This window comes from Glycomyces halotolerans, from assembly GCF_054779575.1.
In genome coordinates, this window is sequence record NZ_BAAGXZ010000009.1 from 57,672 (window position 1) to 159,731 (window position 102,060).

Annotated in this window: 96 protein-coding genes, 1 tRNA gene and 1 pseudogene (1 of these 98 cut by a window edge); 50 read left to right on the forward strand and 48 right to left on the reverse strand. The window is 69.6% G+C overall.

The window, feature by feature from the left end; all coding sequences use genetic code 11:
• The 4 genes in view from ACYVL2_RS09900 to ACYVL2_RS09915 are tightly spaced (at most 26 nt apart) and all read right to left on the reverse strand, a layout consistent with a single transcriptional unit that may run on beyond the window.
• On the reverse strand, positions 1-402 hold the 5' portion of the coding sequence (locus ACYVL2_RS09900; protein ID WP_460542720.1) for a PH domain-containing protein. 1,062 nt of this gene lie to the left of the window's left edge; the window shows 402 of its 1,464 coding nt (coding positions 1-402); the start codon lies at positions 400-402; its stop codon lies off the left edge, out of view.
• The gene (locus ACYVL2_RS09905) at positions 399-905 is read right to left on the reverse strand and encodes a PH domain-containing protein (RefSeq protein WP_460542722.1); all 507 of its coding nucleotides are present in this window, start codon (positions 903-905) and stop codon (positions 399-401) included. The genes ACYVL2_RS09900 and ACYVL2_RS09905 overlap by 4 nt, the downstream gene beginning before the upstream one ends.
• Before the next feature lie 3 nt (positions 906-908).
• Positions 909-1,112: an acetone carboxylase gene (locus ACYVL2_RS09910; RefSeq protein WP_460542724.1), complete on the reverse strand. Its 204-nt coding sequence runs from the start codon at positions 1,110-1,112 to the stop codon at positions 909-911.
• A gap of 26 nt (positions 1,113-1,138) precedes the next feature.
• The gene (locus tag ACYVL2_RS09915; RefSeq protein WP_460542726.1) at positions 1,139-1,702 is read right to left on the reverse strand and encodes an alpha/beta hydrolase; all 564 of its coding nucleotides are present in this window, start codon (positions 1,700-1,702) and stop codon (positions 1,139-1,141) included.
• A gap of 347 nt (positions 1,703-2,049) precedes the next feature.
• Here ACYVL2_RS09915 and ACYVL2_RS09920 point away from each other — a divergent pair, with 347 nt between their 5' ends.
• The 9 genes from ACYVL2_RS09920 (at position 2,050) to ACYVL2_RS09960 (ending at position 10,197) form a co-directional block, all read left to right on the forward strand.
• Positions 2,050-3,096, forward strand: a complete 1,047-nt coding sequence (locus ACYVL2_RS09920) for an AAA family ATPase (protein WP_460542728.1) — start codon at positions 2,050-2,052, stop codon at positions 3,094-3,096.
• A gap of 20 nt (positions 3,097-3,116) precedes the next feature.
• On the forward strand, positions 3,117-3,986 hold the full coding sequence (locus ACYVL2_RS09925) for a DUF58 domain-containing protein (protein WP_460542906.1): 870 nt from the start codon (positions 3,117-3,119) through the stop codon (positions 3,984-3,986).
• A gap of 15 nt (positions 3,987-4,001) precedes the next feature.
• Positions 4,002-4,952 carry a vWA domain-containing protein gene (locus tag ACYVL2_RS09930; protein ID WP_460542730.1) on the forward strand — a complete coding sequence of 317 codons (951 nt, stop codon included), beginning with the start codon at positions 4,002-4,004 and terminating at the stop codon, positions 4,950-4,952.
• A gap of 117 nt (positions 4,953-5,069) precedes the next feature.
• Positions 5,070-5,774, forward strand: a complete 705-nt coding sequence (gene fabG / locus ACYVL2_RS09935) for a Rossmann-fold NAD(P)-binding domain-containing protein (protein WP_460542732.1) — start codon at positions 5,070-5,072, stop codon at positions 5,772-5,774.
• Between the two features lie 62 nt (positions 5,775-5,836).
• A complete protein-coding gene (gene fabI, locus ACYVL2_RS09940) occupies positions 5,837-6,619 on the forward strand; it encodes an enoyl-ACP reductase (RefSeq protein WP_460542734.1) in 783 nt (260 codons plus the stop codon).
• 12 nt (positions 6,620-6,631) lie between these two features.
• Positions 6,632-7,672: a ferrochelatase gene (locus tag ACYVL2_RS09945; RefSeq protein WP_460542736.1), complete on the forward strand. Its 1,041-nt coding sequence runs from the start codon at positions 6,632-6,634 to the stop codon at positions 7,670-7,672.
• A gap of 62 nt (positions 7,673-7,734) precedes the next feature.
• Positions 7,735-8,172, forward strand: coding sequence for an NfeD family protein (locus tag ACYVL2_RS09950; RefSeq protein ID WP_460542738.1), 438 nt, complete (start codon positions 7,735-7,737; stop codon positions 8,170-8,172).
• Positions 8,173-8,217: 45 nt separating this feature from the next.
• Entirely contained in the window at positions 8,218-9,258 is a 1,041-nt protein-coding gene (locus ACYVL2_RS09955; protein WP_460542740.1) for an SPFH domain-containing protein, read from the forward strand.
• A 78-nt stretch (positions 9,259-9,336) separates the two neighbouring features.
• Positions 9,337-10,197, forward strand: a complete 861-nt coding sequence (locus ACYVL2_RS09960; RefSeq protein WP_460542742.1) for a TrmH family RNA methyltransferase — start codon at positions 9,337-9,339, stop codon at positions 10,195-10,197.
• Here ACYVL2_RS09960 and ACYVL2_RS09965 read toward each other — a convergent pair.
• Positions 10,146-11,243 (reverse strand): C45 family peptidase, encoded by a 1,098-nt coding sequence (locus tag ACYVL2_RS09965; protein WP_460542744.1) that lies wholly within the window; start codon positions 11,241-11,243, stop codon positions 10,146-10,148. The two genes, ACYVL2_RS09960 and ACYVL2_RS09965, sit on opposite strands and share 52 nt — an antisense overlap.
• 50 nt (positions 11,244-11,293) lie before the next feature.
• Positions 11,294-12,307 carry a phosphotransferase enzyme family protein gene (locus ACYVL2_RS09970; RefSeq protein ID WP_460542746.1) on the reverse strand — a complete coding sequence of 338 codons (1,014 nt, stop codon included), beginning with the start codon at positions 12,305-12,307 and terminating at the stop codon, positions 11,294-11,296.
• A gap of 157 nt (positions 12,308-12,464) precedes the next feature.
• Here ACYVL2_RS09970 and ACYVL2_RS09975 point away from each other — a divergent pair.
• Positions 12,465-12,550, forward strand: a tRNA-Leu gene (locus ACYVL2_RS09975).
• Between the two features lie 87 nt (positions 12,551-12,637).
• Here ACYVL2_RS09975 and ACYVL2_RS09980 read toward each other — a convergent pair.
• From ACYVL2_RS09980 to ACYVL2_RS10005, 6 genes and pseudogenes are all read right to left on the reverse strand, one after another.
• Positions 12,638-13,312: pseudogene (locus ACYVL2_RS09980) on the reverse strand (site-specific integrase); the annotation flags it as partial.
• A 94-nt stretch (positions 13,313-13,406) separates the two neighbouring features.
• The gene (locus ACYVL2_RS09985; protein WP_460542748.1) at positions 13,407-13,763 is read right to left on the reverse strand and encodes a hypothetical protein; all 357 of its coding nucleotides are present in this window, start codon (positions 13,761-13,763) and stop codon (positions 13,407-13,409) included.
• A gap of 33 nt (positions 13,764-13,796) precedes the next feature.
• Positions 13,797-14,570, reverse strand: coding sequence for a transposase family protein (locus ACYVL2_RS09990; protein WP_460542750.1), 774 nt, complete (start codon positions 14,568-14,570; stop codon positions 13,797-13,799).
• 245 nt (positions 14,571-14,815) lie between these two features.
• Positions 14,816-15,670, reverse strand: coding sequence for a hypothetical protein (locus tag ACYVL2_RS09995; protein WP_460542752.1), 855 nt, complete (start codon positions 15,668-15,670; stop codon positions 14,816-14,818).
• Between the two features lie 15 nt (positions 15,671-15,685).
• Positions 15,686-16,303: a Cap15 family cyclic dinucleotide receptor domain-containing protein gene (locus ACYVL2_RS10000; protein WP_460542754.1), complete on the reverse strand. Its 618-nt coding sequence runs from the start codon at positions 16,301-16,303 to the stop codon at positions 15,686-15,688.
• The gene (locus ACYVL2_RS10005; protein ID WP_460542756.1) at positions 16,300-17,190 is read right to left on the reverse strand and encodes a nucleotidyltransferase domain-containing protein; all 891 of its coding nucleotides are present in this window, start codon (positions 17,188-17,190) and stop codon (positions 16,300-16,302) included. Before ACYVL2_RS10005 ends, ACYVL2_RS10000 begins: the two co-directional genes overlap by 4 nt.
• A 439-nt stretch (positions 17,191-17,629) precedes the next feature.
• On the opposite strand from ACYVL2_RS10005, the gene ACYVL2_RS10010 reads away from it, so the two are divergent.
• The 3 genes from ACYVL2_RS10010 to ACYVL2_RS10020 all read left to right on the forward strand — a co-directional run bounded on the left by ACYVL2_RS10010 (position 17,630) and on the right by ACYVL2_RS10020 (position 19,289).
• A complete protein-coding gene (locus ACYVL2_RS10010; RefSeq protein WP_460542758.1) occupies positions 17,630-18,331 on the forward strand; it encodes a hypothetical protein in 702 nt (233 codons plus the stop codon).
• Between the two features lie 4 nt (positions 18,332-18,335).
• The gene (locus ACYVL2_RS10015; protein ID WP_460542760.1) at positions 18,336-18,800 is read left to right on the forward strand and encodes a helix-turn-helix domain-containing protein; all 465 of its coding nucleotides are present in this window, start codon (positions 18,336-18,338) and stop codon (positions 18,798-18,800) included.
• Between the two features lie 126 nt (positions 18,801-18,926).
• A complete protein-coding gene (locus ACYVL2_RS10020) occupies positions 18,927-19,289 on the forward strand; it encodes a hypothetical protein (protein ID WP_460542762.1) in 363 nt (120 codons plus the stop codon).
• An 86-nt stretch (positions 19,290-19,375) separates the two neighbouring features.
• Here ACYVL2_RS10020 and ACYVL2_RS10025 read toward each other — a convergent pair whose 3' ends face one another.
• Positions 19,376-20,980, reverse strand: coding sequence for a hypothetical protein (locus ACYVL2_RS10025; RefSeq protein ID WP_460542764.1), 1,605 nt, complete (start codon positions 20,978-20,980; stop codon positions 19,376-19,378).
• Positions 20,981-21,444: 464 nt separating this feature from the next.
• On the opposite strand from ACYVL2_RS10025, the gene ACYVL2_RS10030 reads away from it, so the two are divergent.
• Positions 21,445-23,952, forward strand: a complete 2,508-nt coding sequence (locus ACYVL2_RS10030; RefSeq protein ID WP_460542766.1) for an ATP-dependent Clp protease ATP-binding subunit — start codon at positions 21,445-21,447, stop codon at positions 23,950-23,952.
• A 111-nt stretch (positions 23,953-24,063) separates the two neighbouring features.
• Here ACYVL2_RS10030 and ACYVL2_RS10035 read toward each other — a convergent pair whose 3' ends face one another.
• Positions 24,064-24,714 carry a DUF4360 domain-containing protein gene (locus tag ACYVL2_RS10035; protein WP_460542768.1) on the reverse strand — a complete coding sequence of 217 codons (651 nt, stop codon included), beginning with the start codon at positions 24,712-24,714 and terminating at the stop codon, positions 24,064-24,066.
• 376 nt (positions 24,715-25,090) lie between these two features.
• Here ACYVL2_RS10035 and ACYVL2_RS10040 point away from each other — a divergent pair, with 376 nt between their 5' ends.
• Positions 25,091-25,330, forward strand: a complete 240-nt coding sequence (locus ACYVL2_RS10040; RefSeq protein ID WP_460542770.1) for a hypothetical protein — start codon at positions 25,091-25,093, stop codon at positions 25,328-25,330.
• A gap of 172 nt (positions 25,331-25,502) precedes the next feature.
• On the opposite strand, the gene ACYVL2_RS10045 is transcribed toward ACYVL2_RS10040, so the two are convergent.
• Positions 25,503-25,646 (reverse strand): hypothetical protein, encoded by a 144-nt coding sequence (locus ACYVL2_RS10045; protein WP_460542772.1) that lies wholly within the window; start codon positions 25,644-25,646, stop codon positions 25,503-25,505.
• A gap of 274 nt (positions 25,647-25,920) precedes the next feature.
• Here ACYVL2_RS10045 and ACYVL2_RS10050 point away from each other — a divergent pair, with 274 nt between their 5' ends.
• Complete coding sequence (locus ACYVL2_RS10050) at positions 25,921-26,658, forward strand: Rossmann-fold NAD(P)-binding domain-containing protein (protein WP_460542774.1); 738 nt, start codon at positions 25,921-25,923, stop codon at positions 26,656-26,658.
• A 30-nt stretch (positions 26,659-26,688) separates the two neighbouring features.
• On the opposite strand, the gene ACYVL2_RS10055 is transcribed toward ACYVL2_RS10050, so the two are convergent.
• The 5 genes from ACYVL2_RS10055 to ACYVL2_RS10075 all read right to left on the reverse strand — a co-directional run bounded on the left by ACYVL2_RS10055 (position 26,689) and on the right by ACYVL2_RS10075 (position 30,574).
• Positions 26,689-27,342, reverse strand: a complete 654-nt coding sequence (locus ACYVL2_RS10055; RefSeq protein WP_460542776.1) for an excalibur calcium-binding domain-containing protein — start codon at positions 27,340-27,342, stop codon at positions 26,689-26,691.
• A gap of 234 nt (positions 27,343-27,576) precedes the next feature.
• The gene (locus ACYVL2_RS10060; RefSeq protein WP_460542778.1) at positions 27,577-28,800 is read right to left on the reverse strand and encodes an RNA polymerase sigma factor; all 1,224 of its coding nucleotides are present in this window, start codon (positions 28,798-28,800) and stop codon (positions 27,577-27,579) included.
• Positions 28,801-29,154, reverse strand: a complete 354-nt coding sequence (locus ACYVL2_RS10065) for a YciI family protein (protein WP_460542780.1) — start codon at positions 29,152-29,154, stop codon at positions 28,801-28,803.
• Positions 29,151-29,741: a dihydrofolate reductase family protein gene (locus ACYVL2_RS10070; protein WP_460542782.1), complete on the reverse strand. Its 591-nt coding sequence runs from the start codon at positions 29,739-29,741 to the stop codon at positions 29,151-29,153. Before ACYVL2_RS10070 ends, ACYVL2_RS10065 begins: the two co-directional genes overlap by 4 nt.
• An 86-nt stretch (positions 29,742-29,827) precedes the next feature.
• Positions 29,828-30,574: an SDR family oxidoreductase gene (locus ACYVL2_RS10075; RefSeq protein ID WP_460542784.1), complete on the reverse strand. Its 747-nt coding sequence runs from the start codon at positions 30,572-30,574 to the stop codon at positions 29,828-29,830.
• A 120-nt stretch (positions 30,575-30,694) separates the two neighbouring features.
• Between ACYVL2_RS10075 and ACYVL2_RS10080 the strand changes: the two genes are divergently transcribed.
• Complete coding sequence (locus tag ACYVL2_RS10080) at positions 30,695-31,390, forward strand: TetR/AcrR family transcriptional regulator (RefSeq protein WP_460542786.1); 696 nt, start codon at positions 30,695-30,697, stop codon at positions 31,388-31,390.
• Here the strand turns inward: ACYVL2_RS10080 and ACYVL2_RS10085 are convergent.
• The gene (locus ACYVL2_RS10085) at positions 31,292-32,515 is read right to left on the reverse strand and encodes an MFS transporter (protein ID WP_460542788.1); all 1,224 of its coding nucleotides are present in this window, start codon (positions 32,513-32,515) and stop codon (positions 31,292-31,294) included. The genes ACYVL2_RS10080 and ACYVL2_RS10085 overlap by 99 nt on opposite strands.
• A gap of 107 nt (positions 32,516-32,622) precedes the next feature.
• Between ACYVL2_RS10085 and ACYVL2_RS10090 the strand changes: the two genes are divergently transcribed.
• The 5 genes from ACYVL2_RS10090 (at position 32,623) to ACYVL2_RS10110 (ending at position 39,286) form a co-directional block, all read left to right on the forward strand.
• Positions 32,623-33,792, forward strand: a complete 1,170-nt coding sequence (locus tag ACYVL2_RS10090) for an ROK family transcriptional regulator (protein ID WP_460542790.1) — start codon at positions 32,623-32,625, stop codon at positions 33,790-33,792.
• A gap of 9 nt (positions 33,793-33,801) precedes the next feature.
• Entirely contained in the window at positions 33,802-34,806 is a 1,005-nt protein-coding gene (locus tag ACYVL2_RS10095) for a 2-dehydropantoate 2-reductase (RefSeq protein WP_460542792.1), read from the forward strand.
• A 205-nt stretch (positions 34,807-35,011) separates the two neighbouring features.
• The gene (locus ACYVL2_RS10100) at positions 35,012-37,081 is read left to right on the forward strand and encodes a cellulase family glycosylhydrolase (protein ID WP_460542794.1); all 2,070 of its coding nucleotides are present in this window, start codon (positions 35,012-35,014) and stop codon (positions 37,079-37,081) included.
• Between the two features lie 164 nt (positions 37,082-37,245).
• Entirely contained in the window at positions 37,246-38,214 is a 969-nt protein-coding gene (locus ACYVL2_RS10105; protein ID WP_460542796.1) for a DUF4232 domain-containing protein, read from the forward strand.
• Between the two features lie 67 nt (positions 38,215-38,281).
• Positions 38,282-39,286, forward strand: a complete 1,005-nt coding sequence (locus tag ACYVL2_RS10110) for an SDR family oxidoreductase (RefSeq protein ID WP_460542799.1) — start codon at positions 38,282-38,284, stop codon at positions 39,284-39,286.
• 20 nt (positions 39,287-39,306) lie between these two features.
• Here the strand turns inward: ACYVL2_RS10110 and ACYVL2_RS10115 are convergent, their stop codons facing one another.
• From ACYVL2_RS10115 to ACYVL2_RS10150, 8 genes are read right to left on the reverse strand one after another with little or no spacing between them, the layout of a single operon-like run.
• Complete coding sequence (locus ACYVL2_RS10115; protein WP_460542801.1) at positions 39,307-40,236, reverse strand: S66 peptidase family protein; 930 nt, start codon at positions 40,234-40,236, stop codon at positions 39,307-39,309.
• Entirely contained in the window at positions 40,233-42,215 is a 1,983-nt protein-coding gene (locus tag ACYVL2_RS10120; protein WP_460542802.1) for a dipeptidyl-peptidase 5, read from the reverse strand. The genes ACYVL2_RS10115 and ACYVL2_RS10120 overlap by 4 nt, the downstream gene beginning before the upstream one ends.
• Positions 42,212-43,567, reverse strand: coding sequence for a M20/M25/M40 family metallo-hydrolase (locus tag ACYVL2_RS10125; protein WP_460542908.1), 1,356 nt, complete (start codon positions 43,565-43,567; stop codon positions 42,212-42,214). Before ACYVL2_RS10125 ends, ACYVL2_RS10120 begins: the two co-directional genes overlap by 4 nt.
• Positions 43,568-43,612: 45 nt before the next feature.
• Complete coding sequence (locus tag ACYVL2_RS10130; protein WP_460542804.1) at positions 43,613-44,623, reverse strand: ABC transporter ATP-binding protein; 1,011 nt, start codon at positions 44,621-44,623, stop codon at positions 43,613-43,615.
• Entirely contained in the window at positions 44,607-45,599 is a 993-nt protein-coding gene (locus ACYVL2_RS10135; RefSeq protein WP_460542806.1) for an ABC transporter ATP-binding protein, read from the reverse strand. The genes ACYVL2_RS10130 and ACYVL2_RS10135 overlap by 17 nt, the downstream gene beginning before the upstream one ends.
• Complete coding sequence (locus ACYVL2_RS10140) at positions 45,596-46,522, reverse strand: ABC transporter permease (protein ID WP_460542808.1); 927 nt, start codon at positions 46,520-46,522, stop codon at positions 45,596-45,598. The genes ACYVL2_RS10135 and ACYVL2_RS10140 overlap by 4 nt, the downstream gene beginning before the upstream one ends.
• A complete protein-coding gene (locus ACYVL2_RS10145; RefSeq protein ID WP_460542810.1) occupies positions 46,519-47,586 on the reverse strand; it encodes an ABC transporter permease in 1,068 nt (355 codons plus the stop codon). The genes ACYVL2_RS10140 and ACYVL2_RS10145 overlap by 4 nt, the downstream gene beginning before the upstream one ends.
• Before the next feature lie 10 nt (positions 47,587-47,596).
• Entirely contained in the window at positions 47,597-49,417 is a 1,821-nt protein-coding gene (locus ACYVL2_RS10150; RefSeq protein ID WP_460542812.1) for an ABC transporter substrate-binding protein, read from the reverse strand.
• Between the two features lie 204 nt (positions 49,418-49,621).
• Between ACYVL2_RS10150 and ACYVL2_RS10155 the strand changes: the two genes are divergently transcribed.
• The 3 genes from ACYVL2_RS10155 (at position 49,622) to ACYVL2_RS10165 (ending at position 56,189) form a co-directional block, all read left to right on the forward strand.
• Positions 49,622-50,779 (forward strand): serine hydrolase domain-containing protein, encoded by a 1,158-nt coding sequence (locus ACYVL2_RS10155; protein WP_460542814.1) that lies wholly within the window; start codon positions 49,622-49,624, stop codon positions 50,777-50,779.
• Between the two features lie 867 nt (positions 50,780-51,646).
• A complete protein-coding gene (locus tag ACYVL2_RS10160) occupies positions 51,647-53,032 on the forward strand; it encodes a DNA polymerase Y family protein (RefSeq protein ID WP_460542816.1) in 1,386 nt (461 codons plus the stop codon).
• The gene (locus ACYVL2_RS10165; RefSeq protein ID WP_460542818.1) at positions 53,025-56,189 is read left to right on the forward strand and encodes an error-prone DNA polymerase family protein; all 3,165 of its coding nucleotides are present in this window, start codon (positions 53,025-53,027) and stop codon (positions 56,187-56,189) included. The genes ACYVL2_RS10160 and ACYVL2_RS10165 overlap by 8 nt, the downstream gene beginning before the upstream one ends.
• Before the next feature lie 136 nt (positions 56,190-56,325).
• On the opposite strand, the gene ACYVL2_RS10170 is transcribed toward ACYVL2_RS10165, so the two are convergent.
• Together ACYVL2_RS10170 and ACYVL2_RS10175 are read right to left on the reverse strand one after the other, a co-directional pair.
• Entirely contained in the window at positions 56,326-56,928 is a 603-nt protein-coding gene (locus tag ACYVL2_RS10170; RefSeq protein ID WP_460542820.1) for a hypothetical protein, read from the reverse strand.
• Between the two features lie 277 nt (positions 56,929-57,205).
• Positions 57,206-57,760 (reverse strand): excalibur calcium-binding domain-containing protein, encoded by a 555-nt coding sequence (locus ACYVL2_RS10175; protein WP_460542822.1) that lies wholly within the window; start codon positions 57,758-57,760, stop codon positions 57,206-57,208.
• A 348-nt stretch (positions 57,761-58,108) separates the two neighbouring features.
• On the opposite strand from ACYVL2_RS10175, the gene ACYVL2_RS10180 reads away from it, so the two are divergent.
• Both ACYVL2_RS10180 and glpK read left to right on the forward strand, forming a co-directional pair.
• Positions 58,109-59,341 carry a cellulose-binding domain-containing protein gene (locus ACYVL2_RS10180; RefSeq protein WP_460542824.1) on the forward strand — a complete coding sequence of 411 codons (1,233 nt, stop codon included), beginning with the start codon at positions 58,109-58,111 and terminating at the stop codon, positions 59,339-59,341.
• Between the two features lie 138 nt (positions 59,342-59,479).
• Positions 59,480-61,012 carry an FGGY family carbohydrate kinase gene (gene glpK, locus ACYVL2_RS10185; protein ID WP_460542826.1) on the forward strand — a complete coding sequence of 511 codons (1,533 nt, stop codon included), beginning with the start codon at positions 59,480-59,482 and terminating at the stop codon, positions 61,010-61,012.
• A 37-nt stretch (positions 61,013-61,049) separates the two neighbouring features.
• Here glpK and ACYVL2_RS10190 read toward each other — a convergent pair whose 3' ends face one another.
• From ACYVL2_RS10190 to ACYVL2_RS10210, 5 genes are all read right to left on the reverse strand, one after another.
• Positions 61,050-61,910 carry a Rossmann-fold NAD(P)-binding domain-containing protein gene (locus ACYVL2_RS10190; protein WP_460542828.1) on the reverse strand — a complete coding sequence of 287 codons (861 nt, stop codon included), beginning with the start codon at positions 61,908-61,910 and terminating at the stop codon, positions 61,050-61,052.
• 194 nt (positions 61,911-62,104) lie between these two features.
• Positions 62,105-63,427, reverse strand: coding sequence for an FAD-dependent oxidoreductase (locus ACYVL2_RS10195; RefSeq protein WP_460542830.1), 1,323 nt, complete (start codon positions 63,425-63,427; stop codon positions 62,105-62,107).
• Positions 63,424-63,681 carry a (2Fe-2S)-binding protein gene (locus ACYVL2_RS10200; protein ID WP_460542832.1) on the reverse strand — a complete coding sequence of 86 codons (258 nt, stop codon included), beginning with the start codon at positions 63,679-63,681 and terminating at the stop codon, positions 63,424-63,426. The genes ACYVL2_RS10195 and ACYVL2_RS10200 overlap by 4 nt, the downstream gene beginning before the upstream one ends.
• Positions 63,678-64,868 carry an NAD(P)/FAD-dependent oxidoreductase gene (locus tag ACYVL2_RS10205; protein WP_460542834.1) on the reverse strand — a complete coding sequence of 397 codons (1,191 nt, stop codon included), beginning with the start codon at positions 64,866-64,868 and terminating at the stop codon, positions 63,678-63,680. The genes ACYVL2_RS10200 and ACYVL2_RS10205 overlap by 4 nt, the downstream gene beginning before the upstream one ends.
• 88 nt (positions 64,869-64,956) lie before the next feature.
• Positions 64,957-66,888: a GTP-binding protein gene (locus ACYVL2_RS10210; protein ID WP_460542836.1), complete on the reverse strand. Its 1,932-nt coding sequence runs from the start codon at positions 66,886-66,888 to the stop codon at positions 64,957-64,959.
• A 174-nt stretch (positions 66,889-67,062) separates the two neighbouring features.
• On the opposite strand from ACYVL2_RS10210, the gene ACYVL2_RS10215 reads away from it, so the two are divergent.
• Positions 67,063-68,271, forward strand: a complete 1,209-nt coding sequence (locus tag ACYVL2_RS10215) for a serpin family protein (RefSeq protein ID WP_460542838.1) — start codon at positions 67,063-67,065, stop codon at positions 68,269-68,271.
• Here the strand turns inward: ACYVL2_RS10215 and ACYVL2_RS10220 are convergent.
• Both ACYVL2_RS10220 and ACYVL2_RS10225 read right to left on the reverse strand, forming a co-directional pair.
• Entirely contained in the window at positions 68,268-68,906 is a 639-nt protein-coding gene (locus ACYVL2_RS10220) for a DinB family protein (protein ID WP_460542840.1), read from the reverse strand. The genes ACYVL2_RS10215 and ACYVL2_RS10220 overlap by 4 nt on opposite strands.
• A gap of 40 nt (positions 68,907-68,946) precedes the next feature.
• Positions 68,947-69,585 (reverse strand): hypothetical protein, encoded by a 639-nt coding sequence (locus ACYVL2_RS10225; RefSeq protein WP_460542842.1) that lies wholly within the window; start codon positions 69,583-69,585, stop codon positions 68,947-68,949.
• A gap of 78 nt (positions 69,586-69,663) precedes the next feature.
• Between ACYVL2_RS10225 and ACYVL2_RS10230 the strand changes: the two genes are divergently transcribed.
• The gene (locus ACYVL2_RS10230; RefSeq protein ID WP_460542844.1) at positions 69,664-70,161 is read left to right on the forward strand and encodes a MarR family winged helix-turn-helix transcriptional regulator; all 498 of its coding nucleotides are present in this window, start codon (positions 69,664-69,666) and stop codon (positions 70,159-70,161) included.
• A gap of 55 nt (positions 70,162-70,216) precedes the next feature.
• Here ACYVL2_RS10230 and ACYVL2_RS10235 read toward each other — a convergent pair whose 3' ends face one another.
• Together ACYVL2_RS10235 and ACYVL2_RS10240 are read right to left on the reverse strand one after the other, a co-directional pair.
• The gene (locus ACYVL2_RS10235) at positions 70,217-71,056 is read right to left on the reverse strand and encodes a beta-keto acid cleavage family enzyme (protein WP_460542846.1); all 840 of its coding nucleotides are present in this window, start codon (positions 71,054-71,056) and stop codon (positions 70,217-70,219) included.
• Positions 71,057-71,059: 3 nt separating this feature from the next.
• Complete coding sequence (locus ACYVL2_RS10240; RefSeq protein WP_460542848.1) at positions 71,060-72,535, reverse strand: KamA family radical SAM protein; 1,476 nt, start codon at positions 72,533-72,535, stop codon at positions 71,060-71,062.
• A 152-nt stretch (positions 72,536-72,687) separates the two neighbouring features.
• Here ACYVL2_RS10240 and kdd point away from each other — a divergent pair, with 152 nt between their 5' ends.
• The 10 genes from kdd to ACYVL2_RS10290 all read left to right on the forward strand — a co-directional run bounded on the left by kdd (position 72,688) and on the right by ACYVL2_RS10290 (position 82,781).
• The gene (kdd, locus tag ACYVL2_RS10245; RefSeq protein WP_460542850.1) at positions 72,688-73,746 is read left to right on the forward strand and encodes an L-erythro-3,5-diaminohexanoate dehydrogenase; all 1,059 of its coding nucleotides are present in this window, start codon (positions 72,688-72,690) and stop codon (positions 73,744-73,746) included.
• Complete coding sequence (kamD, locus tag ACYVL2_RS10250) at positions 73,743-75,320, forward strand: lysine 5,6-aminomutase subunit alpha (protein WP_460542852.1); 1,578 nt, start codon at positions 73,743-73,745, stop codon at positions 75,318-75,320. Before kdd ends, kamD begins: the two co-directional genes overlap by 4 nt.
• Positions 75,317-76,066, forward strand: coding sequence for a lysine 5,6-aminomutase subunit beta (gene kamE, locus ACYVL2_RS10255; RefSeq protein ID WP_460542854.1), 750 nt, complete (start codon positions 75,317-75,319; stop codon positions 76,064-76,066). The genes kamD and kamE overlap by 4 nt, the downstream gene beginning before the upstream one ends.
• Positions 76,063-76,443 carry a 3-aminobutyryl-CoA ammonia lyase gene (kal, locus tag ACYVL2_RS10260; protein WP_460542856.1) on the forward strand — a complete coding sequence of 127 codons (381 nt, stop codon included), beginning with the start codon at positions 76,063-76,065 and terminating at the stop codon, positions 76,441-76,443. The genes kamE and kal overlap by 4 nt, the downstream gene beginning before the upstream one ends.
• On the forward strand, positions 76,440-77,804 hold the full coding sequence (locus tag ACYVL2_RS10265) for a glutamate mutase L (RefSeq protein ID WP_460542858.1): 1,365 nt from the start codon (positions 76,440-76,442) through the stop codon (positions 77,802-77,804). Before kal ends, ACYVL2_RS10265 begins: the two co-directional genes overlap by 4 nt.
• 381 nt (positions 77,805-78,185) lie before the next feature.
• Positions 78,186-79,076, forward strand: coding sequence for a transglutaminase-like domain-containing protein (locus tag ACYVL2_RS10270; RefSeq protein WP_460542860.1), 891 nt, complete (start codon positions 78,186-78,188; stop codon positions 79,074-79,076).
• 71 nt (positions 79,077-79,147) lie between these two features.
• Complete coding sequence (locus ACYVL2_RS10275; RefSeq protein WP_460542910.1) at positions 79,148-79,627, forward strand: cation:proton antiporter regulatory subunit; 480 nt, start codon at positions 79,148-79,150, stop codon at positions 79,625-79,627.
• Between the two features lie 3 nt (positions 79,628-79,630).
• A complete protein-coding gene (locus ACYVL2_RS10280; protein ID WP_460542862.1) occupies positions 79,631-80,836 on the forward strand; it encodes a cation:proton antiporter in 1,206 nt (401 codons plus the stop codon).
• A 32-nt stretch (positions 80,837-80,868) separates the two neighbouring features.
• The gene (locus tag ACYVL2_RS10285) at positions 80,869-82,191 is read left to right on the forward strand and encodes a M20/M25/M40 family metallo-hydrolase (protein ID WP_460542864.1); all 1,323 of its coding nucleotides are present in this window, start codon (positions 80,869-80,871) and stop codon (positions 82,189-82,191) included.
• A gap of 113 nt (positions 82,192-82,304) precedes the next feature.
• Positions 82,305-82,781 carry a VOC family protein gene (locus ACYVL2_RS10290; RefSeq protein ID WP_460542866.1) on the forward strand — a complete coding sequence of 159 codons (477 nt, stop codon included), beginning with the start codon at positions 82,305-82,307 and terminating at the stop codon, positions 82,779-82,781.
• A 4-nt stretch (positions 82,782-82,785) separates the two neighbouring features.
• Here ACYVL2_RS10290 and ACYVL2_RS10295 read toward each other — a convergent pair whose 3' ends face one another.
• On the reverse strand, positions 82,786-83,760 hold the full coding sequence (locus tag ACYVL2_RS10295; RefSeq protein ID WP_460542868.1) for an aldo/keto reductase: 975 nt from the start codon (positions 83,758-83,760) through the stop codon (positions 82,786-82,788).
• A gap of 233 nt (positions 83,761-83,993) precedes the next feature.
• Between ACYVL2_RS10295 and ACYVL2_RS10300 the strand changes: the two genes are divergently transcribed.
• From ACYVL2_RS10300 to ACYVL2_RS10315, 4 genes are all read left to right on the forward strand, one after another.
• Complete coding sequence (locus ACYVL2_RS10300) at positions 83,994-84,818, forward strand: undecaprenyl-diphosphate phosphatase (RefSeq protein ID WP_460542870.1); 825 nt, start codon at positions 83,994-83,996, stop codon at positions 84,816-84,818.
• A 41-nt stretch (positions 84,819-84,859) separates the two neighbouring features.
• Entirely contained in the window at positions 84,860-86,101 is a 1,242-nt protein-coding gene (gene mshC / locus ACYVL2_RS10305) for a cysteine--1-D-myo-inosityl 2-amino-2-deoxy-alpha-D-glucopyranoside ligase (RefSeq protein WP_460542872.1), read from the forward strand.
• Between the two features lie 76 nt (positions 86,102-86,177).
• Positions 86,178-87,833: an enoyl-CoA hydratase-related protein gene (locus ACYVL2_RS10310; protein ID WP_460542874.1), complete on the forward strand. Its 1,656-nt coding sequence runs from the start codon at positions 86,178-86,180 to the stop codon at positions 87,831-87,833.
• A gap of 116 nt (positions 87,834-87,949) precedes the next feature.
• Positions 87,950-88,840 (forward strand): phenylalanine 4-monooxygenase, encoded by an 891-nt coding sequence (locus tag ACYVL2_RS10315; protein WP_460542876.1) that lies wholly within the window; start codon positions 87,950-87,952, stop codon positions 88,838-88,840.
• On the opposite strand, the gene ACYVL2_RS10320 is transcribed toward ACYVL2_RS10315, so the two are convergent.
• From ACYVL2_RS10320 to ACYVL2_RS10330, 3 genes are all read right to left on the reverse strand, one after another.
• Positions 88,818-88,958, reverse strand: coding sequence for a hypothetical protein (locus tag ACYVL2_RS10320; RefSeq protein WP_460542878.1), 141 nt, complete (start codon positions 88,956-88,958; stop codon positions 88,818-88,820). The genes ACYVL2_RS10315 and ACYVL2_RS10320 overlap by 23 nt on opposite strands.
• A 30-nt stretch (positions 88,959-88,988) precedes the next feature.
• Positions 88,989-89,624, reverse strand: a complete 636-nt coding sequence (locus ACYVL2_RS10325; protein ID WP_460542880.1) for a pyridoxamine 5'-phosphate oxidase family protein — start codon at positions 89,622-89,624, stop codon at positions 88,989-88,991.
• A gap of 89 nt (positions 89,625-89,713) precedes the next feature.
• Positions 89,714-90,058: a hypothetical protein gene (locus ACYVL2_RS10330; protein WP_460542915.1), complete on the reverse strand. Its 345-nt coding sequence runs from the start codon at positions 90,056-90,058 to the stop codon at positions 89,714-89,716.
• Here ACYVL2_RS10330 and ACYVL2_RS10335 point away from each other — a divergent pair.
• The 4 genes from ACYVL2_RS10335 (at position 90,051) to ACYVL2_RS10350 (ending at position 95,393) form a co-directional block, all read left to right on the forward strand.
• Complete coding sequence (locus tag ACYVL2_RS10335) at positions 90,051-90,503, forward strand: TetR/AcrR family transcriptional regulator C-terminal domain-containing protein (RefSeq protein WP_460542912.1); 453 nt, start codon at positions 90,051-90,053, stop codon at positions 90,501-90,503. The genes ACYVL2_RS10330 and ACYVL2_RS10335 overlap by 8 nt on opposite strands.
• Positions 90,503-94,078: a methionine synthase gene (gene metH, locus ACYVL2_RS10340; RefSeq protein WP_460542882.1), complete on the forward strand. Its 3,576-nt coding sequence runs from the start codon at positions 90,503-90,505 to the stop codon at positions 94,076-94,078. The genes ACYVL2_RS10335 and metH overlap by 1 nt, the downstream gene beginning before the upstream one ends.
• 23 nt (positions 94,079-94,101) lie before the next feature.
• The gene (locus tag ACYVL2_RS10345) at positions 94,102-94,659 is read left to right on the forward strand and encodes a thymidine kinase (RefSeq protein ID WP_460542884.1); all 558 of its coding nucleotides are present in this window, start codon (positions 94,102-94,104) and stop codon (positions 94,657-94,659) included.
• A gap of 71 nt (positions 94,660-94,730) precedes the next feature.
• Positions 94,731-95,393: an HAD family hydrolase gene (locus ACYVL2_RS10350; protein ID WP_460542886.1), complete on the forward strand. Its 663-nt coding sequence runs from the start codon at positions 94,731-94,733 to the stop codon at positions 95,391-95,393.
• Between the two features lie 9 nt (positions 95,394-95,402).
• Here the strand turns inward: ACYVL2_RS10350 and ACYVL2_RS10355 are convergent, their stop codons facing one another.
• Positions 95,403-95,711, reverse strand: a complete 309-nt coding sequence (locus ACYVL2_RS10355) for a winged helix-turn-helix transcriptional regulator (RefSeq protein WP_460542888.1) — start codon at positions 95,709-95,711, stop codon at positions 95,403-95,405.
• 176 nt (positions 95,712-95,887) lie between these two features.
• Between ACYVL2_RS10355 and ACYVL2_RS10360 the strand changes: the two genes are divergently transcribed.
• On the forward strand, positions 95,888-96,769 hold the full coding sequence (locus ACYVL2_RS10360; RefSeq protein ID WP_460542890.1) for an NAD(P)-dependent oxidoreductase: 882 nt from the start codon (positions 95,888-95,890) through the stop codon (positions 96,767-96,769).
• Between the two features lie 14 nt (positions 96,770-96,783).
• Entirely contained in the window at positions 96,784-97,653 is an 870-nt protein-coding gene (locus tag ACYVL2_RS10365) for an NAD(P)-dependent oxidoreductase (RefSeq protein ID WP_460542892.1), read from the forward strand.
• Positions 97,654-97,668: 15 nt separating this feature from the next.
• Here the strand turns inward: ACYVL2_RS10365 and ACYVL2_RS10370 are convergent, their stop codons facing one another.
• Positions 97,669-98,523, reverse strand: coding sequence for a helix-turn-helix transcriptional regulator (locus ACYVL2_RS10370; RefSeq protein ID WP_460542894.1), 855 nt, complete (start codon positions 98,521-98,523; stop codon positions 97,669-97,671).
• A 133-nt stretch (positions 98,524-98,656) separates the two neighbouring features.
• Between ACYVL2_RS10370 and ACYVL2_RS10375 the strand changes: the two genes are divergently transcribed.
• Positions 98,657-99,409 carry an NAD(P)H-dependent oxidoreductase gene (locus tag ACYVL2_RS10375; protein ID WP_460542896.1) on the forward strand — a complete coding sequence of 251 codons (753 nt, stop codon included), beginning with the start codon at positions 98,657-98,659 and terminating at the stop codon, positions 99,407-99,409.
• Positions 99,410-99,572: 163 nt separating this feature from the next.
• On the opposite strand, the gene ACYVL2_RS10380 is transcribed toward ACYVL2_RS10375, so the two are convergent.
• Positions 99,573-100,868: a KamA family radical SAM protein gene (locus ACYVL2_RS10380; protein WP_460542898.1), complete on the reverse strand. Its 1,296-nt coding sequence runs from the start codon at positions 100,866-100,868 to the stop codon at positions 99,573-99,575.
• 213 nt (positions 100,869-101,081) lie between these two features.
• The gene (locus ACYVL2_RS10385) at positions 101,082-101,507 is read right to left on the reverse strand and encodes an OsmC family protein (protein WP_460542900.1); all 426 of its coding nucleotides are present in this window, start codon (positions 101,505-101,507) and stop codon (positions 101,082-101,084) included.
• Positions 101,508-102,060: the final 553 nt, after the last annotated feature.

Here is a 102,060-nt window from a genome sequence, read left to right on the forward strand (position 1 = left end):
CTCGATGCCCTGGAGCCGTTCGAGCGGCAGCGTGCGGCTCTTGCGGATCAGCACCCCTTCGGTGATCTGCAGTTCGCCGCCGACGACGCGGTAGCCGGTGTACAGCCACGACAGCAGGCCGCTGGCCGCGCCGACCGCGCCGGCCAGGACGGCGATGACGAGGCCGAAGAGGACGTTCTCCTGCACGTACATCTGCCATGAGGAGGCGAGGACGACGGCGACGAGCAGCCGGAAGCTCTCCAGCAGGGGAGTGAGCGGGTGCAGTCGGCGCTTGGGGATCTCGACCGGCGCGACCGAGTCCATGCCCGGTCCGAGGGAGGTCGAGGCGAGCGTCGGCGCCGGCCACTGTTCGGCGCGTTCGGCGTCCCGGTCGGGGCCGCCCGGTTCGGTCCGGTCGCTCACAGGCCCTCCCGGACCTCTGCGGCGCGGGCGGCCAGCCGGTCGCGCAGCCCTTGGGCCACGTCCGGGTGCAGGCCGGGGATCTCGGTGACCGCGCCGAGCGCGGCCGTGCGGATCTGCACGGTGGTCAGTCCGAACGCCCGCTCGATCGGTCCTGCCTTGAGGTCGACCAGCTGGATGCGACCGTAGGGGACGATGCTGAGTTCGCGGAACATCAGACCGTGCTTGACCAGGAGGTCCTTGTCGCGTTCGGCGAAGCCCCAGGCGCGTACGGCGCGCACGATGACCGCCGAGCGGATCACGGCGAGCACCGCCGCGGCGCCGAAGGCCACGGCGGCGCCGATCGGCCCGAGCCAGATCATCGTCGGGATCAGCAGCACCAGCGCCAGGACCAGCAGCCGGATGCTCATGCCCAGCAGCCGGACGGTCCGCAGCTCGGGAGCCATCGGCTGCCAGGCGAGTTCGGTGGGCCAGTGGTTCCATACCGGATGCGTGCGCGGACTCATGACTCAATCCTCCAGGGTCGCGGTCTCGCACGGGAACCCGCGGGCGGTCAGGAAGGAGCGCAGGCGCTCCACGTGGTCGTCGCAGGCGGCCCACTGCTTGACCCGCTCGGGTCCGTGCAGGCGCGGGTTGCGCCAGTTCAGCATCCAGGCGGCCTGGTTGCGGCAGCCCCGGGAGGAGCAGACGGGTTTCTCGGTTTCGGCGGTCACATGTCGATTCTGCGCCAAGTGAGGGCTCATCCGTGACGGGGCCACACCGCGGTGTCGACGAACGTCTCGACCGCCTCGACGACGTCGGCCAGGACGTGGGCGGAGTCGACCAGCGGTCGCCCGCGCAGGAACATGCCGGTGTCGGCGCCGCGGATCTCGCAGACCTCGCCGGGCAGTTCGCGGGCCAGCGCCGCGTTCCACGACGGGTCGGCGGTGCCGCCGATCATGAGGTACGGGGCGGTGGCGCGGCGCAGGGCCTGGACTATCGAGTACTCCTGGAGCAGGGGGGTGAACCAGATCGCCGGCAGTCCGTGGTGGGCGGCCAGGACCGCCGCGGCCGAGCCCATCGACTTGCCCACCAGCAGCGGCGGGTCGTCGTTGTGGACGCGGTCCAGCACGGACTCGACCTGTTCGCAGACGCCGTCGACCATGGTCGCCTCGTCGGCGGCGAGCCGGTCGGGGCGCTTCCACTCGACCGGGTAGGTGTGCGCGCCGCGTGACTGGAGGGCCACGTGCGTGAACATCAGCAGGGGCCCTTGGACTCCGTAGTTGCGGCCGGGGAGGAGGAGGGCCTGTCGGCGGCGTGGCATGAGAGTGATTCTAGAACCGCTGGGCCATTGGAGTGGATCGCGCGCACCGGTGTTCGAACGGCGCAAAGCGCGCGAAGAGACAGGGGAGCCGCGCGACCACGGGGGAAGCCGCGCGGCTTGCACAAAGCATAGCGCTCCGACATTCTGCAGCAACGGACTGAATCGGCGCGGCGTGTCACTCTTTCGGGCAAAACCATTTTCCAAGCCCGATCATGCCGCCCGAGGTGCGCCGAGACTCCGGGGCCGGACGGTGCGCACCAGGCAGTCCCACGGCAGCCTCACGCCACTCGTATGGGCGAATTACTATCGACAGCACCAGTCCGAACCACGTGGGAGCAGGAGCCGACATGGGATCACCCGAGGCCGACCGTTCGACCCCGGCGGAGAACGCCGCCTTGCTCGAGAAGGCGCTGTTCGAGATCAAGAAGGTCATCGTCGGGCAGGACGCGCTGGTCGAGCGGATGTTCGCGGCCCTCCTGGCCCGCGGCCACTGCCTCATCGAAGGCGTTCCCGGGGTGGCCAAGACCCTCGCGGTGGAGACCATGGCCAAGGTCGTCGGCGCCGAGTTCCAGCGCATCCAGTTCACCCCCGACCTGGTGCCGGCCGACATCATCGGCACCCGGATCTACCGGCAGTCCTCCGAGTCCTTCGACGTCGAACTCGGACCGGTCTACACCAACTTCGTGCTCGCCGACGAGATCAACCGCGCCCCCGCCAAAGTCCAGTCCGCGATGCTCGAGGTCATGGCCGAGCAGCACATCTCCATCGGCGGTCACACCCACCGGCTGCCCACGCCGTTCCTCGTCATGGCGACCCAGAACCCCATTGAGCAGGAGGGCGTCTACCCGCTGCCCGAGGCCCAGCGCGACCGCTTCCTGTTCAAGATCAACGTCGGCTACCCCACCGACGCCGAGGAACGCGAGATCGTCTTCCGCATGGGCGTGGACACCCCGATCCCCGAACGCGTCCTCGACGCCGACGACATCCTGCGCCTCCAAGGCGCCGCCGACGGCGTGTTCATCCACAACGCGCTGGTCGACTACGCGGTGCGCCTGGTCATGGCCACCCGCAATCCCACCGCCGCCGGACTCGGCGGCCTGGCCCAGCACATCCAGTACGGCGCCAGCCCGCGCGCCTCGCTCGGCCTCATCCGCGCCACCCGCGCGATCGCGCTGCTGCGCGGCCGCGACTACGCCCTCCCGCAGGACCTCGACGACATCGCCCCCGAGGTCCTCAGGCACCGCCTGGTGCTGTCCTACGACGCCATGGCCGACGGCATCGCCGCCGACCACATCGTCGGCCAGCTCCTGGCCGCCGTCCCCGCCCCGACGGTCACACCCCGCCAGGACGCGAGCCCGCGCAGCGCGCCGAGCCCGCAGCCCGGCCTCCGGTGACAGCGGTGAACGCCGCCGACATGCGTCCGCTCGACCGGCTGCAGCTGCACATCGCGCGCCGGCTCGACGGGCTGCTCCACGGCGACTACCTCGGCCTCCTGCCCGGGCCCGGCTCCGAACCCGGCGAGGCCCGCGAATACCGCGCCGGCGACGACGTGCGGCACATGGACTGGCCGGTCACCGCGCGCACCACCGTCCCGCACGTCCGCACCACCGTCGCCGACCGCGAACTCGAGGCCTGGCTCGCCGTCGACCTCTCCCCGAGCCTGGACTTCGGCACCGTCGGCATGCTCAAACGCGACCTGGCCGTCAACGCCGTCGCCGCCTTCTCCTACCTCGCCGGCCGCGGCGGCAACCGCGTCGGCGCCGTCGTCACCGAAGGCGGCCCGCCCAAGGCGATCCCGCCGCGCCCCGGCAGGGGAGGAGCCCGCTCCCTGCTGCGCACCGTCACCGACCTGCCCAGAGGCACCGGCCCGGGCAACCTCGCCGAACTGCTCGACCGCACCCGCCGCCACGCCCGCAGACGCGGCCTCGCCGTCGTCGTCTCCGACTTCCTGGACGACGGCGACTGGGCCCGCGAACTGCGCCGCCTGTCGGTCCGCCAGCAGGTCCTGTGCGTCGAGATCGTCGACCCGGCCGAACTCAGGCTCCCCGACGTCGGCGTCCTCGACCTCATCGACCCCGAGACCGGCGACCACGTCGAAGTCCAGACCGGCAACGCCCGCTTCCGCGCCCGCTACGAAGCCGCCGCGACCGAGCAGCGCCGACGCATCGCCGACGGCGTCCGCGCCGCCGGCGCCGCCCACCTGCGACTGTCCACCGACGCCGACTGGCTGCGCGACATCGCCGCGTTCGTCGCCGGACGACGCCACCTCGCCGCCTACCGCTAGACGAATGGAGACCCGTTGATCCGCCTGCTCGAACCGGCATGGCTCCTTGGGCTGATTCTGGTCGCCGCGCTCGCCGGCGTGTACGTCTGGGCGCAGTTCGCGCGCCGGCGGACCGCCGTCCGATTCGCCAACACCGCGCTGCTGGCCAAGCTCGTCCCGCGCCTGCCGGGGTGGCGCCGCCACGTCCCTGCCGGCGTCATGGTGATCGCGCTCGCCGTCCTCGTCGGCGGCATGGCCAGACCCGCGATCGACGTCGAGGAGCCGCAGGAGCGGGCCACGGTCATCCTCGCCATCGACGTCTCCCTGTCGATGATGGCCACCGACGTGGAACCGACCCGGATCGACGCGGCCAAGACCGCGGCGGTGGACTTCGTCGGCGAGCTGCCCGAGGAGTACAACGTCGGCCTGGTGTCCTTCGCCGGCTACGCCTCGGTGGTCGTCCCGCCCACCAAGGACCGCTCGCAGCTGACCACCGCCATCCGCGGCCTCAACCTCGCCGAGGCCACCGCCACCGGCGACGCCGTCTTCGCCTCCCTCCAGGCCGTCCAGCAGGTCCTCGCCGACGGCTCCGACGAGCTCGCCCCCGCGCGGATCCTGCTGCTGTCCGACGGCTACCGCACCGCCGGGCGCAGCGTCGGCGAGGCCGCCGAGGCCGCCGCCGCGGCCGAGGTCCCCGTCTCCACGGTCGCCTTCGGCACCGACGAAGGCGTCATCGAACTCGAAGAGCAGCTCGTCAGCGTCCCGGTCGACCGCGAGGCCCTCGCCGGGCTCGCCGAGGAGACCGGCGGCGGCTACTACGAGGCCGCCTCCGTCGAGGAACTCCGCGACGTCTACCAGGACATGGGCTCCTCGCTCGGCTACCGGACGATCGCCAGGGACATCTCCCAGTGGTTCATCGGCGTCGCGCTGGCACTGCTGTTCACCGCCGCGGGACTCAGCCTCGCCTGGTCGGCCAGGCTCCCGTGACCGAGGACATCGCCGTGCAGGTCGCCACACGGTGCGTGAAGGCCAGTGTGCCGCCCCGGCGCGCCGTCGCTACGATCGTGCGTGGCTTCATACAAAGAACGTGAGGGAGTTCGAACAATGGCGCGCACGGTTCTGGTCACCGGCGGCAACCGCGGCATCGGTCTCGCGATCGCCCAGGCCTTCGCGGAGCAGGGCGACGACGTCGCCGTCACCCATCGCGGCACCGGCGCGCCCGAAGGGCTCTTCGGCGTCCAGTGCGACATCACCGACACCGCCTCGGTCGACACCGCGTTCAAAGAGATCGAGGAGCACTTCGGCCACGTCGAGATCCTCGTCGCCAACGCCGGCATCACCGACGACACGCTCCTGCTGCGCATGAGCGACGACCAGTTCTCCCGCGTCCTCGACACCAACCTCACCGGCGCCTGGCGCGTCGCCAAGCGCGCCTCCGGCAAGATGCTGCGCGCCAAATCCGGGCGCATGATCTTCATCTCCTCGGTCACCGGCCTCTACGGCAACGCCGGCCAGACCAACTACGCCGCCTCCAAGGCCGGCCTGGTCGGCCTCGCCCGCTCGATCACCCGTGAACTCGGCAGCCGCAACATCACCGCCAACGTCGTCGCCCCCGGCTTCGTGGAGACCGACATGACCGCCGAGCTCCCAGAAGCGCAGCGCAAGGGATACCTCGACGCGATCCCCGCCCGGCGGTTCGCCACGCCCGCCGAGGTCGCCGGAGCGGTGACCTGGCTGGCCGGCGACGCCGCCGCCTACGTCAACGGCGCGGTCATCCCCGTCGACGGCGGACTCGGCATGGGCCACTAGGCCCGGGCCGGACCCTGAACCCCCGAACTCGAACAAGCACATTCATTTCTGACGGAGGATCGATGTCTGGATTCCTGGACGGCAAGCGACTGCTCATCACCGGTGTCATCACCGAGCAGTCCCTCGGCTTCGGCGTCGCCAAATACGCCCAAGAGCAGGGCGCCGAGGTCGTGCTCACCGGCTTCGGGCGCATGTCCCTGGTCGAACGCATCGCCGGCAAGCTCCCTAAGCCCGCGCCGGTCATCGAGCTCGACGTCACCGACCCCGAGCAGCTCGAATCGCTCGCCGGGAAGGTCCGCGAACACGTCGACGGCATCGACGGCGTGCTCCACGCCATCGCCTTCGCCCCGCCCGGCGCCCTCGGCGGCAACTTCCTCAACACCGCCTGGGAGGACGTCGCCAAAGCCGTCGAGGTCTCGGCGTTCTCCTACAAGTCCCTGGCCGTCGCCTGTCTGCCGCTGATGGAGAACGGAGGCTCCATCGTCGGTCTCGACTTCGACGCCCAGCAGGCCTGGCCCGTCTACGACTGGATGGGCGTGGCCAAGGCCGGACTCGAGGCGGTCAACCGCTACCTCGCCCGCGACCTCGGCCCCAAGGGCATCCGCGTCAACCTCGTCTCCGCCGGCCCCCAGCGCACCATGGCCGCCAAGTCCATCCCCGGCTTCGAGGCGTTCGAAGAGGCCTGGACCCGGCGCGCCCCCCTCGGCTGGTCCCTGACCGACTCCGAACCGGTCGCCAAGGCCTGCGCGGCCCTCATGTCCGACCTGTTCCCCGCCACCTCCGGCGAGATCGTCCACGTCGACGGCGGCTTCCACGCCGTCGGAGTCGAGCGCACCGAGAACTGATTGGCTCCAGGCATGCCTGAATACGACGCAGTCCTGCTGGTCTCCTTCGGTGGACCCGAAGGACCGGCCGACGTACTCCCATTCCTGCGCAACGTCACCCGTGGCAGAGGCATCCCCGAGGAACGCCTCGAAGAGGTCGCCGAGCACTACCACCACTTCGGCGGGATCTCGCCGATCAACCAGTGGTGCCGCGAAGTCATCGACGCCCTGCGGGCCGAATTCCGGACCGCGGGCATCGACCTGCCGATCTACTGGGGCAACCGCAACTGGCCGCCGATGCTCGTCGACGCGGTCACCCAGATGACCGCCGACGGCGTCCGCCGCGCCCTGGCGATCTGCACCAGCGCCTACGGCTCCTACTCCTCGTGCCGCCAGTACGTCGAGGACATCAACGCCGCGCGCGCCGCCGTCGGCGAGAACGCGCCGGCCATCGACAAGATCCGGCACTTCTTCGACCACCCCGGCTTCATCGGCGGTTTCGCCGCGCAACTGCGCTCCTCGCTCGACCAGATCGACGACACCGCCCGCACCCGAGTGGTCTTCACCGCCCACTCGATCCCCGAATCGATGGAGGAGTGGTCCGGCCCGGCCGGCGCCCGCTACTCCGACCAGGTGAGCGAAGCGGCCGGACTCGTCGCCGGCGCCGCCGGCTGGACCGGCCCGTACGACGTCGTCTGGCAGTCCCGCTCCGGCCCTCCCGCCATGCCCTGGCTCGAACCCGACATCAACGACCACCTCAAAGTCCTCGCCTCCGAAGGCGTCGACACCGTCGTGGTCAGCCCCGTCGGATTCCTCTCCGACCACATCGAAGTCCTCTGGGACCTCGACAACGAGGCCGCCGAGACCGCCGCCGGCCTCGGCCTGCGCTACCTGCGGGCCGGCACCCCCGAGATCGGCGCCGACCTGGTCGGCATGTTCCGCGACCTCGTCGCCGAACGCGTCGCCGGGGCCCCGGTCCGGCGCCTCGGCGAGCTGCCGCTGTGGGACCCGCTCGTCGAAGGGTGCTGCCCGGCGCGGCGCCCGCCCGCGCCCGACAAGCACCGCGGACGCTGACACAGAGGCGCCCGAGCAATACCGGCTCGGGCGCCTCTGTGATTCGTGACATCCTTGAGGATGTGGATACCTTCTTCTGGATCATCGTCGCCGTGATCCTCGGCGTGTTCGAGCTGTTCACCGGAACCCTCGTCCTCGCCATGGTCGCCGGCGGCGCCGCCCTCGCCGCCATAGCAGCCGCCCTCGGCGCCCCCTTCTGGCTCCAGGTCGTCCTCCTCGGAGCCGGCTCCGCCGCCTCCATCTGGGGCCTGCGCCCCTTCCTCAAGCAGGCCCTCAGCGACGACACCGGGCCCGGAGGCCACCTCATGGGGACCAAAGCGATCCAAGGCAAGGAGGCCCTCGTCCTCGAAAAGGTCGACTCCGACGGCGGCCTGGTCGAGATCGCCGGCGACAACTGGACCGCCTACCCCCTCGAACCCGATCAGACGCTGGAACCCGGCGACCACGTGACAGTGGTAGAAATCAAGGGAGCAACCGTCATCGTCTGGAAGCAGAGCTGAAGCCCGAGCGCTACCGCTCATCGGAAACCGTCTGGAAGCAGAGCCATGGACCCGCTAGGAATCTTCCTACTCATCATCGCCGCATTCGTGATCATCGTGCTCGCACGATCGATCCGGATCGTCCCGCAGCAGTGGAACTACATCATCGAGCGACTCGGCCGCTACCGCCGGACCCTCGAGCCCGGCCCCCGGTTGCTGGTGCCCTTCATCGACACCGTCCGCGCCAAAGTGGACCTGCGCGAGCGGGTGGTCAACTTCCCGCCGCAGCCGGTGATCACCGAGGACAACCTGATGGTGCACATCGACACCGTCCTCTACTACATCATCACCCAGCCCACCTCCGCGGTCTACAACATCGACGACTACCTCTCGGGCGTCGAGCAGCTGACCACCACCACCCTCCGCAACGTCGTCGGCGCCATGGACCTGGAGAAGACCCTCACCAGCCGCGAGGAGATCAACTCCCGTCTCGCCGCCGAACTCGACAAGGCCACCGACAAGTGGGGCCTCAAGGTCACCCGCGTCGAACTGCGCGCCATCGAACCGCCGCCGAGCATCCGCGACGCGATGGAGAAGCAGATGCGCGCCGAACGCGACCGCCGCGCGACCATCCTCACCGCCGAAGGCTTCAAGCGCTCCGAGATCCTCAAGGCCGAAGGCGAGCAGCAGTCCAAGGTCCTGCGCGCCAAAGGCGAACGCGACGCCGAGGTCCTCCGCGCCGACGGCCAGGCCAAGGCCATCCAGACCGTCTTCGCGGCCATCCACAACGCCAAGCCCACCGACCGGCTCCTGGCCTACCAGTACCTCCAGAAGCTCCCCGAGATCGCCCAGGGCGAATCCAACAAGATGTGGATCATCCCCGCCGAGCTCACCCGCGCGCTCGGGTCCCTCGGCAACGCCTTCGGCAGCGTCGACGTCCCCGACGACGAAGACGAGGACATCGAGGTCGACACCAGCGCCCTCCAACTCGACAACGAGGCCGCCAAAGCCCTCGAGGCCGCCCAGAAGGCCGCCCGGGACGTCCAGGACTTCGACGAGGCCAAGACCCGGAAGGAACTCGAGTCCCCTCCGCCCGAAGAAGCCTGAAACCGGCTGGACGACCGCCGAAGCGCCCGGGGACCGCCGCCCCGGGGCGCTTCGCCGTCGATCGGGCACAATCGAAGCGTGTCCGACCAAGCCACCGCCATCGACGACCCGGGCGACGAACGCCTCAGCGACTACCGCGCGCTGACCGACCTGGCCCTGCGCACCCGGTTCGAGCAACCGCACGGCCTGTTCATCGCCGAGGGCCGCCAGGTCATCGAGCGAGCCCTCCGCGCCGGATACCGCATGCGCTCGATGCTCATCGACGCCAAACGCACGGGACAACTCGCCCACCTCGCCGGGGACGCACCCTGCTACACCGCCGGACCCGACGTGCTCGAGGCGGTCACCGGATTCCACGTCCACCGCGGCGCACTCGCCTCGTTCCACCGCAAAGCCCTGCCCGAAGCCGCCGCAGTCCTGCGCTCCTCGCACCGAGTGGTCGTCCTCGAAGGCATCAACAACCACACCAACATCGGCGCGATCTTCCGCGTCGCCGCCGGACTCGGCTTCGACGGCGTGCTCCTGGCCCCAGACTGCGCCGACCCGCTATACCGGCGCAGCGTGCGCGTCAGCATGGGGGAGGTCTTCGCCGTCCCCTACGCCTACCTCGACCCGTGGCCCGACGCGCTCAAGCACGTCCGCGACGCCGGATACACGCTGGTCGGGCTGAGCCCCTCGGCCGGCGCGATCGCGCTCGACCGGGTCGGCGCCGAGGCGCGGCGGCGACCGGCCCTCATGTTCGGGGCCGAAGGACCGGGACTGACACCGGCCGCGCTGGCCGTCTGCGACCGCACCGTCGTCATCCCCATGCACGCCGGAGTCGACTCCCTCAACGTGGCCGCGGCGGCCTCAGTGGCCTGCTGGGAGCTCTCGCAGCCCCGGCCGCGTCACAGTGAGACCGTGACGAACTCGGACTCGCAGGGCGGGCCCCAGGTGTAGTCGAACCGCCTGGCGTCCAACTCCAGGCGCACCGCCAGCGCGGTGTGCGTGCGCAGCTCGACCGGGTCGGTCTCGACCGGGTGGCGGCAGATCGCCAGCGGCCCGCCGTCGTGGTCCCGCATGGCCGCGTGCAGCCGCTCGACCGAGACGGGCGCCTGCTTGTGCAGCAGGGCCTCCATGCGGTCGCAGCGGTGGAAGGTGGAGATCCGGCCGGACTCGAGCCAGCTCTGGTGCACTCCGAGCGCCTCGGGGTCGCGGAAGTGGTTGGCGTGGACCAGCGGCTCGTCGCCGGTCTGGTAGATCACGCGCGATCCGACCGGGGAGGTCTCGACGGTGGCGACGCCTTCGGCGGCGCTGCCGACGAAGAAGTTGGCCGAGCAGGCCGGTCGCGGCGCGACCGCGTGCCCGACGGCCTGCCGGAGGTTCGGCGACTGGAGGATGCGCCAGGTGCGCAGGTGGAACGGCACCGAGTCGAGTTTCCAGTCGTCGGCGCTGGCACCGAGGCCGTTGACGCACAGGCCGACGCCGGCGCTGTTGAGGCCGATCTTGGCGCCGGCGACGCCGGCTTCGGTGAACGCGAGGACGGTGGTGTCGCCGCTGCGCCATTGCAGGAGTGCGCCCTCGACGCCGGTGAACCAGTCCCAGTTCTGGCCGATCTGGGTGCCGCCGCCTTCGAAGACGCCGTCGGAGCCGCCGAAGGAGGTGCATTCGCCGCGGATGCTTTCGGCGGTGGGCTTGCCGAACTCGCTCCAGGCGCTGTAGAGCAGCTCGTAGCGGGCGTTGAGCATCGCGATGTCGAGGATCTGCTGCCCCGAGCCCTCGGCGATGCCGTCCATGATCGCGCGGTAGGCGGCGTCCTCCCTGGTGAACTGCCCGAGGAAGCGCTGCGAGCGCTCGACGAGGCCCTCCTCGGTGAGGCCGGAGGTGATCATGCGGGACCGGTAGACCTCGATGTTGGCGGCGATCTGGGTCTTCAGCTGCCGACCGTGTTGCACCCCTTGGCGGTGGGGACTGCCCTGGAGGTGGAGGAGGGGAAGTTCACTCATGGCAGCCATTGTGGCAGAGGTGACATCGGGATGTCACTTGCGAATCGGGCTCAGCGGCCCATGAGGGCCTGCTCGACCTGGGAGTAGTGGATGGTCCACCACTTGACCAACCCGGTCTGACCTGGCAGCAGATGGTCGCAGGCCGAGTTGTGACGAACGTAATGCCATTCGATGACCCAGTTGTCGGTCAGCCGGTCCCACCACAGCTGATGAGTCGCCAGCCCGATCTCGGGCTCGCCGACGTCGAACACGGAGCGGTAGCCGCCGGCGAAGGCCCGGATCCGATCGCAGTCGAGTCCGCGCTCGTCTCCGTAGGTGAAGTAGAACACCGCGGCCCGAGCCATCTCCCGCGCATAGGAGGCGACGGTGAGCCGGTCCCAGTCCAGGACCGCCGAGACCGCGTCGCCGGGGCCGTGCAGGACGTTGTGCGGGTGGAGGTCGCCGTGGATGTAGCCGATGTACTGCGACGCCAGGTCGGGCGGCCGCCGGTCGCCGAGCCGGACGAGCAGGCCCCGCTTCAGGCGGAGCGTCTGCTCGGCGGTGGCCTCGAACCCGGTCTTGTCGCCGCGTCCGGCCGCCACCAGGTCCAGGAGACGGTCGACCTTCTGGAGCGCGGCCTCCGTGGTGGGAGGCGTCTCGACCTTGGGAGGCCGGTCGGCCGGAATCGAGCTGTGGAGCGTCCGGTGGAGCCTGCCGATCACCGAGCCGAGCTCCCTGCAGGCATCCTTGGTCATCGACAATCCGGACCGGTGCCGGCCGCCGACCCAGGGGAAGACGCCGAACTCCTCGCCCTCCAGCAGGATGGTCGCCATGCCGGTCCGGCTGGGTGTCGGCAGGACCACCGGCACGCCGGAGGCCGCCAGCGTCTGCAGCACGTGGAACTGGAACTGCAGGTCGGATCCGGTGACGTCCCGGAACAGCTTCAACAGGTACGCCCCGGATGAGGTGTCGACGCGCCAGCTGCGGTTCATCAGACCGGTCTGGACCCGCTGCATCCGGTAGATCTGTCCCAGATCCCAATGAGCGAGTGCCGCGTCGGGGAGTCGAGGCGCGGTCACGGTCATGACACAAGACTAGCCGCCGCCCGCCCGGGAAGCCGATCGTGGAACCCCCTTGCGACCGCGCGTCGGGGGTCATGTAAAGTTTCATCTCGCGTGCCGGGGCGGTCGAAAGGCCTCACTGGCAGGCAAAACAAACTCCAGATACACTTTCTGTGTGCCCGCGCGAGTGGCGGAATGGCAGACGCGCTAGCTTGAGGTGCTAGTGTCCTATTAACGGACGTGGGGGTTCAAGTCCCCCCTCGCGCACAGATGCGAAGGTCTCGGGAAACCGGGGCCTTTCTTTTTGTGCCGGTTGGGGTCGCTTGCCTTTGTCGGGTGCTAGCGGGGAGCCATTCATGGAGCCAATTTGGCTCCATTAGGTCCTTTTAGGTCTGGGCGTTGGTTTTGGATGGCTTCGTCGAGGAGTTCGGCGCCTTGGGTGATGACGGGGCGGAGCTGGTGCCGGTAGACCTTCCAGGTGGTGGCGGTGTCCTTGTGGCCGAGGAGGTCGGCGATCAGCTCGATCGAGGCACCGGCCTCCGACATGATCGACGTGAAGGTATGGCGCAGTTCCCTCGGAGTCCAGGAACCGGGCAGGCCGGCGTTGGCGGCGATCGCCTGGACCTTGTCGTGAACCGACTCGGAGACCTGGACCGTGTCGTTGCGGGTGCCGAACACGTAGACGATCCCCTCGGACTTCCAGCCGTGTTCGGCGCGCCATTTCTGCTGCTGTTCCTGGTGTTCGGTCAGGATGTCGACCGCGAGCTGGGGCAGGGCGACGGTGCGCCGGCTCTTGGGAGTCTTGGTGTCGCCGTCCTCGCGGACGGAGTGCCACATCTCCACGTATGGTGCGACGGTCTTCGGATGCACCTGCCCGCAGGAGCAGATCTGCCCTTTGGCCGGGTTGAGGTGCAGGTGCCGCCATTCGAGCGGTCGGGCTTCCTCAGTGCGGATGCCGGTGAGCACGGAGAGGGCGATGTAGCCGCGAACCGGGCGGCCCCGGCTGACGTCCAGGAGGAGCAGCGCCTGGTCGAGAGTGAGCTCGTTTCAACTTGGCGCGGGGCCGGGAGTGGCTGGTCCTCGATCAGCTCGCATCATGATTGCCGCTGTTCGGGGAGGGAGACTACGGCCTGAGCTGGTTGAGCTGAGGATCGAAGCAGACCAGCCCCATTGACGCTGCGAGGTTTGCCGCGTAGGCGGAGGCTTCCTTGGCCATGGAGTAGCGCATGGGGAAGTAGATCAGCGGGCCGCGGGCCTCGCTGATCAGAGGGCCGGTAGACCATGGGGAGGTGTCGTCCTCATCCTCGGTCATGTCGCACCACCGCTCCAAGAGCGCGCTGACGTACTTGGTGATCAGCTCTGTCGGCGGCTGCTGTTCCCCTGACTCGACAAAGCGGGCGTAGAGGTCAGTGAACACCTGACTGGCGGTCGTGGTATCCACCGGCCGATCGCCTTCCCAGACAGCCAAGTCATAGCTCATGCACGAAGGTTGCCACAGGCCGTGAGACTGCTGCTATCGGCATCGGTGTTCGTAGTCGTTGAGGACCTGGACGGCTTTGGCGATCTGGGTGACCCGGTTCGGGTCGCAGCGCACCTGGTCGAGGATCGACCAGGATTTGAGCTGGGCGAACATGCGCTCGCCAGGGCCGCGGAGCCGGGCGTGCAGGCGGTTGTACTCCTTCTGCCACTCGGGCTTGTCCTTGCCCTTAATCGGCGTGACCACCAGATCGTGGTCGAGGCCGTCGTAGCCCTTGTCGCCCAGGGCGAACAGGCCGTGCTCGGCCAGCAGTCGGGGTATCTGCCAGATCCGGGCCGCAGCGGTGTCGTGGATTGAGCCGCGGATCGCTCCGGAGATCCACAACAGGTTCCCTCGTGCATCGGCGATGGCCTGCAAGTTCATGCCATGCCGCTTGTGCTTGCCGGAGTAGAACGGCCGGTCGATTTGATTGCGGTCGATGTGGATCAGGGTGCCGTCGAGGATCACGAAGGCCGCACCGGTCCGCTGCGCGTGCCGCAGGGCGTCGCGGATGCCCGGGGCCATGGCAGCGAGCAGGCTGATGGTCTCACGGGTGCGCCGCCACGCGGTCGCGGCCGAGATGCCGAAGCCGGCCGCGAGATCCCGCAGGGCTTCACCTTTGCGAAGGTAGGCGAGAGTGAGTAGAGCCTGCTGGCCGGGGTCGAGGGCCCTCCAGCGGGAGCCGATGGATTTGCGGTGGGATCGGATGAGTCGGGCAACTCGGTCGATTGTTGAGGTGGACAGCGGAAGGGCGGCAGGGTAGAACAGCAACCGGAGCTCCTGGTGGTTGTTCAGGCAGAAGTAGCATTCGCGTTCTACCAGGAGCTTCTTCCTGCTCTCATCCCACCCGATCGCTGAACATGTTGCGCTTCAACAGATCACAACCAGGATGCAACAACCTCAATATAACGAGACGATATTGAACTCAATGGGCAACCGATGTCAGTTCGCCCAATTGGCGCATTCGAGCAATTTACGAAATCGAGGTGGTGGATTCAGGCAATTGAAGAATCAGATCATGTCGGAGGTTGAAGCCAGGGCCGTGCACGAAGGTCGTAAAGGCTCCATGCATGTTGGATCATTCTTGCGGCAATCATCGTCATCGACTCTACAAGGTGCTCATTAGCGGAGATTTGTGCTCCAACTACAGTCCCCGGAAGTGGCTGTACGCCCTGACTGACAACATTCACTTGATTGATGCTAAGCATTGCCCAAGTATCCCCATGTGACACGCCACTGCAAGCTTTCCAGGAAATTACAGCTGAATCGGCCTCCAAATCTTCTACCTCTTCTGCGGCCTTGCGCACGATATTCCCGTAGCCCGGAATTCCACCGAGTACCGAGTTCTGCTGATCGTTACTGAGCCCTGCATCGATTGCCTTGGACCGCAGTCTGCTCTTACGCTCATTCAGCCAGTCGGTGGAATCATTCCCGGACAAAAGCTGACGCATCTCGGCCGAATCTTTATAGTTGGCCCATTGAAGGCGGAGGCGTCGAGCAACACGCTCATTCCTCGTGTCTCCTGATAGCATCCAAATCGCTACGCTGGCATTCTCAAGCGCGGGGCGTATCAGGGTAGGAGCACATCGATGCAAGACCTGCGCCTCTACGGTAAGATTTCTTAGCGCATGGAGATGATCCACAGCACTGGAAAGCAGTGATTTAACCGCGTGTGAAAGTTGATACGGGTCAGTCCGCCGGTCAACTTCGCCAAGGCTGCTTGTGGGAATAGGCTCTCCGAACTCAGGGGTATGTCTTTGAAGCCAGACGTCGATTGCAGCGAACACATGCCCAAGCCTGAGGTTCACGATTTCGTCGTTCGCATTGTCTCCCGAATCGGCAGAATTTCCCATGTTCTGGTTTTGCGCCATAATCCTGGTCCTCTCTCAGGTAAAGAGCGCTGCCGCCTCAGCATAGTCATCCGCCAAGGACTTAGATCGTTGAGTGAATTCAAGCTCACCTTTACTATCGCGGTCCGTCCAATACCGGCCCTTGAGCAGTCGAGCCGGGTTGCCAGAGACATCGAACACGGTTGAGCCATGATGCATATGACTCCGCGCCTCGAACCGAAGATCAGGTTTGTTTAGGTAAAGATATGAGAGCACGATTGCACCATCAGCTTCTGCAATGTTTGCTATAGCTGATGTCGATCGTGACTCGTCGGTGTAGAGCTTCACCGAGACGACAGATGCAGTTTGCCTCACCATCAAATACACCGTCTTTGGAGCTGGTCTCTCATCTGTCTCAGGATTGACCCAGAAGGAAGACAAGGTTCCCTTCCAAGTACCGCGTATACTGCGCGGAACCGTGGGTATCTTCTGCACGATGGGAATTCGCCATATCCAGATATCCCAAAGAAGATAACCGATTGTGCAAATGAACACAGCCGCAGAAAAGAACTTGATCGGACTGAGGTCCAATCGGCCGTCCTGAAACCAAGTTCCCAGTACAAAAACTGTTACGACGACCGCAGTTACTGCCCGGATTACCAGAGTTCGTTTCATGAGGAATATTCCAGGTAATTCCATGCTGCTTTTGCGAATTCACGTCCATCGGCACGGTTCCACTTTTGCTTGTCATGAAACAGGTATTTGCATTCACTCGCCTCGACCCAGCGCGCCGAGTTGTCCGTGGGTTCGGAACCCTGAAGTTCGTCCCAGATATGAACAATGACGCCACGAATAACTTCAGTCCATGTATCGCGTTTGAGGATACTGTCAGGGCAGTTGTAGACCAGGCATTCGACAAAGAATGACGGCACCTCACGATGCACCCCTGCCGCAACCATCGCGTTCTCCACTCTTTTCATGATGCGAACGGCCTTCTTGTACCGCTTTCCGGTTCGATTGTTTTTCGCGATTCCGTTTTCCAATTGTTGCGCAGGATAGTTCTTAACCGACGTACCGTCAGTCTTGAAGACCTTAGCTCCGGGTCGAACTCGACCCGATGTCATGTAATATTTGTAATTGAAGCATGGAACTACATCGGCATTTACTCGAGCTGACCCTGAATCTATTTCGAAAGCAGTCGATCCTGAACTGTCGACTTGGCCCGGAAACTTCGCTTCAAGTGCATTCTCCAATTCCGTCCTGAACTTTTCCGGAGTCCAGATTCCTGAATATGGAGTGCTGCCGGGAGGATGAGCACCTTTGCTCTCTTTATCCCAGTAGGTCAACTCATTACATTGCACAGCGATGTCAACATCACTATCTGACGTAACATTTGTATTATTTGCGTACGAACCCTTCGCATACACTGAAATAGTGCAATCCTCGAATGGCGGATGCGCGTTAACAGCATCCCGGATCATCCGCTCTGTGCGTTCCTGCTTGTCCTTCTCGGTGTAGCTGGATGGACCTGTCCAGCCGCTCAACTTATCTTCGAGACTCATCTGACCTCCTCGCCTGATTATAAATCAGAAGGGCGGATTGAACCAGCATCACGTTTAGGGCCAACACTTCACGATAAGCCCTAGCAATTCGCTTATATGCCATAGCTCCACCAGGGAGTTAACTGGCGTATCGGATCGTGCTATCTGATCCAGATCAGAGGTTGTGGCGCAGGGGACGCTGAGCCGTCGGGTCTGGCCTCGAAAGACCCCCGATTAGGTGCACAGATTCTCCTATCAGGACCCGGCAGGCGGCTGTCGGGTCCTTGTTTTGGTGGTGGGCCTTCACTGCGGCCGAGTTGGAGTCGTGGTCGATATCGCCACCTTGTCGTCGCCATCGCTTCGAGGTTGAGTGCTCGAGGCTTCGCCTCTCGAGCTCCGACCGCTGCGTTGTGCCGCGTTCGTAGGTCGACAGATTTATCAGAAGTGATAATATCAAGTCATGGATGGGATCGGGCACGCTTACGACGAGGCCAGTGGAGACTTGCGGGCGGTACTGGACTCGGCCGCGAGACTCCAGGAACTTGTCCCGGACGCGGTCTTGGTGGGCGGCTCCGCTGCGGCGCTCTATGCGGGGCACCGAGATTCGTACGACCACGACCATGTGGTCGCCGACCTCCGCGACCGGTTCGATGTCGTCCTCGAGGCGCTCGAGTCCGAAGGTGAGTGGGTCACCAACCGGGTGCGTCCGGGCAAGGTCATTCTCGGCAGTCTCGGTGACATCGAGACCGGAGTACGGCAGCTGATTCGCCGACGACCGTTGGAGACCGCCGAGATCGAGTTGGGCAGCGGCCGGCTCCTGCGGGTGCCCACGCCTGATGAGACTTTGCGGGTGAAGGCGTTCTTGATCGTTCGGCGGAACCAGACTCGGGATTATCTCGACGTCGCGGCCTTGAGCGATCGGTACGGCGTCGAATGTGCGGTGGAGGTCTTGGTCGGCATCGACGAGTACTACGCCGATCAGGGCAGCGAGGAGGAAGGGGTCCGGTCGCAGTTGATCCGCCAGCTCAGTGAGCCGCGTCCTGCGGACTTCGCGGTCACCGCCGAGCTGGATGCCTATCGCAACTTGAGCGAACGATGGACCGATTGGTCGAACGTGGTCGCTGCCTGTGGGGCGCTGGCCGAACAGATCGCGAGGGGATGAGCCGATGGCATTGCGGTTTCGCAACCTGAACGTCTCCCCGGACGACCCGGTGGACAGGTGGCCGGTCGAGGCGGTCCAGACTGCGATGGAGCGGGGCTCGGTGCGGGACTGGCGGCGATTGATCGAGGTGATCGACCGCGACCCCTGGGGCAAGACCGCCCGTCAGGTGGAGGACGTCTTGACCTACAGCCGTCCTTACGGCGTTGCGAACCTGATGGAACGAGTGCTGCAGAGCGCTAGAACCGGGGCCGAACGCGCCGAGCGCGAAGCCGTGGCCGGGAGGATCAGGCGGGCGATCGACGATTCGGGGCTGACACGCGCCGAGTTCGCCTCACGCATCGGGACCTCGGTCTCCCGCCTGTCGACCTATGCCACCGGTAAGGTCGTGCCTTCGGCGGCGCTCATGGTGCGCATTGAGCGGGTCGCCGCGGAGGCAGCTCGTCAGAAAGTCGCGAAACCAGCGCCGTGACCTGGGGTGACGGGTTCGGATAGGCCGTCGCTAGGTGCACAGACTTTCTTAAGTAGACCCGGCAGGTGACTGCCGGGTTTCTTGTTTTGATGGCCGCGGGTGCCCACGCCCGCGGAGACCTTGCGGGTGAAGGCGTTCTTGATCGTTCGGCGGAACCAGACTCGGGATTATCTCGACGTCGCGGCCTTGAGCGATCGTTACGGTGTCGAGCGCGCGGTGGAGGTCTTGGTCGGCATCGATGAATACTATGCCGATCAGGGCAGCGAAGAGGAAGGGGTCCGGTCGCAGCTGATCCGGCAGCTCAGTGAGCCGCGTCCTGCGGACTTCGCCGTCACTGCTGAGCTCGGCGCCCATCGGAACCTGAGCGAACGGTGGACCGACCGGGCCTATGCCACTGGCAAGGTCGCGCCTTCGGCGGCACTCATGGTTCGCATCGAGCGAGTCGCCGCAGGGACATCTCACGAGAAAGCCACGAAGCCAATGCCGTGACCTGCAGTGATGGGTGCAGCTTGGCCGTTGCTAGGTGCACCCGGTGCCCTCCTGCCCGAAGGTGTCACCGCAGGTCACGTCTATGCTCACCTGCCTGGTCGATCCCGAGACCGCCTTCGGTTCGCATACGGTCTCTGGGGGTCCTGCGGCGCGGCGCCGAACGCCTGCACGGCCACCGCGCCCCAATCGCGCCAGGCCGGACATGTCCGTGGAGCCCGCCCGTCGAGGAACCGGTTGATTTCATCGAGCGTCGCCGGAGCGTCCGGCAGATACGGGTGCGGCGCCCTGACCGGACAGGCATTGCGGTCCACGGGCAGCCGCCACCCGCTCGGCATGAGCGGAAGGTCGGTCGAGGCGCTGACGCTCAGCGCGCGCACTTCGTCCGGCAGCGGCCTGGAGAAGATCCGGCCGGGGCCGGACGGATCGGCGAGCGTCTCCAACGAGGCCGGGTCGTCCGGGCCGTATTCGAGGCCGACCGCCCTCCCCATCGGCCTGAGCCACCGCATCAGATCGCCCGCGACGGCGCCCGGCCCTTCCTCACCGGCCGGTGGATAGCCTAGGACGCTCTCCTGGAACGGTCCGATCAGGATTACCGCGTCCACTTCCGGGGCCATGCCCCTGGAGACGGCCAACCACAGCACCCAGGCCGAATGCGAGTGCGAGAGCACCACCAGCGGACGAGGCAGGTCCTCGACCTGCCGGGAGAAGGCGATCGCCTGCTCGATGACAGGGCGCCTGGTGTCCTCCGGGTTGAACGGCGCGCCGCTGCGGACGGGGCAGACCGAGCGCCCGCGCGGCTGCCCGTCGCCCGGCCCGGCATAGGAGTAGTGGTAGAGCTGGTCGCACGTGTAGCCCAGCCGCCTCGGGTCGAGCTCGAACACCGCGCCGTTGCCTGAAGAGGAGTTGATGCCCGACATCACCATCAGCGATCCCGCGCGCGCCTCGGGCGGCGGCGGCTGCTCGACACCGCGGGTCGCCACGAACAGCGTCGCCGCCACCACGAACACGGCCGCAGCCGCCGCCAGGCGCAACCGTCCGCCCGGCCGGGGCGGGCGCCGCAAGAGCGCCGCGGCCATCGCAGTCGTCGCCGCGGAGAGCGCGATCAGCGGAGCGATGAGCGCCGGCCACAGATGCGCCGCGGCGCCGATCGCGACCAGTGCCGCCCCGTAAGGGCCGACGATGCCGACCCGCAGACCACCGCGCCATGCCTCGGGCCAGGCCGCGCGCATCCGCGACCGGCCTCGCCACGGCAGCGCCGCCGTCATCAGCGCCAGCACCGCGACGGCGGCCACGGCCGGCCAGAACATGCGCGCGAACACCAGGGCGTGGCCGACGAAATCCGCTAGCGCGGCCGCGAGCATCGGCAGCCACAGGGCACCGTAGTACGCCGCTGCGAACCGCAGGCGCTCGCGGCTCGGCCCGCCCAGTAGGACCGCCAACGTCACGACCCGCATGCTGAACAGCCCGGCCGCAGCGGCGATGAAAGCAGGCCAAGACACGCTCATGGCCAATAGCAGCCGCATGTCGGCGAACAAGTCCAGCGGCGGCAGCGCGACCAGATGTGTCAGGCCCGGCCACCTCGGCAGGAGGCCCGCCCCCTCCGCCACGATCACCGCAACGGCGACAACGCCCAGCGGCCAGTTCCTGGCCAGGGCGGCACTCCCGTCGGAGGCTCGCGGTGCGGCACTCATCGATGGAAGCTTCCCGGCGGCCACGGGCCCCAAACGGTCACGGCTCAATCCAGAAGGTCGTCGGTGCACCGATTCTCGTATTCAGCATCCGGCAGACGGCCGCCGGGCCACTTGCAGTGATGGCGGCCTTCTCGACCGCCCGCGGCCGGATCCCATGGTCGGTCCACAGAACGAAGGCCCTGGCAACAGGGCCTCTTCTCGTATCTTTTATGGACGTTCACGGCTCCGGCGGGGTGGCGCCGAAGGGCCGCGGGGAGCCGACGAGGCAGCCGTTGGGACACCCCGCGCTTCGTCGAGAACGCCGTTGCCGAACGCGCCGCCGAGCCTTCGTGATGACCGGTCGGAGCCGGCGCCGACAAACCGTCCGCACGGCCGGCGCGGGTTTCGCCGCGCGCCCAGCGGGAACGCCGAGTGCCGGGGCCGGCGCACACCGGCCGACGCCGGCTACGACGCTGGAGGGACCGATGACCGACTTCTTTGGCCGAGGCGGGTTCGAGTACAGCCCGCTCGATGAGTTCCTGGCGCGGTTCTTCGGGGCGCCGGGCGGGCAGCGTCCTGTGCGGCGAGTGGACCTGACCAGGATGATGAGCGACCAGACCCGTGAGCTGCTGGCCGCCGCTATCCGGCAGACCATGGAGTGGGGCGGCGCCGACCTTGACACCGAGCACCTGCTGTGGGCGGCCGCGCAGCTGGATCCGACCCGGCAGCTGCTGTCCCGGGCCGGGGCCGACCCCGACGCGGTCGCCAGCGAGATCGAACGGCGGGTCCCGAAAGGGACCCAGCGGGAGCAGCCGCCCGTGCTGACGCCGGCCGCCAAGCGTGCGCTGCTCGACGCCCACCAGGTCGCCCACGCGCTGGGGTCGTCCTACATAGGCCCGGAGCACCTGCTGCTGGCGTTGGCGGCGAACGGCGAATCGGCGGCGGGCCGGCTGTTCGAGGCCCATCGCGTCTCGCCGCAGTCACTGAAGTCCGCCGCCTCGGGCCGATCCCAGCCGGCCGAGCAGCAGGCGAGCACCACGCCCACGCTCGACCGGTTCGGCCAAGACCTCACCGAGCTGGCCCGGACCGGCAGAATCGACCCGGTGATCGGCCGCGAGAATGAGATCGAGCAGACCCTCGAGGTGCTGTCGCGGCGCACCAAGAACAATCCGGTGCTCATCGGCGAGGCCGGCGTGGGCAAGACCGCGATCGTCGAGGGCATCGCACAGCGCATCGTCGACGGCGACGTGCCCGACACGATCGCCGGCCGCCGACTGGTCCAGCTCGACCTCACCGGGATGGTCGCGGGCACCCGTTATCGCGGCGACTTCGAAGAGCGGATCCAGCAGATCGTGGACGAGATCCGCGAGCACGGCGACGAGCTGATCGTGTTCATCGACGAACTGCACACCGTCGTCACCGCCGGAGCCTCCGAGGGCGCGACCGGCGCCGGGAACATGCTCAAGCCGGCGCTGGCCCGCGGGGAACTGCACGCGATCGGGGCGACCACGCTCGACGAGTACCGCAAGCACATCGAACGCGACCCGGCCCTGGAACGGCGGTTCCAGCCGATCCTGACCCCCGAACCGTCCGTGGAGGACACGATCGCGATCCTGCGGGGCCTGCGCGACAGCTATGAGGCGCACCACCAAGTGCGGTTCACCGACGAGGCGCTCACCGCCGCCGCCGAGCTGTCCGACCGCTACATCACCGACCGGTTCCTGCCCGACAAGGCGATCGACCTGATCGACCAGGCCGGGGCGCGGGTGAGGCTGCACAACCGGCGGCCCGACAGCGAACGCCGCGACCTCGAGCAGCGGCTGGAGCAGCTCGCTCGCGACAAGGACCAGGCCGTCGCCGACGAGCAGTACGAACGCGCGACTTCGCTGCGCGACGAGATCGTGTCGCTGCGGGCCCGGCTCGACGAGCTCGGCGACGGGCCGCGGCACAACGGCTTCCCCGTCGTGGACGAGGAGGCCGTCGCCGAGGTCGTCTCGCGTTCGACCGGGATCCCGGCCAGTCAGCTCACCGAGGAGGAGAAGCACCGACTGCTGCGGCTGGAGGAGCAGCTCCATCAGCGGATCGTCGGCCAGGACGAGGCCGTGCGGGCCGTGGCCGAGGCCGTGCGCCGCTCGCGGGCGGGCCTGGGCGACCCGCGGCGACCGGTCGGCAGCTTCCTGTGCCTCGGGCCCACCGGAGTGGGCAAGACCGAGCTGGCGAAGGCACTGGCGGAGGCACTGTTCGGCGACGCCGGCCGGATGATCCGCGTCGACATGAGCGAGTTCCAGGAGCGGCACACCGTCAGCCGGCTCGTCGGCGCCCCGCCCGGGTACGTCGGCTACGAGGAGGCCGGTCAGCTGACCGAGAAGGTGCGCCGCCAGCCGTACTCGGTCGTGCTGCTCGACGAGATCGAGAAGGCGCATCCGGACGTGTTCAACGCGCTGCTGCAGGTCCTCGACGACGGGCGGCTCACCGACGCGCAGGGCCGCACAGTGGACTTCAAGAACACGGTCCTCATCATGACCAGCAACCTGGGGTCGGACCTGCTCGGCTCGGCTGGGCCGGTCGGATTCACCTCGCCGCTGCCGCAGGAGGAGGGCGACTTCCGCGACCGCCTCATGCCGCGGCTGCGGGAGCACTTCCGGCCGGAGTTCCTCAACCGCATCGACGACATCATCGTATTCAGGCAACTCGATCGCGAACAGCTGCGCCACATCGCTGGACTGCTGCTGGAGGAGACGCGGCGGCGGGTCCACTCGCAGGACATCACGGTCGAGTTCACCACCGCCGCGGTGGACTGGATCGCCGAGCACGGCTTCGAGCCGGAGTTCGGGGCCCGGCCGATGCGCCGCACCATCCAGCGCGAGGTCGACAACGAACTGTCGATGATGCTGCTGCGCGGCCGGCTCGACCCGGGCCAGCGGGTCACGGTCGACCGCGAGGGCGATGCCCTGGCCTTCGACATCACCGACAGCGAGCCCGCCAACGCCTGACCGCCACCGCGCGGGTCGTGGGGTTGTCCAAGCGCGCTATCCGTGCCTCGGCGTGCGTTGACGCCGAGGCACGGATAGCGCCGTCAGTGCGCTGACTGCTGCTCGATCGCCTCAGTCGCAGCGCTTCCAGGCGAAGTGATAGACGGTCGCGATGTTTCCGTCCGTCGAGTCCATCGCCATGAAGCTCTTCCGGGAGGCGTCGTCGCCTGCGTTCACCCGGAGTTCGGCGTTGATGTTGAGGTTCCGTTGCTCGCCACATGGCTTGTAGACGAGTTCCTGCACGGAGGATCTATCGGTGAACTGCCAGTTGTCGCTGTACGGTCCGTCCAACTTGTGGGTGGAGCTGGTGGTCGCAGAGCTCCCGCTGAAGTAGTAGCTCGCCTTCTGCATGCCGGAGGCGCCGCGCTCGAGGTGCGCGAAGCCGCGGTAGTCGGCCTTCGCGATCGCGTAGGTGAAGCCCGACGGAATGTTGACGACCAGGTTGAGTTGGCAGTTCTTACGGAAGTCGACGGTGTCGGCGTTGCCCCCGGCCTCGGCCAGGAACCGGCTGTAGGTCACGGTGAAGGCGGTGTTGTCGCTGTTGACCGCGACAGCGGCGGTGCCGCGCGGGCAACCGGAGCCGTTGACGGTGGCGACGTCGACGGTGATCTTTCCGCTGGGGGCGCTGGTGGCGACGGCGTCAGCCTGCGCGGGACCGGACAGCAAGAGCGCAGCCAGGCTGAGGGCCCCGGCGAACATTGGAATCTTTCGGAAGACTTTCATTTTGATCGCTTTCTGGGCTATGGCCATCAATGTCGGTGGCACTGGGGTTAGGAGACCGGAGGGCCCGCGCCACTGAATCGCAGGGCGGAAGCGCTCCCATTCAATTCGCGAGGGGGTCGGTCGGTAACCCCATATATACCCATAAGGAACTAATTCGTCAAGGAGTAATGAAAAGTTCATATCAGATTGAACAGGGAGAGAGGAATGCAAACAGTGCTGTCGACGTGCATACTGTTCGATCAGGTAGCAGTGAGACACGGTTGAACGAGCCCGGTCGAGCAGCGGAGCGACCGGCCGATATGCGCGGCTTCGAGGAACGTCGGTTCGCCTCGAGCCCTCCTATAGTGGGAGGTACCTACGACAAGGGGGTAAGCCGATGGGCTTGCTGGACAAGTTCAATGAGCTGAAGGACATGGTCACCGGAGCGGCCGAGGACGTCAAGGGGCAGGCCGGGGAGATGTTGGGCGGAGCGGTGGCCGTGCCGTTCGATGAGCAGGCGGACGAGGTCGCGCAGCAGGCCGAGGAGGCCGTGCAGGGCGCGGACGAGTTCGGTCAGAACGTCGAGGATCAGACGCACGGAGCCGCCGAGGACTTCAAGAACGAGCACGGCTTGTGACATCGAGTCGCAAGCGGTGAGCATCGGGCGGGCGGCGCGGACGAGCCGCCCGCCCCGCGCGGGTGCAAGTCGCGGAACGCGACAAGCCCGGCCTGTATCTCGCCTACGAGTAGGCAAACCCCGAAGTTCGGTGCGACTCGCGGCTTCGCGTGCGCGAAGCCGCGGCAGACGCTCAGTCGACGAACTCGACCTCGTGGTCGATGTCGATTCCCGCCGCTTCCAGCTCCATTCGGAACAGCACGGCCGAGGCCGGATCGTCCGGGGCGAGATTCCCCGGAGGCTCGTCGACGGCGAGGGCCTTCCCCTCGGCGTTCACCGGCTCCTCTGGACCGGTCCACGGCGCCCGCGGCGTGTACGCTCCATACTCGCGTAGTCGCCGCCGCAATCCCGATGAGCGGCGTCGACTCTCGAACGTTCGGCGCCGCTCGTGCGTGGAGTACTGGTATCCGGGAGGTCGCGAGGTCGGACGGGTCTCCCAGCGCCGGTCGCCTAATATGCTCGATTGGCGAGTTTTCAGCTCGCTGCCGTGAGGACCGCTGAACGGCCCGTCCCGCCGGCGCCGTCGTAGCGCCGCCGAAATGGAGAACCATATGCCCGTCGCACTCGTGTCCGGCGCTTCCCGCGGCCTCGGCGCCGCCATCGCCCACCGCCTTGCCGACGACGGCTTCGCCGTCGCGGTCAACTACGCGGCCAGTCGCACCAAAGCCGACCAGGTCGTCGCCGACATCCGGGCGGCGGGCGGCACCGCCGAGTCCTTCGGCGCGGACGTCACCGATGAGACCGCCGTCGCAGACCTGGCCGAGCGGGTCCGGTCGACGCTGGGACCGGTGGAGGTCCTGGTGTGCAACGCGACCGGGCCGCAGCCGGAGACTCCCGTCGACCGCCTCGCCTGGCGCGACCATCTCGACCAGCTGGAGTTCTTCGTCAAGAGCCCCACGCTGCTGCTGCGCTCCGTGCTGGCGGACATGCGGGCGGCAGGGAGCGGGCGAGTGATCCAGATCGGCTCCGACATGTTCGAACGGGCGCTGCCCGGACATTCGGCGTACGTGGCGGCGAAGGGCGCGCAGTGGGGCCTGACCCGTTCGTGGGCCCGCGAACTCGGCGCCGACGGCATCACCGTCAACCTCATCGCGCCCGGTTGGGTGCCGGTCGAGCGGCACGGTGACCTCACCGATGCCGACCTGGCAGATTACGTCTCCGACGTGCCGATGGGCCGCATCGGAGTCCCCGCCGACGTGGCCGCCGCCGTCTCCTATCTCGCTTCCGAGGCGGCCGCATTCGTCACCGGACAGCGGATCACCGTCAACGGCGGCCACAACATGGACTGAGGACTCCTGCGGATGCGAAGACTCCCCTCGTCATTCGCATCCGACTCCATCGCCGTCTCGGTCCAGGTGGCGGCCGTATCCGGGATCGCCCTCCCTGACTGGCGCGGCGCCCGCCTCCCGAGCGGCGTCGCAGTTCTCGTACTCGACCGAACCGCTGTCGCTCTCTTCATCCTGAGTCTCCGTCGGAGGGGCGCTCGGTTCGTCGGTGTCCGCTTCCTCGTCGGCGGGCTCGTCCGATCGAGAGTCGAGCTCCGACTCCAGTCTCGCGAGTTCATCGGCTCGGGCGTCCAGCTCTGATTCGAGCTCTGCGAGTTCTTCGGCGCGGGCATCGAGATCGGACTGCAGTTCCTCCATGTCCTCTTCTCGGTCGTCGAGTGTCGATTCACGCCGGTCGAGATCCGTCTCCCGTTCGTCGAGAGCGGCCTCGCGCTCGTCGAGCTCATCGATCACCGAGTCGCGTTCCTCGATTCGGCCTTCCAACTCTTCGATCTCGTCCTGGTACGTCTTGAACTCTTGGGATGCCGCGGCGTTGTCCGCCTCGAGCTCGTACAGCCGGTCTTGGGATTGGCGCGACAGCGCGGAACCGAGTATCACTCCCAGGGCCAGCACCATGATGCCGGTGACCGCGAGGAACCCTCTGAACAGAATCGGCTCGGTACGGACATTGCTCGCATATTTCCGCAAGCCCCTCGGGGCAGGTGGTGTTTGTTTCATTTTCTTGCTCTGCGCTTCCGCATTGATTGAATGACGGAATTTCTTATTGGAACTCCTACTCTGAGATTAGCGTCACACCTGCAGTTTTCGGCGTGGAATCGGGGTTCGTCGTGTAGCCGATTCGGTGCTCACGTCGGCGCGCGTCAGCGGACGGCATCCCCACGAGCCGGAGCTTTGAGCAAGCGCGCGATAAGCCCGATCAGGTCAGAGTTCGGCGAGTCGCTGCTTCAGGAGGGATCGTTCGGCGGAGTTGTCGGTGCGGGCGAGGGCCTCCCGGTAGGCCTCGGCCGCCTCGTCCGGTCGGTCCGAACGGCGGAGCAGGTCGGCTCTGACGGCATGGAACAGGTGGTGGCCGTCGAGATCGAGCCGGTCCACGTCTTCGAGCGCGGCGCGCGGGCCGTCCACCTCGGCGACGGCGACTGCGCGGTGGAGCGCCACGATCGGCGTCGGCGTGAAGGCCATCAGCTGGTCGTAGAGTTCGACGATCTGCCTCCAGTCGGTCTCCGCCACCGAGGCCGCGTCGCTGTGCACCGCGTTGACGGCCGCCTGGATCTGGTACGGGCCCGGCATGTCGCGCCGCAGGCAGGCCCGCACCATCGCTTGGCCCTCGGCTATCCGGGCGCGGTCCCAGCGGGACCGGTCCTGGTCGGCCAGGAGGATCAGTTCGCCGTCGGCGCCGGTGCGCGCCTCGCGCCGAGCGTCGACCAGCAGCATGAGCGCCAGCAGTCCGGCGGGCTCGGGCTCGTCCGGCATGAGCTCGACCAGCACCCGGGCGAGCCGGATCGCCTCGTCGCACAGCTCGCCGCGCCCCAGCCCGTCCCCGGCGGTCGAGATGTAACCCTCGTTGAAGATCAGGTAGAGCACCGCCATCACGGTCCGCAGCCGGTCCGGCAGGTCGGCGTCGCGGGGCACCCGGTAGGGGATCCCGGCGTCTCGGATCTTGCCCTTGGCCCGCACCAGGCGCTGGGCCATGGTCGATTCCTTGGCCATGAACGCCCGGGCGATCTCGGCGGTGGTGAGTCCGCCGATCAGGCGAAGCGTCAGCGCCACCCGCGAGGCCGGGGCCAGCGCGGGGTGGCAGCAGGTGAAGATCAACCGCAGTCGTTCGTCCGGCACGGCGCCCTCCTCCGGTGGTGGTTCGGTCGACCGCAGGAGCGCGGCCTCTCCATGTTTGCGGTCGCGGGCGCTCTCGCGGCGGTGCCGGTCGATCGCCCGGTTCCTGGCGGTCGTGATGATCCACCCCGCCGGGCGCGGCGGCACGCCGTCGGCGGGCCATCTGCGGAGCGCTTCCGCGAAGGCCTCTTGGACGGCGTCCTGCGCGAGGTCGATGTCGCCGATCGCGCGCACCAGCACCGATACCGCACGGCCGTATTCGGCGCGGAAGATCTCGCCGATCCGTGCGGTGTCGGGCCCGGGGACGTTCGACACTCAGCCGGGGGCCTCTCCTTGGAACGGGCGGACCTCGATCGGCAGGCCGGTCGCGCGGGCGACCTTGTCGGCCCAGCCCAGGGCGGCGTCCAGGTCCGGTGCGGCGAGGATCGTGATGCCGCCGAGGTGCTCCTTGCCTTCGGTGAAGGGCCCGTCGGTGATGAGCGTGTCGCCGTCGCTGTGGCGGACGACGGTGGCGGTGCTCGGCTCGTGCAGGCCGTTGCCGAAGACCCAGGCGCCTTCGCGGCGCATCTCGGCGTTGACCTCGTCGAGTTCCCGCATGATCCGCTCGAGGGCCTCGGGCGGTGGCGGCGGGCCGCCGGGCTGGTAGATCGAGAGCAGGTACTGCTTCATCGGCTGCCGCCTCCCTGGGGCCGGTACGTCGCGATCACCACACCAGTCGTGGTGGTGATGCTATCAACCAGGTCCATTTCGATGCGCCGTTCCGACCGGTCGAACAGCCGCCGGCCCGTGCCGAGAACGACCGGGTGGATCATGAGCACGAATTCGTCGATGAGCCGCTCGTCCATGAGCGTCCCGATCAGGTCGCCGCTGCCCATGACGGTGACGTCCGGGCCGGGCCGCCGCTTGAGGTCGGCGACGCCCGGCGTGCCGTCGAGCAGGATGGAGTGCCGCCACGGCAAGGGCTCGCGGAGCGTCGTGGAGGCGACGTACTTCTCGGTCCGTTCCAGGACCTCGGTGTACGGGTTGTCCTGCTGCTTCGGCCAGTAGGAGGCGAAATCCTCGTAGGTGCGCCTCCCCAGCAGCAGCGGTCCGCCCTCGGCCATCCGCTTGCCGAGGAAGTCGCCCATGACCTGGTCGTGTCCCGCCGCGGCCCAGCCGCCGGCGTCGAAGTCCCCGCGGGTGTCCTCGTCGGGTCGGCCGGGCGCCTGCATGACGCCGTCGAGGGTGAGGTGGTTGATGACGTTGATCTTGCGCATGTTCATACGAACGGGCCCGGGCGGTATCGACATCGTCGCCGCGGAGATTTTCGGCGATGCTCGGTTTCAGGCTCGGCCGCTCCCCGTCAGCTCGCCGCCAGTGCCGCGAAGATCCGGTCGTAGTTGCCCTCGACTTCCGCGTAGCGGAGCGGCTTGACGCGGTCGACCAGGATCTGCCGCGCGTCCGGCCGGGTCTCGAGCAGGTGCATGGTCTCCGAGGCGAACTCGTCGAGCGGCATGGCGTGGTCGCTGTCGGTCCGCTCGCCCATCAGCGATGTCCGGGTGAGCGGCGGGGCGATCTCGATGACCTGCACCGAGGTCTCGCGCAACTGCTCGCGCAGTGACTCGGTGTAGGAGTGGACGGCGGCCTTGGTGGCGCTGTAGGTCGGCGTGGCCGCGAGCGGCACGTAGGCCAGGCCGGAGGTCACGGTGAGGATCGCGGCGTCCTCCCGTTCGGTGAGGTGGGGCGCGAACGTGTGCACCAGGCGGATCGGGCCGAGCAGGTTGGTCGCGATCGCGCGTTCGGCGGTCTCGATGGACTCCGGGTCCAGCACGTTCTCGCCTTCCATGATCCCGGCCATCGCGACGAGCACGTTGAGCTCGGGGTGCGCGGCGGTGACGTCGGTGAACAGGCGCTGGACGGATTCGGCGTCGGTGATGTCGACCGGTTCGGCTTCGATGCCCGCGTGCTCGGCGGTGATCTGGTCGAGCAGCCGCCGGCGCCGTCCGGCGATGATCACCTGGTTGCCGGCCTTGTGGAACCGCAGGGCGAGTTCGAGGCCGATGCCGGAGGTGCCTCCGACGATGAGGACGGTGTTGCCTGAGATCTTCATGTGCTGGTCTCCTCTGGGATCGGCGACCGTGATGCGGCCGTCGCGTGTTATCACCGATAACAATACACCGTTCTCAGCGGAATGCAACCGGCTTTATCAAGCACCTGTTATCGTCGATACGTGAGCGAACGAGACGAGGTACGGCAGCGGATCGTGGACGCGGCGGCGAAGCTGCTCGAATCCCACGGCCGCGACGGCGTCACCACCCGCGCCGTCAGCGCCGCCGCCGGCGTCCAGCCCCCGACGATCTACCGCCTGTTCCACGACATGAGCGGCCTGCTCGACGCCGTGGCCGCCAGCGGATTCGAGTCCTACCTGGCCGAGAAGCACGGCCTGCGGCTCACCGACGACCCGGTCGACGACCTGCGCGCCGGATGGGACCTCCACGTCCGCTTCGGGCTCGAGCACCCGGGCCACTACCTGCTGATGTACGGGCGGCCCGACCCCGCGCGCCAAACCGAGGCCACGCAGCTGGCCATGCGGCGGCTACTCCTGCTGGTCGAACGCGTCGCCGAGGCCGGCAGGCTCGCCGTGAGCGTCCTCACCGCCGCGCGCATGATCCGCGCCGCCGGCACCGGAGTGACGCTCAGTCTCATCGGCACGCCCCCCGAGGACCGCGACCCCGACCTGTCGCGCCGCCTCCGCGAGGCCACGATCGGCGCCATCACGGGTGCACCGGCCGCCGAAGCGCCCGACTTCGCCGCCCGCGCCGCCGGACTAAAAGCCGTGCTCGGAGACGCCGAGCACCTCGTCTCGGCCGGTGAACGGGCCCTCCTCGGCGAACTGCTCGACCGGCTCGCCGACGCGCCCCGCTAAACCGCGCGACTTCCGGCGGGGGAGCAGCAGCAACAGCGCCAACAGCAGCGGGATCGGCAGCAGGAAGGCCGTCCGCAGTTCGATCACCGTGTCCAGCCAGCCCAGGACCGCGGGCGCCGACAGGATCGCCGTGCCCGAAGCCAGCGAGCCGATCGACGCGGAGTGGCGCGCCGACAGGTTCGGCACGTGCACCAACTGCGCCAGCATGATCGGATACAGCAGCGAGATCCCCAGGCTCGAGACCAGCACCCCGGCCGCCACGATCGGCGCCGAATCGCCCGCGAACACGATCCCGGTGCCGACCATCGCCCCCAACGACGCGAACGAGGCCGCCCCCGGCCTGGCGGCCAGACGATGCCCCAGCAGCCTGCCGGCCGCCATGCCGATCGGGAACGCGGTGCTCAACGCCGCCGCGGTCCCCAGCGACGCACCCGTGTCGACCAGCCGCGCCGCCGCCCAGACCACGAAGCAGAACTCGGCGGCCACCGCCAGCACGATGCGCAGTCCGCCCACCGCCGCCGGACCCGCGGCCGGACGCGACCCGTCGGACGGCGGCGGTGCCGGAGCCGACACCGCGCGCCTCGCGGCGACCGCCACCAGGATCGGCACCGGGACCAGCATCGCCAACCGCCCCGGCTGCCCCAGGTGCTCCAGCAGACCGAACGTGAGCGGGGCCGACACGCCGGCGGCGCTGGCCGCGCCCACCGTCCTGGTCAGCCGCCGCGCCGCGCCGGGGCCGCTCAACAGCACCGGAGTGACCAGCACGATCGCCGCGCAGCCCAGTCCGACCAACGCCGAACCCAGACCCACGAGCGCCAGCACGGGACTGACCGCCATCGCCGCCGATCCCACCGCCATCGCCAGCGCCGCCGCCCGCAGGACCCGCCCGGCGCCCCACCGCAGCACGGTCGGCCCGGCGACCGCCGCCAGCAGCAGCCCCACGCCGAAGGTCGAGGTGAGCCAGACCAGCTGCGCGCGCGGGCGCCCCAACTCATCGGCGATCGTCGCCAGGTACGGACCGAAGGACGCGACCATGAACCCCAGCGAGAGCTGCGCCCCGCCGAGGACGCGGTCGACCGCCCTGGCCTCGTCCGCCGTCTCCGGCTCGAGGTCGACGCCGGTCATGATCGTGCGCCGCCGGTGAGGGCGGCTCCCGCATTGCGGTAACTTCGCATGGCACCACCGTAGATCAAATAAACTCGTATGGCGAGAATAAACCTGGGAGGCGGGCAGTGCAAGCTGATTCCAGAGTGGGCCGCGCCGAAGCGGCGCGCTGGCTCGGTGCCCTTGACATGCTGCGCCTGGTCCGCTCCCGGCCCGGCATCACGCGAGCCGAGGCGTCCCGAGAACTCGGCATCGCCAGCGGCTCGGCCACCGAGATCTGTGCCCGCCTGCGCGAACTGGAACTGCTGTCCGAGCGCCCCGCGCCCCCGGCCGGACGGGGCCGGCCCACCTCCACGCTCCACGCCCATCCGCGCGGGCCGCTGGCGGTCGCGGTCGACATCAGGCAGTCCGACTGGCGCGTGGCCGTCGCCGACCTCGAAGGCCGCTTCACCGACCACGCGGCCGGAAAACACCGGGACCGCCGTCCGGCGGCGGTCGTCGCGGACCTGCGCGAAGCCGTCGGCGCCCTGGCCGGACGGCACGGCCGCCGCCTGCGCGCGGTGTCGGTGTCCGCCACTGCCACCGTGCGCCGCGACCGGATCGCCCAGGCCAGCGTCCTCGGCTGGGAGGACGTCGAGATCCCGCCGCTGCTCGACTCGCTCCCGCAGCGGGTCTCCAACGACGCCAACCTCGCCGGCCTGGCCGAGGCCCGGCGCTCCCGCCCCGGCCGCACCGTCCTCTACCTGCACATCGAGGTCGGCATCGGCGGCGTCTTCGTCGACGGCGGACGCGCGTCGACCGGAGCGACCGGGGCCGGGGGCGAGTTCGGCCACCTGCCGTTCGGCGACCCGGCAGTCGCCTGCCCCTGCGGCACCCGCGGCTGCTGGGACGTGGCCGTCGACGGTCGCGCCATGGCGCGCCTGCGGGGGCACGCCGAGCCCGACGATCCCCGCGCCTACGCCGTCGCCACCATGGCCGACCCCGCTCCGGACGCGCGCGCCGCCGTCCGAGCGTGCGCGACCACCCTCGGGCGCGGCATCGCCGGCCTGGTCAACGCGCTCGACCCTGAGGTGGTGGCGCTCGGCGGCCTGGCCTCGTCGCTGCTCGAAAAGCTCCCGGAGACGGTCCAGGAGGCCTACCACGCCGGCCTGATGCGGTTCCGCCGCGCCGAACCGCCGGCCCTGGTGCCCTCCACGCTCGGCGCCGACGGCCCGCTGCTCGGCGCGGCCGAGGTCGCCTTCGACGGGATTCTCACCGAAGAAGGCTTGGCGCAGTGGGAGCGGGAGCGGCGAGGGTAGCCTCAGGACATGCGGGTGTGCGTGTACGGGGCGGGGAACGTCGGCTGCTACGTGGGCGGGCGGCTGGCCGCGGCCGGAACCGACGTCGTCCTCGTCGGACGCGAGCGGATGGCGCGCCAGATCGCCGAGCACGGCCTCACCCTCACCGACTGGCGCGGCGGCCGGCTCAGCTCGACTGAACCGCGGTTCGAGACCGATCCGGACGCGGCCGGCGACGCGGACCTGGTCCTGGTCACCGTCAAATCGGCCTCGACGCCGGCGGCGGGGGAGGAGCTGGCCACCCGGGTCAAGCCCGCCGCGGTCGTCGTCAGCTTCCAGAACGGCCTGCACAATGCCGAGGTTCTGCTCCGGCGGCTGCCCGAGACGGTCACGGTGCTGCCGGGCATGGTCGGCTTCAATGTGGTGAACCAGGGCGAGGGCCGCTTCCACGGCGCCACCGAGGGCGCGCTCGAAGTGAAGCGGCACCAGGCCCTCGAACCCTGGATCCCCTTGTTCGAACGCGCGGGCCTGCCCCTGGTCCAGCACGACGACATGATCGGGGTGCAGGCGGCCAAACTCCTGCTCAACCTCAACAACGCGATCAACGCGCTCTCGGGCCTGCCGCTGCGCGAGGAGCTGTCGCGGCGGGCCTTCCGGCGGTGCATGGCCGACGCGCTGCGCGAGGCGCTCGACGTCTACGCCGCCGCCGGCATCGAACCGGCCCGGCTCACGGCCCTGCCGCCCGAATGGATGCCGGCCCTCCTGACGTTGCCGGACGCGATCTTCACCCGAGTGTCCGGCCGGATCCTCGCGATCGATCCGACGGCGCGGTCCTCGATGTCGGACGACCTCGAAGCCGAGCGTCCCACCGAAGTGGACTACCTCAATGGCGAGATCGTGGCGCTGGCGAATCTCAGCGGCAGGGAGGCGCCGGTCAACCAGCGGCTGGTAGACCTGGTCCACGTCACCGAGACGCGCGGTCGCCGCCCGTGGACTGGCGCGGAACTGCTCGCATACCTCCGGGCCCGGCGCTGAGCCCGCAGCCGCCCGTCGCCGTGCGATGGCGCCGGGTGCTTTGTTGCTGGGCCCCTTTAAAAGCTCGTTTCACCAATTGAGATCCGCGGCTGACGTGGTTTGACAAAGTTGGGTCTGCCAACTTAATCTTGGCATTGAGAAGCGTCGATGGCGCGCCGTCGTCGACGCCGTCCTCATGCAATCGCCCACGTATCGAAGGAGTGCCATGCTCGGTGCTATACGAAGAACCCGGAAGCGGCTCGTACTCGCCGTGACCTCACTGGCCGCCGTCGTGGCCGGCCTCGGCATCGTGACCCCGATGGTCGCCCAGGCCGCCGCCGGCTGCGAGGTCGACTACCGGATCCAGCACGAATGGCCGGGAGGATTCACCGCCAACGTCGCGATCACCAACCTCGGCGAGCCCATCGACGGCTGGCGGCTCGAGTGGACCTTCCCGTCCGGACAGCGGGTCACCTCGGCGTGGAACGCCACGGTCACCTCCTCGGGAGACCAGGTCACCGCGAGCGACGCCGGATACAACGCCTCGATCGCCACCGACGCGACCACCTCGTTCGGCTTCAACGGCTCCTGGTCCGGCGGCAATGACGTCCCCACCGCGTTCACCCTCAACGGCGTGGCGTGCAACGGCGGCGTCGTCGAACCGACCACCCCGCCCACGACCACCGACCCGCCGCCCACCGGCGGCGACGCGATGGCGACCGTCGCGGCCATGCAGCCGGGCTGGAACCTCGGCAACTCGCTCGACTCGGTCGGCTCCGACGAGACCGCCTGGGGCAACCCGCGCATCACCCAGGACCTGATCCAGCACATCAAGGCCGAGGGCTTCAACAGCATCCGCATCCCGGTCACCTGGGACGACCACCAAGGCGGTGCACCCGACTACGCCATCGACCCGGCATACCTCGACCGAGTCGAGGAGGTGGTGGGCTGGGCGCTCCAGGCCGACCTGTACGTGATGATCAACATCCACCACGACTCGTGGATCTGGATGGCCGACATGCCGACGAACCACGACGCGGTGCTCGCCCGCTACGACGCGATCTGGACCCAGCTGGCCGACCGCTTCCGCGACGCTCCGCCGGAGCTGCTGTTCGAGAGCGTCAACGAGCCGCAGTTCAACAACGTCGACGACGCGACCGCCAACGGCCTGCTCGACGAGCTGAACACCTCGTTCCACCAGATCGTGCGCGACTCCGGCGGCGGCAACGCCGACCGGGTGCTGGTCCTGCCGACCCTGCACACCAACTCCGAGCAGCAGTACCTCGACGCGCTGAACGACACCATCGCCTCGTTGAACGACCCCAACATCGCGGCGACCATCCACTACTACGGCTTCTGGCCGTTCAGCGTGAACATCGCCGGCTACACCACCTTCGACGACGAGGTCCGCCAGGACGTCGACTCCTACTTCGGGCGGGCCCACGACACCTTCGTGGCCCAGGGCGTCCCCGTGATCGTCGGCGAGTGGGGCCTGCTCGGCTTCGACGCCCACACCGGCACCGTCCAACAGGGCGAGAAGCTGAAGTTCTTCGAGTACATCGGCCACTCCGCCAATGAGAACGACCTCACGCTGCAGCTGTGGGACAACGGCCAGCACCTCGGCCGGACCTCCCTGGAGTGGAGCGACCCCGAGCTGTTCGCGATGCTCGAGGCCGGCTGGACCACCCGCTCGGGCACCGCGTCCTCGGACCAGGTGTTCGTCGAACGCTCAGGATCCATCTCGGACGCGACGCTCACGCTGAACCCGAACGGCACCACGTTCGAGGGCCTGCGCCACGGCGGCACGCAGCTGACCGAGGGCGCCGACTACACCGTCTCGGGCGACCAGCTGACCATCAAGGCCTCCAAGCTGACCGAACTTGTCGGCTCCCAGGAGTACGGAGTCAACGCCGACCTGCACGCCGAGTTCTCGCAGGGCGTCGACTGGCGGATCAGCGTGGTCAGCTACGACACGCCGACCATGCAGAACGCCTCGGGCACGACCGACTCGTTCGCGATCCCGACCCAGTTCAACGGCGACCAGCTCGCCACCATGGAGGCGGTCTACGCCGACGGCAGCGGCAACGCCGGCCCGCAGAACTGGACCTCCTACAAGGAGTTCGCGCGCGCCTTCGAGCCCGATTACAGCGCCGGCGAGATCACGCTCACCTCGGACTTCTTCGCCGAGGTCAACGACGGCCAGGAAGTGACGCTCACGTTCCACTTCTGGAGCGGTGAGACGGTCGCCTACGCCGTGACCAAGTCCGGCGGCTCGGTCACCGGGACGGTCGGCTGACGCCGAACCACCACCGCGGCCGGCCGGGCACCGCTCAGAACGGAGCGGTGCCCGGCCGGCCGCACTCGCTCGCCAGGCTCGCGGGCGGTCGACACAGGCCGATTCGGGTAGGGTCTGTCCCATATGGCTCGACCTCCGACCCTCCACCGAAGAAGGCCAACCCCGTGACGCGCGCACTCCGACTGCCGACATCGCTCCTCGCCCTCGGTCTGGCACTGGCCGGATGCGGAGCCGGAGGCTCCGACCCCGGACAGGAGCCCGCCCAGGGCTGCCACGAGTCCGGGCTCGACGTCTCGGTGACGCCGACCGGAACGGCGGCGGGGAAGCGATTCCTCGCCATCGGCCTGGTCAACTGCGGTGACGCGCCGCGACTCCTCGACAGCCACCCGAACGTCGGCGTCTTCGGCGGCGACGTCACCGTCAGCCGGGACGGCAACGAGCCCGAAACGGTGGAGGTCGGCCCCGGCGACGCCCTCATCGCACCGCTCGCCTGGACGGACGTACCCGAGCACGCCGAGAACACCCTCACCGTCGACCGCCTGCTCATCACCGCACTGCCCGACCACCACGGCCACCCGGTCGAGGTCGACCCAGCCTTCGAGCTCCTCCGCGACCACGTCCTCGAGCTCGGGGCATGGCAGCGTCCGGCGGGCGACGCCGACACCGAACCGGTCGAGACCGCCTCACCCGCCACCGAAGACGAGGACGACCAGGCGCCGGCGACGTGCCCCGAAGCCGGCTTCCACGTCACCGTCGCCCAAGGCAGCGCGGCCATGGGCATCCGTTCGGCCGGCATCGAGCTCGTCAACTGCGGCCAGGCCGCGATCGAAGTCGACGGCTACCCGGTGATCGAGGTCCTCCAGGACGGCTCTCCGATCCAGGTCGAGGTCCATCACGGGTCCGACACGCTCACCGATCCCGGGCCGTCCCGGATCGTCGTCGAACCGGGCGAGTCGGTCAGCGCCGGCCTGCTGTGGCGCAACAAGGTCGAGTCGGCCGATACCGGCGCCGTCGTCAGCGACCCCCGACTCTCCATCGCCTACACCGCCGGCGGACCGGCCGTCGTCGTCGAACCGGAATCCCCGGTGGACCTGGGCACCACCCGCTACCTCGAAGTCACCGCCTGGCGCTGACCCGCGCTCCCGAGCGCCCGCGCGCCCGCCGAGTAAGGTGGCCGGCAGGCTAGTGGAAGGAGCGGACATGTCGAATCTGAAAGTCCTGTTCATCGGTGGCAGCGGCGTCATCAGCACCGCGTGCGTACGGGAGGCGGTGCGCCAGGGCATCGACGTGACCGTCCTGAACCGCGGGGAGAGCCAGATGCGCCTCCTGCCCGCCGAGGTCGCCAGGCTCACCGCCGACGCGGGAGACCCCGACGCGGTCCTCGCCGCGATCGGCGACCGGGAGTACGACGCCGTCGTCAACTGGGTCAACTTCGTGCCCGAACAGGTGCAGCGCGACATCGACCTGTTCCGCGGCCGCACCGGCCAGTACGTCTTCATCAGCTCGGCCTCCTGCTACCAGACCCCGCCGGTCCGCATGCCGGTCGTGGAGTCGACGCCGCTGAAGAACCCCTACTGGCAGTACTCCCGCGACAAGATCGCCTGCGAGGAGCTCCTCGTCGCGGCCTATCGCGACATCGACTTCCCCATGACGATCGTGCGGCCCTCGCACACCTACGACGAGACGATGCTGCCGATCCACGGCGGCTGGACCGCCGTCCAGCGCATGCGCGACGGCAGGCCGAGCATCGTCCACGGCGACGGCACCTCCCTGTGGACCCTCACGCACAGCCGCGACTTCGCCGTCGGCTTCGTCGGCCTCCTCGGCAAGTCCGCCGCCATCGGCGAGCCCTTCCACATCACCGGCGACGAGGCCCCCACCTGGAACCAGATCTTCCTCGACATCGCCTCGGCCGCCGGCGTCGACGAGCCCGAGCTCGTCCACGTGGCCAGCGACGCGATCCTCGCCTCCGACCCCGACTGGGGCGCCGGACTCATCGGCGACAAGTCGAACACGATGCTCTTCGACAACGCGAAGATCAAGAGCCTCGTGCCCGAGTTCGGCCGGTCCACCACCCCGTTCAAGGAAGGCGCCCGCGAGATCATCGCCTGGTACGACGCCCACCCCGAGTACCAGGTCGTCGACGACAAGCTCGACTCCCTCATGGACCGCCTCGCCGAGGCCTACGCGCCGCGAGCCCTTTAGGCCGCATCGCGCGCGGCCGCCTAACGCAGCGGCGGCACTTCGAACGCCAGGGTCCCGGCGTCCGCGTCGAGGATCGCCGGGACCCCGAGCGGCACCGTCCACGACGGACTGCAGTGGCCGAAGCCGAAATCCTCGACGATCGGCACCCCCAAGTCGCCCAAGCGGTCGACGAGCACCGCGCGCACCTCGTCCTCGGGGCCGCAGCCGGTCCACGAACCCAGCGCGATCCCGGCGACGCCGTCCAGCCGGCCCGAGCGCCGCAGCTGCGTCAAGCAGCGGTCGAGCCGGTAGTCGGCCTCCTCGAGCTCTTCGAGCAGCAGAATCCCGCCTTCGGCGCTCCGGCGGCCCTCGGCGGTGCCGATGCTCGAGGCCAGCAGACTGAGGCAGCCGCCGAAGGTGACCCCCGATGCCTGCCCGGAGACCAGCGGCCGAGCCGTCGGCGAGGCCAGCTTCTGCACCGACTCCGGTTCGAACAGCGTGCGCCGCAGGTGCTCGCGGGTCGTCTCGTCGTCGATGAACGTCGACCAGGTCGGCATCGGGCCGTGGACGGTCGCCACCCCGAGCCGGGTCGCGATCGCCTCGTGCATCGCCGTCGCATCGCTGAATCCGACGTAGACCTTCGCGCGCAGCGACGCCAGCGCCTCCCAGTCGACGAAGTCGAGCATCCGCTGGACCCCGTAACCGCCCCTCGCAGAGAACACCCCGGCGAAACCGGGATCGGCCCAGGCCTCCTGGAAGTCGGCGGCGCGCTCCCGGTCGCTCCCGGGCAGATACGGCAGGCTCGGGTGGGCGCCGCCCGCGCCGGGCATGACGACCGGGTCCAGGCCCCAGCCCCTGAGGATCGCCAGCCCGGCGTCCATCCGGTCGGGCGGCACCGGGCTGCTCGGGGTGATGACCGCGACCCGGTCGCCCGCCTTGAAGGCCCTGGGTCGACGCAGCGCCTCGATCATGCCCGCAGCTCCAGTTCCGCGCCGACCGGTCCGTCGAATCCGAACGCCTGCGCGTACAGCGAATGCTCGGCCAGCAGCGCGCTGACGATGCTGGACTCCTTGCGGAAGCCGTGCTGCTCGCCCTCGAACGTCAGGTAGGCGTGCGGCACGCCCCGGCCCTTGATCCGCTCCAGCAGCAGCTCGCAGTTCTCCGGCGGGCAGATGGCGTCCTCCAGGCCCTGCAGCAGGACGAACGGCGCCGAGATCCGCTCGGGGTGGTTGACCGGCGACCGCTCGCGGTACCGCTCGGGCACCTCCTCGTACGGGCCCACCAGCGAGACCAGGTACTGCGACTCGAAGTCGTGCGTGCCGATGTCGAGCCACCCGGCGAGGTCGAGGATCGGGTACATGATCGCCGCGCAGGAGTAGACCCCTTCGGCGGCGGGCGAGGTCAGCGACGCGGCCGAGGTCCAGCCGCCGGCGCTGCCGCCGCGGATCGCCAGCCGCGAGCGGTCGGCGGCGCCCTCGTCGGCCAGCGCTCTGGCGACCGCCGCGCAGTCCTCGACGTCGACCACGCCCCACTGCTCGCGCAGCCGGTTGCGGTATTCGCGGCCGTACCCGGTGGATCCGCCGTAGTCGACCTCCACCACGCCGATGCCGCGCGAGGTGAAGTACGCCAGTTCCAGGTCGAGCACGGACCGGAAGTGCCCGGTCGGGCCGCCGTGGACCCAGACCGCGAACGGCGGCAGTTCCCCTTCCGGCGCTTCGTAGTCGGGGTTCCGCGGCCGGTAGACGTGGGCGTGGACCTCGCGCCCGGCCGGCCCGGCGAAGGTCCGGCGCACCGGCTCGGGGTAGTAGGCCGGGTCGACGCGGTCGACGTGCTCGTGGCCGATGACCTCGATGCCGCCGGAGCCGGTGTCCCAGGCGACGACCTCGTAGCCGCGCAGGTGGCCGGCGCCCGAGCCGACGACCCGCTCGCCGTGAACGACGAGCGTCGGGGCCCACTCGGTCCACGGCCCGGTCGCGTCGGTCATGGCCCCGGTGTCGGGGTCCAGGACGCCGAGGCGTCCCTCGCCCTCCCCGCGGACGCAGGCGATGCGGCCGTTGTCGAGCACCGCGAACCACTGCGAACCGATGGTCCACAGCGGACCGGCGAACTCCTGCTCGGCCGGGTACAGCTCGGTGGCCGCACCGGAGTCGGGGTCGATGCGGTGGAGGTTCCACCAGCCGGTCCGGTCCGAGGCGGCGACGAGCGTCCCGTCGGGAGCCCATTCGACCTGCGGGATGGACTCCTCCCGGCCTCCCGCGACGGTCCGCGCCTCCTCGAAGCGGCCGTCGGCGGTGACGGCGGCGGTGCGCAGTTCGGTGCCGTCCCACGGCATGTCCGGGTGGTTCCAGACGATCCAGGCCGCCCGTGTCCCGTCGGGGGACAGGCGCGGCCCGGTGGTGAACCGGTAGCGGTCGTCGGTCAGCTCACGGATCGCCGAGCGGTCCGCGGCGGCCGAGCCGTCCAGCGGCACGGCGGCGAGCACTCTGCGGACGTCGGTCGGCCGCTCGCCGGTGAACTCCTCCATGACCGCCCAGACCTCGCCGCGGTCGGTGTCGAGGACCATGTCGCACCAGCGCAGCCCGCTCGGGATCTCGGGCACGGGCGTCAGCGGCCGGGGCTCGCCGCCCCGGTCCGGCTCGAGCCGGTAGAGACGCTGGTCGTCGAAGTTCGTGAACACGATCAGCGGACCGTCGGGCCCGAGGTGCCCGACCCACGGCGTGCCGCCGTACTCGTGGACGCGGTTGCGGACGTTCCACGGCTCCGGCAGCACCGTCTCGGGCCCGTCGGCGCCGGGACGCACCAGCGTGCGCCGCCCGCCCTCGGCCGGGCGCGGCTCGGTCCACCAGACCTCGTCGCCGACGGCGCCGAGGAACGCCGGACGGCCGTCGCCCCGGGCGACCGTCTCGGCGGTGATCGGCGACTTCCAGGAGCCGTAAGCGGCTATGGTCATGCTGTGCGTCCTTCCGTGTTCCGCAGGAACTCCTCGAGCACCCGCACTCCGAAGCGCAGGCCCTCCACCGGGACCCGTTCGTCCACTCCATGGGCCAGCCTGCCGTAACCGAGCTCCGGCGGCAACTGCAACGGCGCGAAACCGTAGCCGACGACGCCCAGGCGCGAGAACTGCTTGGCGTCGGTCCCGCCGGACATGCAGTAGGGGACCACGCGGCCGCCCGGATCGAACTTCAGCACCGCCTCGCGCATCGCCGCGAACGTCGGCGAATCCACCGGAGCGCTCAGCGGCACTTCGCGGTGCTGGAACTCCCAGTGCACGTCCGGGCCGGTCAGCTCGTCCATCGTGGCCTGGAACTCCGCTTCGCAGCCGGGGAGCATCCGCCCGTCGACCTGCGCGGACGCATGCTCGGGAATCACGTTCACCTTGTAGCCGGCCTCGAACACGGTCGGGTTCGAGCTGCACCGCACCGTCGGCTCGACCAGCTGCGCGGCCGGTCCCAGCCGCTCCAGCAGCGCGTCGACGTCGAAGCCCTCCTCGTCCAAGGCCGCCTCGACGCCGTAGACCGCGGCGAGCTCGGTCAGCGCCGCCCGCACCGCCGGCACCAGCCGCACCGGCCACCGGTGGCGCCCGATGCGGGCCAGTGCCTCGGCGAGGATGGTGACCGCGTTGTCCGGGTTGGTCTTCGAGCCGTGCCCGGCGCGTCCGCGCGCCGACAGGTTCAGCCAGGCGGTGCCGCGCTCTCCGGCGGCGATGGGGTAGATGCGCAGGCCGGGCCCGCCGTGGAAGGTGAAGCCGCCCGATTCGCTTATGCCCTCGGTGCAGCCTTCGAACAGTCGGCGGTGGTGGTCGGCGAGGTACCCGGCGCCGAACTCGGCGCTGGCCTCCTCGTCGGCGGTGAAGGCGACGACGATGTCCCGCCGCGGCACCGTCCCGGTGCGCGCCCACGACCGCACCGTCGCCAGGATCATCGCGACCATGCTCTTCATGTCGAGGGCCCCGCGGCCCCACACGACGCCGTCGCGGATCTCCCCGGAGAACGGGTCGACGCTCCAGTCGTCGGCCTCGGCCGGCACGACGTCGAGGTGCCCGTGGACCAGCAGCGCGTCGGCGTCCCGGTCGGCGCCCTCGATCCGAGCGACCACGTTGGACCGGCGCGGCGCCTTCTCCAGCAGCGTCGACTCGATGCCCGCCTCGGCGAGCTTCTCGGCCGCGTATTCGGCGGCCGCCCGCTCATCGCCGTCGCCGCCGCCCCGGTTGGTGGTGTCGATGCGGATCAGCTCGGAGGTGAAGCGGACGGCCTCCTCCAGCCCCGTTCGTCGATGCCGTCCGCGTCGAGATGCTCGGACGATGCGGTCATGCCGCTCCTCCAATGCCGATACCGATGTCGAAGGTCTTCACGCCGCCTCCAGAGGCCGCGAGCGGTGCAGGTGGCACGCCACGCCGTGACCGTCCGCTTGCAGAACCCCCAGGTCGGCCCGCTCGCAGTCGTGCAGGACCCCTTCGGCCCGTCCCGAGGCGACCTCCTGGCAGCGCGGCCGGAACCGGCAGCCCGAGGGGATCTGCGCGGCGTCCGGCAGCTCCCCGGACAGGACGATCGGCTCCGGCAGCGGCGAGTCCGGCAGCACCGAGACCAGCGCCCGCGTGTACGGGTGCCGCGGATCGGTCAGGACCCGCTCGACCGGGCCCTGCTCGACGATGCGCCCCAGGTACATGATGGCGATCCGGTCGGCGATGCTCCAGGCCAGGCCCAGGTCGTGGGTGATCACGAGCGCGCCGAGGTCCATCTCCTCGCGCAGCCGCAGCAGCAGCGCCAGGATCTCCCCGCGCACCGACGCGTCGAGGCTCGCGACCGGCTCGTCGGCGACGATGATGCTCGGGTTCAGCACCAGTGCCCCGGCGATGACCGCCCGCTGCCGCTGGCCGCCGGAGAGTTCGTGCGGATATGACAGGAAGAACTTCTCGGCCGGCCGCAGCCCGGCGCGCGAGAGCGCCGCGGCGACCCGCCCGGTCTCGTCGTCGGTCACGCCGTGGATGCGCAGCCCTTCGGCGACGGCGTCGTAGATCGTGTGGCGCGGGTTCAGCGCACCAGTCGGGTCCTGCAGGATCAGCTGGACGTGCCGCCGGTACGCCTTGAGCGCCCTGGTGGAGTACGCCAGCGGCACGTCGCCGAAGCGGACCTCGCCGCCGGTCGGCCGCTCCAGGCCCAGCAGCGTCCTGGCCAGCGTCGTCTTCCCGCAGCCGGACTCCCCGGCGAGGGCCACGATCTCGCCGGGGGCCACCTCGAGGTTCACCCCGTCGACCGCCCGCGCGGCGCGCCCTCCCGGCAGGCCGAACTCCACCCGCAGATCCCTCGCGGACAGACGCGGCCCGCTCCCCGGCGACGTCCGGTCATCCTCGGGTCGCAATGGACCCTCCCTCCTGAGCGACGAAGCAGGCGCTGCGCCGATCGGCCTCGCCGCCGGGCACCGGCAGCAGCTCGGGCTCGGCCACGCCGCACCGCTCGACCGCGACCCGGCAGCGCGGCCGGAACGAGCACCCCGACGGCAGGTCGGCCGGGTCCGGCGGGTCCCCGGCGAGCCCGCCGGGACGCAGCCGCGAACGCGGGTCGCCGATCACCGGGAACGCCGACCCCAGCGCCGACGAATAGGGGTGGCTCGCGTGCGCGAACAGGTCGGCGGCCGGGCCGGTCTCCACCACGCGTCCGGCGTACATGACCGCGCCCCGGTCGCAGACCGACGACAGCACCGACAGGTCGTGGCTGATGAGCGCCAGGCTCACCCCCCGCTCGGCCACCAGGCCGGTGATGAGCTCCAGCACCTGCGCCTGGACCATGACGTCCAACGCGGTGGTGGCCTCGTCGGCGATGATGAGGTCCGGGTCGCACGCCAGCGCCATGGCGATCATGGCCCGCTGGCGCTGCCCGCCGGACAGCTCGTGCGGGAAGCTGCCGGCCCGGTCCCGCGGCAGCCCCACCTGCTCCAGCAGCTCCGCCGCTCTGGCCGCCGCCTCGGACTTCGCGACCTTCTCGTGCACCAGGATCGGTTCGGCGATCTGCGACCCGATCCGCCGCACGGCGTTGAGCGAGTGCATGGCCCCTTGGAAGACGATCGAGGCGCCGACCCAGCGGACGGCCCGCAGCCGCCCCCACCCCATCGTCAGCACGTCCTCGCCGTCGAGCAGGATCTCCCCGGTCACCGTCGCGTTCGCCGGCAGCAGCCGCAGCACCGCCATGGCCAGTGTCGACTTCCCGCAGCCGGACTCGCCGGCGATGCCCAGCGTCCGCCCGGCCTCCAGTTCCAGGCTCACGCCGCGCACGGCCGGGACCGCGCCGCGCGAGCCGCGGTAGGTCACCTCGAGGTCGCGGATCTCCAGCAGCGTCACGACGCCTCCCCGCGCAGCCTCGGGTTGAACACGGCTTCGAGCGCTCTGCCGCACAGCATGAACGCGGTGACGACGATGAGGATCGCCAGGCCCGGCGGCAGCAGGTACCACCAGGCCCGGGCCGAGACCGCGCCGTTGCTCCAGGCGCGGTTGAGGATGCCGCCCCACGAGACGACGTTCGGGTCGCCCAGGCCCAGCCACGCCAGTGAGGACTCCATGAGGATCGCCGAGGGCACCAGCAGGGTCGCGCTGGCCAGGACCAGCGGCAGGACGTTGGGCAGGATGTGCCGGGTCATCTGGTGCCAGTGGCCGGCGCCGAGCGCGCGGGCCCGTTCGAGGTAGGGCCGCGCCCGCACGGTGAGGGTCTGGGCGCGCACGAGCCTGGCCGTGCCCGACCAGGACACGATCGCGATGACCACGACGGTCGTGGCCACGCTGCGGCCCATGACCGCCAGCAGCGCGATGGCCACCACGAGGCTGGGCAGCACCATGAACCAGTCCGAGATCCGCAGCGCGACCCATCCGTACCAGCCCCCGATGTGGCCGCTGGTGACGCCGACGAGGGTGCCGATGACGATCGCCACGACCGTGGCGGTCAGGCCGATGAGCAGCGACAGCCGCGCTCCCCAGATGGTGAGCGCCAGGATGGAGCGGCCGACCTCGTCGGTGCCGAGCGGGTATGCGGCGCTGGGCGGTTCCATGCGTCCGCCGGTGGCGGCGGTGACGCTCAGCTGCGACTGGTCGCTGATCAGCGGGGCCGCGACCGCTATGGCGACGATGCATCCGAGCAGCACGAGGCCGACCATGCCGCTGCGCTGCCGCCGGTAGTCGCGCCAGGTCCGTGCGGCGGCCCGACGCCGCCGCGACCATTTGAGCGCGCGCGCCGAGACCGGTCCGGCGGTGTCGGTCGGGTTCGGGTTCATGAGGACCGCCGGATTCTGGGGTCGAGGAACCAGTAGAGGATCTCGGCGCAGAGCACGGCGATGATCGTGGTGCCGGAGAACAGCACGAACAGCGCCTGGAGCATGGGTCGGTCGGGGTAGAAGATCGACTGGACGAACAGCCTGCCGAGGCCGGGCCAGCTGAAGACGGTCTCGGTGACGATGGCGCCGTTGACGATGTTGCCGATCGCCAGGAACACCAGGGTGATCGTCGGCAGCAGGGCGTTGGGAACGGCGTGGCGGCGGCGGACCGCGTCGTCGCGCAGGCCCTTGGCGCGGGCGGTGGTGAGGTAGTCGCCGCCGATCTCGTCGAGGATGGACGACCGCATGACCATCAGGTAGCCCGCGTAGACCACGGCCGTATAGGTCAGCACCGGCAGGACCAGGTGGTGGCCGATGTCGAGCGCCTGCGACAGGGCGTCGCCGGGGGCGTCGGCCGAGCGCATCCCGTTGACCGGGAACAGCCCCAGGTAGCGGGCGAAGACGAGGATGGCGATCATGCCGAGCCAGAACGTCGGGGCCGAGTACAGCAGCAGGCCGAATGTCACCTGGGCGCGGTCGAAGCGGCTGCCCTGCCTCCAGCCGGCCCGGGTGCCGGCCCAGAAGCCGAGCAGGACGGCCAGGAGCACGCCGGTGCCCGACAGCAGGAGCGTGGCCGGGAGCCGCTCGACCACGAGCTCGAAGATCGGCCGGCGGAACTGCAGCGAGGTGCCGAAGTCGCCGGTGAGGGTGCCGGTGATGTAGTCCCAGAACTGGGTCCACATCGGGTCGTTGAGTCCCAGTTCCTCGCGCATCGCCTCGCGCTGCTCGGGGGTGACCGGCCGCTCGCGGGTGAGCTGGTCGATCGGGTCGCCGGCGATGAGTCGGAAGACGAAGAAGGAGGAGAACAGCACCAGCAGCAGCGACACGGCCGCGCCGCCGACGTGTTTGGCCAGGTAGCGGCCGAAGCCGGTGGTGACGCGGCCGGTGCGCCCGGCGGCGGGCCCCGGCGCCGCGGGCGGGCGCCCCGAAGGGGGCCCGCCCGCGGCGGAACGACTGTCGGTCATCGAGTCGGGTTCACTCTCGTTCGTCGGCGGTGCTCCTGCGGCGCATGAAGTAGAACGCGCCGGCGGCGATCAGGACCACCAGGGCCGCTCCGGCCGCGATGAGCACGCCGGTGGACGCGCCGCCCTCGTCGCCGCCGTCGACCGGCGTGGCCGACAGGTAGGCCCAGGCGAAGCCCTGCTGGCCGGTGATCATGCCGCCGTCGGCCGGCTGCGTCCGCAGATTGTCCACTTTATTGTGGTTGTAGGCTTCGATGACGTTCTGGTAGTACAGCCAGACGACGGGGGCGTCCTCGTAGAGCAGCCGCTGCTGCTCTTTGACCAGCTCGGCTCGCGCCGCCGGGTCGGACTCGACCTTCTGCCGCTCGTGGAGGGCGTCGAACTCCTCGTCGCAGTAGAAGTTCTCGTGCGAGCGCTCCGTGCCGTCGGCGGTGGTCGGCAGCACCGCGCAGGTGTGCATGCCGAGCATCTCAGTCGGGTTCGGGCCCACGCCCCACCCTGAGAAGGCGACGTCGTACTCGCCCAGGTAGACCAGGTCGTTGAGGGTGCCCTGCTCGATCGGCTCGGCCTTCGTCTGGACGCCCAGCCGCCCCCACCACTCGGAGACGAACTGGACGATGGTCGCGTAATCGGTGTTGTCGGCGTGGTGGTAGAAGCGGAAGCTGAGCGGCTCGCCGCCGCCCGGCATGGTGCGGACGCCGTCCTCGCCGCGCTCGTAGCCGGCCTCGTCGAGCATCCGGTTGGCCTCGTCGATGTCGAACCCGATCAGCGAGTCGCCGCCGTCCCAGTGCCATTGCCCGAAGATCGCCGGGATGATCGAGACGGCCGGGTCGCCGTTGCCGTCCAGGACGGTGTCGACCAGGGCCTGCTTGTCGATCGCGGTGTGGAGCGCCTGCCGGACCACCGGGTCGCGCAGCGCCGGATGGCCGTCGCCGTAGGGCGTGCCGTCGGCGGTCGCGGCGCCGTGGTTGAAGATCAGCGAGACGAACCGCCGGCCCTGGGCGTTGTTGACCGTGACGTGGTCCTGGGCCTCGAGCGCTTCGGCCTGGGCGGGGTTGAGGCCGTTGACGATGTCGACCTCGCCGGCCTCGAGCGCGGCGACGGCCGCGTCGGGCTCGGTGTAGTAGTCGTAGACGACCTCGTCGAAGGCCGGCGCGCCGTCCCAGTAGTCCTCGTTGGCGCTCAAGCGGACCAGTTCGTCGGTGCGGTACTCGCTGACCTGGAACGGCCCCGAGCCGACCAGCGGCATCCGGTCGTTGGCGTCGTCGGCGGCCGGGTCGGGGTAGGTCTCCCAGACGTGCTCGGGGACGATGAAGATCTCGGTGCCCAGGACCTCCGCCGGGGCCGGTTCGGCGAGCGTGAGCACGAAGGTGGTCTCGTCGGGCGCCTCGGCGGCGACCAGGTTGGCGGCGAAGTCGATGTTCCAGTCGCGGATGGTCTCGTTCTCGATGAGCAGTCCGTAGGTGTAGGCGACGTCCTCGGCCGTGAGCGGCTCGCCGTCGGACCACCGGACGCCCTCGCGGGTGGTGAATGTCCAGGTCAGACCGTCGGGCGACTCGTCCCACTCGGTCGCCAGTCCCGGGGTCGGCTCGTAGTTCTCGTACCCGGTCCTGACGAGCGTGTCGTAGGTCATCATGTTGGTGTTGTAGGTGATGATGTACCGCGACTTGAACGGGTTGAAGGTGTCGACCTCCTGCTCGGTGGCCACCAGCAGGCGGTCGACCTCGTCGTCCTGAGCGGCGGCGCTCGTGGCGGTCCCGGCGACGGCGCCGGCGGCGAGCGTCAGCGCGGCTGCGGCGGCCGTGAGCCGCCGTGGATGGAATCTGCTGCTCATAGGGGCGTGACTACCTCGCATTCGGTTCCGCACCGGACTAACCTCTCCTTCCGGCGGAGGAGGGGAGCATTCGGGCCTGGTTCATTCACCGTTCAGAATGGCGTAAATCTTCTTCTGTTGTCAACGATGCGAAGGAAGTTTTCGTTCTCGACATCGATCCGTCACCAGGCCCCCGGTGTCGGACCCCTGTCGTAGGCTGCCACTGTGAGCGACCTCGACAGCGCAGCACTCGCCCGGATCGACGGACTCCTCGACGAAGCCGTCGGGCGGCGAGAGGTGCCCGGAGTGGTCGCCGGCATCGCCCGCGGCGACACGGTGCGCGTCGCCGCCGCCGGCGCGACGGCCTTCGACGGAGCCCCGATGCGGCGCGAGACGCTGTTCAGGATCACCTCCATCACCAAGCCGATCACGGCGGTCGCCGTGCTCTCCCTGGTCGAGGACGGCCTGCTCGACCTGCACGGGCCGGTCGACGACCTGCTTCCCGAGCTGGCCGACCGCCGGGTGCTGCGCGACCCGGCCGGGCCGCTCGACGACACGGTCCCGGCGCACCGCCCCGTCACCGTCAGGGACCTGCTCACCTTCACCTGGGGCTTCGGCCTCCAAGGGGCGATGTTCACCGCGCCCGAACCGTGGCCGGTCTTCACCGCCGAGCGCGAACGGGACCTCCACACCTTCGGTCCGCCGCAGCCGGACGCCACCCCGGATCCGGACACGTGGATCGCACGACTCGGCGAGCTGCCGCTGCTGGCCCAGCCCGGCGAACGCTGGCTGTACAACACCGGCTCGCAGGTGCTCGGCGTCCTGGCCTCGCGCGCGGCCGGCGCGCCGTTCGACGAGGTGCTCCGCGCCCGCGTGCTGGCACCGCTCGGCATGGGCGACACCGGTTTCGGCGCCGCCGACCCGGCGCGGCTGGCCACGGCCTACCGGAAACTGGACGGCGAACTGGCCGTGACCGACCCGCCCGACGGCCAGTGGTCGCACCCGCCGGCCTTCCCCGACGCCGCCGCCGGACTGGTCTCGTCGGCGGACGACCTGCTGGCATTCGGCCGCATGCTGCTGCGCGGCGGCGAACCCGTCCTGGCCGCCGAGACGGTCGCCGAGGCGACCCGCGACCAGCTCACCGAGGAACAGCGGTCCAACGTCTGGCCCGGCTTCGACCTCCTCGGCGGCCGAGGCTGGGGATACGGCGTCTCGGTGCTCGGCGGCGGCGCCTACACCTGGGAAGGAGGGTCGGGCACCGTCTGGATGAACGTCCCCGACCAGGACCTGACCGTCGTGGTGCTCACCCAGCGGGCCTTCGACGAGGCCGGTCCTCCCGCCGTCTGCACGGAGGTGACGAGCGCCGCCCGCACCTTCGGCTGAGTCCGCCGTCCCGCCCCCCGAGCCGCGAGATATATCAAACACACGTTTGATCTTGCAACGTCGCGGCAGTTCGGTATGTTGAACCCATACACACGTTCGATATATCACGGGGGTCGAAGTGTCAGAGCGGATGCACAGCTCCGCCGTGGCCGGAAACGCCGCCGCGGCCGCGCTGGCGGCCGAGTACGGACTGCGGCTCGCGCGCGATCTGACCCCCGCCGTCCGCGAGAGCGCGCCCGCCCCCGAATCCGCGCTCGCGCCTCCACGCCACATCCTGCCCGTCACCCCCGACATCGCCGCCCTCCTGCCTTACGGCGGACTCTCGACGGTGACGGCCCTCACAGCCTCCAAGGCCGGCGCCACCTCGCTGCTGTGGCGACTGCTGGCCGGACCCACCCAGGCCGGCGGCTGGTGCGCGGTCGTCGGCCTGCCCCGGGTCTACCCCCTCGCCGCGGCCTCGGCCGGAGTCGACCTGGAACGCCTCGCCCTGATCGACGCCGACGGCCCCCGGATCGCCGACGCGGCCGGAGCGCTGGCCGGCGGCATCGCCGTCATGGTCCTGCCCAGCGACGGGTTCTCCCCGAAGCAGACGCGCCGACTGGCCGCCAAGAGCCGCCGCTCGGGCGCCGCCATCGTGTGGTGGGAGACCCGCCCCGTCCAGGCCGCCGACGCCAGACTCGAAGTCGACCACGTCCGCTGGCAGGGCCTGCGCCCCAACCCCGGCCGCCGCTACGGCGCCGGACGGCTCGACGCCTGCGAACTCGACGTGGCCGCCCACTGGCGCACCGGCACCGCCCACCGCGCCCGGATCTGGCCCTACGGCGGCCGCCCCCCGGAGAACGTCATCGACATGCGAGGCAGGCCCTTATGCGCGTCGCCGTCATGTGGATGCCCGACTGGGAGGACCAGGACGCCGCGGCCTTCGAGCCGGTGCTCGACGCGCTCGACCTGCTCACCCCCCACGTCGAGGTGCTCCGTCCCGGATGCGCCGCGATGCCGCTGCGCCGATTCGCCGGCATCGCGCCGGTCCACGGCTCCGCGGGCGCCGACGTGGAGCCGGCCTTCTGCGAGCGCCTCATCGACACCGTCACCGCACTGGTCGACCACGACTGCCTCACCGGCGTCGCCGACGGCCTCTTCGCGGCCCTGCTCGCCGCCCGCTCCGGCCACATCGTCCCGCCCGGCCGCGACGCCGAATTCCTCGCCCCCCACGACATCGCCGATCTCCGCTCCACCGCGCTGGTCGACCCCGAAACCTGCGAAACCCTGCGCCACCTGGGCATCACCACCCTCGGCGCCTTCGCGGCACTTCCCGGCGCGGCCGTCGCCGAACGCTTCGGCGCCGCCGCCCGCCGAGCCCAGGCACTCGCCGCCGGAGAGCCCACCCGGCCCCTCGCCCCCCGCCGGACCGAACCCGAACTCACCGTCCGCGTCGACGCCGAAGAACCCTATGAGACGGTCGAACAGGCCGCCTTCGCCGCCCGGCCCCTCGCCGAACGGCTCCTGCGCACCCTCGCCGAACGCAACCTCGCCTGTACCCGCGTCACCGTCACCGCCCACACCGCCCTCGGCCTGACCCGCGAGCGCACCTGGCAGGTCGACCCCGCCGCCCCCGCCGCCGAACTGGCCCGCCGCGTCCGCTGGCAGCTCGAAGGCTGGCTCACCGGCCCCCACGGCGACGAACACGACCGCGGCGACGCCCTGGCCGCCATCGAACTCGTCCCCGGCGGCCTGCTCGGCCTCGTCGACGCCGGCCGCGGCCTGTGGGAGTCCAAAGACGCCGCCACCGTCCGCGCCGAAGCCGCACTCCGCCACGCCCAATGCCTCCTCGGCCCCGACCACGTCCGCAGCGCCGCCGAAACCGACGGCCGCGACCTGACAGAACGGTGCGGCCTCACCGCCTGGGGCGCCCCGCCCGCCCCGCCCCGCTCAGGCCCCTGGCCCGGCACCCTGCCCGACCCGCTCCCCACCCTCCACGGCACCGACGACGACGTCGAAGTGCTCGACGCCGCCCGGGAGGCGGTCACCGTCTCCGCCCGAGGCGCGCTCTCGGCGACCCCCGCGCTGGTGGCCCTCGGCGGCGAACAGGTCCCCGTCATCGCCTGGGCCGGCCCCTGGCCGATCGCCGAACGCTGGTGGAACCACGAGCACGCCCGCCGCTACGCCCGACTCCAAGTCGTCCTCGGCGACGGCCGCGCCGCGCTCCTGTACGCCGAACACCGACAGTGGAAGGTGGCCGGCTGGTATGACTGACTACGCCGAACTGCACTGCCACTCCCACTACTCGTTCGCCGACGGCGCCGACTCGCCGGCCGCGCTCGCCGCCGAAGCCGCCCGCCTGGGACTGACCGGCCTGGCCGTCACCGACCACGACGGCCTCTACGGCGTCTCCGAACTGGCCACCGCCGCCGCCGGACTCGGACTGCCCACCGTCTTCGGCGCCGAACTGAACCTCGGCATGACCGAGCCCCGCCGCGGCCAGAGCGACCCCGCCGGCGAGCACCTGGTCGTCCTGGCCCGCAGCCCCGTCGGCTACCGGCGCCTCTCCAAGGCCCTCACCAGGGCCAAACTCGCCACCAAGGAGAAGGACCTGCCCTCCTACCGGATGGAGGAACTCGACGAGAACCGCGGACACTGGCTGGTGCTCACCGGCTGCCGCAAAGGACCGCTCAACACCGCCCTCGACACCGACGGCCCCGACGAGGCCGAACGCCGGCTGCGCGAACTGATCGACCGGTGCGGCCGCGACAACGTCGCCGTCGAACTCACCTGCCACGACCTGCCCGGCGACACCGAACGCATCGAAGCCCTCGCTGCGATCGCGGGACGCTGCCGCGTCCCGGTGGTCGCCACCAACAACGTCCACTACGCCTCCCCGCGCCGCGCCAAGGTCGCCGCCGCGCTCGCGGCAACCAGGGCGCGGCGGCCGCTCGACCAGATCGACCCCTGGCTCCCGGCCGCCGCCTCGGCGCACCTGCGCAGCGCCGAGGAGATGGAACTGCGCTTCGTCGACTTCCCCGACGCCGTCAGGAACGCCGCCCTGCTGGCCAAAGAGGTCGCCTTCGACCTCAAGCTCCTCGCCCCCCGGCTGCCCCGGTTCCCCGTGCCGCCCGGATACGACGACTTCTCACACCTGGCCGCCCTGATCGTCCGAGGCGCCCGGGACCGCTACGGCCCCCGGGAAGCCGAACGGGTGCCCGGCGCCTGGAAGCAGCTCGAGTACGAGCTGCGCGTGATCCGCGACCTCGGCTTCGCCGGGTACTTCCTCATCGTCGCCGACATCGTCGACTTCTGCCGCGGACACGACATCTACTGCCAGGGCAGGGGATCGGCCGCCAACAGCGCCGTCTGCTACGCCCTGGGCATCACCAACGTGGACCCCGTCGGCTTCGGGCTGCTGTTCGAGCGGTTCCTCTCGACCGAACGCGACGGACCGCCCGACATCGACATCGACATCGAATCCGGCCGCCGCGAAGAGGTCATCCAGTACGTCTACGGCAAGTACACCCGCCAGCGGGCCGCCATGGTCGCCAACGTCATCACCTACCAGCCGCGCAGCGCGATGCGCGACGCGGCCAAGGCCCTCGGCTACGGCCACGAGCAGGCGGTGGCCTGGTCCAAGCGGCTGCACCGGTGGCGCGGCCTGGAGGCCGACGAGGCCGAGGGCATCCCCGCCCCGGTCCAAGACCTCGCCGCCGAGATGGCCGAACTGCCGCAGCACCTGGGCATCCATCCCGGCGGGATGGTGCTCACCGAGCAGCCGGTCTCGGAGATCGTGCCCGTCGAGTGGGCCCGCATGGCCGACCGCACCGTCGTGCAGTGGGACAAGGAGGCCTGCGCCGACGCCGGACTGGTGAAGTTCGACCTGCTCGGCCTGGGCATGCTCGAGGCGCTGCACCGGATGGTCGACCTCATCTCGGACTTCCACGGCGTCGACATCGACCTCGCCAAGCTGCCGCCCGAGGACGAGGACGTCTACGACATGCTCTGCCGCGCCGACACCGTCGGCGTCTTCCAAGTCGAGTCCCGCGCCCAGATGTCGACCCTGCCGCGACTGCGCCCCAGGGAGTTCCGCGACCTCGTCGCCGAAGTCGCCCTCATCCGGCCTGGCCCCATCCAAGGCGGCGCGGTCCACCCCTACCTGCGCCGACGCCGCGGCGAACCCTGGAAGGACGACGTCCCCGAGATCCTCCACCCGGCGCTCGAGAAGACCTACGGCGTGCCGCTGTTCCAAGAGCAGCTGATGCGCATCGCCATCGACGCCGCCGGATTCGACGGCGGCGAAGCCGACCGGCTGCGACGCGCCATGGGCGCCAAGCGCTCCACCGAGCGCATGGAGCGGCTACGCGAGCGCCTCTACGCCGGCATGGCCGAACGCGGCATCACCGGCGAGTCGGCCGACCGGATCTACGAGCAGCTCAAGAGCTTCGCCGACTTCGGCTTCCCCGAGTCCCACGCCGCCAGCTTCGCCCACCTGGTCTACTCCTCGGCCTGGCTCAAATGCCACTACCCGGCCGCGTTCTACGCGGGACTCCTCGCCTCCCAGCCGATGGGCTTCTACTCGCCGGCCAGCCTCATCGCCGACGCCCAGCGCCACGGCATCACCGTCCTGCCGCCGGAGGTCAACGCCAGCGCGCCGGTGGCCTCCCTGGTCGAGACCGACCGGGCCTCGCGGTTCCCCGTCCTGGGGACCGCCGACATCAGGCTCGGCTTCGACAATGTCAAAGGCCTCGGCGAGGAGGCCGCCGAACGCATCGCCGCCGCCCGCGAGGAAGGCGGCCCCTACCGCGACCTGTCCGACCTGGCACGCCGCGCCGGACTCGGCAAGGGCCGGCTGGAGACCCTCGCGCTCGCCGGCGCCCTCGACAGCCTCGAGCCCGACCGGCGCAAGGCACTGTGGACGGCCGGGATGGTCCACGAGCACCCCGACATGCTCCCGGGCACCGGGCCGACCGCCGCGGCCCCGACGCTGCCGGGCATGAGCGACGCCGAGCTGGCCCGCGCCGACTACATCGGGCTCGGCCTGTCCACTCAGACGCATCCGCTCGAGCTCGTCCGCGACAGCCTCGAAGCCGAAGGCGTCGTCCCCGTCGAACGCCTGCCGCGCACCGCGAACGGCACCCGCGTCGAGATCGCCGGCATCGTGACCCACCGCCAGCGGCCCCCGACCGCCCGGGGCGTGACCTTCCTGAGCATCGAGGACGAGACCGGCATCGGCAACGTCATCTGCTCGCAGGGGCTCTGGAAGCGCTGGCGCGGTGTGGCGGCCGGTGCGAAGGCCATGCGCATCCGAGGCACCGTCGAGCACGCGGCCGACGCCCTCGGCGGCACCATGCCCAACCTCGTCGCCGACAAGCTCACCGCCCTGGACCTGGACGCCCCGACCACCGGCTCCCGCGACTTCCGTTGACGGCCGGCCTACCGGAATCTTGAATGGAGCAGCAGGGTATTGACTCAGGCTCGATTACCGCCTTTGTCAGGAAGGCACCAAGGGGACATGATGGAAGACACAAGTCGTCATGGGATGCTAGTTGACAACGATTTCGCTACTGCTTGACCCACTCACCGCAGCGGGATGTTTCGAAATCCTGACCTTCTTCCAAGGTCACCGTAGGATTGCCTCCGCCTGGGATGCCGTTCTCAATGATGTCGGACCCATTCGAGCCCGACGCGAGGATTGCCCAGTAGCAGTCTGAGCTCACATCGGTGGCTCGATAGGAGCCCGGTTCGATGTCTACACCCACCGTCCAAATTCCTTCGGTGACTGTATTCGCCTTGACCTGCTCCTCGATACCCTTGAGCTCGTTCTCCCATTCCTGGAGTTCAGATTCACGGGCGTCGAGTTCTTCTTCCCGCTCATCTGCTTCAAGTTCGCGCATGATGACAGCGCCTTCGCGTGCAACCAGGTCAAAATGGTCTTCTTCGTCGGGGTCAATCGTGACAGTTTCTGTGACGGTCTCGGTAACGGTCTTAATCTCAGGATCGGTGATCCCCGCGACGATGACTGCCCCTATCGCAATGCCGATTACTGCCGCAGCGATCGGCAAGATCCATATCGGGATGCTCCTTCTTGGCTGCTCCTCGAGTTCAACCTTATGATCTGGACCCTGTTCAGGTTCAGATTCAGTCTCGGGTTGTATTTCGGGCATACGGCATTCTCCTCAGCAAACAGAGAGTGGACGCAATTGCGAGTCATCTTATGGGTACGGCGAATGGACCTGTATGGACCAAAGGGCGACCGGATCGAGCGGCCTCCTGTCACGATATAGCCGCAGAGCGGCTAGCGGTATCGGCTGTTCGGTCCAGGCGATAATGATGCCAGTTAGGACAAAGGGGTCGTCAGGACGACGTGAGGCTGAGGTCAGAACCTCTGGCCCCGAAAAGAATCGAGCCGAATGGCGCCGCGCCATCTGCCGATTTACGATGTCATGATTCGCAGCCGACGCCGTCGCCGTCTCGGTCGAGGTGCTTGCCGTATCCGGGGTCGCCTCTATAGACCGGCGCGGCGCCTGCGGCACGGGCCGCGTCGCAGTTCTCGTAGTAGACGTCCTGTTCCGGCTCGTGTTCCTCTGTGGGCGAGGGCTCGGATTCGGTAGGCCGATCGTCCCCGCGGTCCTCCTGCGTCGACGCCTCGGGCTCGGGCTCGGGTTCCGGTTCGAGCTCTGGTTCCGGGTCTTCGGCGCCTTCACTCTTGACGGTGGTCGGAGCCTCGGCAGGAGTGGCCTCCTCAGTTGGAGTGGTGTCCTCCGTGGTGTCGGAGATCAGCGAGGGCGATTCCGTGGTTCGTTCGTCAGGTCGGCCGCCGGGGTCGTCGAGTGCTGAACCGATGAGGCCGAGGATGCAGAAGAACAGGAGCGTTCCGAAGACGCTGTAGAGGAAGATCATCCACCAACGAGTGTACCAGGGCCGTTCGGGACTCGGGATCGGTTGCTGTGGGAAGGGGTAGGTGTGGAACTGGCGAGTGGCGTCGTCATCGCTCATTGCACAGGGCTTTCCGCTGGTAGTGGACGAGAGGGGCCATGCCTCAAACGGATCGACGTGGAATTCGTTTGAGAAATATTTGGTGATACGGGGAGGCCGCCGTTGGCGATCGGCGTTGCCGGGCTCTATGGCAAAAAGTCTAGAGCCGATGTTACGGCTCGTTGCCGCTCCATGGGGTCCCCGGGGTGGCCACGGCGGAAACGACTGCGGCTTGTGTGTCCGATCGGCGATCGTTGCTTCCTTGTGCCCTGGTCGGGAATTGGCTTAGTCTGGAGTCTCAACTATCGATGGCGATCAATGTCTTGATCAATGCGCGGCATGGTCGCCGGCTCACGGACAGGACACGATATGGGACCGGCACTCCCACAGACACGCAAGAGCAGACGCAGTCTCATCGCGGCCGTCTCGGCCGCGGCCATCGCCGCGGGCGGGGCCGCGATCACCATGACCGCCGCCTCGGCCCAGACGGCCGGGTGCGAAGTGGACTACCAGGTGACCAACGAATGGCCCGGCGGATTCAACGCCGACGTCGTCATCACCAACCTCGGCGCCCCCGTCGACGGCTGGAACCTCGAATGGGACTTCCGCGACGGCCAACAGGTCCAGAACGCCTGGAACGCGCAGGTCCAGCAGTCCGGCGCCCACGTCAGCGCGGTCGACGCCGGGTACAACGGCGCGATCGCCGGCGGCGCCTCGGTCGGGTTCGGCTTCACCGGGACCTTCGACATGGCGGCCGGCAACACCGAACCGGCCTCCTTCGCCCTCAACGGCACCGCCTGCACCGGCCAGTCGCAGCCGCCCGAACCGACCGAACCGGAGCCGACCGACCCCGGCGACGGCGAGCCGTACGAGTGGAACCCGCCCGCCCACCTCGCCCAGCCGCTCCAAGAGGTCTGGAACCACGTCGAGGACACCTACGACCTCGACTTCCGCAACTTCGGCTGGGACCAGATCATGGCCACCGGCGGCAAGATCAACTACTGCGTCCGCTGGGACTCCCGCCAACCGGTCTCGGCCGCCCTGCGCGACGGCATCGAAGCGAAAGTGCAAGAGCAGTACCAGCTGTGGTTCGACCAGATGGCCGGCTGGAACGACTGGCCGTTCGACGAGATCGACGTCGAAGTGGTCGGCTGGGCCGCCTACGACCGGGACCTGCTCCAGTGGAGCGACGACTCGGTGGACGTCTACATCGGCGACATCCGCGAGGACGCCCCGCAGTGCGTCGAGGACTGCGGCCGCTTCTTCCACCGCGACGGCGCCTACCCGAACTGCCCCGGCGGCTACGACCACCACTACGACCAGTCGCTGTGGCTCACCGAGGGCATGGGCGGCGGCGCCGGCGGCGACTGGGGCCAGCGCATGGGCAGCGAGTACTTCGTGGACTCGCTGAACGCCGACCATGTCACCATCTACCTCCACGAGGTCGGCCACACCTTCGGCCTGGACGACTTCTACGACTGGACGCCGACCGGCCAGTGCTGCTTCATCATGAAGGCCGGCTCCTCGAGCACCATCACCGAATTCGACGAGTGGATGCTCCGCGACTGGTGGCGCCACCTCAAGGGCCGCTACGGCCTGTGAGACCCCGGAGGCCCCGCTCGGCGGGGCCTCCGCCGTCGTCCGCCTCGGCCGTTCCGCTGTCGATAACGTTGCCCTTGTACGAGTGACGACTCCGATCTCGAAGTCGACCGCCTTGACAATGACGTTCAGGAGCGCAACATGAGCGACGCACACGCCGCCGGGCCGTTCATCGCGGCCATCGACCAGGGCACCACCTCCAGCCGCTGCATCATCTTCGACCGCGGCGGCCGGCCGATCGCGGTCGACCAGAAGGAGCACGAGCAGATCTTCCCCGGCCCCGGCCGGGTCGAGCACGACGCCGACGAGATCTGGAACAACGTCCAAGAGGTCGTGGCCGGCGCGATGGTCCGGGCCGGCGTGGTCCGCGACGACATCCTCGCCATCGGCATCACCAACCAGCGCGAGACCACGATGCTGTGGGACAAGCGCACCGGTCGGCCGGTCCACAACGCGATCGTCTGGCAGGACACCCGCACCGACGGACTCTGCCGCGAGCTGGGCGGCGAGGCCGGCCAGGACCGCTTCCGCCCGCAGACCGGCCTGCCGCTGGCCGCCTACTTCGCCGGACCCAAGATCGCCTGGCTGCTCGACAACGTCGACGGGCTCCGCGAACGAGCCGAGGCCGGTGAACTGCTGTTCGGCACCATGGACTCCTGGGTCGTCTGGAACCTCACCGGCGGTGCGCTCGGCGGCGTGCACGTCACCGACGTCACCAACGCCTCGAGGACCCTCATGATGAACCTCGAGGACCTGCGGTGGAACGAGGACATCGCCGCCGAGATCGGCGTACCGGTCCAGGTGCTGCCCGAGATCCGCTCCTCCTCCGAGGTCTACGGCCACGTCAGCGGCGGTGCGCTCGGCGGCATGCTCGGCGGTGTCCCGGTCGCCTCCGCCCTCGGCGACCAGCAGGCCGCCCTGTTCGGACAGACCTGCTTCGACGTCGGCGAGGCCAAGTCAACCTACGGCACCGGCACCTTCATGCTCATGAACACCGGCGAGAAGCTCATCCGGTCCGAGTCGGGCCTGCTGACCACCGTCGGCTACCGCATCGGCGAGGACGACCCCGTCTACGCACTCGAAGGCTCGATCGCGGTCACCGGCTCGCTGGTGCAGTGGATGCGCGACCAGATGGGCCTCATCGGCACCGCCGACGAGATCGAGACGCTCGCCGCCTCCGTCGACGACAACGGCGGCGCCTACTTCGTCCCGGCGTTCTCCGGACTCTTCGCCCCCTACTGGCGCGACGACGCCCGCGGCGTCATCGCCGGCCTGACCCGCTATGTCACCAAGGGCCACATCGCCCGCGCCGTCCTGGAGGCCACCGCCTGGCAGACCCGCGAGATCACCGACGCCATGACCGAGGACTCCGGCGTCGAGCTGTCCGCGCTCAAAGTCGACGGCGGCATGACCTCGAACCAGCTGCTCATGCAGTTCCTCGCCGACGTCCTCGACGCGCCGGTGGTCCGCCCCCTCGTCGCCGAGACCACCTGCCTCGGCGCCGCCTACGCCGCCGGACTCGCCGTCGGCTTCTGGGAGAGCACCGAGGACCTGCGCGCCAACTGGCGAGTCGACGCCGAATGGACGCCCGACATGGACCCCGCCCGCCGCGACCGCGAATACCGCAACTGGCTCAAGGCCGTCGAACGGACCATGGGCTGGCTCGAAGACTGACCGCCCCCCACTGTGCACCGGACGGCGCCGCGCCGCGCTACACCGCCTCCCGCCCGGTGTGGAGACGGAGGTACTCGGCGTACGTCTGCGGGGGCCGATCGGTCAAGTCGGTGATGCCCGAGGAGACGGCCGCGAAACGCCCCTCCCTCACCGTCCGGACCATGCTGGTGAAAGCCGAGACCAGCCAGTCCGGAGCGTTCCCCTCCTGGAGCCGCGCGCGGTAGTCCTCCTCGTCGATGTCCTCGAAACGCACCGAACGGCCGGTGACCGAACTGGCGATCCGGCAGATCTCCTCCCCGGTCAGCGCCTCCGGGCCCGTCAGCTCGACGGTGCCCTCGGTCCGCGCCAGCGCGGCCGTGGCCAGCGTCCGCGCCACGTCGTCGCGCCCGACCAGCGACATCGCGCCCGAACCGATCGGCAGGGCCAGCGCCCCCTGTCGCAAGGCCGGCTCCAGCCAGGTGGTCGTGAAGAAGTCGGCGAAGATCGACGTCCTGGCCAGGCAGTGGTCGATGCCCGAGTCGGCGATCATCGCCTCGGTGTCCCGGTGCACGGGGGAGTAGTAGAACCGCGAATCCTCGCCGACGTCGAGGATGCCGGTGTAGACCAGGTGATCGACCCCGCACTCCGTCGCCGCCTCGACGATGTTCCGGTGGTGGCGCCGCACGGTCTCCTCGGGCCCGTCGCTGGAGACGAACACCAGGGTGCTCAAGTCCGCGAACGCCTCCCGCAGCGTGTCCGGCTGCTCGTAGTCGGCCCGCCGCACCGACAGGTTCGCGGTCGCCTGCGCCGCGTCGGTGCGGCGGACCAGCGCGACGAGCGGGGGGATGTCGGCGGCGGCGAGCAGGTACTGGACGGTTCGCGAGCCGACGCCTCCGGCGGCTCCGGTGATTCCGATCATGGTTGCGGTGTTCCTCGTGTCCTGGACGGCGGGTGGACCCGGCGGCCGGCCGCCGGGCGTTGCGATCCTAAGGCCGCGAGACGACTATCAACGCGCCTTCGGCCATGTCGACAGTCTGCTTGTCGCACCGGCCCGATTCGGCCGCTCCGCGGAATCGACCCCGACGCGTTTCGCTTCGACCGGCACGCGGGTCGTCAGCGCTCGGCCGCGAGCTCACCGAGCCGCACCGGCACGGCCACCGGCCTCCGGGCGACGCCTTCGGCGACTCCCGGTATCCCCGCCAGCGCGGCGATGTTGGCCCCGCACACGCGCCCTTGGCACATGCCGATCCCGGCCCGGGTGGCGTGCTCGAGGGAGGCCGGTCCGCCGATGCCGCGTTCGGTCACGGCCCGGCGCAGCTCCCCGTAAGTGACCTCCTCGCAGCGGCACACCAAGGTGCTCTCGCGCAGCCATCCGTGCCACCCGGACTCGACCGGGTAGGCCTCGGCGAGCGCGGCGGCGAACCGGCGCCAGGACCGGACCCGCTCCATCGCCCGCAGCGGCGGCCTGACCCGCGCCCCCAGCAGTTTCGCCGCCGCCGTCCCGGCGACGGTCCCTTCGGCGGCGGCCAGGTCGGCCCCGCCGATCCCGGTGATCTCGCCCGCGGCGAACACACCGCCAGTGCTGGTGGCCTGCGCGGCGTCGACGGCCACGAAACCGTCCTCGATCTCGCAACGCGCCGCGACGGCCAGTTCGAGCTGCGGCGTGAACCCGAAGCCGACCACGGCCGCGTCGACCTCGAAGCGACGGTCGCTGTGCGGCAGCGGATGCCAGTGCCGGTCGAGCCGCGCGGTCAGCACCGCCTCGACCCGTTCGTCGCCGTGGGCCGCGATGACGGCGCTCCGCGTCGAGATCGGAACGCCGTGCCGTGCCAGCAGCGCGGTATGGCGCGCCAGCTCGCCGGCCTTCCGCCACCCCGCCAGCGCCGCGAGCGGCCGCGGCAGCCAACGGGTGACCGGCTCGTTCGCCTCCAGGATCCCGACCACGTGCGCCCCGGCCTGGATCAGCGAGACCGCCGCCGGCAGCAGGAACGGACCGGTCCCGGCCACCATCACCCGGTCGCCGACCGCGATGCCCTGGCCCCGCGCCAGCGCGTACGCCGCGCCCGCGGTGAACACGCCCGGCAGGTCCCAGCCGGGAAACGGCAGCGTCCGGTCGTACGCGCCGGTCGCCAGCACCAGCGCGCGCGTCTCGACGACCCGGCCGGTGCGCTCGGGGTCGTCGGCCGCTCCGGTGCGGATGTGGACCCGGTGCCCGCCGTCGGTCGGCTCCAGCGCCCACACCGTCGACTCGGCCAGATGCTCCACTTCGTCCGGCAGCTCGAACCGGTCCCCGTCGACGAGGTTGTACTGCCGGTGGTACTGCCCGCCGAGCTTCGGGCCGGCGTCGACGAGGACGACCTCGACGCCCGCGGCCGAGGCCGCCTTCGCGGCGGCCATCCCGGCCGGTCCCGCCCCCACCACGACCATCTGCTTCATGAGGCCTGCTCCACCGGGTCCTGTGATCGGATGTCGTCGCCCTCGGCGACCACTCGCGCGCACGCCCTGACGTCCGGTGTTCCGTTGACGACCACGAGACAGTCGTAACAGACGCCGATGCCGCAGAACAGCCCGCGTGGTCGCCCGTCCCCGCGGGCCGTGCGCCACGAGCGGCGGCCCCGCGACATCAGCAGCGCCGCGATCGTCTGCCCCGCTTCGGCGGCGGTCTCCTCGCCGTCCACTCGCACTCTCATGCTCGCGCCTCCAATCGCACCCGATCCCGGTCGACGCCGAACGGACTCGGATCCACGGCCGGTTCGACCCCGGTGACCAGGTCCGACAGCAGCGCCCCGGTCGCGGCGGCCAGGCCGACCCCGGCGCCCTCGTGCCCGGTCGCGTGCCACAGCCCCGGAATCCGCGAGTCCCCCCCGATCACCGGCAGACCGTCGGGGGTGCTCGCCCGGAAGCCGCCGTAGGTCCGCACGACCGGCGCGGCGGCCAGTACCGGGAACAGACGCACCGCCTTGCGCGCCAGCGCCTTGAGCACCTCGACCTCGAGTCGGTCGTCGAAGCCGACGCGCTGGCGGCTCGTCCCGATCAGGACGGTCCCGGCCGTGGTCGACTCGACGACGGCGGGGGTTTTGAGATCCGTGGCAGTACCTGTTTCGGCGCCGATGTGGCCGGTGTCGTAGACTTTGCGGCTCACCAGCGCCGGGAACGGGCCGGTCTCCAGGACCGTGCCGCGGCTCGGCTCGACGTCGATCGGGGCGCCGACGAGCTCGCTGAAATGCCCGGCCCACGGGCCGCAGGCGTTGACCACGGTGCGGCACGGGATGCCGTCGGTGCCGGTGCGCACGCCGATGACGGCTCCGGCCCGGTCGGTGATGAGGCCCTCGGCGGTGGTGCCGGCGTGGACTTCGCCGCCTCGGGCGCGGACGGCCGCGAGCAGCGCGGTGGCGGCCAGCACCGGCTCGAGGCGCGCCTCCTGCGGGTAGTGGGCGGCCGCGGCGACGTCCTCGGAGAGCCGCCGCTCGAGTTCGCGGGCCTGTCCCGGATCGAGGTCGGTCGCTTCGACGCCCGCCTCGCGGTGTGCGGCCGTCTGGGCCCGCAGCGGTTCGACCGACTCCTGGTCGGTGGCGACGACCAAGCCGCCCTTGGTCTCCCATGCGACGTCGGCGAGTTCGGGGCCGAGCTCGGCGCGGAGCCGGTCGAGCAGTTCGGGCCAGCGCCGCAGTGACATCGCGGCGAGTTCGAGCGCCGGTCCGGGCGCGGCGCTCGACAGGACGACGTTGCCTTCTCCGGCGGCGGTCGTGGCCTCGGCGGGGGCGGCGCGGTCGATCACGACGACCTTGAGTCCGGCGGCGCTGAGCGCTTCGGCGCACGCCGCGCCGATGATCCCGGCGCCGATCACCACCACATCAGCGGACTCGACGGCACTCACCTCCCGCGCGCGTTCGTGTTCCCCACCAGGGTGTCACAGCCGGCCTCCGGTGTGGCGGCTTCGGCGACGCCCGTTCTCACGTCGCCGCTCATCCGCGGGTGGGCGGGACGCCCCGGACCGGACGGTAGCCGTCGGGCTCGCACACGAACACGGCCCGCCCCTGCGTCATCTCCGGGAGCCGCCGCTCGAACCCGTGGACGGCCTCGGTCGCCATGGTGCCGCTGAGGTAGCCGGTGCCGCCGGCCGAGAACTGGCCGGTGACGGCGGCCGCGCAGTCGCGCAGCGCGGCCAGCACGTGGTTGCCCGATTCGCTCGGGAACTCCAGGTTGAAGCGGCTGAACGGCGCGAAGACCGTCGTACCGGCCCGGTCGAGCATGCCGCGCAGCAGGAACTCGGTGACGGCCCGGAAGTCGCCGGCGGTGCTCGCCCGTCCGATGTATCCGGTGGCGGTCAGGTACACCGCGCAGTCGGTCACCGCCCACCCGTGCCGGCCGCGCCGCAGCACCCGGTGGACCGTCTCCTCGACCGCGTTGTGCAGCGCCCGCGTCAGCGAGCCCCGCTCGACCTCCAGCTCGTAGCGCACGCCGCTGCCCGGCGCCGCCGGATCCAGCCGCAGCCCGACGGTGGCGATGTGCGGCGTCGGCGCCCAGCGGCCCATTTCGTGGAGCGCCGCGGCCGTCCGGTCGGGGCGCTCGATGTGGATGGCGCGGGTCTGCTCGAACTCGACGGCGAGGCCGAACTCCTCGTCGAGCAGCGCGGCGACGACTTCTTTCTGCACTTCCCCGTAGAGCCGCACCGCCATGTGGTGCGCGATCTCGTCCAGGTGCGGGTCGACGAGCGGATCGCGCTCGGCCAGGCTCGTGAGCGCTCGGTGGAGTCTGATGCGCTGGGCCGGGTCGACCGGTTTGACGACCGTCTCCAGCGCCGGTGCGGTGAACAGTCCTCCGGTCGGCAGTTCGTCGGTCGAGCCGATCGCGTCGCCGATGCGGACGTCGCTCAGGCCCGCGACCTTCGCGATGCTCCCCGGAGGTGCGGCTCCTCGGGCCGTGGCCGTGCCGCTGTCGAAGACCTCGACCGCCGTCACCTTGCCCTGGTGGACGGTGACGGTCCCTTCGGGGCCGCGCCGGTAGGCGTTCAGGCGCGCCCGGGGCCGGAGCGTGCCGCCGCGCATCCGGATGTAGGCCAGTTTCCGCCCGTCGCCGCCGTGCTCGACCCTGCCGGGCTCGACCTTGAATACGGTCCCGCGCGGCGGGCCGCCCGGGTCCTGCGCCGACGTCGGCAGATATCGCTTGATGCCGTCGGTCAGCGCCGCGACGCCCGCGCCGGTCACGGCCGATCCGAAGTAGACCGGGTGGGTCGCGCCCCGGCGGGTCTGGGCCGCCAGCTCGGCCTCGCAGTCGAGCGTCTCGATCGGCCGGCGGTGCTCCAGATAGGCGGCCAGGAATTCGTCACTGCCCGAGGCCAGCACCTCGGCCGCCCGGTCGAAGTGCTCCGGGTCCTTGAACGCGTAGGGCTCGACCTCGGCTCCGGCGGTGCCGATGCCGTGCACGGCGCCCATCGGCAGGAGCTGCGGCGTGAGCTTCTCGGCGAGGTCCCGCAGCAGCTCGTCCTGTCGCGCCCCCATCCGGTCGATCTTGTTGACGAACAGGATCGTCGGCACGCCGAGCCGCCGCAGCGTGCGCATCAGGACCCTGGTCTGCGCCTGGACGCCTTCGACGGCCGAGACGACCAGCACCGCGCCGTCCAGGACGTGCAGCGCCCGCTCCACTTCGGCGATGAAATCGGTGTGCCCGGGCGTGTCGATCAGGTTGACCGCGACGTCGTCGACGGCGAAGGCGACCACCGCCGACTGGATGGTGATCCCTCGGCGGCGCTCCAGGTCCATCGAGTCGGTCTGGGTGCTGCCCTTGTCGACGCTGCCGGCGTGGTCGACGACGCCCGCGTTGAACAGCAGGCGTTCGGTGAGACTGGTCTTACCCGCGTCTACATGCGCGAGTATCCCCAGGTTGAGAAAGTTCATGTGCGTGTGAAGTCCTCGAGTGGAAGATCGGTCGGCCTGTCGCGGAGTGCTCGACGGTTCGGCGCATGGTGATCTCCCGACCTCCTCAGGTGGACTTCAGTGCCGCGAACGTTAATCGGCGGCCCCTCGGCGGCGCAAGCGATTTACCGGCCCCGTCCGACTACAGTCGAGACCATGGGCTCAGGCGACGGAGCGACCGCGATCGGCGGGGCGCTCTCCTCCGAGGAAGTGTCGGCGGCCAATGAGTTGACGCGCCGGTGGTTCGCCTCGCGTGCCGACCCTCCCGCCGCGGCGTCCGGGCTCGGCGTCTGGCCGCTGCTGTCGACGCTCGCCACAGGGGCCGCCGGCGAGACCCGAGGCGAACTGCTCGAGGCGGCCGGAGTCGACCCCGACCGCGCCGCCGCGATCGCGCCGGCGCTGCTGGAGGCCGCCGGATCGGCTCCGGCTCTCGGGCTCGCGCTCGGCGTCTGGGCCGGCCCCGAGATCACCCTGCGGCCCGACTGGGTCGACCGGCTCCCCGCCGCGGCGGTCGGCTCGCTCACCGGCGACGCCGCGGTGGACGGGCCCGCGCTCGACCGGTGGGCCTCGCGCGGAACCGACGGCATGATCGAGCGGATGCCGCTCGACGTGACCGACCGGATCGACCTGGTCCTGGCGACCGCGCTCATGGTGCGCACCACGTGGATCACCGAGTTCACCGACGTCCCGATGCACTTCCGTTCGGGGCCGTGGGCCCGCCTGGGTCGCTGCCGGGCCCTGACGGGTCTCATCCGCGACGACGTGCTGCGGGTCGGCGACGAGGCCTCGGTCCTGACCGTGCCCGGCCGCGACGACGTCGACGTGCTGCTGGGACTCGGCCGCGAGGACCTGGCCCCGCGCGAGGTCATGTCGTCCTTGATCGACGCGGCCGACGATATCGGCTGGGGGCGCTCGGCGACGGACATGGCGGTGGGGGAGCGGGGCCCGGGCGTCCGGGTCCACGAGGTGCGCGAGTCCGAGCCGCAGCGCGGCCCCGAAGTCGAGGTCCAGGCGGTCCGGTTCTCCGTCTCGGCCGAGACGGACCTGCTCGAGGACGCCGCCGCCCTCGGTCTGGAGCGGGCCTCCGACCGGCGCCGCGCCGAATTCGATCGCCTCGCCGTCGAGCCGGTCTTCGTCTCTCAAGCGAAGCAGCGATGCGTCGCGACGTTCAGCGCCACCGGATTCGAGGCCGCCGCGGTGACCGCGACGGCGATGCGCCTGGCCGGGGCGTTCAGCATGAACCACCGGCACGTCCGCGCCACGGTCGCCTTCGACCGGCCGTTCGCCTACGTCGCCCGCCACCGGCCCTCGGGCCTGATCCTCGTCGGAGGCTGGGTCGCCGAACCAGAGCTAGAGCCGAGCTAGAGCTCTGACTCCGGAGCGGCCTGCCACTGCCACTCGGTGAACCGCAGATGCCCGGGCAGGTCGCCCCTGCCGGTCGCCCACAGCAGGGTCGCCCAAGGAGGCGTGTCGGTCGGGGCGTCCGGGAACAGCCGCACGAGGACGCGCTCGCACAGCTCGCTCGGCGGGTCCACCTCCACGCCGAGTCCCTGGGCCATGTCCCAGGCGTGCACGGTCGTTTCGACCACGGCCATCGCGGCGAAGCCCTCAGGGTCGGCCACGCCCCACGTGTGGTAGGCGCGAACGCTCGCGGGCCTGGCCCGCACCGTCGCCGCGACCAGGCCGCCCATGGCGTCGAGGACCTCGAGGGCCGCCGCCGGGCCGCCGTCGGGTTCGGCCTCGATCGGCAGCAGCGAGCCGTCCGTCCCGGGCCGCTGCCAACGGATCGGCACACCGCGGTCGGTGTGCGGCGTGCGCGGCGCGAGCCTCAGCGCATAGGAGAAGAGGCTGTTGTTGAGGTGCTCGAGCGTGTCGCGGCAGTGCCACTCCAGCGGACCGGCTCTGCGTTCCCAGTGCTCGGCCGGCGCCTTCTCGAGGGCTTCGAGCGCGAGTCGTACGGACCGTTCGACGTCGTCGGCGGTGACGGGGCTTCTGTCCATGAGCGGACCGTACCCCGAAGAGGTGGATTCGGCAGTCGATTCAGCGTTCGCCTTCGGGAGCGGCGTACCAGCGCCAGTTTTTCAGGCGGTCCAGTCCCGGCAGCGCCGTCCTTCCGGTCGCCCACAGCAGGGTCGGCCACGGCTCGTGGCCGTCCGGGGCGTCGGGGAACAGCCGCACCAGGACCCGTTCGCACAGGTCCGCCGGGGGGTTCCACTCCAGATCGAGGCCTTCGGCCAGGTCGTAGGTGTGCACCAGGACCTCGACGACGCCCATCGCCGCGAAGCCCTCGGGGTCGGACACGCCCAGGTCGTGATAGGCCCGCAGCCGCGGATCGGCGGTGCGCACCATGGCGCTGAGCAGCGCGCCGCTGGCCTCCAGGACCATCAGCAGGCCCTCGGGTCCGGACTCGCGCTCGGCGAACACGGAGCTCTCCGGCCCGCCGCTGCGGCGCGCCTCGCAGACGAACGGCACCACCCCGTTGATCGGCGGATGCCTCGGTCCCATCTGGACCGCATAGGCGAACAGGTCGTCGGCCATGTGCTCGACGGTCTCCCAGCAGTTCCATTTCAAGGTGCCGGCCCGGTAGTCCCAGGAGTCGATGTGCGCTCGGCGCAGCACGTACACGGCCAGGTCGACGGCGAGGTCGACGTCCGCCGCGGTGACAGGAGAAGGGCTCACGAACGGAGCCTACCAGCGGGTCGGCCCCCGACAGGCATGCCGGAACTCGACGGCGGGTACGACGAAGGCTCGGTTACGGTGATCGCATCCCCGGACGCGGCCGGCGGCCGCCACCAGATCGAGACGAAGGTTGCATCGATGGACACCCCGAAGCCGATCGGTTACTGGCTCAAGCATCTCGACAATCTGATGGAACAGCAGTTCGAGGTGGCGCTCGAGGACCTCGGGCTCGGACGCCGCCACTGGCAGGTGCTGAACCTCCTCTTCGGCGGGGCGCGGACCCCCGACGACCTGGAGGAGACGCTCGAGCCGTTCTGGAGCGGCGGCGGGCCCACCCTCGAGAGCGTCCTCGACGGCCCCCAAGGGCTGATCACCCGCGGCTGGGCCAAACGCGGCCCGATCCTGGTGAGCCTGACCGGCGACGGCTTCGAGGCCTACCGCGACATCGCGGTGCGGGTCGAGTCCACCCGCGAGACCATCCTGACCGGTCTGAGCGCCGAGCAGTACGCCGAGACGATCCGGGTGCTGTCGGTCATGTCCGCCAACATCGAACGGTCGCTCCGCAAGCCCCGCTGACCAGGCCCCGCTCACCAGGCTCCCTGGCAGAGCCCGCTCAGGAGGCCCGCTGGCATCAGTCGGTGTCGCGGACTCCCAGCAGCTTGCGCGCCTCGACCGTGCGCATCGCGGGACGCTGCGCCAGCTCGGCGGCCTCGGCCGCCCGGCGCACCAGCTGCTCGTTGCCGGTCACCGGCCGCCGCCGCGCGAACGACACCGTGTCCTCCATGCCCACCCGCAGGTGACCGCCGTGCGCCAGCGACGCCAGCATGACCGGCAGCGTCGTCCTGCCGACGCCGGTGGCCGAGAACGTCGTCCCCTCCGGCAGATGGCGCCGGACCCCTTCGGCGAAGGCCGTCACCGTCGCCGCGTCGCCGGCCGCGCCCCCCGGTACGCCGAGCACGAAGTCCACGTGCACATGCCCGCCGAACGGCACCCCGTGCCGGTCCAGCAGCCGCTCCAGGCTCGCCAGGTGCCCCAGGTCGAACAGCTCGTATTCAGGAACTATGGCCCGGTCCTGCATCCGCGTGTGCAGCTCGACGATGAACTCCCAGCGGTTCATGAACACGCCCTCGCCGAAGTTCACCGTGCCCATCGTGCAGGAGGCCATGTCCGGCTCGGCGTCGAGCACGGCCAGCCGGTCCGCTTCCGGGTCGGTCACCGCGCCGCCGGTCGACAGCTGCACGACCAGGTCGGTCGAGTCGCGCAGCGCCGCGACGGTCTCCAGCAGCCGTCCCCGGTCGAGCGTCGGCTCGGCCTCGGCGTCGCGGATGTGCACGTGGATCACCGCCGCGCCGGCCCGCTCGCAGGCGATCGCCGTGTCGACCAGCTCGTCGAGGGTCACCGGCAGCGCCGGAGCCTCGGCCTTGTCGACCTCGGCGCCGGTCGGCGCGACGGTGATGAGCGTCCTGTCCACCGCTCACACCTCTGAGGGCTGCTCGTACTTGGCGGCGGCCTCGCGCGAGCGCGCCGCGGCCTCGTTCCCCTCGTCCCGGGCCCTCGCCGGCGAACTCATCGTCCGCCACCACTCCTGCCCGGCCTTCGGGAGCGTGTCGATCGGGTCGTAGTACGGGTAGCGCCGCGTCAGCGCGTCGGCGTCCTCGGCCTCGATCGAGGTGCGGTAGTTCTTGGTCCAGTACGAGATGCCCAGCTCCCGGTCGTACTCGGACAGCTGGTGGACCCAGCGCTTGCCGACCATCGGGACGTCGCAGATGATCCGCGGCGTCGCGTAGCCGGGCAGGTAGCCCATGATGGCGTGCTGGAGGTCCTGCGCCCGCGCCACCGAGGTGCGCCAGTGCTCGGAGCCGGGGATCATGTCGCACATGTAGAAGTAGTACGGCAGGATGTTCGCCTCGCCCTGCATCGCGAAGCACAGGTCCAGCAGGGCCTCGGGGGTGTCGTTGACCCCGCGCATGAGCACGCCCTGGTTCCGCACGTCCCGCACCCCCGCGTCGAGCATCGCCGCGGCGGCTTTCGCCACGGTCGGCGTCACCGAGTTGACGTGGTTGATGTGCGTGTGGATCGCCAGGTTCACGCCGTGCTCGGCGGCGCGCTTGGCCACTCGCCCCATGCCGTCGACGATCTCCTCCTGGAGCCAGTGCTGCGGCAGGCCCATGAGCGCCTTGGTGGCGAGCCGGATGTCGCGGACGGTCTCGATCTCCAGCAGCGCGTCGAGGAAGCGCTCGAGCTGCTTCCACGGCATGTTCGCCACATCGCCGCCGGAGACGACGACGTCGCGCACGCCGGGGTGCTCGCGCAGGTAGTCGAGGATCGCGGTCTGCCGGTCGACCGGCTTGAGGCCCAGGCGGCGCTTGTCGACCGTCGGGGTCGAGTTGCCGACCAGGTCCATGCGGGTGCAGTGCCCGCAGTACTGCGGGCAGGTCGACAGCAGCTCGGCGAGGACCTTGGTGGGGTAGCGGTGGGTCAGGCCCTCCACGGCCCACATGTCGTGCTCGTGCAGCGAGTCGCGGGCGGCGAAGGGGTGCGAGGGCCAGTCGGTGCGCCGGTCGGAGAAGACCGGGAGCATGTAGCGCCGGACCGGGTCGGCGTAGAACGCGTCGGTCCACGACCCCGGTGCGGACTCGTCGACGTCGGGGACCATCGTGTTGAGCATCTGCGGTGGCAGCAGCATCGACATCGTGGCCGCCTCGCCCATGTCGCGCTCGAGGTCGGCGTAGAACTCCTCGTGGAGTCGGTCGCCCATGACCTGGCGCAACTGCTTGAGGTTCTTGACGCAGTGCGCGCGCTGCCACTGCGCCGAGCCCCATTCGTCGGCGGCGACGTCCCGCCAGCCTGGGAAGCGCGTCCAGTCCGGCTCGGCGAGGGTGCGGCGGCGGTACTGGTAGGGCTGCTCGATCACGGTGGACGTTTTCTCACCGAACGGTCGATCGGTCACGTGTGCTCCTCCATGCCCGGGATGTTGGCCCGGCGCGTCTCCACGACGACGGATGGCCGTCTTGTGACGAGGATAACCTTCAGTTACAGTTGTTCGCTAGGTCTCGCATATTGAGATCCTATAAATTCCTCACAAACCGAAGGGCGGCAACGATGTCGATAGGCTCACCGGTCGGATCGCACCGAGTCGTCAGCCCGGCCGGAGTGCTGCCACAAGCGGCCGACCGACTGGACGACGACCCCCGCACGGCCGACAGCGAAGTCCGCGTCCGCGTCGAGCGACTCAATCTCGACGCCGCCTCCTACCGGCAACTCCACACCGCCCACGCCGGCGACGGCGACGCCATCCGCGGGGCCGTCCTCGGCATCATCGAGCGCAGCGGCAAGATGCACAACCCCGCCACCGGCTCCGGCGGCATGCTCATCGGCACCGTCGAGGAAGTCGGCTCCCGCTCACCCCTCGGCCTCGAAGTCGGCCAGAAGATCGCCACACTCGTCTCCCTCACCCTCACCCCGCTGCGCATCGACGACGGCCTCGAACACTGGGACGGCCTGTCCGAACAGGTGCCCACCAGCGGCCACGCCGTCCTCTTCGCCCGCTCCATCGCCGCCGTCCTCCCCGACGACCTGCCCGAACCGCTCGCCCTGTCCGTCTTCGACGTCTGCGGCGCGCCCGCCCTCGTCCGCCGCGTCGTCGCCCGCCGCGCCGCCCCCGTCCACGCGGCGGCCTCGGTCGCCGTCCTCGGCGCCGGCGGCAAATCCGGCTCGCTGGCGCTGGCCGCGGCCCGCGACGCCCACGCCGTCACCGTCCTCGGCGTCGTCCGCGACGACGCCGAAGCCGCCCGCCTCAAGTCCGCCGGCCTGGCCGACCGCATCGCCGTCGCCGACGCCACCGACCCGATCGCCCTGGCCGAGACCGTCACCGCCGCCCTCGGCGGGCGCGGCGCCGACGTCACCGTCGTCTGCGTCGACGTCCCCGGCGCCGAACACGGCGCCATCCTCTCGACCGCCTCCGGCGGCGCCGTCGTGTTCTTCTCCATGGCCACCTCCTTCACCGCCGCAGCGCTCGGCGCCGAAGGACTCGCCGCCGACGTCGAGATGCTCATCGGCAACGGCTACGTCCCAGGCCACGCCGACTACGCCCTCCAGCTCGTGCGCGCCAACCCCGGCCTGCGCGAACTGTTCGCCCAGCGGACGGAGGCGGCCGCATGAGCACCGGACCGACCCTGCCGCTCGACGCCGACCTCGTCGCCCGCGCCCGCCGCCTCGCCGAACGCGCCGGACGCCCCGTGGTCGACCTGGCCCGCAGCCACACCACCGTCTCGGTCGAACGCGCCACTCTGCGCCTGGCCGGACTCACCGGCGCCGACCCCGAAGGCATCCCGTGGGTCAACCGCCTCGCCGACGCCGTCGCCGACCAGGTCGGCATCGAACACGGCATCGCCCTGCCGGTCTTCCACGCCCTCGCCGAAGGCGAACACCCCGACCTGGAGCGCCTGGCCCACGCCGCCGCCGCCGGAGCCGCGGCATTCGAACTGCCCACCGGACCGGCCGCCGAATCGGCCCGAGCCCTCGCCCGAGCCGCGGTCGGCACCGGCCTCGACCGGATCGACGCGCAGCGCCGCCACCGCGGCGAGATGGTCGCCCAGATCGGCGACCCGCCCCAGCGGCCCTGGATCTACCTCATCGTCGCCACCGGCGACATCTACGAGGACATCCCGCAGGCCCAGGCCGCCGCGAAAGCCGGCGCCGACATCATCGCCGTCATCCGCTCCACCGGACAGTCCCTGCTCGACTACGTCCCCGAAGGCGCCACCCGCGAAGGCTTCGCCGGAACCTACGCCACCGGAGAGAACTTCCGGCTCATGCGCGAGGCCCTCGACCAGACCTCCCGCGAAGTCGGCCGCTACGTGCGGCTGTGCAACTACGCCTCCGGACTGTGCATGCCCGAGATCGCCGCGCTGGCCGGCATGAACCGGCTCGACATGATGCTCAACGACTGCATGTACGGCATCCTCTTCCGCGACATCAACCCGATCCGCACCTTCGTCGACCAGCGATTCAGCCGCCAGGTCCACGCCAGGGCCGGCATCATCATCAACACCGGCGAGGACAACTACCTCACCACCGCCGACGCGGTCGAAGCCGCCCACACCGTCACCGTCTCCCAACTACTCAACGAGTACTTCGCGCACGAGGCGGGCCTGCCCGACGAGCTGCTCGGCCTCGGGCACGCCTTCGAGATCGCCCCCGACCTGCCCGAGTCGTTCCGGCTCGAACTGGCGCACGCGCTGCTGGCCCGCCGGCTGTTCCCCGACGCGCCGCTCAAATGGATGCCGCCGACCAAGCACATGACCGGCGACGTCTTCCGCGGCAACCTGCTCGACGGCTTCTTCAACCTCGCCGGGGTCATGACCGGGCAGTCGATCCTCCTGGTCGGCATGATGACCGAAGCGGTCGTCACCCCCTGGCTGTCCGACCGCGACATCGCGCTGCAGAACGTCCGCTACGTCCTGAACGCCTGCTCCGGCCTCGCCGAGGACTTCCGACCGCCCTCCGACGGCTTCATCGCCCACCGCGCGAACCAGGTCCTCGGCGAAGCGGTCGGCCTGCTGGAGCGGATCGTCGACGACGGCCTGCTGAACGCCATCGGCGACGGCACGTTCGGGATCATGAAGCGCCCCGCCGACGGCGGCCGAGGCCTCGAAGGGGTCGCCGAACGCGCCGACGACTACTTCAACCCCGCCGGCGAGGCCCTCGAGTCCGAACAGGAGGTGCAGCGGTGACCCGGATCGTCCGCCCCTACGGCGACACCACCGGCGACGGCATGGTGCAGCTGTCCTTCACGCTGCCGGTGCCGCACGACAAACGCGCCGAAGGCGCCGCGGCGCAACTGGCCGCCAAGATGGGCCTCGACAACGCGATGATCGTCCACGCCAAAGCCATGGGCGAGAACCACACCTTCTTCGTCGTCTACGGCGCCGCCCGCCACCTGGTGAATCTCGACGAGATCGAGGTCGTCGAGCGCGACTACCCGCTGCTGAGCCCCAAAGAGGTCAACGACCTCGTCAAAGAGCGCCTCGGCCGCAAACTCTGCGTCGTCGGCGCGTGCATCGGCACCGACGCCCACACCGTCGGCATCGACGCCATCCTCAACATCAAAGGCGTGGCGGGGGAGAAGGGCCTGGAGTACTACCGCGAACTGCGCGTGGTCAACCTCGGCGCGCAAGTGGCCGTCCCGGACCTGGTCAACCGCGCCGTCGACGAAGCGGCCGACGCGGTCCTGGTCAGCCAGGTGGTGACCCAGCGGGACGCCCACCTGCACAACACCCGCGAAATGGCCGCCGCCTTCCGGGAGGCCCTGCCGCCCGAGAAGCGCCCGCTCCTGGTCGTCGGCGGACCCCGCTTCGACGAGCGCGCCGCCGCCGAACTGGGCGTCGACCGCGTCTTCTCGCGCGGCACCACACCCGGCGACGTCGCCTCCTACCTGGTCCACCGCCTGCTCGCCGACCTGAAGGAACCGATCGCATGAGTGATCACAACGGACTCACCGTCACGCACCGCCGCTACATCCCCTACAGCCACGCCCACTACGGCGGCGACCTGGTCGACGGGGCCTACGCGCTGGCCATGTTCGGCGACGTGGCCACCGAGATCTGCATCCGCTCCGACGGCGACGAGGGCCTGTTCGCGTCCTACTCGGACGTCCAGTTCCAGGCCGCGATCCGCGCCGGCGACGTGGTCGAGGCGACCGGGACGGTCACCCGCACCGGCAACCGCAGCCGCACCGTCGCGTTCACACTGACCGTGGTCTGCCGCGCCGACCCGGCCACGAGAGCATCGGCCGCGACCGTGCTCGACGAGCCGATCGTCGCGACCACCGCGATCGGCACCGTCGTGGTGCCATGAGCCGCATCGTCGTCTGCGTCGACGTCGGCTCGACCTACACCAAGGCCGCCGCCGTCGACTCCCGAACCGGCCGGCTCCTGGGCACCGCCGCCCATCCGACCACACTCGACACCGACGTCATGCGCGGCCTGGACACCGCCGTCCGAGCGGCCTCGCCGCGCGACGCCGAAGTGACCGAGACACTGGTGTGCTCCTCCGCCGGAGGCGGCCTGCGCCTGGGCGTCATCGGCAACGAACCGCTGGTGACCGCCCGAGCGGCCTATCGCGCCGGGCTCTCCGCCGGAGCCCGCGTGGTGGAGGTCTGCGCCGGCGACATCGGCGACGACGACCTCGACCGTCTCGCCCAGGCCCGACCGGACGTCCTGCTGCTGGCCGGAGGCACCGACGGCGGCGACCAGACCGCGCTGCGAGCCCACGCCGAAGCGCTGGCGGCGTCGAACGTGCGAGCGCCCGTCGTCTTCGCCGGGAACGCCGCCGCGGCAGCGGACGTCAGCGCGCTGCTGACCGACGCCGGCTTCGCCGTCACCTGCGTCGACAACGTCCTGCCCCGCATCGGCACCCTCAATCCGATCCCGGCGCGCACCGCCCTGCGGGAGGTGTTCCTGCACCACGTGATCGCCGGGAAGCACCTCTCGACCCGAGCCGACTTCACCGACATGGTCAAGGCCGCCACCCCCGACGCGGTCCTCACCGGCGTCGAACTGCTCGCCGACCTCACCGGCCACGACCTGCTCGCCGTGGACGTCGGCGGCGCCACCACCGACGTCTACACGGTCCTGACACCCGACGCCGAACTGTCCGGACCCCGCGCCGAAGTCGCCGGAACGGCATGGCGCTCACGGACCGTCGAAGGCGACCTCGGAGTGCGGCACACCGCCACCGGCATCGTCGAAGCCGCCGAGGCCGACGACCTGCGACCGAGCGTCGGCCTGAGCGACGACGCCCGATACCGCGCCGAACACCCCGACTACCGCCCCGACACCGAGGCCGAACAGACCGCCGACGCGGAGCTGAGCGCGCTCGCCGCCCGCATCGCCGTCGGACGCCACGCCAGAGGCGAACGCATCGGCGGCCCCACCGAACCGCTGCGCGGCGGCAAGGACCTCGCGGCGGTCGAGCTCGTGATCGGCTCCGGCGGAATCCTGCGCCGCGACCCCGAAGCGGCCGCCGTCTGGCTGCGCGAAGCGGTCTGCGGCCACACCGCCGGCGGCTTCCGGCCCCCAAGCTCGGCCCGCGTCCTCATCGACGCCCACTACGCGCTGGCCCCGGCCGGGCTCCTCGCCGCCCACGGCCGCGGCGACATCGCGGCCGAACTGCTGCGCGACACGGTGATCAAGTGGCACCGCCGCACGTCACCGTGACGAGGCGGCAGCGCTCCACGACGCCTTGATCGAACGGCAAGTCAACGCCGAAACGCCGCCCACGCCGCCGCGAACCGCTCAGTGAGACCCCGGCGCCGGACCGGCTCGGCACCGTCATGCCGCGCTCGCCGCACCCGCGCCGCCCGGGCCCGGTAGGCGACGGCGACCCGCTCCAATGCCTGGCGCCCTCACCCTGCCGGATCACGCCCCAGGCCGCGAGCACGCCGACCCCGGTGAGCCCGCCGATCACCGGCCAGTCCGGAGCGGACCCCATCGACCAGAGCGAGGCGATGAGACGACCTGCCGCGTACCCCGCTTCCTGGCCCCCCGAACAGGAGACAACCTCAGTAAGCTGCCGAGGAGAGCACCGAAGGAGACCCCGTGACCGATCAGGACACCCTCGCCTACTACACCCGCCCCGGCCGACTCGCCTCCGCCGGAGCGCACCACGACGCCCTCCGCGCGCTCCCCTCCGACGTCCCCGCGCTGTTCGAGGCCGTCCAAGGCCTGGTGATCCACGAATACCTCCCCGCCCTCTACGGCCTCGACCGCGAACCCGGATACACCGAGACCGCGCACCTGCGAACCGTCGAGCACATCGCCGACCGGCTCCTGGCCGACGGCCGCCCCCTGACCGAACGCCGCGCACCGGGGGACCGGTTCGGCGGCTGCTGCCGCCACTTCACCGTCACCACCGTGGCCGCCCTCCGCGCCCACGGCGTCCCCGCCCGCGCCCGCTGCGGCTTCGCCACCTACTTCGAACCGGACTGGTACGAAGACCACTGGGTCGTCGAACGCTGGGACGCCGACCGATCCGAATGGATCCTCGGCGACCCGCAGATCGACCCTGTCCAGCAGTCCGGACTCCCGGTCGCGATCGACCCGCTCGACCTCACCCGGGACCAGTTCGTCGTCGGCGGCGAGGCGTGGCGGCGCTACCGCGACGGCCGACTCGATCCCGAGCGGTGCGGCTTCGCAGCCCACCGGGAGTTCAACGGCCCGTTCTGGATCGTCAACGACCACATCAGGGACGTCGCCGCGCTCGCCGGCATGGAGATGCTGCCGTGGGACTTCTGGGGCCCCATGGTCCAGCCCGGCGGGACGGTGGACGACGACCTGGTCGAACTGCTCGACCAGGTCGCCTCCCTCACCGCCGACCCCGACACGGCCGCCGACGTCCGCGCCGTCTACGAGTCCGAGCCGCGCCTCCAGGTACCCGAGCGGGTCCACAACTGGTTCCTCGACCGGCATGAACCGCTCGTGACCTCCTGAGTCCGGCGGCGTCCGCGCTGCGATACGGTTCCCCCGTACCTCATCATCGAATGGAGTGACCAGCCTTGGACGTGGAGCGCACCGAGCTGCCCGGGATCGGAGTCCGGTTCGAGTTCGAGACCAAACGGGGAGTGCACCTGGGCATCGTCGCCCACCGTGAAGGCCGGCGCGACTTCATCCTCTACGACCCTGACGACCCCGACAGCGCCCTGGAGTGCGTCGTCCTCGACGCCGACGAATCGGCGTCGGTCGGCGAGCTCCTCGGCGGCGCCCGCATCGTCGAGAAGCTCAACAAGCTGCACCACGAGATCGAGAACCTCGTCTCCCGGCAGCTGCTCATCGACGCCACCAGCCCCTACGCGGGCAGGCCCCTCGGCGACACCCGCGCCCGCACCCGCACCGGCGCCTCCATCGTCGCCGTCGTCCGCGACTCCGGCGTCCACACCGGACCGGCGCCCTCCGAGGTCCTGCGCGTGGGCGACCGGCTCGTCACCATCGGGACCGAGGAGGCCGTAGAGAAGGTCGAACGCATCCTGCGCGGACGCGAGTGACGCATGGACCACCTGGTCGAAGTCCTCTTGCAGCTGGGCCTGCTCATCGGCGTCCTCGGCATACTCGGCGCCGTGGCCGGCCGGTTCGGGATCTCGGCGATCCCCCTCTACCTCCTGGCCGGGCTCGCCTTCGGCGAAGGCGGACTCCACGACCTGGAGGCGATCGAGAGCTTCCTCGACATCGGCGCCGAAGTCGGCATCGTCCTGCTGCTGTTCGCCCTCGGACTGGAATACACCCCCCGCGAACTGCTGGGCACCATGCGGACCTCCTGGCTCGGCGCCGTCGTCGACCTGGTCCTCAACGCCACCCCCGGCGTGGTCTGCGCGCTCCTGCTCGACTGGGGCCCCCTTGCCGCGGTCGTCTTCGGCGGCGTCACCTACATCTCCTCCTCCGGCATCATCGCCCGCGTCCTGTCCGACCTGGGCTGGCTCGGCAACCGCGAGACGCCGACCGTGCTCTCGCTGCTGGTCGCCGAAGACCTCGTCATGGCCCTCTACCTGCCGGTGGTCACCACCGTCCTGGCCGGCCTGGCGTTCGCCCAAGCCGCCTGGGGCCTGGCGCTGGCGCTGCTGGCGGTCGGCGGGGCCTTCTTCGTCGCCTCGCGCGGCGGCACGCTGCTGTCGAAGTTCCTCGACTCGCCCAGCGACGAGATCCTCATGCTCAAGGTCCTCGGCATGATCCTGGTCGTCGCCGGCCTGGCCGAGCAGGTCCACGTCTCGGCCGCGGTCGGCGCCTTCTTCGTCGGCATCGCGCTCTCGGGCGAGGTGTCCCACACCGCCGAGCGCACGCTTGCGCCGTTGAAGAACCTGTTCGCGGCGATCTTCTTCGTCAACTTCGGGCTCCAGACCAACCCGCAGGACCTGCCGCCGGTGCTGCCGGTCGCGATCGCGCTGGCGCTGGTCGGCGTCCTGACCAAGCTCGGCACCGGCTGGTGGGCGGCGCGCAGCGCCGGCTCGTCGTTCACCGGCCGGCTGCGCGCCGGGCTGGTGCTGCTGCCGCGCGGCGAGTTCTCGATCGTCATCGCCGGGCTCGGCGTCGCGGCCGGACTCGACCCGCAGCTGGGGTCCACGACCGCGGCCTACGTGCTCGTCCTCGCGGCCATCGGACCGCTCGCCCCGCGCTTGGCCGACCCGATCTCGGCCAAGCGACGCCGAAGACTCCGCGCCCGCAGGGAGAAGCAGACCGCAGCGGCCAGCCCCGCGGCATGAGGCGCCGCTCGCCGACTTGATAGAAATCAACGATGGCTGAAACCGCAAACCCGCCCCGTCCCGCCGACGAGGTCGTCGAGATCGCGCGCGACCTCATCCGGATCGACACCACCAACACCGGCGACCACGCCACCTCGAAAGGGGAGCGAGCGGCCGCCGAGTACGTGGCCGAGAAGCTCGCCGAAGTCGGGCTCGAACCGACGATCTACGAGTCGGCACCGGGCCGAGCCTCGGTCGCGGCCCGCTACCCGGGGGCGGATTCGAATCGCGGTGCGCTGCTGCTCCACGGCCATCTGGACGTGGTCCCGGCCGAGGCCGACGAGTGGAGCGTCGATCCCTTCGCCGGCGAGATCTTCGACGACTTCCTGTGGGGCAGGGGAGCGGTCGACATGAAGGACTTCGACGCGATCCTCTTGGCCGTGGTGCGCACCTGGCGGCGCGCGGGCAAAGTGCCGCCGCGCGATCTGGTGCTGCTGTTCACCGCCGACGAGGAGGCCGGGTCCGACTACGGCGCCCGGTTCATGGTCGAGCAGCACCGCGAGGTCTTCGACGGGGTGACCGAGGCGGTCGGCGAAGTCGGCGGATTCTCCATGACCCTCGGCAACGACCTGCGCGTCTACGTGGTGCAGACCGCCGAGAAGGGCCTGGACTGGCTGCGGCTGCGCGCCTCGGGCCGGCCCGGGCACGGTTCGATGATGCACGACGACAACGCCGTCACGCGCCTGGCGCAGGCGGTGGCGAACATCGGCCAGTACGACTTCCCGATCGAGATGACCCCGACCGTGCGGCAGTTCCTGGAGTCGGTCTCGGAGCTGACCGGCATCGAGTTCGACCCCGAGAAACCCGAGGAGACCGTCGCCAAGCTCGGCCCGGTCGCCCGCCTGGTCGGCGCGACGCTGCGCAACACCGCCAATCCGACCCGCTTGAACGCCGGCTACAAGACCAACGTGATCCCCTCCGGGGCCGAAGCGGTCCTCGACTGCCGGTCGCTGCCCGGCCGCAACGACGAGCTGGAGGAGAAACTGCGCGAGCTTGCCGGCGAGGGCATCGAGTTCGACTACGAGATCCGCCAGCCCGGCATCGAGACCTCCTTCGACGGCCCCCTGGTCGACGCGATGGCCGACGCCATCCGCCGCTCCGACCCGGGCGCGGTCACCGTCCCGTACATGCTCTCGGGCGGGACCGACGCCAAGGCGTTCGCCTCGATCGGCATCCGCTGCTTCGGGTTCGCCCCGCTCAAACTCCCGGCCGACCTCGACTTCACGGCCCTGTTCCACGGCATCGACGAGCGCGTGCCGATCGAGGGCCTCCAGTTCGGCGTCACCGCCATGCACCGCTTCCTGTCCAACGTCTGAGGCGCAGGACGGCACCGGCGCCAGCCGGTGCCGTCCGCGACCCGCGCCCCTCGCCGCCGCGGCGAATGGCGCGTTTTCAAGCGCGCGATGCGCCCTGCCGCGACACTGGTGGCATGAGCGAAACCCAAGTCGACCCGATCCCCGAGGGATACCACTCGATCACGCCGTTCATCGTCTGTCCCCAAGCCGCCGAGGCGATCGAGTTCTACCGGCGGGCCTTCGACGCGACGGTCCTGGCGCGCAACGACGCGCCCGACGGCACGGTCATGCACGCCGAACTCCAGATCGGCGACTCGATCCTCCAGCTGGCCGACCCCAATCCCGCCTGGGGCCTCATCGCGCCCGACCGAGAGGCGAGCTCGGCGACGCTGGTGCTCTACGTCCCCGACGTGGACGCCACGTTCGTCAAGGCCGTCGAGGCCGGAGCGACCGTCCGCGAGGAGATCGCCGAGTTCGTCACCGGAGACCGGTTCGGCACCATCACCGACCCCAGCGGGCGCCGCTGGACGATCATGACCCGCGTCGCCGACGTCTCCCGCGAGGAGGGCCAGCGTCGCGTCGACGAATGGATCGCGTCGATGAGCGGCTGAGCGCTCAGTAGCTCTCCGGGTATCCCACCGTCGGCGCCGACACGTCGTCGAGCGCCAATCTGATCTCGGGCGGCAGGAACAACTGCTCCGCGGCCAGGGAGGCCCGCAGCTGGGTCGCGTTGCGGGCGCCGACGATCGCCGAGGCCACGCCGGGCTGGTCCCGCACCCACGCCAGCGCCACTTCCAGTGGACTGACGCCGAGCCCTTCGGCGGCGGTGGCCACGGCCTCCACGATGCCCGCCGACCGCTCGTCCAGATAGGTGGAGGCGAAGCGCGACCATTGGGCCGAGGCCGCGCGCGAGTCGCTCGGCCTGCCGAAGCGGTACTTCCCGGTCAGCACGCCTCGGCCCAGCGGCGACCACGCCAGCACTCCCAGTTCCATCGCCAGGCACGCCGGCAGGACCTCGCGTTCGACGCCGCGCTGCAGCAGCGAGTACTCGACCTCGCTGGCCACCACCGGCGTCCGGCCCGGCCAGGCCGTCTGCCAGGCGCACGCCCGCGCCGTCTGCCAGCCGGTGTGGTTCGAGACCCCGGCATACCGGACCTTGCCGCTGGAGACGGCCAGGTCCAGCGCCGCCATCGTCTCCTCCAGCGGCGTGTCGGGATCGTAGACGTGCAGCAGCCACAGGTCGATGTACTCGGTGCCCAGGCGCCGCAGCGAGTTCTCCAGGCACCGCAGCAGCCAGCCGCGCGAGGTGTCCCGCTTGCGGTCGGATCCGTCGGTGCGGACCCCGGCCTTGGTGGCGATGTGGATCTCCGAGCGCGCCACGACCTTTCCGATGAGCTGGCCGATGGCCGCTTCGGAGGAGCCCTGCCCGAACACGTCGGCGGTGTCCACGAGCGTGCCTCCGGCCTCCACGAAGGTCTGGAGCTGGGCCGCCGCGTCCTCGAGCCCGGCCTCGTCGGTGGTCCACGTCATCGTTCCGAGACCGAGGGAGGAGACCTCGATGCCGCTGCGTCCAAGTGGTCGGCGTTCCATGGACACACAAGGTACATCGAGCAAGTCTCGGAAAGCCATGCCCTTACCGCGCAACCGAGTCGGGCTCAGGTCCGACCGGGATCGCCCGGGACGGCACCGGCCGTACGGCCGAGGCGCCCGGAGCGGGCGGCCCATACCCTCGAAGTCGCGCAATGCGCGGGCCGCCATACAAGTGCGGGCGGCCGAGCCGGTGCCGCTACGCTGTCGAACGGCAAAACCGAAGGGAACGCGACTTGGAAATCTGGCAGGCCTTCATACTCGGCGTCGTGGAGGGCATCACCGAGTTCCTCCCGATCTCCTCGACCGGCCACTTGACGGTCTTCGCCGCCTTCCTCGGCCTCGACCCCGCCTCGTCCGAGGTCATCGCCTTCAACGCCGTCATCCAAGGCGGCGCGATCCTGGCGATCCTGGTCTACTTCTTCAAGGACATCGTCCAGATCGCCAAGGGCTGGACCATCGGCGTGTTCGACAGCGACCGGCGCGGCAAGGACTACCGGTTCGGGTGGTACGTCATCGTCGGCACGATCCCGATCGTCGTGGCCGGGCTCCTCATCGAGGACTACATCGACGCCGTGTTCAACCTGTACGCGGTCGGCATCGGCGCGATCGGCTGGTCGTTCGCGATGTGGTGGGCCGAACGCGTCGCCACCCACCAGCGCTCGGAGGCCCACATCAACATGAAGGACGCCCTGTTCGTCGGCGGGCTGCAGGTGCTGTCGCTGTTCCCGGGCGTCTCCCGCGCGGGGGCGACCATGACCGCCGGCCTGCTGCGCGACCTCGACCGCACCACGGCCACGCGCTTCTCGTTCTTCCTCGGCATCCCGGCGCTCGTCGGCGCCGGCATGCTCGAGATGAAGGACGCGCTCGGCGGCGACCTGCCGCTGGGCTCCCTCATCGTCGGCATCGTCGTCTCGGCGGTGGTCGCCTACGCCTCGGTCGCGTGGCTGATGAAATTCGTGTCCAACCACACGTTCATGCCGTTCGTCTGGTACCGCATCGCCTTCGGCGTCGTCATCATCCTCATCGCCGCCGCCGGGCTCGTCCCCGCCTCCGCCTGAGACGCTGGCCGACCGGCCCGGGGCGCACTACGATCGCGCCTATGGAATCTTGGACCGCACCCGACGTACCCGCCCTGCCCGGACACGGCCCGACGCTGCGCCTGCACGACACCGCCGGCGGCGAGTCGCGCGAGACGGTCCAGGCCGGCGCCGACCGCGCCACCATGTACGTGTGCGGCATCACTCCATACGACGCGACCCACCTCGGCCACGCCGCCACGTTCATCACCTTCGACCTGGTGCACCGCTACTGGCGCGACCAGGGCCTGGACGTCGAATACGCCCAGAACGTCACCGACGTCGACGAGCCCCTGTTCGAGCGGGCCGAACGCGACGCGACCGACTGGCAGGTCCTCGGCCTGCGCGAGACCGCGCTCTACCGCGAGGACATGGAGTCCCTGCGCGTGCTGCCGCCGACCCACTTCATCGGCGCGATCGAATCGGTCCCCGCCGTCGGCAAGGCCGCGGCCCAGCTGCTGGAGTCCGGCCACGCCTACCGCCACGAATCCGGCGACGTCTACTACTCGGTCGCCGCCGACCCCCGCTTCGGCTCGGCGTCGAACTACGACCGCGAGACCATGCTCGCCTACGCCCGCGAACGCGGCGGCGACCCCGACCGCGAAGGCAAACGCGACCCGCTCGACCCGATCCTGTGGAACGCCCCCCGCGACGGCGAGCCGTCCTGGGACTCACCGGTCGGACCCGGGCGCCCCGGCTGGCACATCGAATGCACCTGCATCGCCCTCGAATACCTCGGCTCGTCCATCGACGTCCAAGGCGGCGGCTCCGACCTCATCTTCCCCCACCACGAATGCTCGGCCTCCCACGCCGAAGCGCTCACCGGCACCCACCCGTTCTCGCGGACCAACGTCCACACCGGCATGATCGGCCTCGACGGCGAGAAGATGTCGAAGTCGCTCGGCAACCTCGTGTTCGTCTCCAAACTCCGCGCCGAAGGCGCCGACCCGGCCGCCGTGCGACTGGCGCTGCTGGCCGGACACTACCGCGCCGACCGGCAGTGGAGCCGCGCCGGCCTGGCCGAGGCCGAACTGCGCCTGGGGCGCTGGCGTGCGGCCGCGGCCCGCGAACTCGCCGTCCCCGCCGGAGGCATGCTCAACGCCGTCCGCGAACGACTGGCCGACGACCTCGACACCCCCGGCGCGCTCGCCGCGGTCGACCGCTGGGCGGGCGAGACTCTTTCCGCTGGTGGCGATGACCCCTCCGCGCCGGGCCTGGCCCGCGACACGATCGAAGGATTGCTCGGAATAGACTGCTCACGCTGATTGCGCGAAATGTCGAGTCTCGGTACACTCCACAACTGAGTGTGGCCGACTCCCCACGCCGCCCGAGGAGTCGCAATTGAAGATCCTGCTGCTGGTGTCAGCCTTCAACGGTCTCACCCAGCGTGTCTGGTGTTCGCTCAACGAACAGGGGCACGAAGTCGGTGTCGAACTCGCACCGGCCTTCGACACGCCTGAGTCGCTCACGCGAACGGTCGAACGGATCAACCCCGACCTGATCCTGTGCCCCTTCCTCAAGCACCGGGTCCCCGAAGCGGTCTGGCGCCGGTGGACCACCGTCATCGTGCACCCCGGGCCCGTCGGCGACCGTGGACCATCCTCACTGGACCATGCGATCCTCGGCCGCAGGCCCCGCTGGGGCGTGACCGCGCTGTCGGCGGTCGAAGCGATGGACGCCGGCCCGGTCTGGGCCACCTCCACCTTCGAGATGCCCGACTCGATCTCCAAGAGCGCCCTCTACAACGGCCTCGTCGCCGACGCCGCCATGGAATGCGTCGAGACCACCGTCCGCAAGGCCGCCTCCGGCGCCCACCCGATCCCGGCCGACGACCACCCCCGCGAAGTGCCCGGCACCGCCGAACTGCCGCTACTGCGCCGCAAGTCCTTCGAACTGGACTGGCGCGCCTCCGCGGCCGAACTCGAGCGACGCGTCAACGCCGCCGACGGCGCACCCGGCGCCCCCGCCGTCCTGGGCGGCGGCACTTACTGCCTCTACGACGCCGCCGCCGTCCACGACACCACCGCCGCCGCGCCCGGCACCGTCGTCGGCCGCAACCTCGAAGCGATCGCCGTCGCCTGCGGCCAAGGCACCCTCTGGGTCGGCTACGCCGCCCGGCTCGAACACCGAAGAGGCCCCAAACTCCCCGCCGCCATGGTCGTCGACGCCGACCGCCTCCCGTACCTGCCGGTGCCGCCCTCGCTCGCCGAGACCGCCTACCGCCGCGACGGCGACATCGGCTACCTCACCCTCCGCTCCTACAACGGCGCCATGCACACCGAACAGTGCCGCCGCATGGCCGGGGCCGTCGAGAAGGCCCTCACCGAGGACACCCGCATCCTCGTGCTCACCGGCACCGAGCACGCCTTCTCCAACGGCATCCACCTCGGCGTCATCGACGCCGCACCCGATCCGGCCGCCGAGGCCTGGGCCAACATCGGCGCCATCGACGAACTGTGCACGGCCATCGCCGCCGCCGACCAGCTCACCGTCGCCGCCTTCAGCGCCAACGCCGGCGCCGGCGGCGTCATGACCGGTCTGTGCGCCGACGTCACCGTCGCCCGCGACGGCGTCGTCCTCAACCCGTACTACGACATGGGCATCTTCGGCTCCGAACTGCACACCTGGTCGGTCGCCAGCCGCATCGGACCCGAGCGCGCCCAGGCGCTGCTGATCGGCAAACTGCCCATCTCGGCCCGCGAGGCCGCCCGAATCGGCCTCATCGGCGCCGTCGGCCCCCGCGACTGGTCGGAGTTCCAGCGCTGGCTCCAAGCGGTCGCCGTCGGCTACAACGAGCCGACCACTCGCGGCAGCATGTTCGCCGCCAAGGCCCGCCGCCGCGCCGAGTCCCGGCCCCTGTCGTACTACCAGACCATCGAGCTCGCCGAGATGGCCCGCGACCTCTTCGACGACCGCCACGGCTTCGCGGCCCAGCGGCGCGCCTTCCTCGGCAAGTCCGCGCCCGCCGAGACGCCCTCCAAACTGCGTTTCCCCTAGCGCCGCGCACCGGCGACCGCGGCCGAGCAAAATCCCAGCGCAACGGCGGTAAACGCTCGCCTCCGGGTTTCGCCGACGCTGTTGACAGGCCCACCGAGACCTGGTGGACTGGCAGTATGTTCGAAGAAGGGCAGTACTTCGCGCCGGTCAACACCGACGCAGACGGCACGGTCGTCGTCGAGCTGGGTGAGAACCACCCGGGCTTCGCCGACACCGAATACCGCGAACGGCGCAACGCCATCGCGGCACTCGCATTGGACTGGGAGCCCGGTGAACCCATACCGACCGCCTCCTACACCGATGCCGAACACGAGATCTGGCGGCTGGTCAGTGCGGAGCTGGCCGTCAAACACCGACGACTCGCCGCACGCGAATACCTCGAAGGCGAAGAGCGACTCAAGCTCCCCGCCGACCACATTCCGCAGCTCGCCGAGGTCTCCGAGAAACTCGAACCGCTGACCGGCTACAGCTACCGGCCCGCCGCGGGCCTGGTCCCGCTGCGCGACTTCTACGGCGTCCTCGCCGACGGCAAGTTCTACGCCACCCAGTACATCCGGCACCACTCGGTGCCGTTCTACACGCCCGAGCCCGACGTGATCCACGAGGTCATCGGCCACGCCAACGCGCTGGCCTCCGACCGGTTCGCCTCGCTCTACCGCGCCGCCGGGGAGGCGGCCCTGCGGGTCGAGTCCGAGGAGGCCCTGGAGTTCGTCTCCCGGGTCTTCTGGTTCACCCTCGAGTTCGGGGTGATGCGCGAGAGCGACGGCCTCAAGGCCTACGGCGCCGGCATCCTGTCCTCCTACGGCGAGATGGACGAGTTCAGGAACATGACGATCCTGCCCTTGGACATCCCGACCATGGGCACCATCGACTACGACATCACGCAGTACCAGGACAAGCTGTTCGAGGCCGCGTCGATGGACCAGCTCGAGGACGTGGTGGGGGAGTTCTGGACGACCTGCGACGACGACTCGATCGAACGGCTCAAGGCCGAGGCCGCCCGGTAGCGTCCCGCTCCCGCCGTTCGTCGGCGTCCTTGAGCGCATGGCGCACCGCGCAGCGGATGGTCCAGTAGAGAATGTAGACACCGAGGGCGTACATGAACAGGGCGAGGAAGCCTTCCACGCGCCCATCGTATATGTACCTCGCGTGCGGTCAGTACAGCTGCTTCTCGTACTGCTCGCCGTAGTACTCGATGAGCTCGTCGAGCGACTTGTCGACCGTCTGCGTCTCCTTGACCATCTGCGCGTGCGGCGGCAGCGCGTCGGGCGTCCATGTCTCGGGCTTCCAGATGCCCGAGCGCATGGACGCCTTACCGCAGTGGAAGAAGATCGTTTCGATCTCCACGACCAGCGCGAGGACCGGCTTGTGGCCCTTGACGACCATGTCGTCGAAGAACGGCGCGTCCGACACGATCCGGGCGCGTCCGTTGATCCGCAGCGTCTCCCGCCGGCCCGGGATCAGCGACAGCAGCCCGACATGCGGATTCTCCAGCACATTGTGGTAGCCGTCGACGCGCTTGTTGCCCTTGCGCTCCGGGACGGCGATCGTGGTGTCGTCCAAGACGTGTACGATGCCCGCCGGGTCGCCCTTGGGCGAGGCGTCGCAGTCGCCCTCGGCGTTCGAGGTCGCGATCACGCAGTACGGCGAGACCGCGAGCCACTGCCGATCCCGCTCATGGAGCCTCGGCCGCTCCTTCTTGGCCGCCTGCGGCTTGACCTCCCCGACGATCTCCCGCAGCTTCGATGCGTCCGTGACTTCAGTCCACAGTTGCGTGTCGATGGCGTCCATCCACGTCCCTTCGCGATCCGGGGTCTCTGCGGCCCGATGCTACGCCCGGGTTCCGTCACCGAAGCGCCCGTTCCCATCAGATGGCCCGCTCAGCGCCGCCACATCGGGGCCAGCGCCGGTCCGCCCTCGGGCAGCGCTATCGGCTCGCCTTCAAGCGTGAACCCGAGCGGCTCGGACAGCACCGCCGCCCCCGCGCCTCTCCCGCGGTGCTCCGGCACCGTCGCGATCGAGTGCAGGCACAGGTGCGGGAAGACGTCCGGATGTGCGTCGGCCAGCAGCCGCATGGCCTGTGCGGCCCGCTCCAGTGCCGGGAGGTCGTGTTCGGCGGCGACTGCGGCCATCTGGTCGGCCTCGGCCGCGAAGCGGTCGACCGAGTCCACCGCGATCCACACCGACACGCTCCAGATCTCGCCATCCGCGCCCGCGATCCACACCTCGTCCTCCCGCCTCGAGCACGAGGCCCGCGAGGAGTGGCGGCTCTACCAGCGACACCGCTGGGTCCTGCCCGCCATCGCCGCCAGCCGCCCCCCGGTGGGCCGCGGCCTCCTCGCCGACGCCGAACGCATCCTCACCGGCATCGCCCGCCCCGGCGTCGACGCGCCGACACTCATGGCCGTCTACCTCGCCGTCTCCGGGCTCGTCCAGGGCCTCGCCCTGCTCCCGGCCGCCGAGGCCGCCGAACGGACGGCCACCGGCCAGACCCTGGAGGAGTGGTGGAGCGGCAAACGCGACGAGCTGATCGACCGGTTCGGCGCCGACTTCCCGTATCTGGCCGGACACTTCGGCCCCGAGGCGACGGACGTCGACTTCGAGGCGCTCTTCGGGTTCGCGCTGGCCGCGCTCCTCGACGGACTCGAGACCGGCGCCATGTCCACGTGATGAAACCCGATTCCCAGGTCGCGGCCCCCCAACGTACTCTGGAGGGCGTGTCTGCACCGAACCGCTTCCTCGAGACCCTGTCCCGCCGCGTCGTGATCGCCGACGGGGGCATGGGCACGATGCTGCAGGCCTTCGACCCGACCCTCGAGGACTACGACGGCTACGAGGGCCTGTCCGACATCCTCTGCCTGACCAGGCCCGACATCGTCCTGGGCATCCACGACGCCTACCTGGCCGCCGGCGCCGACTGCATCGAGACCAACAGCTTCAACGCCAACTACGGCGGTCTGGTCGAATACGACATCACCGAACGGGCCCGCGAACTCGGCCGCGCCGCCGCCGAACTCGCCCGCCGAAAGGCCGACGAATACGCCACCCCCGAACGGCCCCGCTTCGTCCTCGGCTCCATGGGCGGCGGCACCCGCCTGCCCACCCTCGGCCACGCCCCCTACGCGACCCTGCGCGACCACTACCGGGAATGCTCGGCCGGCCTCATCGAAGGCGGTGCCGACGCCATCCTCGTCGAGACCGCCCAGGACCTCCTCCAAGCCAAAGCCGCCGTCATCGGCGCCAAACGCGCCAACGCCGACCTCGGCACCAAGGTGCCGATCATCGCCCAGGTCACCGTCGAGACCACCGGCACCATGCTCGTCGGCGGCGAGATCGGCGCCGCGCTCACGAGCCTGGCCGCCCTCGACATCGACCTCATCGGCCTCAACTGCGCCACCGGCCCGGCAGAGATGACCGAGCACATCCGCTACCTCTCGCGGCACTCGCCCGTCCCCATCTCCGTCATGCCCAACGCCGGACTCCCGCAGCTCGGCACCGACGGAGCCGTCTACCCGCTCACCCCCGCCGAACTGGCCGACGCCCACGAAGAATTCGTCACCCGATACGGCGTCAGCCTCGTCGGCGGCTGCTGCGGCACCACCCCCGAGCACATCCGCGCCGTCCGCGACCGCCTCGACGGCGTCACCCCCGCAGAGCGAGAACCGGTCCTCGAACCGGGCGTCTCCTCCTCCTACCACCACGTCCCGTTCCGCCAGGACGCCACCATCCTCAACGTCGGCGAACGCACCAACGCCAACGGCTCCAAAGCCTTCCGCGAAGCCATGCTCGCCGCCGACTGGGACCGGTGCGTCGAGATCGCCCGCGAGCAGACCCGCGGCGGCTCCCACCTGCTCGACCTCTGCGTCGACTACGTCGGCCGCGACGGCGCCGAGGACATGCGCGTCCTCGCCTCCCGCTTCGCGACCGCCTCGACCCTGCCGATCATGCTCGACTCCACCGAGCCGGCCGTCATCGAAGCCGGACTCGAAGCCCTCGGCGGCCGCTGCATCATCAACTCGGTCAACTTCGAGGACGGCGACGGCCCCGACTCCAGGTACCGACGCGTCATGCCCATCATCGCCGAGCACGGCGCCGGCGTCGTCGCCCTGTGCATCGACGAGGAAGGCCAGGCCCGCGACCGCGACTGGAAGGTCCGCGTCGCCACCCGCCTCATCGAGGACCTCACCGGCAACTGGGGACTGGGCATCGAGGACATCTTCGTCGACACCCTCACCTTCCCGATCTCCACCGGCCAGGAGGAGACCCGCCGCGACGGCATCGAGACCATCGAGGCCATCCGCGAGATCTCCCGCCGCTACCCCGGCGTCAACTTCACCCTCGGGATCTCCAACATCTCCTTCGGCCTCAACCCGGCCGCGCGCCAGGTCCTCAACTCCGTGTTCCTCAACGAATGCGTCGAAGCCGGGCTCACCAGCGCCATCGTCCACTCCACCAAGATCCTGCCGATGGCCTCCATCCCCGAGGAGCAGCGCAAGGTCGCCCTCGACATGGTCTACGACCGCCGCGCCGAGGACTACGACCCGCTCCAGAAGCTCATCGAACTGTTCGACGGCGTCAGCCTCGCCGGCTCCAGAGAGGCCCGCGCCGAAGCGCTCGCCGCCATGAGCCTCGAAGAACGCCTCCAATACCGCATCATCGACGGCGAGAAGGACGGACTCGAAGCCGACCTCGACGCCGCGCTCACCGACATGAGCGCCCTCGAGATCATCAACGACCACCTCCTCGAAGGCATGAAAGTCGTCGGCGACCGCTTCGGCTCCGGCCAGATGCAGCTGCCGTTCGTCCTCCAGTCCGCCGAGGTCATGAAGACCGCCGTCGCCCACCTCGAACCGCACATGGAGAAAGCCGAGGACGACGCCGGCAAGGGCACCATCGTCCTCGCCACCGTCCGCGGCGACGTCCACGACATCGGCAAGAACCTCGTCGACATCATCCTGTCCAACAACGGCTACACCGTGGTCAACCTCGGCATCAAGCAGCCCATCAACGCCATCCTCGACGCCGCCGAAGAGCACAAGGCCGACGTCATCGGCATGAGCGGCCTGCTCGTCAAGTCCACCGTCATCATGAAGGACAACCTCGCCGAGATGATGGCCCGCGGCCTCCACAGCCGCTGGCCCGTCGTCCTCGGCGGCGCCGCCCTCACCCGCGCCTACGTCGAAGACGACCTGCGCGGCATGTTCGACGGCGGCGAAGTCCACTACGCCCGCGACGCCTTCGAAGGGCTCTCCCTCATGGACCGCGTCATGGCCGCCCGCCGCGGCGGAGGCGGCCCCGTGATCGACCCCGCCCAGGCCGAGAAGATCGCCAAACGCCGCGAGCGCCGCGCCAAGCAGGCCACCCTCGTCGCCGAGAACCTCCCCGACCTCTACGACAGCTCCGTCCGCTCCGACGTGGCCACCGACGTCGACCTCCCCGTCCCGCCCTTCTACGGCTCCCGAGTCGTCAAGGGGATCGCGCTGGCCGAGTACTCGGCCATGCTCGACGAGCGCGCCACCTTCCTCGGCCAATGGGGCCTCAAGCCGACCCGTGGAGACGGTCCCTCATACGAAGAACTCGTCGAGACCGAAGGACGCCCGCGCCTGCGCTACTGGCTCGACCGGCTCGCCACCGACAACGTCCTCGGAGCCAAGGTCGTCTACGGCTACCTGCCTGTCTACGCCGAAGGCAACACCCTCGTCGTCCTCGACGAGAACGGCCACGCCGAACGCGCCCGCTTCACCTTCCCCCGGCAGCGCCAGGGCCGCCGCCTGTGCCTGTCCGACTTCTTCCGCGCCAAGGACGGCGAGCAGCTCGACGTCCTGGGCATGCAACTGGTCACCTTGGGCGCCAAAGTCTCCGAGTACACCAACGAGCTCTTCGAGTCCAACGCCTACCGCGACTACCTCGAAGTCCACGGGCTGACCGTCCAGCTGACCGAAGCGCTCGCCGAATACTGGCACCGCCGCATCCGCCGCGAATGGGTCCTCCCCGGCGGCTCGACCGTCGCCGACGCCGACCCCGGCGACCTCAAGGGCATCCTCGACGTCGACTTCCGCGGCTGCCGCTACTCCTTCGGCTACCCGGCCTGCCCGGAGCTGTCCGACCGCGCCACACTCGTGGACCTGCTCGGCGCCGACCGCATCGGCGTCGAACTGTCCGAAGGCGACCAGCTCCACCCGGAGCAGTCCACCGATGCGATAGTCCTGCACCACCCCGAGGCGAGCTACTTCAACGCCAAATAGCGCGACAAGGCAGTATGGCGGCCATGTCGAACGAACTGGTCGCCTACCTCGGCGTCATGGACGCCGGAAAATCCACCCTCGCGCTGCAGTACCACCACTCCCTCGGCGGCGACGGCATCCTCTACACCTCCATGGACCGCAGCGGCGAAGGCGTCATATCCAGCCGGATCGGCCTCCACCACAAAGCCAAGGAGATCACCACCGACCTCGACATCTACGACGACCTCGCCGAGATCCGCCCCCCGTACGTCGTGGTCGACGAAGTCCAGTTCCTCAAAGCCCCCAAACAGATCAACCACCTCGCCGACGCGGTCGACGGCCTCGGCGTCGACGTCTACGCCTTCGGACTCAAAACGGACTTCCTCGGCCGGCTCTTCCCCGCCTCCCAACGGCTCATCGAACTGGCCGACCGCGTCGAAGAGCTCCCCGTCCGCGTCAACTGCTGGTGCGGCGAACGCGGCACCCACAACGCCCGCGTCCGCGACGGCGTCATGGTCTTCTCCGGCGACCTCGTCGAAGTCGGCGACATGGACTCCTACACCGTCCTGTGCCGCCGCCACCACCGCGCCGGACTCGCCTGAGCGTGTGAGCCGCCTCGCGGCCAGGCGGCGAACCCGCCGATCCCACCCGCCACCCCCGTACCGTCATAGAGGTGACTGCATTCCCGCACGCCGTGCTCTTCGACATGGACGGCACCCTCGTCGACTCCGAACCCCGCTGGGACGTGGCCCTCGAAGAACTCGCCGCCCTCCTCGGCGGCGACCTCGACCCCCAGGTCCGCGCCCAGATGGTCGGCACCAACGAAGGCGCCTCCGTGATCCTCCTCCTCGAGAGCCTCGGCAGGCCCCTCGACGAGGCCCCCGAACACCAGGCATGGCTGCGGCTACGGATGCGCGACCTGTTCCGCCAAGGCGTCCCCTGGAAACCCGGCGCACACGAACTGCTCAACGAAGTGCGTCGGGCCGGACTGCCGACCGCGCTGGTCACCTCCACCCCGCGCGAGCTGGCCGACCTCATCCTCGACCAACTCGGCCCCGACAACTTCGACGTCACCGTCTGCGGCGACGAGGTCGAGCACAAGAAACCCGACCCCGAGCCCTACCTCGTCACCGCCGACAAACTCGGCGTCGACATCGCCCAGAGCATCGTCCTGGAGGACTCCCTCACCGGCGTCACCTCGGCCATGCGCGCGGGCGCGGTCACCATCGCCATCCCGAGCGAAATCGCCCTGCCGCCCGAAGTCGACGTCCTCACCCTCGACAGCCTCTCCGGGACCGACCTCGACTACCTCCGCGGCCTCGCCCCCGCCACCTGACCGAAAACCTCAGGCCCGGCCCCGCGCCGTCAGCACCTCCCGGTGCCGGTGACCCCACTCGTCCAGCGGCGCCAGCGCCTCGTTGAGCTCCCGACCCAACGGCGTCAACGAATACTCCACCCGAGGCGGCACCTCCGCGAACAGCTCCCGGTGCACCACCCCGCTCGCCTCCAACTGCCGCAGGTTCTCGGCCAGCACCTTCTCGCTCACGCCGTCGAGCATCCGCCGGATCCGGCCGAACCGCTGCGGCCCTTCGGCGAGCACCCACATCAAATGCAGCTTCCACTTGCCGCCGACCACGTCGATCGCAACGGACATGCCGCACGCTTGATCTGCGTCACTGTCGCTCAGCACCGGACCCCTCCCGACCATATTTCCAACCTCGCGGTAAGCAACCCCACTTGGAAGTGCGGTCTTGCGAAGCCTATCGGGCGCCTACGACCATGGACCCGGCGCCGAAAACCAACTGCTTCGCAACACCGAAGGGACACAAGATGTCTCAGCCACAAACCCGACGATCCGTCACCGTGGTCGGCCTGGGTCCGATGGGACGGTCCATGGTCAAGGCCTTCCTCAAAGCGGGCCACGACGTCACCGTCTGGAACCGCACCACCGCCAAGGCCGACGACATGGCCGAACTCGGCGCCGAACGGGCCGACACCATCGCCGCCGCCCTCGACGCCAACGAACTGATCGTCGTCAGCCTCACCCACTACCAGGCCATGTACGACGTACTCGGCCAAGCCACCGGACACCTGGCCGGAAAGACCATCGCCAACCTGTCATCCGACTCGCCCGAACGCGCCCGCAAGGGCGCCGCCTGGGCCCTCGAGCACGGCGCGCAGTTCCTCTCCGGCGGCTTCATGTCCCAAGGCGACGACATCGAACATCCCGCCTCGTACCTCTACTTCAGCGGCCCCCGAGCAGTGTTCGACACCCACAAGGACCTACTGCGTCCCCTGAGCCCGCAGGCCTATCTCGGCGAGGACCACGGCCTCGCCCAGGTCTTCTACCAGGCTGAACTCGCCCTGTTCCACGCCTTCCTCATCGGCTGGGAACAGGCGCTGGCCATCGTCGACCGCTCCGGCGCCGACCTCGACCGCTTCGTGGCCAACGCCGCCGCCCACCCCGACAGCTACGCCGACTTCATGCGCTCCTTCGCCGCGGCCGCCGAACACGGCGGCTGGAGCGACATGGCGGAGCTCAAGATGATGCACGCCGGCGCGCAGCACGTCATCGAAGCCAGCGAAGACGCCGGCGTCGACGCGGCGCTCACCAAGACCGTCCAGGACTACTACCGACGGGCCATCGAGGCCAGCGACCGCGCCGGACACGCGGTCCCCGTCTACCGGATCCTCCGCGGCGAAGCCGCATAGAAAGGCAGAACGCCATGCCAAAGGGAAGCATCACCGTACTCGGCCTCGGCGCGATGGGCTCGGCGATCGCCGAGCGCCTCCGCGCCGCCGGCTACGCCACCACCGTGTGGAACCGCACCGTCGAGAAGACCGAACCCCACGTCGCGGCCGGAGCCACGGCGGCGGCCACCGTCACCGAAGCGGTCGCCGGAGGCGACATCGTCATCGTCGTCCTGCTCGACCACCTGAGCGTCCGCGAACGACTCGAACCGGTCGCGGACGAGCTCAAAGGCAAAGTCGTCGTCAACTTGACCACCACGACCCCGAACGAGTCCCGCGCCACCGCCGCATGGGCCGCAGAAGCCGGCATCACCTACCTCGACGGAGCGATCATGGCCGTCCCCGACATGATCGGCGGACCCGAGGCGGTCCTGCTCTACTCAGGGGACGAGAACGCCTACGCGATCGCGAGAGCGGCCCTGGAGACTCTCGGCACCGCCGAATTCGAGGGCACCGACGCGGGGCTCGCTTCCCTGAAGGACATGGCGCTGCTCTCGGCGATGTACCTGATGTTCCACGGGTTCCTGCAGGCCGCGGCGATGATGCGGACCGTCGGCGTCCCCGCGAGCCGCACCGCCGAAGACGTCACCGCGCTGCTGACCACCCTCATGCCCGCGACCGCCGAATTCGCGGCGATCGTGGACTCCGGCGACTACGAACCGGCGCAGGGCCAAGACGTCGACTTCACCCGGCCGGCGATCGCGTCGCTGATCACCGCCAGCCGCGAGCAGGGCGTCAGTGCCGATTTCCTCGAGCCGGGGAAGCGACTGCTCGACGAGCTCGCCGCGACCGGACGCGGCGCCGCCGACTGGGTCCGCATCATCGAGCTGCTCACCATCCGCTGAGACCGGCCGCTGGAGTCAGGCCCCCCGGCCCGGCTCCAGCAGCCGCAGCTTGTCATGGTCGTCCGTCCCAGGCGAGGCCGACAGCGTCACCAGCATCTGACCGCTCCCATCGGCCACGCGGAACTGCTCCTTGTGCAGGCAGATACGGCCGACGATCGGATGCTCGAACTCGACCGCGCCGATGCCGAAGTCCCTCACCTCCGCACGCGCCCACAGCTCACTGAACCGGCGATGGGCGATCGACAGCTCCCCGATCAGGGCCGCGAGCCGCTCGTCGTCGGGGAACAACGCCGAGACCTTCCGCAGCTGCCCGACAGTGTCAACCGTGCAGTGCTCCCAACCTGGCAGAAACTGTCTGGAGTCCTCGTCGAACGTCAGCCTGGCGAAGTTCGCACCGGCGTCCAGATCCCAGCCGAAGGGCCCGTACAGCAGCCGCGCCATTCGGTTCGACGCCAGGACGTCCTGCCGGTGACTCAGAACGAGCGCCGGGAAGCCCTCGATCGACTCGAGCATCGTCCGCAGCTGCGGACGCACGCTCGCGCTCGGATGCTTCGGGCTCAACCGCGAGTATCCCGCCAGACGGTGCAAATGCTCACGCGTGGACTCGTCGAGCCGAAGTGCCCGGGCGACCGCATCCAGCACCTGATCCGATGGCCGCTTCGCACGCCCCTGCTCCAAGCGCGTGTAGTAGTCCACGCTGACGCCCGCCAGCAGTGCCAGCTCCTCCCTGCGCAGCCCCGGCACCCTGCGGCGCGCATCGTCTCGCAGCCCCACATCGGCCGGGCTCACCCGCGCTCGCCGAGCCTGCAGGAACCTGCCCAGGTCCTCCACGTCCTCCAACTGGTGGACCTCAACCGTCTCGGGTTCCATTCCAGCTTCACCTCCGGCGCAAGTATCACCGCACGTTTGTTCCAATGCCAAGGACTGTCAGTCCTAGGGTGGAGGGACCGACGGTACGACAGACGTCTGGCAGGCGCCCCGCAACAGGCGCAGCATGGCACCCATGAACATCCACATCGTTTACGCGCACCCGTCGGACCGATCCCTCAACGCCGCACTGCGCGATGAAGCCGTCGCCGCCCTCGAAGCCGGCGGGCACAACACCACCGTCAGTGATCTGTACGCGATGAAATGGAACGCCGTGGCCGACTACGGCGACTTCGGTCCCACCGAGGCCGACGGCTTCATGGCCGCCTCCGGCGAGGCCTACCGCAACGGCACGGTGGCAGCCGACATCCGAGCGGAACAGGAACGGCTGCTGGCCGCCGACGCAGTCATCCTCCAGTTCCCGCTGTGGTGGTTCTCGATGCCCGCCATCATGAAAGGCTGGGTCGACCGGGTCTTGACGAATGGGTTCGGCTACGGCTCCACCCGCGGCTGGCCCCGCTACGGTGACGGAGTCCTGGCCGGAAAGCGCGCGATGGTGAGCGTGACGACGGGCGCCGCGGAGCCGCACCTGTCCGACCGCGGAGTCAACGGCAGCATCGAGGACCTGCTCTTCCCGATCAACCACGGCATCTTCTTCTACACCGGCATGGAGGTGCTGCCACCGTTCGTCGTCACCGGAGCGGTGCGGTTCGACCAGGCCCGGTACGAGGAGGCCGCCGAGCGCCTCCGGCAGCGCCTCGAGAGGCTCGAGACGACCGAACCGATCCCCTTCCGCAAGCAGGCCGGCGGCGACTACGACGAGGACCGGCGCCTCAAGCCCGGCCTGGAGCGCCCCGGAACCACGGGATTCGGCCTGCACATCGCCTGAGCACGCGAAAGCCGGAGCGGCGCCGATGCCGCTCCGGCTCTGAAGTCCGTTCCTGCCATACAATCCACGACCGCGCGGGCGCCGCCATGGCGAGAGTCGATCAACCGGGCAAAGAAATACTGGGGGGGACGGGGGCTCTCTGTCCTCGGTCAGTGCTCTTCGGTCAGTGCTCGAACGGGAACTTGTCGGCGAACGCCGGCTTGAGGTCGTCGACCCACACCGCGTTCTCGTCGTACTTCGCGAAGAACGGGCGTCCGACGATCTCGGGATCGCGGGCCTGCAGCATCCGCAGTGCGAACACCTTCTCGCCGTTGATCTCGGTGACGCCGTCGACGGCCACCTTGCCGGGCGTGGCCGACATCGACGGGCCGCGCACGGTGCGGCACAGGCCCGAGACCTGGCTGAACGCGTCGCGGTAGATCTCCCAGGCCCGCACCAGCGGCACCGAGAAGTAGTCCTGCGGACCGGTGTCCCGCTCGACGAACATGTAGTAGGGGATCATGCCCAGTTTGTGCTGGGTCCGCCACATGCCGGCCCACTGCTCCGCGTCGTCGTTGATCGTGCGGATCAGCGGCGCCTGAGTGCGGATCACCGCACCGGTGTCGCGGATGCGGCGGATCGCCTCCTGGACGATCTCCGGCTCGAGCTCCTTGTGGTGCGAGAAGTGGGCCATGAACGCCAGGTTCCGGCCCGACTTGACCACCGACTCGAACAGCCGGAGCGTGTCCTCCGCGTCAGGGTCGGTGACGAACCGCTGCGGCCAGTAGGCGAGCGCCTTCGAGCCGATGCGGATCGACTCGACGTGCTCCATCTCGAGCAGCGGATCGATGTACCGGCGCAGCACGGGCTCGCCCATGATCATCGGGTCGCCGCCGGTCAGCAGCACGCTCGTCACCTCGGGGTGGCGGCGTACGTAGCCGGTCATCTGGTCGACGTCGTTGTTCGCGATCTTGAGGTCTTCGAGTCCAACGAACTGCGCCCACCGGAAGCAATAAGTGCAATAGGCGTGACACGTCTGCCCCTGCTGAGGGAAGAAGAGCACCGTCTCCTTGTACTTGTGCTGGAGGCCCTTGATCGTCTCCTCGCCGGACTTGGGGAGATTGAGCTGGATCTGCCCGGCGGGATGCGGATTGAGCTTGAAGCGGATCTCGTTGGCCGCGCCGGTGAGCTCCTGCTTCGATGCCCCGTTCTTCAGCAGTTGGGCGATGTGGTCGACGTCGTCCGCCGGCAGCATGTCCTCTTGAGGGAAGACGAGTCTGAACATCGGGTCGTCGAAGGCGTTGTCCCAGTCGATGAGCTCATCGACGACGTAGGAATTGGTACGGAACGGCAGCACGGATGCCACCGCTCTCGTCCGGAGCCGCTGCTCCTCGGTCAGCGGGGCGCGCTTCAGCAAGTCGTCGAGGTGACGAATGGTGTAGGCGCGGAATCGCCGACCGGTGGTCTCGGGAGTAGTCACGACGAACTCGACCTCCTCTACGGTGTGAGTTTTGGGCTGGGCGGACAGGCATGGTTGCAAACATGTGCGCGAAACCAACGTTCACCGTGTCGGTCCGCAAGCTGGACCACAGCTTCGGACCGGCCCCATAGCAGCTGCTCGTGGGTGGTGTACCTGATGCCTTCGCGCACAGTGTGCGTTCAATATGAATGTTTGTAACGCTTACCTTCGACCCTAACCCAGTGTTGCCTCAAGGGTGATCGGGACCGACTTGAGCGCCTGGCTGACGGGGCAGCCGTCCTTGGTCGCGTTCGCGATTTCGTCGAACTCGTCCTTGTCGATCCCGGGCACGGTGGCGCGGGCCTTGAGGGCGATTCCCGTGATGCCGGTCCCCGGCTTGAAGTCCACCGCGGCCTCGGTGACGATCTCGTCCGGCGTGTAGCCGGCCTTGCCGAGACCGGCGGACAGGGCCATGGAGTAGCAGGAGGCGTGGGCCGCGGCGATGAGCTCCTCGGGGCTGGTCTTGCCCTCCGGCTCGTTCGCCCGCGCCGCCCAGGTCACCGGGGTGTCCGGCAGACCGGAGGAGACGAAGCTGGTGACGCCGCCGCCTCCCTGGAGGTCGCCGGTCCAACGGGTGATTGCGTTGCGAGTGACTGACATGCCTTCTCCTATGAATCTGGGAGTTGCTGGTGCACGCAGGCTAACAGCCCGGGCCCGAGCGAGCGGACAGTCCGCAGCGCACGGCGGGCATGTCCGGCGACAGGCGAACCTCGCCGAAGATCTTGATGTCTCCGCAGCTCAGGAGTACTCTTGAACAACAGACCCACCCCCTGATCAAGCACCTGTCAGGGGCGTGTATATTTGTCTCTGCCCGCGGGGGAACGGAACAGCCGGTCAGGCTGGTCCGGAGATCACGACGGAGACACGCGACAGGCTCGGGAGAGCGCTGGCGCGGTCCGCAGATCGAAGCGCGGGAATCACCTGAGACTCGCTAGAGGCTCGACTGCCTGTTGCCGGAAACACTCTTCCTGAGGTTGGACGGCACAGATCGGGACTGCTAACTTAGTCAGGTTGCTTCGGCCGAGGCCGATCTGGAGACACTTCAGTATCGCTTGGTTGTGGCGTGTTGTTTGAGAACTCAACAGGGTGTTTGGATGGTCAGCGTGCGGGCTGGCTGGGTCTGCTGGGCTTGGTGTCTGGTGGGTTTGGTTGG

What these genes read in the sequence shown, in the direction of transcription:
- ACYVL2_RS10175 (WP_460542822.1), bottom strand. Translation starts at nt 57,760, where the DNA reads ATGAGCGATGACGACGCCACTCGCCAGTTCCACACCTACCCCTTCCCA.
- kamD (WP_460542852.1), top strand. Translation starts at nt 73,743, where the DNA reads ATGAGCACCGGACCGACCCTGCCGCTCGACGCCGACCTCGTCGCCCGC.
- ACYVL2_RS10290 (WP_460542866.1), top strand. Translation starts at nt 82,305, where the DNA reads ATGAGCGAAACCCAAGTCGACCCGATCCCCGAGGGATACCACTCGATC.
- ACYVL2_RS10025 (WP_460542764.1), bottom strand. Translation starts at nt 20,980, where the DNA reads ATGAGTGCCGCACCGCGAGCCTCCGACGGGAGTGCCGCCCTGGCCAGG.
- ACYVL2_RS09985 (WP_460542748.1), bottom strand. Translation starts at nt 13,763, where the DNA reads ATGAGCTATGACTTGGCTGTCTGGGAAGGCGATCGGCCGGTGGATACC.
- ACYVL2_RS10110 (WP_460542799.1), top strand. Translation starts at nt 38,282, where the DNA reads ATGTCGAATCTGAAAGTCCTGTTCATCGGTGGCAGCGGCGTCATCAGC.
- fabG (WP_460542732.1), top strand. Translation starts at nt 5,070, where the DNA reads ATGGCGCGCACGGTTCTGGTCACCGGCGGCAACCGCGGCATCGGTCTC.
- ACYVL2_RS10120 (WP_460542802.1), bottom strand. Translation starts at nt 42,215, where the DNA reads ATGACCATAGCCGCTTACGGCTCCTGGAAGTCGCCGATCACCGCCGAG.
- ACYVL2_RS10385 (WP_460542900.1), bottom strand. Translation starts at nt 101,507, where the DNA reads ATGTCAGTCACTCGCAACGCAATCACCCGTTGGACCGGCGACCTCCAG.
- ACYVL2_RS10085 (WP_460542788.1), bottom strand. Translation starts at nt 32,515, where the DNA reads ATGACCGGCGTCGACCTCGAGCCGGAGACGGCGGACGAGGCCAGGGCG.
- ACYVL2_RS10265 (WP_460542858.1), top strand. Translation starts at nt 76,440, where the DNA reads ATGAGCCGCATCGTCGTCTGCGTCGACGTCGGCTCGACCTACACCAAG.
- ACYVL2_RS10165 (WP_460542818.1), top strand. Translation starts at nt 53,025, where the DNA reads ATGACTGACTACGCCGAACTGCACTGCCACTCCCACTACTCGTTCGCC.
- ACYVL2_RS10075 (WP_460542784.1), bottom strand. Translation starts at nt 30,574, where the DNA reads ATGAAGATCTCAGGCAACACCGTCCTCATCGTCGGAGGCACCTCCGGC.
- kdd (WP_460542850.1), top strand. Translation starts at nt 72,688, where the DNA reads ATGTCGATAGGCTCACCGGTCGGATCGCACCGAGTCGTCAGCCCGGCC.
- ACYVL2_RS10215 (WP_460542838.1), top strand. Translation starts at nt 67,063, where the DNA reads ATGGGCTCAGGCGACGGAGCGACCGCGATCGGCGGGGCGCTCTCCTCC.
- ACYVL2_RS10355 (WP_460542888.1), bottom strand. Translation starts at nt 95,711, where the DNA reads ATGTCCGTTGCGATCGACGTGGTCGGCGGCAAGTGGAAGCTGCATTTG.
- ACYVL2_RS09995 (WP_460542752.1), bottom strand. Translation starts at nt 15,670, where the DNA reads ATGGCGCAAAACCAGAACATGGGAAATTCTGCCGATTCGGGAGACAAT.
- ACYVL2_RS10095 (WP_460542792.1), top strand. Translation starts at nt 33,802, where the DNA reads ATGCGGGTGTGCGTGTACGGGGCGGGGAACGTCGGCTGCTACGTGGGC.
- ACYVL2_RS10040 (WP_460542770.1), top strand. Translation starts at nt 25,091, where the DNA reads ATGGGCTTGCTGGACAAGTTCAATGAGCTGAAGGACATGGTCACCGGA.
- glpK (WP_460542826.1), top strand. Translation starts at nt 59,480, where the DNA reads ATGAGCGACGCACACGCCGCCGGGCCGTTCATCGCGGCCATCGACCAG.
- ACYVL2_RS09905 (WP_460542722.1), bottom strand. Translation starts at nt 905, where the DNA reads ATGAGTCCGCGCACGCATCCGGTATGGAACCACTGGCCCACCGAACTC.
- ACYVL2_RS10005 (WP_460542756.1), bottom strand. Translation starts at nt 17,190, where the DNA reads ATGAGTCTCGAAGATAAGTTGAGCGGCTGGACAGGTCCATCCAGCTAC.
- fabI (WP_460542734.1), top strand. Translation starts at nt 5,837, where the DNA reads ATGTCTGGATTCCTGGACGGCAAGCGACTGCTCATCACCGGTGTCATC.
- ACYVL2_RS09925 (WP_460542906.1), top strand. Translation starts at nt 3,117, where the DNA reads ATGCGTCCGCTCGACCGGCTGCAGCTGCACATCGCGCGCCGGCTCGAC.
- ACYVL2_RS09915 (WP_460542726.1), bottom strand. Translation starts at nt 1,702, where the DNA reads ATGCCACGCCGCCGACAGGCCCTCCTCCTCCCCGGCCGCAACTACGGA.
- ACYVL2_RS10180 (WP_460542824.1), top strand. Translation starts at nt 58,109, where the DNA reads ATGGGACCGGCACTCCCACAGACACGCAAGAGCAGACGCAGTCTCATC.
- mshC (WP_460542872.1), top strand. Translation starts at nt 84,860, where the DNA reads ATGGAATCTTGGACCGCACCCGACGTACCCGCCCTGCCCGGACACGGC.
- ACYVL2_RS10010 (WP_460542758.1), top strand. Translation starts at nt 17,630, where the DNA reads ATGGATGGGATCGGGCACGCTTACGACGAGGCCAGTGGAGACTTGCGG.
- ACYVL2_RS10200 (WP_460542832.1), bottom strand. Translation starts at nt 63,681, where the DNA reads ATGAGAGTGCGAGTGGACGGCGAGGAGACCGCCGCCGAAGCGGGGCAG.
- metH (WP_460542882.1), top strand. Translation starts at nt 90,503, where the DNA reads ATGAAACCCGATTCCCAGGTCGCGGCCCCCCAACGTACTCTGGAGGGC.
- ACYVL2_RS10210 (WP_460542836.1), bottom strand. Translation starts at nt 66,888, where the DNA reads ATGAACTTTCTCAACCTGGGGATACTCGCGCATGTAGACGCGGGTAAG.
- kal (WP_460542856.1), top strand. Translation starts at nt 76,063, where the DNA reads ATGAGTGATCACAACGGACTCACCGTCACGCACCGCCGCTACATCCCC.
- ACYVL2_RS10315 (WP_460542876.1), top strand. Translation starts at nt 87,950, where the DNA reads ATGTTCGAAGAAGGGCAGTACTTCGCGCCGGTCAACACCGACGCAGAC.
- ACYVL2_RS09955 (WP_460542740.1), top strand. Translation starts at nt 8,218, where the DNA reads ATGGACCCGCTAGGAATCTTCCTACTCATCATCGCCGCATTCGTGATC.
- ACYVL2_RS10280 (WP_460542862.1), top strand. Translation starts at nt 79,631, where the DNA reads ATGGACCACCTGGTCGAAGTCCTCTTGCAGCTGGGCCTGCTCATCGGC.
- ACYVL2_RS10015 (WP_460542760.1), top strand. Translation starts at nt 18,336, where the DNA reads ATGGCATTGCGGTTTCGCAACCTGAACGTCTCCCCGGACGACCCGGTG.
- ACYVL2_RS10150 (WP_460542812.1), bottom strand. Translation starts at nt 49,417, where the DNA reads ATGAGCAGCAGATTCCATCCACGGCGGCTCACGGCCGCCGCAGCCGCG.
- ACYVL2_RS09970 (WP_460542746.1), bottom strand. Translation starts at nt 12,307, where the DNA reads ATGACCGTGACCGCGCCTCGACTCCCCGACGCGGCACTCGCTCATTGG.
- ACYVL2_RS10170 (WP_460542820.1), bottom strand. Translation starts at nt 56,928, where the DNA reads ATGCCCGAAATACAACCCGAGACTGAATCTGAACCTGAACAGGGTCCA.
- ACYVL2_RS10140 (WP_460542808.1), bottom strand. Translation starts at nt 46,522, where the DNA reads ATGAACCCGAACCCGACCGACACCGCCGGACCGGTCTCGGCGCGCGCG.
- ACYVL2_RS10190 (WP_460542828.1), bottom strand. Translation starts at nt 61,910, where the DNA reads ATGATCGGAATCACCGGAGCCGCCGGAGGCGTCGGCTCGCGAACCGTC.
- ACYVL2_RS10115 (WP_460542801.1), bottom strand. Translation starts at nt 40,236, where the DNA reads ATGATCGAGGCGCTGCGTCGACCCAGGGCCTTCAAGGCGGGCGACCGG.
- ACYVL2_RS10375 (WP_460542896.1), top strand. Translation starts at nt 98,657, where the DNA reads ATGAACATCCACATCGTTTACGCGCACCCGTCGGACCGATCCCTCAAC.
- ACYVL2_RS10145 (WP_460542810.1), bottom strand. Translation starts at nt 47,586, where the DNA reads ATGACCGACAGTCGTTCCGCCGCGGGCGGGCCCCCTTCGGGGCGCCCG.
- ACYVL2_RS10360 (WP_460542890.1), top strand. Translation starts at nt 95,888, where the DNA reads ATGTCTCAGCCACAAACCCGACGATCCGTCACCGTGGTCGGCCTGGGT.
- ACYVL2_RS10325 (WP_460542880.1), bottom strand. Translation starts at nt 89,624, where the DNA reads ATGGACGCCATCGACACGCAACTGTGGACTGAAGTCACGGACGCATCG.
- ACYVL2_RS10070 (WP_460542782.1), bottom strand. Translation starts at nt 29,741, where the DNA reads ATGCGCAAGATCAACGTCATCAACCACCTCACCCTCGACGGCGTCATG.
- ACYVL2_RS10295 (WP_460542868.1), bottom strand. Translation starts at nt 83,760, where the DNA reads ATGGAACGCCGACCACTTGGACGCAGCGGCATCGAGGTCTCCTCCCTC.
- ACYVL2_RS10195 (WP_460542830.1), bottom strand. Translation starts at nt 63,427, where the DNA reads ATGAAGCAGATGGTCGTGGTGGGGGCGGGACCGGCCGGGATGGCCGCC.
- ACYVL2_RS10365 (WP_460542892.1), top strand. Translation starts at nt 96,784, where the DNA reads ATGCCAAAGGGAAGCATCACCGTACTCGGCCTCGGCGCGATGGGCTCG.
- ACYVL2_RS10035 (WP_460542768.1), bottom strand. Translation starts at nt 24,714, where the DNA reads ATGAAAGTCTTCCGAAAGATTCCAATGTTCGCCGGGGCCCTCAGCCTG.
- ACYVL2_RS10160 (WP_460542816.1), top strand. Translation starts at nt 51,647, where the DNA reads ATGCGCGTCGCCGTCATGTGGATGCCCGACTGGGAGGACCAGGACGCC.
- ACYVL2_RS10065 (WP_460542780.1), bottom strand. Translation starts at nt 29,154, where the DNA reads ATGAAGCAGTACCTGCTCTCGATCTACCAGCCCGGCGGCCCGCCGCCA.
- ACYVL2_RS10220 (WP_460542840.1), bottom strand. Translation starts at nt 68,906, where the DNA reads ATGGACAGAAGCCCCGTCACCGCCGACGACGTCGAACGGTCCGTACGA.
- ACYVL2_RS09945 (WP_460542736.1), top strand. Translation starts at nt 6,632, where the DNA reads ATGCCTGAATACGACGCAGTCCTGCTGGTCTCCTTCGGTGGACCCGAA.
- ACYVL2_RS10050 (WP_460542774.1), top strand. Translation starts at nt 25,921, where the DNA reads ATGCCCGTCGCACTCGTGTCCGGCGCTTCCCGCGGCCTCGGCGCCGCC.
- ACYVL2_RS10370 (WP_460542894.1), bottom strand. Translation starts at nt 98,523, where the DNA reads ATGGAACCCGAGACGGTTGAGGTCCACCAGTTGGAGGACGTGGAGGAC.
- ACYVL2_RS09965 (WP_460542744.1), bottom strand. Translation starts at nt 11,243, where the DNA reads ATGAGTGAACTTCCCCTCCTCCACCTCCAGGGCAGTCCCCACCGCCAA.
- ACYVL2_RS10030 (WP_460542766.1), top strand. Translation starts at nt 21,445, where the DNA reads ATGACCGACTTCTTTGGCCGAGGCGGGTTCGAGTACAGCCCGCTCGAT.
- ACYVL2_RS10000 (WP_460542754.1), bottom strand. Translation starts at nt 16,303, where the DNA reads ATGAAACGAACTCTGGTAATCCGGGCAGTAACTGCGGTCGTCGTAACA.
- ACYVL2_RS10100 (WP_460542794.1), top strand. Translation starts at nt 35,012, where the DNA reads ATGCTCGGTGCTATACGAAGAACCCGGAAGCGGCTCGTACTCGCCGTG.
- ACYVL2_RS10345 (WP_460542884.1), top strand. Translation starts at nt 94,102, where the DNA reads ATGTCGAACGAACTGGTCGCCTACCTCGGCGTCATGGACGCCGGAAAA.
- ACYVL2_RS10285 (WP_460542864.1), top strand. Translation starts at nt 80,869, where the DNA reads ATGGCTGAAACCGCAAACCCGCCCCGTCCCGCCGACGAGGTCGTCGAG.
- ACYVL2_RS09920 (WP_460542728.1), top strand. Translation starts at nt 2,050, where the DNA reads ATGGGATCACCCGAGGCCGACCGTTCGACCCCGGCGGAGAACGCCGCC.